This window comes from Lysinibacillus zambalensis (assembly GCF_040183165.1).
GTDB classification, from domain to species: domain Bacteria; phylum Bacillota; class Bacilli; order Bacillales_A; family Planococcaceae; genus Lysinibacillus; species Lysinibacillus zambalensis.
The window spans coordinates 1-115,343 of record NZ_JBEGDG010000010.1 but is presented as its reverse complement, the minus strand read 5'-3'; the positions used below and the strand labels follow the sequence as shown (position 1 = coordinate 115,343).

Below are 115,343 nucleotides of genomic sequence, written 5' to 3'. Positions count from 1 at the left end.
GCAAAAGAAATCGCTAAGTACATTTCAACTCTAAAATAGTTTAACTTCATTCAGCGGATGTCCAAACAAGCATCCGCTGAAATATAGGAACTCAGTCTAAGAACGCCACGTCCTGTGGCAACGACTGAGTGACCAACATCGTGTTGGCCTAAAGCCTCTGGCAGATGTCACGGAATCGGAATGGAGTGCTTTGTTCAAGCACAAAGCCAATTCCGGACGCAATTCTGCCGAGGCATAATTGATAAAAGTAGCTGCACTGAAAGCGTTTAATCGTAATTGGTGCAGCTACAATTTATTTATCTTCAATAAAATGGAGTTGCTCAAAATTTTTGAGACAACTCCATTTGTTTTTTTTCTCGACATCATACATACTAAGAATGGAAACTATTGAAGACAGGCGGTAAAAAAATGAATGCACAAAAATTATCAAAACGATTAGAAACAGTAGCAAGCTTTGTTCCCTCAGGCGCAGTTGTAGCTGATATTGGGAGCGACCATGCATATTTACCATGCTACTTAATTCATAAAGGTATTGCTTCTTATGCAGTAGCAGGAGAAGTTGTGAAAGGGCCATTTGAATCAGCAGTAGGACAAGTGCAAAAAGAAGGCTTAACAGAAAAAATTACAGTACGACTTGCGAATGGTTTAGCAGCAGTGGAAGAAACGGACCATGTTGATACTGTTACTATTGCTGGAATGGGCGGTCCTTTGATTGTCTCCATTTTAGAGAAGCATCCTGAAAAATTAAATGGGGTAACAAGGCTTATTTTGCAGCCAAATATTCATGCTAAAGTGATTCGCGAATGGGCATTAGCACATAATTGGGCAATCCAGGACGAAGAGATTTTAGAGGAAGACGAAAAAATTTATGAAATTCTTGTATTGCAAAGAAGCACAATGACGTTAACGGAACCGGAAATTATATTTGGTCCGAGATTAATGCAACGAAAATCACCAGCATTTATTAAAAAATGGGCGCGTGAAAAAGAAAATTGGCAGCGTGTATTACAGTCTATTGAAGGGGCAGATCAAACACCTGAAATTGAAGAAAAACGTGCAGAGTTAGTTGCTTTACTCAATTTAGTGGAAGGGGTTCTGTGAGATGAAAACAGTAAACGGTCAGGAAATTATTCAATTGTTTGAATCATGGTCGCCTAAAAAGCTAGCCTGTATGGAAAATGACCCTATTGGTCTTGCAATTGGCACTTTAAACAAACCTGTAAGTAAAGTATTAGTCACGTTAGATGTTAATGAAGAAGTAGCCGATGAGGCTATTGCTCAAGGATGCGAACTAATCATTGCACATCATCCACCGATTTTTAGACGACTTTCGAATATTCGTACGGACAATCCAGCTGGGCGTTTATATGAAAAGCTAATTAAAAATGATATTGCTGTTTATGCAGCACATACGAATCTAGATGTGGCTGAAGGTGGTGTTAACGATTTACTAGCAGATGCTCTCCAGCTTGAAAACCGTTTTATTCTCGAAGAAACTTATGCGGAAAATATGTTGAAGTTGGCTGTTTTTATACCGACTGCAAATGCCACTGATTTACGTGAGGCATTAGCAAAGGCAGGAGCAGGTCGAATTGGAGATTATGAAGCGTGTAGTTATACTACAATGGGGGAAGGGCGCTTCCGTCCACTAGAAGGTGCAAATCCACATGTAGGTGCTATTGGTGAATTACATGTTGAAGAAGAAGTGAAAATAGAAGTAGTATTTCCGGAATCCGTAAAAAATCGTGTGTTAAAGGCAATGTTAAATGCACATCCATATGAAGAGCCTGCCTATGATCTCATTCGTCTAGACCAGCAAACAAATGTAATGGGCTTAGGGCGAGTTGGTTATTTACCACAAGAAATGACTCTTCACGAATTCACACAATTTGTCAAGGAGCAGCTAGACGTACCTGCTGTACGAGTTGTTGGCGATTTACAGTCGAAAGTGAAAAAAGTTGCGCTTGTCGGAGGCGACGGCAATAAATATATCTATTCTGCGAAACGCGCTGGGGCAGATGTATTTTTAACAGGAGATATGTATTTCCATACTGCCCAGGACGCTCAAGCAATTGGTCTGCAAATCGTAGATCCAGGTCATCATGTGGAGAAGGTGATGATTGCCGGAGTAGCTAAAAAGATGGCAAGAATGTGTGAGGATAAAAAATATTCTGTTGAATTTGTACAATCTACTATTCAAACAGAACCGTTTTTATTCGTGTAAGAGAGGGGAATTTCTGTGGGGAATGAAAGACCTGCTGGCAATAAAGGCGGCAAGTTATGGATCATGATCGGTTTGCTAATTGCTGTGTTTGGGCTAGGCATGACATTTATGACAAATACGATGAATGTCAAAAAAATTGATGCAATGACCGAGCAATGTGAAAAAGATGGCGGCGAAGCCATCGTCTCAAAAGAAAAGAAGTTTCTATCAACAAACTATTCATTTAAATGTAACCAGTAATAATAAAAAGGCTGAATTATAGTTGTAATATAATTCAGTCTTTTTATGCATGGATTAATTTTGGAGTGTTATGATAGGTGAGTATAAATTGTAATGAGAGGAGAGTTTTGGATTGTTTATTCGATTAACAAAAGAACAACAAGAAACAATAATAGCCGATATTCAACGATTTTTTTACAATAATCGAGATGAGGATATTTCTGAATTTGAAGCAGAAAGAGTATTTGATTTTATTAAGGAAAATATTGCTCCGCATATTTATAATGCAGCTATATCGGATACCAAATATGTTGTAGAAAGACAATATGCATCAATTGAGGATGAACTTGCAGCATTAGAAAGACCTATTAAATTAAAATAATTTAGTTCGGATGAAATAATTGGCAATTTTTAAAAATATATGATATTTTTATCTTGGATTAAAGATAATTTAATTCAAAGTAAAAACGGTTTAATTAACTATATGTGTATTGAATAAAGAAATGGATTCCTGTGCAACATGGCTAAGAGAACCGTTTTAATGTAAGTGAATGATTCGGTCACAATTTGAGGGATGGATGAAGGAGGAGTCATATGTTGAAAATTGGGGTTATTTTAGGGAGTACTCGTGAAGGGCGTTTAAGCCCGCAAGTTGGCGAATGGGTAAAGGCAGTAGCAGAAAAGCGTCGTGATGCAGAATATGAAATAATTGATATCGCTAACTTTAAATTACCACTGCTAGGTGAGCCAGGAGGAGATACTTCTGGAGTAGCTGAGTGGTCACAAAGTGTTGGTGCCTGTGATGGGTTTATTTTTATCGTTGGAGAATATAACCATTCCATTACCGGTGCACTAAAAAATGCATTAGACTACTTACGCGTGGAATGGAATAATAAGGCCGCAGGTATTGTTTCTTACGGTTCTGTCGGTGGTGCAAGAGCGGCTGAACATTTACGTGGAATTCTTGGTGAATTATTAGTAGCAGATGTTCGCGTGCATCCCGCTTTATCCTTATTTACTGACTTCGAAAACGGCACGGTCTTTAAACCGAAGGATGTGCAAGCAGATTCAGTAAATCAAATGTTAGATCAGCTTGTTCCTTGGGCAACAGCATTAAAAACGATTCGATAGGGATCTTTAGCAGTATGTACAGTAAAAAGTACATATTGCTTTTTTTTTAACTCTTGATTGTTGTTTTCGATTGGCAAATACATAAAAATCTACCTTTATAACGTTTCAATCTTTTGAAAAATCTCTTTGTATAGGATATCTAACTCTTTTTCATCTTTTAAATAAAAATACCAAGCATCTTCGCGATTTGCATCGATATCAGATATATAAATTGTCGTATGAGAACCATTATTTAATGATTCCCAATGAGCTGTTTCATAGGTAAGCCCTTCGTTTGTGAATGGCAAATTACGTTTTCTTGAATCAAAAAAAATAATAGGCATTTTAGAATCTTTATAAACTTTAACAAATCTATCTTCTGATGCTTCTTCAAACATCACTGGTGTTATCATAACAGCATCAAAATTTGTTGAAATAGTCAATGTATCTTCACTAAATTCATCTAATGAAATTGGTTTGAAATGAATTTTTTCGTTATGTAATTCAGGAATATCACCAACTACTGCAATTTTTAAAGGAGCTCCATCATATTTAACTTCATTATTTGAACACGCAACTAATAAAAACAAACTTACTATAAATAAAATTTTTTTCAAATTTATTAATTCCCCTTTTTTCGTAATTCCGTCCTTTTATTAACTAAAATTGCTTATGTTTCTTTCATTATATATCAACGTACTACAAATATTCCCCAAAAAATTATTGAGCTAATATTTTTCTTAAAGGTGTCGTTGAGGTAAAAGCTTCTGTACTAATCCTGTTTATTAAAAGTAGAATATTTCAGAAACAATCAATGATTTTTAGAATTATGGAACTTTTCAGAATGGTACCCGTCTCCATTAGTGTAATCAAATTGGATTTGAAGGAAAAAGGATTGGAGTGTAAAGTGTGACACAAAAACAAACTAAGAATGAATTTTGGTCATGGTTTAAAGTGATTGGAATAGCAATCATTTTTACAATGAGTGTACGTTATTTTATTCTATCTCCTGTTGTTGTAAAAGGTGCTTCAATGGAGCCGACTTTTGAAACTGGAGATAAAGTTATTGTTAATAAAGTGGGACCACGAATAACCAATTATGACCGCTTCGATGTTATTGTCTTTGAAACAAAAGAAGATAAGCATTATATTAAAAGAATTATCGGTTTACCAGGAGATCATGTAGCCTACAAAGATGACGTTTTATTTATAAACGGGGAAGCTTTTGATGAGCCTTATTTAACAGAATATAAAGAAGGGTTACTTGATAAAGGTGATTTTACATATGATTTCACCCTTGAGGAGCAATTAGAAGAAATGACTGTACCAGAGGGGCATTTTTTCGTTCTTGGGGATAATCGCCGACGAAGTATAGATAGTCGGAGTTCGGATATCGGATTCGTTTCGCAGGATACAATTTTAGGGACAACAGACTTTATATTGTGGCCATTTGAAAGGCTTGGTAGTACACATTAGTTAGTGCGTAGCCTAACTTAAATAAAGGAAGGAAAAGAATATGAAAATGGTTACCGTTGATCATTATGATGCGTTTAGCACGATCCCTAATATGGGGAATCCGGCAGGTGTCGTCGTTGAGGGAAATCAGTATAGTGAAATAGAAATGCAGGCTATTGCTAAACAAATAGGCTTTAACGAAACAGCTTTTGCGCTAAAATCGGATAAAGCCGATTTACGTATACGTTATTTCACACCAGGGCATGAGGTGAATTTATGTGGACACGCAACAATGGCAACGATGTATGCACTAAAAACAAAAGGATTACTAGAAGATAAATCAAAACTAACTATTGAGACGAAGGCAGGAATTCTCGCAATTGAGATAAAAGAACAAAAAGCAGGACGAATTTACATCACTATGCAACATGCAATACCTCAGTTTGAAGCCTTTAACGGTTCAAAATTTAAACTTGCTCAATCAATTGGACTAACAGAGGACGCGATACATCCCGAATTACCGATAGTTTATGGAAGCACAGGAATTTGGACATTGCTAATCCCTATTAAATCATACTTTGACAAAATGACGCCGCATTCTGCAGATTTTCCAGCTATCCTAGAAGAAATGCCAAAAGCATCTTTGCATCCTTTTTGCTTAGAGGCAATTGATAAGAATGCTGATATGCACGCAAGACACTTCTCATCACCTTATTCTGGAACAATTGAAGATATAGCTACAGGTACTGCCTCTGGTGTTATGGGAGCATATTTTGCAAATTATATCAATCGGGAAGCTCAATTGCCAAAAACAATTATTGTAGAACAAGGTCAGGAACTTGGAAAGGATGGGCGTGTGTATGTACATGTAAAAAACGACGAGGGGAAACTGAATATATCGATAACTGGAACTGCTGTACATGTGAAAGAACTACAAGTGCATATTTAAAAAGGGCTGCTTACAGTATTTTTATTGCTTAGGAAGTAGCCCTTTTGGATATGCTTCCACTTCATTAATGTTTTATTTCTTCAATGACTTTCTCTTTTAAATCTGCATCCATAGAGGAAAGTTTAACGTTATTAGTGAGACGTTCTTTTAATTCTCTATCTGTCATAATACCGCGCTCCTCTAGAATTTGAACAAGTAGATCTAGTGTCATTAAATTTTTGATGTCTGCTGCTTTAGTACCCATTTACAATACCCTCCAAAAGTATAGTATTTCTACCTCTTTAGTGTACTCCTCTTTTTGAGGGATGGCATAAAAAGGTCAAAACAAAGCGAATTTATTTCGCGTCCCGGAATATATTGAATGATTCTAGCAGTAGTGGAAGACATACACTGGCTTTTATGAGAAATCAACGACAATTAATTGTAAATGCAATGAAGCTACTTATATAATTTCTACCATCAAAAAAACTCCTTGCAATAGGAGTTTTATCGTCCATATCTATTTAAACCGAATTTTTATGTATATACATTGGTGCGAGGCTTGTTGACACCTAGGAATTTGCGACTGAAACCCCTAGGAAAGTGTCCAATTGGAATGGAACCAAATCACCGTTTTGGTGAGGAGCCTACTTATTACTCATTGAGAATAAAGCCTGATACAGAGTTGCTAGCAAAGCAACAAAGAGCGTATCGTCAGAGTTAAAAAGTTTAAAAGATATCCCAATACGCACAAGTTCAGTTTCTATAGTACTAGCACTTGCGATTTTTTCATCATTACAATACAAATAGGCGGTTGAAGTAAAATCCTTTTCAAAGCGAAAAGCGAGTCCATCCATTGTAAAGGCGTAGGAGGATTCAAGTAATTGAACCGTCTTACGTTGTATCGGTAAAATGGATCCATCTGGCATAATAAGCTGATGGCTAACACCCTTTGTTAATGGTGTAAATTGCACTTGAAAAAGCGGTGCCCCTAAAGTAGTACGAGTTTCATAGCGATGTGGCAATGTCTGCTGTGCAGCAACTAACATTACAGCGTTGATTACTTTTCCAACAGATGAACGTTCAATCTTTTGTAGCAGACAAACCGTCTCATTTTGTTCATTCACAATAGGGATATTTGTAAAGCTTTCGAAAGCTTTTGGATAGGTAAGGGTAAATGTAGTCATAAAAAAAGCCTCCAATCTACTTACTATACGGGGAAGCATAACCCCAGGTTTCACCTTCAACAAAAATTTTGATAGACAGTTAGAGAGAGGAATTACAAATGAATGATAAAATGCGTAAGTTTTTTAGATAAATAAAGTTTAACAATAAAAAAGGCTGACCGATCATGCGAAATTTTCACGTTCGGACAGCCTTTGTTTTTATTATTGAGTTGTGACTTCTCCTGCAAGGGCACGTTTTTCTTGTTCTGGATCGAATTCTTTTTCCATTTTTGACACGACAACAGTTGCTACACCATTACCAATTAAGTTTGTCACGGCGCGAGCCTCAGACATAAAGCGGTCGACCCCGATTAAAAGTGCAATCCCTTCCACTGGAATCATAGGGAATGCTGCTAATGTTGCTGCGAGCGTAATAAAGCCTGAGCCTGTTACACCAGCTGCCCCTTTAGAAGTTAGCATTAAAATAGCAAGCAATGTAATTTGATGCCAAACATCTAAATCAACTCCATAAGCTTGTGCGATAAAAATAGCCGCCATGGATAAGTAAATGGACGTGCCATCAAGGTTAAAGGAGTACCCTGTTGGAATGACAAGACCAACGACCTGTTTTGAGCAACCATAGTTCTCTAATTTGCGCATCATCGAAGGCAATGCAGATTCTGATGATGATGTCCCAATAACGATAAAAATTTCATCTTTAATATATTTAATAAACTTAAAAATACTAAATCCGAAGTATCGTGAAATAAGACCAATGATCACTACGATAAAGATAAACATTGTAATATACACGGATAACATTAAAAATCCTAAGTTTCCAAGTGATTTAAGACCAAAATTTCCGATTGTGTAGCTCATTGCACCAAATGCACCAATCGGCGAAACCTTCATGACCATATTAACAATTTTAAAGAATATATCTGCTACTCGTTCGAAAAATGTAATAACTGGTTTAGCTGGTTCACCAATAGCAGCAGCAGCTACGCCAAATAAAACAGCTGAGAATAGAACAGGTAATAACTCTCCATTTGCAAGTGCTCCTACAACATTATCAGGTATAATTTGCATAATGAATGCACCAATACCATGTTCTGTAGCGGCTGCCGCCTCTGTATATTGAGAAACGTCTGCACCGTTAGCAGCTGCTGTATTAAATCCTTTACCAGGTTGTACAAGATTGACAACGATTAAGCCGATCGCAAGTGCGAAAGTAGAGACAATTTCAAAATAAATTAATGCCTTCCCGCCAATTTTACCAACTTTTTTTACATCACCCATACTACCAATTCCAATAACAACTGTTAAGAAAATGATAGGAGCTATTAACATCTTAATTAGTTTAATAAAAATATCTGCTAATATTTTCAACTTCGCTCCGAATTCTGGGAACGTAGCACCTACAATAATACCTAGCACAATGGCAATCAGTACTTGTACAGTTAAGTTTTTAAAATTTATACGCATAAAGTTCTCCCCTTACACTACTTATGAATATTATGTGAACGCTTTCATGTGGTTATCATAGCTGAAATTTTCCGACAATAGTTTTTATGACCGTAATGTTTCTATTGTTCATTTTGTTCATTTTTAGCCGCAGGGTCGATAAAGCTAGTCATAGTAAGGGTTTTTGGCTGTTTTATAGTAGATTTGCAATTTTGGAATCTATTATAATACAAAAGAAAAAAATCCCCACGAAAGTGAGGATTTCATCATTAATGAACAAAATTATTAATTTCATATTAACGGGCAGTGAAGAAACCTCACTGTTTAACAGTCTCACTTTAAGGAGATACAATTTTTTCTATTTCCGATAAAACATCGTTATTTTGTACATTGTTTCTATAAAAATCATAGACAGGTGCTAGTTTTTCTTTAAAACGTTGTCGTTCCTCATTGCTCATCGTATAAATCTCAAAATTATCTTGCTGCTCAAGTTTTTGTAAATCTTCTTTGTTCATTTCTACAGCTTGTTCAAATTGCCAGTCTGTTGTTTCTTTCATAGCCTCCATAATCTGTTTTTGGATTTTTGGAGGTAAGGATTTCCAAAATTTATCATTAATTAAAACAGCGTATCCTAAAATGCCATGCTTAGTTAATGTCATATGCTTTTGCACCTTATAGAAACCTTTAGAATAAATGTTTGACGCTGTGTTTTCCTGAGCATCAATAGTATTCGATTCTAAATCAGTAAAAACCTCGCTAAAGGAAATTGGAGTTGGGGTAGCCCCAACAGCCTCGAATTGCTTTTCAAGCGTTTTACTTGGCATTGTACGGACTCGTAGGCCTTTTAAGTCTTCAAATGTATGAATAGGGTGATTGACAGTAGTTAAATGTTTAAAGCCATTATGCCAAAAACCTAGTCCTTTTATATGAAAAGGTTCAAGCTCATTTAACAATTCTTCACCAATCGAACCTGTAAGAACTTCGTGGACCTCATCATCCGTATTAAAAAGGTAAGGTAAATCAAGAACCTGCAAATTTGGTATATAGGATGTCATCTTTGAAAAAGTAGGGATAATCATTTCTACTTCTCCATTTTCTAAAGCCTGAAACTCATTTTCATCATTAAACAAAGAAGAGTTTGGATAGACGTGTACCTTCACCTCACCATTTGTTTTTTCCTGAACAAGTTCGGCGAATTTACTTGCCGCCTGTCCTTTTGGTGTATTCTCAGCTACCACATGACTTAAGTGAATCGTTATTTGTGTATCCAAGCCTTTTTGCTCATCGTCATAGGGAAGAGGCTTGGCGAATAGTAAGCCTTGTTGAACACCAATAGCTATCGTTAATAATAAAACGGTTACTATTGTTCCAATAATAAATTTTTTCATCAATTACACCCAATTTATTCGTATTTTCTGATGTTTTTGTTATTCTAACATATGGAGTAAGCTAAAATATAGTAAGAGGGAGGCGTACATCTTGAAATTTCAAAAATTATCGATGAAGAGAAAAATTATGTCTCTGACTTTTTTTATTTTGATGCTCTCCTTTAGTATAGGTGGTACATTTTTGCTAGGGTATGTCATGAATGAACAAAAGGATAAGCTTGGAAATCAGGCGCTGCTTGTCGCAAAAACAGTATCACAGCTTCCTGAGCTGAAAACGTACATTGCAAATAATAATTTTAACGAGGCTACGGAACACATTAACCCTGTAGTGGAAGAAATACGTGATATAAACGGAGCGCAGTATATTGTTGTCCTTGATATGCAAAGGCGCAAGTATTCACATCCAAAAACAGAAGAAATTGGTCGAGTTTCGCAATCAGGTGATCTAAATGCAGCGTTTTCTGAGCATTATTATACATCTATTGCACATGGTGAACATGGAGATATGATACGAGCATTCGTCCCGATTATGAGTAAAGAAGGAAAACAAATTGGTGTAGTAGTAGTAGGCTATAGTGTTTTAACAATTGCGGAGTTACTACAATCGATTCAAACAGAATTAATCATTACAATCTTATTGTCTCTTTTCTTTAGTGCATGGGGTGCTCATACGTTAGGCCTTCATATGAAAAAGCAAATGTTTGGGTTAGAGCCTCATGAAATTGCTAAAATGTATGTAGAACGAACAGAAACCTTTAACGCAATGCATGAAGGGATTATTGCTATAGATAATGAATTGACAATCACAATATTTAATGAAAAAGCATGTGAAATATTAGGTGTACATAAACAACCATCAACATTAATAGGGAAGAAAATTTTTGATATATTACCGGATACACGACTACCGGAAATTTTGGAGCTAGATCAACCTATTTTCAATCGTGAGCTCTATATTAATGATCACAGTATTATGAGTAATCGTATTCCTATACAAGTTAATGGAAAAACGGTTGGCGCTGTGGCCATGTTTAAGGATCGTACAGAAGTGAAAAAGCTTGCAGAGGAATTAACGGGTGTTAAGGCATTCGTACAAGCATTACGCGTACAAACACATGAGCATAAAAATAAATTGCACACAATTGCTGGTCTTTTGCAGCTTGGACATCAGGAACAAGCACTAACTTACTTAACGCAAGTAAAAGAAGAACACGATGAAATTACAAACTTTTTAAATGAACGGATTAAAAATGAAAATATTTCAGGGCTTCTCCTTAGTAAAATTTCCTATGCGAAAGAGCAGGGAATTCTACTGGAAATTGATAGAGAAAGCCGTTTGACAACATTTCCTAACAATTTAGACCATCATGATTTTGTTATTTTATTTGGTAACTTAATTGAAAATGCTTTTGATGCATTAAAGGATGTACAAATTGAAGAAAAAATGATCCATGTTTCTGTTGATGAGGATGAGGATGTGCTTGCAATCCTAGTAACAGATAATGGTAAAGGTATGACAAATGAAGTAAAATCACATATTTTTGATAACGGTTATTCAACAAAAGAGAAAAAAGGTCGAGGCATTGGACTTTATTTAATAAAAGAAATTGTACAAAAAGGAAAGGGAGAAATAGAAGTCATAAGTGAGCCGAATAAGGGAACAAGCTTTTTAATAACTTTTTACCATACTTAATAGGCGTATTACCAAAGGCTGAGAGTGACAATTGTTTTTTGATTAGAGTAAAGCCTGGGTAACTACTAATGGTTCATTTGACGTTCTAGGAAGTGGAAAGTTAAGGGATTTAAGTATTTATAATTGAAGTAGAAGTGAAAAATTTATGGGAACAGTGTGACTCTCTTTAGAAGCATACTTTAGTGAAAATTTACACATATAGAGATAGAACAGAGTGTATGGAGGGCTAACAGTGACACAAACAAAGGTTTTATTAATAGAGGACGATCCAATGGTGCGAGAAGTTAATCGCCAATTTATTGAGAAGATAGCTGGTTTTGAAGTAATTGGACAAGCCTCAAATGGAGTAGAGGGGATTGCTCAAATTCGAAAACTTAAACCAGAATTAGTATTTATGGATATTTTCATGCCAGAGCAGGATGGAGTGACAAGCTTACGAAAAATTCGTGAACTTGAATTACCAGTAGATGTAATTACGGTAACCGCTGCTAATGATATGGAAACTGTCAAACAGGTCCTGCATCTTGGCGTCTTTGATTATATTATGAAACCTTTTTCATTTGAACGAGTGCAAGGCACGCTTGAAAATTATTTGCGCTTCAAAAAGCAAATACAAACAGAGCGTGAGTTAACACAGGGGGAGCTCGATCAATTATTCCATTATCGTGATGGGCATAATGAGGTGCAGCAAACAAATGTCGTACGCTCGGAAAAAAGTTTACCTAAAGGTTTTAATCGTGCAACACTAGAGAAAGTTGTACACTATTTGCAATCTGTAGAAGGAGCATCGGCCGAAGAAGTTGCCAGTGGTGTAGGTATTGCACGCGTAACAGCAAGACGATACTTAGATTATTTAGAAAAGCAAAAGGAAATTACGATGGATGTACATTATGGTGGCATTGGTCGTCCGGTCAACTATTATTTTAGTAAATAATGAAAAACCCTGATTGTCGAAACAGACAATCAGGATTTTTCAGTTAGTACGGCATAATTTTATCAACAGGCTTTGGCGTTTTAATTTTAGGTAAAATTTTATCTAATGTAACTGTACGCTTAATGTCATGTGTTGATTCATCATTTTCATCGAATTGCTCAAGGAATGAAATAACCTCTTTTACTATTGGTGTTGGTGTTGACGCCCCTGCAGTGACAGCGACGGAATTAATGCCTTTTAACCATTCAATTTTTAGCTCAGAAACGTCTGAAATTCGATAAGATGGTGTACCTGCTATTTCAACAGATACTTGTGTTAAACGATTTGAGTTATTGGATTTTGGGTCACCAACAACAACAAGTAATTCTGCTTCCCCGGCTTGCTGAGCAACTGCCTCCTGACGTACCTGGGTTGCCAAACAAATCTCCTTATGCACCTCAATATGTGGGAATTTCTCTTTTAAACTATCCATTAAATGAGCGACATCCCATTGACTCATCGTCGTTTGATTCGTTACTAGTAATTTATCATTCGTTAAATTTAATGCATCAATATCAGTGGAGGATTGCACTAAATGCACGTGATCAGGTGCAACACCAATAGCTCCTTCTGGCTCAGGATGGCCTTTTTTACCGATATAAATAATATCATAGCCATTTGATGATTTTTCACGAATTAAATCGTGTGTAACTGTTACGTCAGGACATGTAGCATCAATGGATACTAAGCCTTTTCGCTTCGCAATTTCACGAATTTCAGGTGAAACACCGTGCGCTGTGAAAATAACAGTGCCAGTTTCAACTTGTTCAATAATATCTAAACGATTCTCGCCATCTAGTGTGATGATGCCATCTGCTTCAAAGGCATCCGTGACATGTTTATTATGCACAATCATACCTAAAATGTAGATAGGTCTTGGTAATGTTTTATCTAATGCGGCGTTTCGAGCGATGACCATCGCATCAACAACACCGTAGCAATAGCCACGTGGATTAATTTTTAATACTTGCATGGTTGTGACTCCTTTCAAGCTTACCTATCTACATTATAACGGACAGGAACGGCGAATACAAAGAAACCTTCATTTACATAGGTGGCTGGAAAATACGAGGCTTAGACGGAAGTGGATTAGCTGGCGTATATGATGTATTTTCTCGAGAAGCTGTTCGACTTTTGCTAGAACCTCCTCCTCCGCTAGCTGCTGCTTCAGCTGCTACTGCTCCAGCCCCTGCGGCAGCTCCTGCAGAAGGAAGACCTTGAAATCCTTTATACAATTTTAAAAGTGACGGAATATTTTTCACCATTGGCATTGCTTGCTGAATGTAAGGCGTATATGTTTTCGCTGAGTTAAATAAGCTATTCGCCTGTTGTAGAAATGAACCAATTTTTGACGGTTCCTGCATAGATGGCATTGGCATTTGTCCTCCAAATGATCCTATTCCACTAGACATTGGAAAGCCACCCGGCATTCGTGCTTGATTTGGGAAGCCTCCGGGCGGGAAAAAGGACTGTGGTGACATCTGTGGAGGCATTTGCATTGGCATTTGCATCGGCATTTGCATGGGCATTCTTGGCATCCCCATGCCACCAGGATACATTGGGAACTGATAAGGTGGTCTAAATACCATAACGATCTCCTTTCAATAGTGATTTATCATTGATGACATACCTGATTATAAATATGATATGCAGAAGGGTAAGTTAGCGTTCGACACACAAAAAAATAACTAGGGCGATTGTAAATCTGCGACCATCAAGAAATTAATGCTGTTGCAAGGCATTAAGTGAAGAAGGGGGATCAGAAGGAAGAAATGAATAAATTTAAGAGGTTCATCACTGTTTTAAGGCTCACAAAAAAGCGAGATAGTTCCAATGGAATTTTTACATTTGGAATTACCTCGCTATATTCTCTACAAATTCATTTATGTGAAATATCTCTCTGTTTAGAAGGAGGGACATAAGCATTAGAGGGCTGTTATAAAAATAGAAACCACGTTTTTTAGTAATAGCCTTTATTTACATCTATTTGCTTCTTTATAGTATCGCGCATCCTAGCTAACTGTTCAAAGTATTTCTTGTCTTTCAAATAGCATTAACAACTTCATGTCCCATTAAAAAATGAATGATACATCCTCTTCTTTGTATGTCAAGAATATGCAATAATGCTTCAATTTTTGCGATAGCTTCATCAATTAGGTCATCATAGGTTAATATAAAATGTTGTTGAGTACGGTCTAGGCTTGAATAGCAGCATAAATACCTTGATACCTTTACTGAAGTAAGTAATAATCATTTTCAAAAAAATCGTTTTTATCAAGTCTATCAATAATAAATACCCTGTTTAAAGCAATGGCGATTAGCAAAGTTAAGAAAGGTCAAATCCTATTCTTCTTCATGACAACGAAGCATTCTGTACCCAACGCGGACATGTGTCTGGATTAGCTTTGGGTTAGTTGGATTATCCTCTATTTTCTTTCTAAGAGTAGCCATGAAAACTCTTAAACTTGGAACATCCGATTGAAGTACGTTGTGCCAAATTTCCTTTAAAATAAAATTATGCGTTAATACTTTGCCGACATGCTTTGCTAAAACAACCAAGAGCTTATACTCAATAGGCGTCAAATGTACTTCTTTCCCATTTACAAACACAGTATTTGCCGCGTAGTTTATTTGTAAATTCCCATTTACAAAAACAGAGGGTTCGTTTTCTAGCTGATGCTCGAACGACATTCTTCTCAAAGCTACTCGAATTCGGGCTAAAAGCTCTTCAACACTGAAGGGCTTTGTAACATAATCGTCTGCTCCAGCATCTAAAGCATTGATTTTATCGTGCTCTTCGCCACGTGCACTAACTACAATAATAGGTGTTTGAGTCCAGCTTCTAATCTTTGTTATAAGCTCTACACCGTCTATGTCTGGTAGTCCTAAATCCAATATTAATACATCTGGATTCATGGCAAGAGCCTTTTGTAGAGCGCTATTACCATCTCGTGCAATGTCGAATTCATACTGCTGAGTAGCTAATGTCATTTTAATTAAATTTCCAATAGCTACATCGTCTTCTACTACTAGAATTCGTTTATTCATCGAATTTCATTACTCCTTTTTCAGCTCATCCCCATAACGCGGATGGGAGTTATTTCTGTTGCGATTGTGCGCTTACAAAGGGGGTTAATCAGAATCCCGCCTATGACGCTGATCCAAAAAAAGTCTCCCAATTTAATAAATGTTATCCTTAACTTTTGGTAAAGAGCTTTTTCTCAGTGAAAAATTAAAAATTGTTCCGTTTGGTTTATTATCTGAAGCTGTTATTTCACTTCCATGTAATTTTAAAATTGTTTGACATAGAGCCAAGCCTAAACCCAGACCTCTTCGACTATCACTACGTTGTATTTTTCCAGTAGTAAATGGCTCAAAAAGGCTGCTTTTTATAGCATCATCAATGCCAGGTCCATCATCAGAAATGCTAAAGTCTACGAAATGTTCAGATTCTTTTACCCGTATAGTAATAACACTACCTGATGGTGTATAGGTCAATGCATTATCAATAATATTAATGAGAACTTGAATAATAAGTCGCGCATCCATTAAAGCAAATACAAATTCAGGTTCAATATGATAGGTTATTTCATGGGTACTATTTAGACGAACAACATGTGTTAGTGCCTCTTGAATAATTTCTTCTACAAGTTCCATTTGTAACTCTAAAGCAAATTGTCCATCTTCTAACTTAGACACAGCAAGTAAGTTTTCAACCATTTGTACAAGCCATTTCGAATTTTTATAAATATCCTCGTATATTTTGCTTTTTTCATCCTCTCGAATTTGGGATGCATTTGATAGTAATATATCTGCATTACCAGAAATCGCAGTTAGCGGTGTTCTTAAATCATGAGAAACTGCACGCAAAAGGTTTGCTCGTATTTGTTCCATTTCAGCTTCTCTAGCTACTTCTTCATTGAGTTTTTGTAAATACCATTTATCAAGGGCGAATGAAAAATCATTGATAATGGCATGCAAAATATTTCGCTCAAATGCAGGTAATGGTGATTGTTTTGACAGTGCAATACCAATAACGCCCTTAACACTCCTGTTTGAAATAACCGGTAAGTAGTAGGCATTCACTTCAGGAAATATATCAGTGGACACACCTGCTACATGCTTATTATTGATAACCCAGCTTACTACACCATGTTCATTCGGATTCTCAAAGAAAGAAGCTATTTTATTATTTTCAATACTAGATATGCTTTCAGTACGGAAAAAAATTGAGTTCACAATTAAATTATTTTCTATTTCAAAAAATTGAACGGGTCTTTCTACTAACTTAACGATTTGTGACATGCCTTCAGTAATGATTTCTTCTATAGATTTAGCATGTTGAAGCCTGCGATTCGTATCAAGGAGCACTTCCATTCGATAAGATTTACGAACAGCTACAATAGTTTGCTCCTTTATTTTTTTTGTTAAGCTACTTGTAATCACTCCTGAAAGGAACATGATAACAAAGGTCATCGGATAGTCACGATGATAGGCGTTAAATGAAAAACGTGGTTCTGTAAAAAAGTAATTAAAAAGCAGTACGGCTATGATGGAGCTAACAATGCTCATCATCCATCCTGATGACCAAATGGCAAGAATTAAAATACCTAAAATGTAGATAGTGATGATGTTCGAGTCGCTTACACCAATTTTGTAAAAATATAGCCCAACAACTGATACTATGCCAAATACTATAGCCATTTTTAATAAGTCAAACCATTCAAATGACAACTTATTTTTTACAGTAGGGAAATAGAATTGTTCGTTTTCCTGATCAGGCACTATGTGAATTGCTAAATTCGGTACAAATTCGTTGAGTCGATCACTAATTTTTGTACTTGGTCGCCACCATTTTTTTCTCATACTAGTTCTACCGATGACTAATTTGGTGACACCACTAATTTGTGCATAGTTGGCAAGGGCAGCAGCTACATCATCTTCCTGAACGATTACGACATGGCCGCCAAGCTGTTCAACAAGCTTCAGATGCTGCTGAAGTCGTTCTGAATTTGCGTTATTTTTATCATGCTCCTGTACGTTTTGTACGTAAAGAGCGGTGAATTTTCCATGTAATGCCTGTGCAAGTCGAGCGGCAGTTCGAATAACCTTGGCATTAGTAGGAGAGCTACTAATACCAACAAGTAAATGCTCTTCGATTTGTATAGGATTTTTCATAGATTCACTGCTGTTTACCTGTTTATAGTTAATCGTATCTGCAGCTCTTCGTAGTGCAATTTCTCGAAGTGATACTAGATTCTGTTTACGAAAAAAAGATTGCAATGCTTTTTCAGCTTGTTGTTTTACATAAATTTTGCCTTCTTGTAGGCGTTGAATTAACTCATCTGGTTCAATATCGACAATTTTTATTTGTGCAGCTTGATCAATTAAATAATCTGGAATACGCTCCCGCACTTTTATTCCGGTTATTTCCTCTACAATATCGTGTAGACTTTCAATATGTTGGATATTTACTGTTGTATATACATGAATGCCCTTTGCAAGTAATTCCTCTACATCTCCAAAACGTTTTTTGTGACGCATCGTTGGAACATTGGTATGTGCCAATTCATCAATAAGGACAATTTCCGGTTTACGCTTCAGTACTTCATCAATATCTAATTCCTGGAAAGGTTTACCTTTATAAATTATTTTTTTCGTAGGGATTTGCTCTAGTCCCTCAAGTAAAGCTAAAGTATCTGGACGAGGATGTGGTTCTACATAGCCAACTACCACATCTTTACCAAGTTTTTGTGCTTGATGTGCTGCATCTAGCATTGCATAAGTTTTACCTACTCCAGCAGCATAACCAAGAAAGATTTTTAATTTCCCTACAAATTGTTCTTCCTGTTGAAGCCTCGCTAAAAACGTCTCTGGAGTTGGACGTGTATTTTCCATCCTCTTTCACCTCAATTGTATTATAGCGCTATCTTCCATTAAGAAAGTATTAAGATTTTCTCTCTTTATAGTTTCTTAATAGAAAAAACGATTTCCTAACACTACATTAATTTGAAAGTCAGTATGATGAGAGCATCCAAAAGAGAGAAGGGGTGTTTCGAATTGATGGACTTTTATATGATTGGCGTACTCATCTTAAGCTTTGTATGTCTTTATGCGTTAACCGCATGGTGCTTTAAGCTAGTAGAAGAGAAGTAAGGGGGAATAAAAATGTGGATTATTATCTTCATTCAGTAGAAGACACTCACCTCTGAAGGTGGTGAGATGAATGTAGATGTGGTTCATTTTCAGTGGATGTCCAAACACCTTCTGAAATAGAGGAACTCAGTCTAAGAACGCCACGTCCTGTGGCGACGATTGAGTGACCAACATCGTGTTGGCCCCCGGCGGATGTCACGGATTTTGAAAGGAATGAATTGTGCTAGCACAATTCAAAATCCGGACACAATTACGCCAAGGCGAAATTGATAGGGATTGTACTTGTGTTCCTTTTCGGTTATTTAGGGCATGCATTACTTTATCCTGAAAACTATTAATAGGCTTGTAGGAGGTATTGCGATATGTGGCAAATCGCCATCGTATTAATTATTTATTTACCGATCGTCATTTTAACTGGGCACTATTTATTTCGGGTGACGATGCAACAAAAAACATGGCTTGATCCAATAATGGATAGATTTGATGGCGTTATTTATAAATTAAGTGGCATTAAGCAAGTAGATATGACTGGAAAACAGTATGTACTTTCGTTAATTTTGTCGAACGCTTTTATGGTGTTTATTGGATATGTTCTATTACGCATTCAAGCTATGCTGTTTTTAAACCCAAATGATATTGACAATATGGAAGCAACACTTTCGTTTAATACTATTATATCCTTTATGACGAATACGAATCTTCAACATTATAGTGGCGAATCAGGACTTAGTTATTTATCTCAAATGTTAATCATTATCTTTATGATGTTTACATCTGCAGCTACTGGGTATGCCGCTTGTATGGCGTTCTGCCGTCGCCTTGTTGCTAAAACTGATACTATAGGGAATTTCTTTGTAGATTTTGTTCGTGTTATTACACGTGTGTTAATGCCTTTATCTATTGTTGTTGCCATTATTTTAGTATCTCAAGGTTCTCCGCAAACCTTAAGTGCGAATCAAACTGTTCAAACAATAGAAGGTAAAGTTCAAGATATTGCACTTGGGCCTGTAGCTTCTCTTGAATCCATTAAGCATATAGGCACTAATGGTGGTGGTTTTAATGGAGCGAATTCAACGACGCCTTTTGAAAACCCAACAGTCATTTCTAATATTGTGGAAATGCTATCTATGATGTTATTACCTGGTGCTTGTATAGTTGCATTTAGTTTAATGGTCGCACATAGAAAAGAGAAAACGATATTTGGCAAACAAGGGCTATCCATTTTTGCGGCGATGAGTGTGCTGTTCCTAGTCGGATTGGTGACTGTGTATGTGGCTGAGAGAGCGGGTAATCCAATCATTAGTGAGCTCGGAATTTCGCAGGAACTTGGAAGTATGGAAGGAAAAGAGATGCGCTTTGGGGTAGCGCAATCAGCGTTGTTTACAACAGTGACTACAGCTTTTACAACGGGATCTGTTAACAATATGCATGATACACTAACACCGCTTGGTGGTCTTATCCCGATGTTTAATATGATGCTTAATGTTGTGTTTGGAGGCAAAGGAGTCGGCCTGATGAACATGATGATGTATGTGCTACTGACAATTTTTATCGCCTGTTTAATGATTGGTCGAACACCTCAGTTTTTAGGCAAGAAAATTGAAGAAAAGGAAATGAAGTTAATTGCTCTTTGCATCTTGATCCATCCTGCTATTATCCTACTATTTTCAGCACTTGCAGTTACAACAACAGCAGGGGTAGCGGGCATAACGAATCCAGGTGCACATGGGTTATCGCAAGTTTTATATGAATTTGCATCGGCCTCTGCGAACAACGGCTCAGGTTTTGAAGGATTAGCAGACAACTCAACATTTTGGAATGTGACGACAGGGCTTGCAATGTTCTTTGGACGTTATTTGACGATTATTATTCAACTAGCTATAGCGTCTTTACTTGCTAAAAAAATGTTTCATAGTGATTCGGTGGGAACGTTGAAAACGGATAATACAACTTTTACATTTTTACTTGTTGCTATCGTTTTAATGATTGGTGCTCTAACGTTTTTACCAGCATTAGCTCTTGGGCCAATTACAGAGCACTTACAACTTTATCTTCATTCAGTTTAAGACTCTTACTTTTAATGTGGTGAGATGAATGCGGATTTCAAGGATTTTGAAAGGTATAAATTGTGCGTGCACAATTCAAAATCCGGACGCATTGTTTATCTGTACGAAAGTGAAGCGACAGCAACAAATGTATTCTGTGCGAAAGTGAAGCGACAGCAACAAATGTATTCTGTGCGAAAGCGAAGCGACAGCAACAAATGTTTTCTGTGCGAAAGCGAAGCGACAGCAACAATTACGCCAAGGCGAAATTGATTTTTAATAAGGAGAGACACTTATGGAAACAGCAAGAAAAAGTTTTATTACGGGCACTGTGTTTAAAAGCTCTATGATTGACGCTTTAAAGAAGTTTAGCCCAGCATATATGGTGAAAAATCCTGTTATGTTTGTAGTAGAAATAGGGTTTATGTTCGTACTGTTATTAACACTTTTTCCGAATATATTTAGTAACGAGGTAGGAGAACATGACCGATTGTATAATGCGATCGTCGCTGTCATTCTTTTTGTTACCATTCTATTTGCTAATTTTGCTGAGTCGATTGCAGAAGGACGGGGGAAGGCACAGGTTCAAACTTTAAAAAAGACGAAAACAGTGACACAGGCTCGTGTTTTGCTTAGTGATGGTTCAGAAATCCTTAAACAGGCACATGAGTTAAAAAAGGGCGATATCGTTTTAGTTCAGGCAGGAGAGGTTATTCCAAATGACGGGGAAGTCATAGATGGGATTGCAACAGTAGATGAATCGGCAATAACGGGTGAATCTGCTCCTGTTGTAAAGGAGCGAGGTGGTGATTTTTCATCAGTGACAGGTGGCACTACGGTTACGAGTGATTGGCTGATGATCGAAATTACCTCTATGCCAGGGGAATCGTTTTTAGATAAAATGATTACGCTTATCGAGGGAGCCAGTCGTAAAAAAACGCCAAATGAGGTAGCGCTCAATACACTTTTAGTAAGCTTAACAATTATTTTCTTATTAGTTGTTGTGACACTCTATCCAATGACAACTTATTTAAATGTTCCGATTTCTATATCAACATTAATAGCCCTGACAGTTTGTTTAATTCCTACAACAATTGGAGGATTATTGTCGGCGATCGGTATTGCAGGAATGGATAGAGTTACACAGTTTAACGTTATCGCGATGTCTGGAAGAGCCGTAGAGGCGTGTGGAGACGTGGATACTTTAATATTAGATAAAACTGGAACGATTACTTATGGCAATCGCATGGCAGCTGAATTTCTCCCAGTAAAAGGGGTGGAAAGTAAAGAGTTGATTCAAACTGCATGGCTTAGTTCTTTAACAGATGATACACCTGAAGGAAAATCAATTTTGTCACTTGCTTGTGAATTAGGAGTGAATACTGACGACGAAGAAAGCATTATCAAGTCAAGCGAACATATTCCATTTACCGCACAGACACGTATGAGCGGATTGGATATGAAGGATGGTACAAAAATTCGAAAAGGAGCCTATGATACGATAAAAAAAGAAAGCATGAATGCAGGTTATAACATTCCTACAAATATGGAACAGCTGATTCAGCAAGTATCTTCTGTTGGTGGAACACCGCTTGTAGTAGCGTTAAACGATAAAATTTTAGGTGTTATTTACCTAAAGGATATCGTAAAAGCTGGACTCAAGGACCGCTTTGATCAGCTTCGAGCAATGGGTATTAAAACGATTATGTGTACAGGAGATAATCCGCTAACTGCAGCAGCTATCGCAAAGGAAGCTGGAGTAGATAGCTTTATTGCAGAAAGTAAGCCAGAAGATAAAATTCAAGTTATTAAAGATGAGCAGGCACAAGGTAAAGTTGTAGCTATGACTGGTGACGGTACGAACGATGCGCCAGCACTGGCACAGGCGAATGTAGGGCTTGCCATGAATTCCGGAACGAATGCAGCGAAGGAAGCTGCTAATATGGTCGACTTAGATTCAAATCCAACTAAAATTATTGAAGTTGTAGAAATTGGGAAGCAATTGCTGATGACTCGGGGTGCCTTAACAACATTTAGTATTGCAAACGATATCGCAAAATATTTTGCCATTATTCCAGCTATGTTAATGGTTGCTGTGCCTGAGATGAGTGCATTAAACATTATGAATCTCAATTCACCTACAAGTGCGATTATTTCTGCTTTAATTTTTAATGCGGTCATTATTCCATTGTTAATACCAATTGCAATGAAAGGCGTCAAATATAAGCCGATGAGTGCTGCAAAATTATTAAATAAAAATTTACTCGTTTATGGTGTAGGTGGTATTATTGCTCCCTTTATTGGTATTAAGTTGATTGATTTATTAGTTGGACCACTATTCCATACGTTTGGGTTATAGGAGGAAGTTACATGCGAAAGTTTTTTGAAAACTCAAAGCAAGCAATACTCATCACACTAACAATGTTCGTTTTATGTGGTTTTATATACCCATTTGCAGTGACTGCATTAGCCCAAGGGTTGTTTCATCACAAAGCAAATGGCAGTTTAATAGAGACGGATGGTGAAGCTGTTGGCTCAGAATTAATCGGTCAAGCTTTTACGGCACCAGAATATTTCTGGGGGCGTGTCTCATCTGCTAACTATAACGTTTATATGAAAGAGGATACGATACCAGACGAAGAGGGTCGGGTGAATTATAGTGGTGTTAGCTCTGGAACGTTTAACTATGCACCATCTAATCCAGAATTGGAAAAACGGATAGAAGCAGATATCGAGAAGTTTTTACTAGCAAACCCATCCGTAAAACGACAAGATATACCTGCTGATTTAATGACCGCTTCAGGTTCAGGATTGGATCCACATATCAGTGTGAAGGCTGCAGAAATACAAGTCGAGCGTATTGCCCAAGCAAGTGGGCTTTCGGAGGGTGAGATTGAAAAAATTATAGAAACTAATACAGAAGAACGTGCATTAGGGATATTTGGAGAGAATAAGGTGAACTACCTTATGGCCAATCTGGATATTATGAAAAAAATAGAGGGAAAAGAGGCTCGTAAATAAAAGTTGGGATGACTTATGTTAAAACGTATGCCACGAAAAGTTGATCTTCGTTACGAATGGGCGACTTCTATATAGGAGGAAACCATTTTAACAAATCAAAAACAGGTAGAGAAACTATTTTCTCTACCTGTCTCTCTATATATTATGCTTGTGAATTTACAAGGATTTTAATATGGTTTCGCTCTTTCATTAGTACTTCAAAGCCTTCTGTTACGACTTCCTCAAGAGCAATTCGTTTTGTCACAAGTTTTTCAGCAGGGAAGTAGCCTTGTTTCATTAATTCCATAACTGCTGGGAAAATATCGCGATAAGCAATGATACCCTTAACAGAACGCTCTGTTAGTACGATATTATTCGGTAGAATAGAAGCGTCTGTTTCCCAAATAGAGACGATAATTGTTTCACCTTCAAATGTTGTTGAATCAATTGCTTGCTGCAATACAACAGGAACACCTGTAACTTCAAATGCAACATCTACGCCACCATTTGTTAAATCATGTAGACGAGCTACTGCATCTTCATCTTTAGGATTAATAACGGCTGTAGCGCCAAGCTCTAATGCTTTAGTAGCACGCTCTGCTGAAAGTTCTACCGCATAAATTTCCGCTGCTCCAGCTGCTCGCAATGCTTCGATAACAAGAAGACCGATTGGCCCAGTACCAAAGACAGCTGCTGTATCGCCAGCTTTTAGTTTACTTTTGCGAACTGCATGTAATGCTACTGCCGCTGGTTCAACTAGTGCACCTTGTTCATAGGAAAGACCCTCAGGCATTTTATGTACCATTTTTTCATCTACCATTGTATATTCAGAGAAACCTCCGCCACCGCCAGAAAGACCGTGGAATCCTAAATGCTTACAAATATTATATTTCCCTTTTTTACAAGCGGCACATTCGCCACACGCAAGAATAGGTTCTACAACGACAGGATCTCCAACTTGTACCTTTGTAACACCATCGCCAATTTCTACTACTTCACCAGAAAACTCATGGCCCATAACAATTGGCGCAATATCTTTACTTACATAGTGAGGTTGTTCCACTGGAATGAATATTGGGCCAGCTGCGTATTCATGTAAATCACTACCACAAATCCCTGTCCAATGAACTTTAATTTTTACTTTTCCAGGTGCGATTACTGGTTCTTCAATGTTTTCTACACGGATGTCTTTTGCTTTATACCATCTTGCTGCTTTCATGATAAGTCAACCTCCTCTAGTATCTTACATCCTTATCGTAACATATGGTAATTCTGTAAGGCATTAGTTAACAATGAATTGACATAAATAATACTTATTTTCATAGCTTCTCCAACAGCATTATGGTGCTTTCAGCTTGTCGACAAAATATTAAATATAAAACAAAGTGTCAGATGTGTTGATTAACCATTTTTATACATTTAAATTAATTCGAGAAGGCTGATTTCTGTTACGGGCAATTCGCTTTGTAGCTGCCGCTGTGCTTTCGCTACAGAAAACGCTCGCTCCGTGCAAGGTCTCGTCTGTCTCGCTTTCCCACGGGAGTCGAGTAGCAATCCGCTACAATCAGTTGAAAATGAGGGAATATTAGCAAATAGCAATAAAAAAAATCCTTTTATCGCTTAGTGATAAAAGATTTTTTCCAAAAGTCAGCACAAGTGCCTAAAAAATTTTGATTTAACTTCAAGTGGTGAATTCTGCAGCATTCACCACTCTCCATGAAAAATCAATGATTCCTCACATAAATATAATCAGATAGAATCAAAATAGTAATAAAATTATGTTTAACTACTAAATAAAATAGACTAAATTATGATAGAAGCTCACCATAGAGGAAACGAGACAGTTTTGAAACTCCTCACAAAATGGGCTTCTGTCTACTGGGCTGAGCGGATTTTTTATTGCATATTTACTGCATTTCGAGTAACTTTGATAAGGGCTTTGCTACAGCCATGATAAAAATATAAAATTCTGTTCATGCTTGAGATAAAAGGACGTTAATATACCTGGAGTTCGAATCATGATACAATGTGAAAGATGTTAGGAGGAACGAATTATGTCAAAATATACTGATTATAATTTTCAGCCATTTTTGCAGGACGCAATTGCAAAACTTGGCTTTACAGAACCAACGCCGATTCAAAAGGAAATCATTCCGCTATTATTAAAAGGAAAAAGTGCAATCGGACAAGCGCATACAGGAACAGGAAAAACACATAGTTTTTTAATTCCAATAGTGCAACGAATTAATGCTGACAAGCAGGAAGTACAAGCTATTATTACGTCACCTACACGTGAGCTTGCACAACAAATTTTTGATGCGTTAAATCAATTAATAGAAGGAACAACGATTCAAGCGAAATTATTTATTGGAGGTACGGACAAACAACGCTCCATTGATAAGTTAAAAACGCAACCACAAATTGTTGTCGGAACGCCAGGACGTATTCGTGATCTCGTTTCAGCGCAAGCGTTATTTGTGCATACGGCGCCAATTTTAGTTGTTGATGAGGCAGATTTAGCCTTCGATATGGGCTTTATAGAGGAAATCGATGGTTTTGCTTCCCAAATGCCAGAAAACCTTGAAATGTTTGTATTCTCAGCAACAATTCCAGAAAAGCTTCAGCCTTTCTTAAAAAAATATATGGAAGCACCTGTTCATATCCATATGAATGATAAACGCCCGGTCGCAGAAGGAATTGACTTTGTGCTTGTACCAGTGCGTTCTAAATCACGTAACAAACGTTTGTTGGAAGTGATTGAAGGAATCAATCCATTTTTAGCTGTCATTTTCACTAACACACGTAAAACTGCAGAGCAAGTTGCAGGCTACTTAAATGAAAACGGGATTCGCTGTGGTCAAATACATGGTGATTTAAGTCCGCGTGATCGTAAGAAGATGATGAAGCAAATTCGAGATTTAGATTATCAATATATCGTTGCAACAGATCTTGCAGCGCGTGGTATCGATATTCAAGGAATTTCACATGTCATTAACTACGAAATTCCAGAGGACTTAGAATTCTTTGTTCACCGTGTGGGACGTACAGCCCGTGCAGGTAATAAAGGAACGGCTATCACATTGTTTGAGCCATCAGATGAGGATGCAGTAGTACGTGTTGAGAAAATGGGCATTCCATTTGTTCAAAAAGACGTGAAAAATGGCGAATGGTCTGAATTAAAAGAGCGTCATGCACGTAAAAATCGTGTGAAGCATGAAAATGAAATCGATGCGAAAGCTAAATCATTAGTACGTAAGCCGAAAAAAGTAAAACCAGGCTATAAACGTAATATGAAATGGGAAATGGAAAAAATTAAAAAGCGTGAACGTCGCTTAAAAGCTCGCGGTAAAAAATAAGGAGGCTTTCAAATGCTACTTGGATCACATGTTTCAATGAGTGGAAAAGAAATGCTACTCGGGTCAAGTAAAGAGGCTCTATCGTATGGGGCAAATACCTTTATGATTTATACAGGAGCACCTCAAAACACTCGTCGTAAGTCAATTGCTGACCTTAATATTATGAACGGTTTACTACACATGAAAGAGCATGGCATGACAAATATTGTTGTTCATGCTCCATACATTATTAATATTGCGAACACTGAAAAACCTGAAACTTTCCGCCTAGGTGTAGACTTTTTACAAACTGAAATCGAACGAACAGCGGCTTTGGAAGCAACACAAATTGTGTTGCATCCGGGTGCCCATGTTGGAGCGGGAGCAGACGCAGGGATTGCCAAAATTATTGAAGGTTTGAATGAAGTACTGTCACAGGATTACCCGGTACAAATCGCATTAGAAACAATGGCGGGAAAAGGAACTGAATGTGGTCGTTCTTTCGAAGAGCTTGCGAAAATTATAGATGGTGTAACACATAATGAACGTCTTTCAGTATGCTTTGATACGTGCCATACGCATGACGCTGGTTATAATATTGTAGAAGATTTTGATGGCGTCTTAAATGAGTTTGATAAATTAATAGGTGTTGACCGTATCAAAGTCTTGCATATCAATGATTCTAAAAATGTTCGTGGTGCAGGAAAAGACCGTCACGAAAATATTGGCTTCGGTCATATTGGCTTTGATGCATTAAAGTATGTTGTCCATCATCCGCAATTAATGGAGATTCCTAAAATCCTAGAAACACCATTTGTCGCATTAAATAGTGATGCCAAATCAAAATCGGCTCCTTATAAACATGAAATTGAAATGCTTCGTAATGGAGAGTTTAAACCAGAGTTAATCGACGCTCTAAGAGGATAGAATAAATAAGCCCGAAATCAGCTGCATGAGTACTGATTTCGGGCTATTTTATTTTATTTAGTAAAAGTAATTGTAGCTAAAGTACAACGTCAGCTATAAGTATGCGAAGGTGAAATTGATTATTTCGTAAACAATGCAATTAGTTGTCTAGAACGCTTTCTACCTAAAACAGCTTCAACCTCTACAAGAATATCTTTTGGAATACCTAAAAAGAGCCATGAAAATGAGAATTGCTCCAAATAAGGCCGGAGTTTTTTTACTTCAGAAGTAGTAATTTCAAAACCTTCAGAACGTGCAATCGCAACAATTTCCTTATCACTACTTTGTGTTAATTGCTGTAAAAATTGAATACTCAAAGCTAATCCTCCTTTTAAAGTTGTTTACTTTTTTAAAACAAAATCATTCTTGTGAACGTCGTGACAGCTATGAAATCCTTCACAATAAAATCTTATTTTCTGGCCATCACCAAAAGTTGTGGATACCATTTGTTAAAACGTATGCCATGTATTTAAGTTGATTGGAGTGGAGATTGATGCGCCCAATAGGAACGGAAATCAACCACACGTTATGAAAATCTTATTTTCTTTACAAAAACTGTACTTTCATTTATACTTACAACTTGTTAAATCGTAATGATTTTGAATTAGAAAGAAGAGAACATACATGAAAGCATCATTAATTGATATTGAAAACGTGTCATTTCAATATGACTATACACAAGTATTAAAAAATATCTCTTTCCGTGTGGAAGAGGGAGATTTTTTAGCACTTCTAGGTCCAAACGGTTCTGGGAAATCTACATTATTAAAAATTATTTTAGGGTTACTAAAACCAATGTCTGGAGAAATTAAACTATTTGGTGAACCAAGTACGACTTTTAAGCATCGTGAATGGATTGGGTATGTGTCACAAAAATCGAATGCCTTCAATTCAGGGTTTCCAGCAACCGTACAAGAAGTTGTGAAAAGTGGATTATCCAAAAAATTAGGCTTATTTAAAAGACCTGGACGAAATGCAAAGGAAAACGTCTTAGAAGCATTAAAAGCTGTTGGAATGGAAGCATTTATGAATCGTAATATTGGAGAGTTATCTGGTGGGCAACAGCAACGTGTCTTTATTGCAAGGGCATTAGTTAGTGAACCGAAGCTATTAGTATTAGATGAACCAACTGTCGGCATTGATCACGAGAATGTGCAGTCCTTTTATGATATGCTGGCGAAATTGAATCGGGAACAGGGAATTACAATGATTCTTGTTACACACGATGTGGATACAGTGTCCAACCGTATCAGTCATGTAGCATGTTTAAATCAAACTATTCACTTCCACGGTTACAAAAATGAATTTGATACAATTTCTCACGATGCGCTTGATGCTTGGTACGGTCATTCTGTGAGAAAGATTCACTAGAAGGAGAAGGCTAATGATTGAAGCAATATTTAACTATGAATTTTTACAAAATGCCTTTTTCTCTGGGCTAGTTATTGGCATATTGGCACCGCTGCTAGGTGTTTTTATTGTCGTTCGAAGGCTCTCACTTATTGCTGATGCCTTATCACATGTGACACTGGCAGGTATAGCGGGAAGCTTATATATCAGTCAATCTGTTACAGCCTTGGCAATGCTAAATCCAATTTACTTAGGTATACTGGCTTCTGTCAGCGGTTCCATTTTAATTGAGCGTCTAAGACGTGTATATAAGCACTATGAAGAGCTTGCTATTCCGATCATTATGTCAGGTGGGATTGGTATTAGTGCAATCTTTATCTCGCTTGCAAGCGGCTTTAGCACCGATTTAATGAGCTATTTATTTGGTTCGGTGTCAGCTGTATCACGTCAGGATTTATGGGTAGTAGTAGGGATTGCAGTTGTTGTCATTATCTTTTTGTTTATCTTTTTCAAGGAACTCTTTGTTTTATCTTTTGACGAGGAATATGCAAAAGCTAGCGGTCTACCTGCACGCTGGATTCATCTTTTATTTATGATTGTTACAGCGCTTGTTATTGCTGCAAGTATGCGCATCGTCGGCATTTTACTTGTATCATCACTTATGACGTTACCAGTGGCTGCTGCAATGCGACTTGCAAAGGGCTTTAAGCAAACAATCATCTATGCAATTGTCTTTGGCGAAGCGGCTGTGTTAGTCGGTTTAGTTAGTGCTTTCTATTTAGATTTAGCACCTGGTGGTACAATTGTCGTTACTTCTATCTTAATTTTGTTACTTGTTATTCTAGTGAAGAAAATAGTATATAAAATGGCTACAAAACGGGAGGAGGTAGCGCAGTGAACGTTTCTAAAGCGTGGGGAATTTTAAAAGAAAACGGCTATAAAAAAACAGATAAGCGGGAGTTAATATTAGATATGTTTGCAGCAACAGATAAATATTTAACTGCTCGAGATTTATTAGGTGTTTTGAAAAAAGATTTTCCAGGTATGAGTTTCGATACGATTTATCGCAACCTTTCAACGTTTGTGAAGCTAGGAATACTGGATGAAACTGAGTTATCAGGGGAGCGGAATTTCCGTATGCATTGTGAATCTGAACATCATCACCATCATTTTATTTGTATGGATTGTGGCAATGTGAAGGAACTAAATCTCTGCCCTATGGAAATGCTTGGAGAAAAGCTGCCAGACTATGAAATTGAAAACCATAAATTTGAGATTTACGGTAAATGTCCCGAGTGTAAACCTGAAGCTTTGCAAAATTTGAGATGATAATACTTAAAGAAAGGGGTAATTCCAAGTGAGGTTTCACTAGGAATTACCCCTTTTATCATAACTATGTTGTTCTACTAGGAGCTTTAATGCCTCTTGACTATTATTGCTCTTATCCTATGAAAAGATATATCATGGAAATTTGACTTCGATCGCAAATAATAAAAAAGACGAATGATTTTAAATAAATCATTCGTCGATTTTTTTATTATTGATGTTTTTGTTGGAATTCTACCATAAAGTCACGTAATGCTTCGCAAGCCTCTAACGGTACAGCATTATAAGTAGAAGCACGGCAGCCTCCTACAGAACGGTGTCCATTAAGTCCAACAAAGCCTGCTGCTTTTGCTTCAGCAAGGAATTGCTTCTCTAGCTCCTCGTCAGTAACACGGAAAGTGATATTCATTAAAGAACGGCTTTCTGGTGTTGCATGGCCTTTATAGAATCCGTTGCTATTGTCAATGGCATCATAAATGACTTTTGCCTTTAACTCATTGTGCTTCTCAATTTCTACAACGCCGCCTTTTGATTCTACCCATTTTAATACTTCACCTAACATATAGATACCGAAAGTTGGTGGCGTATTGTATAAAGAGTTGCTGTCAGCATGCGTTGAATATTTTAACATTGTAGGAATGTTTTTATTCGCTTTCTCTAACAAATCTTTGCGAATAATAACTACTGTTACCCCAGATGGACCAAGATTTTTTTGTGCCCCTGCATAAATAAGACCAAATTTACTTACATCAACTGGTTTAGAAAGAATATCACTAGACATATCCGCGATTAAAGGTACATTTCCTGTTTCAGGGAATTCCTTCCATTGTGTACCGTAAATCGTATTGTTTGAAGTAATATGCAAATATGCATCCTCTTCATTGTATTGAATATCCGCTAAAGCAGGGATATTACGGTATTTATTTTCTTTTGTACTCGCAGCTTCTACAGGCGTACCAAATAATTTAGCCTCTTTGATTGCTTTTTCAGACCATGACCCTGATAATACGTAGCTTGCTTTTTGATCTGCTTGAAGGAAGTTCATTGGAATCATCGTAAATTGAAGACTAGCTCCACCTTGTAGGAAAAGGACTTCATAGTTTTCTGGGATAGCATAAAGCTTTTTCAATAAAGCAATTGCTTCATTATGTACTTCATCGAAAATGGCACTACGGTGGCTCATTTCCATAATAGACATGCCTGAGTCACGGAAGTTTACTAATTGTTGTTGGGCTTTTTCTAATACTTCTAGTGGTAGGGCAGATGGTCCTGCGTTAAAATTGTATGCACGTTGTGTCAAAGTGGTACACTCCTTGTTTGGTTTTATAAGGTTAAACCTTATTCATAGGTTATTTAGTTCCTACTAATTGGTTGATGAATCTATCATGCTTTTACAGTCAGTTCAATATCATCTAGCAAACTTTTGCATTTAAGAACTTAGAAATATATACCGACCGTTAAAGCGGATAAAAGCACTTTACTGGATTATAACTCAATTTTCAAGAGAAAAAATAAAATTCTCACTATTCGAGCAGAATAATGACAGGCTCGCAACAAAATGTACAAAATTGAGTTAAATTTATAATCGATATTGAAGATTAAACACGAACAAATAGACATATAGATATGTCAATATGAGTTAATACTTCGTGATTTAATACATTGCTTCATCGGTGAAATTATAAAATGTTCGTGTTTGTTTATGTGAGGAATAATTCCTCCCCAAATATGTACTCACTTGCATATTCCTCCTCAGAAGGACACATTGCGTGGGTGAGGTCTGAGCCCAGAGATGGTGTAGATTAAATATCGTGAAGGGTGGTCTACTGAAAGGACGATATTTTTCTAACCTTTCACAAAACCCAGTAACTTTCGGTATAATGAACTGTGAATATGGATTTAAGGGGTGTTTTGATGTTTACAATAGAAGAGGCGTGTTTAGTTGTCGTTGATGTACAAGGGAAGTTAGCGACAATTGTTGATGAAAGTGAATCGGTGATTGAAAATGTGACCAAGCTGGTACAAGCTATGGAAGCATTGGAGATACCGATTTTATGGCTTGAACAAAATCCTAGTCGTTTAGGTGGGACAGCGTTAGAAATTGCTCAGCATATTAAAGAGCAACAACCTATCGCTAAATTGGCTTTTAGTGCATGCCAGGAACACGAGTTTATAGATGCATTGAAGGCAAGTGGTCGTTCTCAATTTATCGTGACAGGTATCGAAACACATATTTGCGTCTATCAAACAGCTCGACAGCTAAAAGAGCAAGGGTTTGAGGTTGAAGTGGTTGCTGATGCAGTGTCGTCTCGGACAAAGGCCAATAAAGAGGTAGGACTTGAGAAGATGAAGGCTCTTGGAATTTTACCAACAAGCGTGGAAATGATTTTATACGAGTTATTGCAGCGTGCAGATCATCCACATTTTAAAACAGTGTTACAACTTGTTAAATAACAAAAAAACTCATCATAACGATGAGTTTTTTGTTATTAAGCAGGCATATCAGTCGGAGTTGGTTTTGCGTAGCCTTCTTTATAGTTATTATCAATTGTTTGACGAATTTCTTTGAGGTCCATACCATCTTTATGCATCTTTGCAGCTTGTACAGCAATTTCTAGGCAAACGAGACAACGGGTACCATGATCATCCCAGACAATTGTTCCATCCTCTCGTTTTTCTTCAATAAAGCAGTTTAAATTGCTTTTATGTCCAGCTGATTCGCCACAGCCACAATAGCAGGGCATCCACTCTAAAATTTCTGTAGATTGTCCAGCGATTTGATACACTAAGCGAATATCTTCTGATTTATTGTTTAAAAATGATGGTAAAACATCCGCTGATGAAGTTTCCTCCTGAATATCTCCAGTAGCATGTGCATGTTCTTCGTGTGAAGCTTCTTTTTGTGCTTCATTCTGATTTTTTTCAACAGCTTGTTTATCTTCACCACAAGCACTTAACACTAATAACGACAAAGCAAAAATAGATAGAAGTTTTTTCAACAAAAGCGCCTCCTATATGTTTACAATACGCCCATTATAACATTGTTCGTTGAAATATTTACAAGGAGGCAAGTGAAAATCAATGAAATATATCTGATCCGCGTGTTTTGTTCATGAAATGTTCCATTTTCTCACTCAGTAATTTTTTCAAGAAGAAACCAAATAGAATGAAAATGAGCCAGAAGAATGATAAAAAGGCTAGATCAACCCATACCTTTGACCAAATAATACCACCAACTGCCTCGCGCATCATTTCAATTGCATAAGTAAATGGAAGAAATGGATTTATAATTTGAAAAAATCCGGGTAGTAATTCTACTGGATATGTGCCACCAGAACCTGCAATTTGCAGTACTAACATGACAATGGCTAAAGCCTTTCCGACATTTCCGAATACGGATACTAGTGTATAGACAATCGTAACGAACACTAAGCTAATAAATAGCCCAAATGGAATAAAGAAGTAAGGGGCACTAATGGACCCGTTTAAAATAACAATATCTCCAATTGTAATAATGAGCGTTTGTATAAATGAAAAAGTTGCAAATGTTAATAAACGTCCAAAGTAAACTTGGCGAATACTGTAATGATCATTATTGTGAATATTGACAGATAGAAGAGAAATTAATAATAAACAACCAACCCAGATGGAAAGTACAGTGTAAAACGGTGTCATAGCTGTTCCATAATTAGCAATTGGAAACATTCTATGTTCCTGAAGCTTAATAGGCTCCTCAAAGAAATCTCGTTCTGCATTAACGTCGTTTTTCAATAATTGAACGATTTCTGAAATATCGGCTTCACTTTCTAAAGTTCTCAGCTTGTCTGCAAGGTCCTTAATTTTTGAACTTAAAGCAGGGAAATTCGTTTGTACTGTACCAAGCGTCTTATTAGCCGTGGCTAACATATTTTTAGCATTTGTTAAACGATCTGTTGCTTGAGGCAGAAAACTTTTTACATTCGTCAGCATTGTTGCTGCATTTGTTAATGTATTTTTGGCAGAAGCTAAAGTCGTATGAATTTGTGGCTCTAACTGATCGTTATAATGAGTAAGGAATTGCTGCAGATTGTTAGAAACATTTTGGGCGACGCTTTGCACATCAGCAAGGTCTTTTTTTATCGTTTCGACATCTATCGTATTTAACTGCTGTACTTTACTTGAGATGTCCGTTAGTAATGTATTCAGCTGATTTAAAGCGGTTAGAGTGCTAAAAGAATAATCAGTAAAACTAGGATTTGCCTGTAAATCTCCACGTATAGTTTCAAGTTGTTCAATTATTTTATTGTTAGTTAGTAAAGTCTTCACATCTTCAGAATTACTTTGCTGTAGTGTCGTCTGGATGTTTTGAACCTTGTTTTCAAGCTGTTTACGAGTCGAAGCGTCAGCTTGTGTTAATTTTTGAAGCGCTTCAATTGTTTGAATGCTAGTAGTTACTTTCTCACGTGATGCATCTAGCTGATTTTTAATTGTATCTTTTATTTGTGCAATGGTAGCTGAATCTACATTCGCATTTTGAAGCTTCCCTATTATATCTGTAAATCGTTGAGCAATATTTTGTACTGCTTCTAGATCTTTTTTGATGATAGGGGATAGCTCATTGAACAATGTATCAGCTTCATTGATCAAATTTAAACCTTGATGGATCGTGGTTAGACCATCATTCGTTAATTTCTCAACTTCGGGAACTTGGGTAATTGTGTGGTTTAGTAATGTCTCAGCTTCTTTTCCACCTTTAGCAGCTTGCGCTAAATATGTTTCGATATCTGGGAGATGTTGTTCGATTGTAAAAATATAATTTTCAAATTTTCTAAAGTCGGGAATTTCCCGTTCCATCTCAACACCGACCGTATTAAAAATAGAGAAAAGTGTTCCGCTGACAGTTGAAATAAACTCATTAGTTACTTGTTGCGTTAGGCCACTTGCACCTTTACTTGTGATTTTAGGAGCGATTGGATTGATTTTTTCATTTACATAATAATCGATATGCGCTTTTGTAGGCACATTTGACAGTATGGAGGTCAGCTTTTGTGAAAAATCATTAGGGACAACTATAACCGCAAAATAGTCCCCATTTTTTAAGTCATTTATAGCTTGTTCATGAGAAGTAAACTCCCAAGTAAAGTTTTGATTAGTACTTAAATTGTCTACTACCTCGTTACCAACATTAATATCTTCTCCTCTAACATTCGCGCCTGTGTCTTCGTTGACAACTGCAATTTTCATGTTGGCAGTATGGGCATAGGGATCCATAGAGGCGTAAATATTAAGCCACGCATAAAGAGAAGGTAAAAAAATGAGCCCACCAATAATGACAGCAACTACCCAGTTTGTTAATATATTATGGATATCACTTTTATAAATTTGAAAAATATTTCGGATAGTGTGTTTCATTTTATTTATCCACTCCACATTCGTATTGAGCATTATAGATGTTATATGTATGTTTCCAAATTTGGAGCGAAATATGTTTGAATTATGAAAAAAGTCATTTTGAAAGACTAATTAGTTTACTAGGATTTAAAAACCATTTATAATCAATCGCGAATACACTAAAAATAGGGTTTTTTAGTGTGGAAAGGGAGGAATACATTCTCGTGAAAAAACTACTAATTATTGGATCGGTAATTGTTTTGTTATTTGCAGCAATTATTGTGTTAACTAAAGTCTCGAACAATAGCAAATTAGCAGGCGCAGAGAAACTTTATGGCGACAAAGATCTAAAACAAGAAACAATTGATCAATTGGATGATAAAAATTACCAAAATATTATGTTACCAGACGAACTTGAAAAAAAATTAAAAGCTGGTGAAGATGTAAATGCTTATTTCTTCAGTCCGACATGTGTACACTGTAAAGCTTTTACACCAGTGCTAATGCCTATTGCTAAAAAGCTTGGTGTTGATATTGCTCAATTAAATGTTTGGGAATACGAAGATTTATGGAATAAATATCATATTAATGCGACACCAACTTTTATTCGCTTTGAGGGTGGTAAAGAGGTTAAACGTTTTGAAGGTGCATTACCAGAAGAAGATTTACGTACATTTCTAAATAAAGAAGTACTAAAAAAATAAGCAAAGCTGAGACTGTATCAAAAGTTATTTTTGATCAGTCTTTTTTATAGTGAAAGTGAAGCGGCAGTTACTGAAGTCTTCTACCTCTATTGTTGAAAGAAGGTAAAGCCTCCAACCGATTATGGAATCAATTATGTCGAGGCATAATTGATTTTGTAGTGTATACTAAATATACTGAAGAGTTGTACATTGGAGGAATAATGAATGACAATGGATGATTATTTTTATAATGGTGAACTAATGAAGTGCTATGAGGTAGCTAAGCAAGTTACTAGTGAAAATGAGAAAAAGTTGGCTCATAAATATATTAAATTATTAGAAGAGTATGATTTTGCGAGCTATCCAAAACCTACGCTGTCTGTGGAAACCCAACATGCAGAACGAGCAGATGAAAGCTATCCTGAATCGGATACCGTCGTCGAAATTCGTGCGATAGAAGATGAAGGAGAGTTTTCAAATCGTATTAAAGAACTAGAGGCTATAGCGACAACAGGCACTCCGAGTGGAAGAGCCAATTCATTTTTTACACAGGGTGAACTGTTTTTGTTTGCACATCATTACAACGAGAGTGTTCATTGTTTTAAACAAGCAGTAAAAGAAAACCCTAACAAGGCGGTATATTGGGGAATCACAGGTCAAACGATGCACCGCTTTGGATGGATGCCATTCGATGCACTTGGCTACTTAGAGCAAGCTATTAACTTAGATCCAAATAATGCGCGTTGGAAATGGAATAAAGCACTTGTTCTTATTCAATTAGCGAAGGATTTGCAGATGGCACCGTTTATGGCAAATGCTGCGATTACATTGGAGGAGTCACTAGCGGCTTGTGCCGAGCATCAGCGATCGTTGAAAGATGCTATCCAAAATACAATAGATAATATGGATAGTTATGTATTTTCATAGCAAATAGAGAAGATGTCTCAAAAGATGAGGCATCTTTTTTACTTTCATTCAGCACATGTTTTTGTAGCGATACTTTTCGAAAAAAGCCCAATTAGTAAAGATTAATAATCGGTGTAGGATGAAGAATCCTTTTTGCTTATTAAAGTTTCACTTTATTTTATGATTTAGTCCTGATTTTTTATTCTTCTTTTGGTTAAAAAGTTGATTATTCACAATAATTCTATAGTATAATTATCCTAAAACCCGTCAATGAAATAGTAGATGGAGGAAAATATTTAGAGCTTAAGAAGGGAGTTATGATGTGGAAATTTAATGAGGATTTTTCATTTGTGAAGCAGAGCATTCAATTTATCCTATTATCAATCATTTTATTAATCGTAATTGGTTTGGGTAGTGATAAATTTTATGGGATATTTGGAGAGAACAATTATGTAACGATTCATTTAATGATGGAAATGCTTATTACTGTAGTGACAATGTCTATTTCTATTCAGACATGGTTAATTACACCTTATATTTTATCGAATAGAGTCCTCTATGTTGGGGCATTATTTTTAACAATTAGCTTATTAGAAATGGCTCATGCACTTTCCTATAAAGGAATGCCATTTTTCATTACTGAAAGTACGCCGTATGCATCAACATGGTTTTACATGTTTTGTCGATTACTATTATCGATTGGTTTTCTCATTATATTATTTATAAAGGAGAAGGAAATAAAATCAATTTATCGTTGGTTTATTTATAGCTTGCCGTTTCTAATAATCACTGTTTGTTTTGTAGTCATCTATGCCCCGACACCTATATTGCCACCACTTTTGATAGAAAGTGAAGGTCCTACTGTTTTAAAAAATACTTTGCAATATATAGCTGTAGCGATACATCTAGTGATTATGGTCCTATTGCTTAAAAATTTTGAAAAATCTCCTAAAATCGTATTTTTATTATTTGGTAGTTCTATTTATTTAATAATGAGCGATTTTCTTTATACAATTTATCAAGATGTTTATGATATTAAAAACTTCATTGGACATATTTTTGAGTTAGGTGCTTCTTATCTTTTATTTAGAGCAATTTATTTTTCATCGATCGAAAAACCTTTTCAGCAGTTAATCGATACACAAAAGCATTTAGAAGAATCTCGTGAAAAAATGCATTTCATGGCTTACCATAATGAGATTACAAATTTGCCAAATAAGCGTTTTTTAATGGAAACTTTAAAAAAAGATTTATACATATCTAAATCACCAAAGGCAATACTTGCAATCGGTATAGAAAGAATTACTGCGATTAAAGCGTCTTTAGGTAGTACATATGCAGACCAAATGATAGGCTTAATCGCGCAAAGATTGAAAAATGTTTTACCGGAGAAGCATTTACTTTGCATGCTGAGAGAAGACTATTTCGTCGTGTATATTGATGAGGTGAGCAATACCCATCAATTGACGCAACTTAGTCAACAACTTCAAGTTGTCATGGAAGAATCATTCCAAATTCAACATTTTTCTTTAAATAGTCAATTAAATATTGGTATCGCTTTATTTCCAACAGATTCTTATAAAGAAGAGGAGCTTATTAGATTTGCACTTTATGCTATGCATGAAGCGCAGAAGATGCCAACGCGTATACGATTTTATGAGTCTTCGATCTCTGAAGAAACGACTGAACGTCTTATATTAGAAAATGATTTACATGATGCTTTAGCAAATCAAGAGCTTTTTTTAGAATATCAACCGCAGCTTGATTTACGTACGGGTCAAATTAAGTCGGTAGAGGCTTTAGTTAGATGGCAGCATCCAAAGAAGGGGTGGATTTCGCCGGGAGTCTTTATTCCAATTGCAGAGGAATCTGGATTAATTATTCCTATTGGACAATGGGTACTAGAAACAGCCTGTCAACAAGTAAAGAGATGGGAAGCTGCTGGATTGCCACCGATTAAAGTAGCGGTCAATCTGTCGTTAGGTCAACTTTTTCAGCAAAATTTAGTTGAAATAATTCATAATGTTCTTGAGAAAACACAATTAGAGCCCAAATATTTGCAACTCGAAATAACAGAAAGTATGACGATCAATATTGATCATATGACGACGATCTTACACAAATTGAAGGCACTTGGGGTTACAATCGCGGTAGATGATTTTGGGACAGGCTATTCATCATTATCTTATTTAAAGGATTTCCCTATAGATTGCTTAAAAATTGACAGGTCTTTCGTTCAGAAAATACAATCGAACACTACTGATAAAGCATTAGTTGACATGATTCTCTCTATGGCCAAGCATCTACAGTTAAAGGTAGTCGCAGAAGGAATAGAAGAGATAGAACAGCTATCATATCTAGTAGCAAGCCAGTGTGATACTATACAGGGCTTCTTATTTAGTAAACCTGTATCTCCAAGAACATTACAGGAGAACTACCAAACGCTTCACGATGATGCAAAGTATATTTTAGATTCAATTTCTGCGTCTAAAGTACAAGGTGAGCATACATTGCAGACTTAAACGTTAACCGTTTCTTTATATTCTACAATCATGGTATGATAGGGAGGAATTGATTTGTAGATATAAAGGACGGGTTTTTTGATGGCGCAAGAAACAGCAAATAAATTTATTGAAAATGTATGTAATCATTTAGTGCGCAACATGAATATTACAAAGGTTGAAGAGCACTTTAAAGCGGCAATAGAGATGCAGCGTAAATCAACACCATCTCAAGTTGATTTTTGGGATATGTTAATGATGAATATGCTGTATTTTACAGAAATTGAGCAAGTTTGGGAAAAAGAATTTTTGAAGATGCTCGAAAAGAAAGAGTGGTTAAAGACCACGGTACTTGAGGAAGAGCTATTGATGCATCAAATGCGTATTCGTCAGCAGGTCGCGGAACAAATGGATGCCGCAAAGGAATTGTTTCATAAGCAGTATGTGACAGAAAATATGACAGAGGAAGATATTGTTTACGATTATGCGTATAGCTCTGCAGGACATTCCATGCGTGTAGATTTACTAACAGTACTTGTCTCAACACCAGAGCAATCAAAAGTGCTATTTAACGCAGATCCACAAGAAACAATTCGCATAATTAACGGCTATATTGCTTATCACACTGATGGGATTATTAATAAAGTAAAACTTTAAAACGCAATCGTGACCATCATGTGCTTTTGTTGAGTTTTTGTACATAATAGCATCGTATCTCAAGCTGCTTACCGTATTCCTTAGGAAAGTGCCTGATCGGACAGACATCATTCTATCGTTATGGTGACGAGTCTATAGAAAAAGCTATTTATGATAACGGAGCAATCCTGTTTTTGTCTAGATATATTATGCAGTATAATAAGGTGACACTAAGTTCACCTGAAAGGAATTTTAAAATGAATACACCGTTTACATTTAAACATACACAACCAACGAATATGGACCCAAATAAAAAATATCCAGCGATTTTTTTATTACATGGAATGGGTAGTAATGAAGACGATTTACCACAATTAGTACAGGACTTTAAAGAGCAATGCCATGTATTTAGCTTACGTGGCCCTATTACGCAAAAAACTGGCTATGCTTTTTTCGCAATCCAGGAGGTTGGTAAACCAGACCGCGAAGTTTTCGATAAAGTTTTAGTGGCTCTACAACAATTTGTTCTAGAGGCTATTGCTGAATATCAAATTGATCCACACAAAGTGTACGTACTTGGATTCAGTCAAGGGGCAGTTTTGGCACAGTCACTTGCTTTTGCAATGGGGAATTTAATTACAGGAATAGTAGCATTAAGTGGCTACACGCCAAAATTCGTTACAGAGGAATATGCAATTCGCCCAGTCAATCATTTACATGCATTTATTTCTCACGGTGATTATGATTATGTCATCCCGTCACAATGGGGCGTAGAAAGTAAAGAAAAGTTTGAGCAATTTGGTGCTACTGTGACATTTAAACAATATCCAGATGGTCACGGTGTTACACCAGAAAATTTACGTGATCTAACTGCATTTTTAGCACAGGAATTACAAGATAATATTCAATGACAAATAAAACAGTCAAGGAAATCCTTTAAATGAGTTGATTTCCGTTCAAGGCCATTCTCTTTTGGGGTTATGTTGAGCCGTTCCTAAGCTTATGTTGTTGTTGCTGACGCTTCGCTTTCGCACAGAAAACAATTTGTTGCTGACGCTTCGCTTTTATGCAGACAAAACGATGATGTTAAAGTTTCGTTTTATATAAATTATAGTTACATGATAGTAAGTTCATGTTACGTGAAGTGGTTGATTGGAGTGGAGACTGAGCGACTCCTTGGGGATCAGCAATAGAGGAAAGGTAATCAACCTCTCGCTTTGCCGAAGAGCTATACTTTAATTAAAATTACCCTTAATTCCATTGATAGAATTATTTTTTCAACAAAATGAAAACCGAGACATTTAAAGATGTCTCGGTTTCGTTTTATTTTAGCAATCAATATTATTTTGATAAGCTTCGATCTTTGTTAGTCACGGCCGTTACTGCATCGTGAATCGTTGTTTCAAAATGATTGCTTTGTAATGAAGATACACCTTGGATAGTAGTCCCACCTGGAGAGCATACTTGATCTACAAGTGCCCAAGGGTGTTCTTGTGATTGTAAAATCATTTTTGCACTGCCGAGGACTGCATTTGCCGCAATATCAAGCGCCATGTCTTTTGGCATCCCTTCACGTACAGCAGCACGTGCTAAAGCGTCAATATACATATAGGTGAATGCTGGTGAAGCACCACCAATCGTTGTAAATATTGAAAATAAGTTTTCAGGCACCTCGATAATTGTACCAACTGTTTCAAATAGGGAATTGACAAGCTGAAGTTGCACATCTGATACTTGTTCACTCGCTGTAAAACAGCTTGTAGAGGCACCGATAAGCGCATTAATATTTGGCATTACACGAACAATAGGGGTAACTTCAGATAGGTAACCTTGTAAATATGTTATATTTTTACCAGCAGCGATGGAAACAATTACGTGGTTATCTTGTAAATGCTTTTTCACCTCTGGTAAAACATCTGGTAACATTTGGGGTTTGACACCAAGGATAATAACGTCACATTTTGACATAATATCTTCAATAGAGCTTGCGGCTTGAATACCGTAAGAGGTTGTTAATTTTGTTGTTTTTGCTTTGGTACGATTATAGCCATAAATAAAAGTAGGATCAAAATCACCGCTTTTACACATTCCTTTAATAATAGCTGTAGTCATATTTCCAAGGCCGATAAATCCGTATTTCACGTGTTAGACACTCCTTCATATTGTTAAAACATACACCTTAGTATAGAGTAGATTGTTTTACTTGAATAGTAATATGCTAAGAATCAAGTCAATTAGGTTCAAATTCATGTCAGTCGGTGGTATCATAGAAGATGCTGTGAATGAACGTATATCTCTATATGAAAATAAAAAGAGTAAAGAAAATCATGTACTTTATGTGAACATTGAGACAGACTTTATCTAGAAGAGGTAGAATAATATTTTGATATGTTTACTTTTTTCAGCACATATTTTTCGTAACGAAAGTGAAGCGGCAGTTACATGTGTTTTAGGTAACGAAAGTGAAACGGCAGTTACAAATGTTTTAGGTAACGAAAGTGAAACGGCAGTTACAAATGTTTTGGGTAACATAAGCAAAGCACCTGCTAAAAATCTACTACCGCTATAGGTGGTGAGATGAATGTGGTTTTAAGTTACTTTGTGAAGGGTGTCAAGGCATCCGCTGAATAGAGGAACTAAGGCTAAGACCTTCAGATCCTTTGAAAACGCCTAATTGACCTAACATCAATTGGCTTAAAGCCTATGAAGCAAATAGGCCGAGGTATAATTGTTTTAATAATTTGTCGCTTTCTAATGGTAAAGCGTGAGAAATTAAGAGAGAAAAGGAATTAAGATGAATGGAACAAAATCTAAAAACGGAGCCTAAACTACAGTCTTCCAAGAAGTCAATGGAGAAGTCCACACGCTCTACTATTTTAGCGCAGACAGTGAAAACGGGAATCATTAAATCCAATTTAATTCCTATGTGGGCTGGATTAACGCTAGGTATGTACAAAAATAAAATGACTTTTGTAGAAAATATACCTGAAATTATTTTCGCGACAATTGGCTCTGCACTTGTTATTGGTGCCGCTGGAGCATTTAATAATGTGTATGATCGCGACATCGATGCTGTAATGCCTCGTACGCAAAGTCGACCAACTGTAACAGGTGAAATGTCAGCTAAATCAGCGTTAATTTTAGCTTTTGCCATGCTCATTATCGGGGCATCTGTGTTGGCATTTGCTTCACCACTTGCTGCAGCATTTGGTCTCTTAGGGGTGTTTTTATATGTAGTACCTTATACAATGTGGACAAAACGACATACGATTTATAACACGGAAGTTGGGAGTATAGGAGGGGCGATTCCAGCGTACATTGGCTGGACGGCTGTTTCTTATGATATTACACATCCTGCGATACTTGGCCTATTTTTAGTTATGGTCATTTGGCAGATGCCACACTTCTATGCCATTGCTATTCGTAAGCATGCTGATTACGAAGCAGCCAACGTTCCAATGCTCCCAGTTGCAAAAGGGATGCGCCGTACTTATTATCAAACGAACTTTTATTTAATTTTATTGATCTTATCAAGCTTCTTATTTGGCACTTTAAGTGTTGGCATTATGCTTGTTGCACTATTGTTAAGCATTGCATGGCTTGTTATGAGTATTTACGGTTATCGCAGTAATAAAGATCAAACAAAGTGGGCAACAAAAATGTTTGTTTTCTCACTTATTCATATGACAATTTTATTTACAACAGTTATTGTCTACTCTTTAGTAGGTGTTATTTTTAAATTATATTAAAGCTTTCAATTAGCAGAAAAGCCAACAGGTTAATCTAACTTGTTGGCTTTTCTTTTTCCACCGAGAGTATTTGACGACTTGGCCATTCTAATGCATGTAACTGCCCCCCAAAAACAGCCCCACCATCAATGCCAATTATATTATTTTCTCCAAAGTAGACATTGTAATCTGTTGGATTTTGGTGAAGTTTATAGGTAGGTGTATGGCCAAAGATTACGGTTTTCCTCCCTTGATAACCTGCGTGAAATTCTTCACGTATCCATAAAAACTCCATAGGATCTGTATCTGCCATAGCTACACCAGGTACAACACCGCCATGTACAAAAATGGCATCCTCTAATTCGATGTAAATATCAAAGGTTTCGATAAGTTGTAAATGTTCTTCGAGCTTTGGTAAGGTTTGAATAAAGCTAGGTAATGTATCGTTTTCAATGGCTTCCTTAAAATCTTCTAATTGATAGCCATAGCTTGCAAGTGTTGCATCGCCACCGCAAAGTCCAACCCAATGATTCCATGGCTTAGGGTGACCAGAACGACAAGCTTTAAGCATGATGGCTTCATGATTTCCTAATAGAACACGTGCACCTTTTGTCTGTAATTCTGCCACTAAGTTTAAAACGCCACAAGATGCTGGTCCTCGGTCAATATAGTCGCCAAGTAAAAATAATCGATCTTGCAAAGTATCATAATTGGCTTTCAATAATAATTCCTCAAAAAGTTCTAATTCCCCATGTATATCACTAATTGCTAGTATTCGATCCATAAAAAAGCATCCTTTCCAGTATTAGAGAAGCTACTATAAAGTATAGAGAGTGATATTGTAAAATTCTACCAATGTAACTTTCAACCAAAAGATTGATTGTAAAGATATCACTTTAAACGATTGTTTTCTAGTTACCTTTTATCATATGACGAAGTGAATTCATTATCTTATTCATTCGTCTATCTTGATGGAAAATAGCTAGGGGAGAGTATTGGCTATAGTCGGTTCATTTTCTAGTGCTTTTATTTTGTATGAAAAGCGTGAGAGGTGAGGGGAGAGCTAGTAAAGAAAATAATCCAACAAATGCAAAAGGAACATACGAATGAAGAAAATGAGCGAATGGAGAAAGTTAGTAGCGCAAGTATAGTAGCAACTACACTTGTTCTTGCAAACTTTTTATACTCCTCGCGCATAACGTAGGAGTATTTGGTATGTATGCGCGAGTACAGTATTTAATTATTCTTGAAGATTTTCCCATGCTTGCTTAGCTATTGACTCGTCGAACGTTGAAAGTAGTCGATAGTTGTCTGTATTTAAAATTCGAAAATGCTGACTAATGACATTTTGTTGTAGGCAATAGCCATTATACTCGCTAAGATTTTTCCACCATATGTATCCTCCCATTGTTTTTTCCTTAGGTTGTAAGGTTCCGTTATTAGCGATTAAATCGACAACTTCAAGTGGATCTCCGCCAAGCTCATGCTGTAAAATCGTGCTATCTCGGCATAATGCACAAACCGCAATCGTTGTAGTCCAGCCAGTTTGAATACGGCCCTTTTCAATTTGAACAAGTGTTTTTTTAGAAAGTCCAAGGAAATCGCTCATCTGATCCTGTGTTAAATCTCTTTCGGTCCGGATTAATTTCAGTTTTTCTGAAATAAGTGTGATTAATTGTTCACGATTCAAATCCAAAACACCCTTTCTTTCAGATAGTTAATACTATTATACATGAAAGTAGTAAGAGATGTTTTGTTTCGCTGGTGACTGTGATAAAAATTAGCGTTACCTAATTAACAATTGAAACATAAAAAAACAGACTGTCCCATCATTGTTTCATTGGACAGCCTGTTAGGTGTTTAAATCTCGTATTTTTTCGTGTCAGAAATAACACGGAAATGGATACCTTTAATTTGAGCACTTACTTTATGACGAAGTGTATCAATATCTACTAACTCATCATTATCATTGACACATTCTGCAATCTCTTGTAATAGCTTCGTAAATGCCTCTTTAAAGAGTGTACGCATATTATCAAAATCTAGGCTACGGAAGTTTCCGTCAATATCAAATGCCTCCACAGAATTTAATTGCTTTGAAGCACCAGCAAAACGATCATCGTACACCGTGTAGTTTTCATCCGTTACTACGATAATATATAATACTTCACCTGTAATTGTTTTTAATTCAATATTCGTTTTGTGTTTTTTGACGTCGGTAATAATATGAATACCGTCCGAATGATATAGTTTAAACAATTTCATATGTAATGCCCCCTGAAAATAGAATCATATCCATATATTTATTATATATGGATATGCCTAATAATGGTATGAGACAAAAGTATTTGGAAAAACTAGAAAAGCCCTGTTGAATGTTAATTCTATAGCTAAATTTGTTATAAACTATTAATAAAATCGTATTATCCGTATTACGCTTCTAATACGGTAGGTAAAATATTGCGAAGGGGACGAACCTCGATGTAATGAATACGATGACCTTGCTGCTCATATATGCTAAATATATATGGGGTTAATTCAATGTTTTTAGTTGCTTTAATGCCGTTGTTCACTGTTAAAAACCAACCACCCAATGTTTCAACTTCTTCTGCTTCAAGCGTTACTTTTAATAGTTTTTCAACATCTTCAATAAGCATTTTTGCGTTTAATATATAGTGATTGTCATTTACTTTTCGGATTTCTGCAATTTCATCATCGTCGAACTCATCGCGAATCTCACCTACAATTTCTTCTAAAATATCCTCGACTGTTACAAGCCCAGATGTCCCGCCATATTCATCCATTAAAATGGCCATATGAATGCGCTCTTTTTGCATACGCACAAGTAACTCCTGAATAGGGATCGTTTCAATTACTCGTATAACAGGGTTAATGAAATCTTCAAGGATTAATGAATCGTCTGTAAGTTGCTCAAGCAAACCGTGTGTAAATAACTCCTTGGCATTGATGAATCCTAAAATATTATCACGATCACCATCATAAATAGGGTAACGAGTATATTTTTCAGCTGCGATGAAATGAATCATGTTTGTAAAAGATTCATTTTTTTCAATTCCAGCAATTTCTGTTCGAGGAACCATAATTTCACGAGCAATACGCTCATCAAATTCAAAGACATTATTCACAAATTTTAGCTCTGTTTTATTGATTTCACCATTTTTAAAGCTTTCAGATAGCAGTAATCGTATTTCTTCCTCTGTATGTGATAGCTCGTGCTCAGAAGCAGGCTTCATACCAAATATACCAACTAATACTCGTGCTGAGCCGTTCAAGAACCAAATAAAGGGATACATCATTTTATAAAATATCATAATAGGTTTGGCAAAAAGAAGTGTAATCGCTTCAGCCTTTTGAATGGCAGCAGTTTTTGGTGCCAACTCCCCGACAACAACATGTAAAAATGTTGCAATGGCAAAGGCACTACCGATTGTAAAAATCGTCATATATTTATCTGAAATACCAACCAAATCAAAAAGAGGATGTAATATAAATTCAAAGGTTTTTTCACCGACCATCCCGATACCAAGTGCTGTTACAGTTATACCAAGCTGACAGGCAGATAAGTACTCGTCTAAATGATTGACAACATACTTTGCAGAAATGGCTTTTTTATTGCCCTCTGCAATTAATTGATCAAGCCTTGAGGCACGTACTTTTACAATGGCAAACTCTGTTGCCACGAAAAACCCAGTTAAAGCTAATAAAATGGTGAAAATCGATAAGTTGAGTATGGTCTCCAAATAGTCGTTCTGTATGAACAGAACGTCACCTCCTAATTATGAATAAGTAAAAGTAAAGATTGCATGAGTGCAATACTTTCGGGGGAAACATTTTTTTTAATCTTTTCGATATCTTTATTGTCTTGTTTGTTTATTTGTTCAAGTAGAGTAGTTACATCCTGCTCTAAGTCCTGCATTTTTACACGTAGCATCTGTACATCGATTTCTTCGTAAGGAGTGATGTTTAGTTCATGTTGTATTTCTATGAGTGAAAGACCTTGCTGTTTGCGTTGTTCAATATAGTGAAGTCGTTCAATCATTGTAGGGGCATAGTAGCGATAATTGGATGCAGAACGTTCAGCCTTTAATAAGCCGATGTTTGTATAATAATCGATTGTTCTTTTTGTAATGCCAGTTTTTTCTGCAAGCTCGCCAATTTTTAATTTCTCTGTCCCAATATAAACACCTCCAAACCATCACGTGATACTTTATTATAACTTGCTCGTATCGTCGTTTTCAAATAGAAGAGCCTAATATTTCTAAATTGTAAGATTTCTTACCGGGAGGATTATTAATATCATGAACATAAAAAAACTTTTCTAACGACTAAATGTTAGAAAAGTTATATGTTCTTGAAAAACTAATAAGTTAATGAAATAGTCATGTTATACAAAATACGGCACTTCGGCAGTGCGAGGGTTGATTTCCGTTCCAGGCTACTCGCTTTATCGCTGCCGCTTCGCTTTCGCGAAGAGCAGAGCTTCCTGTGGGCGAGCGCCGAGCCGCTTCCTCCGCTTCGCTTCGTGGCGAAGCGGCAGCAACAAATGTTTTAACTGTGCGAAAGCGTAGCGGCAGCAACAAATGTTTTCTGTAGCGAAAGCGAAACGGCAGCAACAAAGCGCCCAGTCGGAACGGAAATCAACCCCGCGTTTTGCCGAAGAGACAAAATTATTTCTTAAAAGCTACGGAGTTTCTTTTTGTAAATATGTATCATATAGGTGTTGAAGTGCATCTTCACCAGCCATTTCTACAATTGTTTTGTCATTGAAAATAAGTGTTACATTTGTGCGAGCGCTATCAATTTTATCATTCTTAATAGTGCACGTAACCTTTACTACACCTGTTTCTGCTAGTTGTTTTTTCATTGCATCATCCCATGGTTGCTCAGAAAATAGTGGTGCCAACCATGTGCCTCTCACATGAAGCTCACTTTTTTCAGCGTCATAATCCCAGCGCACGTCACGTAAAATAGTTTTAAATAGGTCATTAACTGTAAAGGATGTATCTTTATAGTCAATGGCAATTGCTCGTATAGCATGTACATCACGACCAACTGCACTGGCTGCAGTTTCGGCTGCTGAATTGATGCCTGAAACCGCTTCTTTAACATCAGATAATCGATCACTACATCCATCTAGCAGCGCGCAAAGACATGTTATACAAGTTACCTTTGTCATCCATCTCACATGTAGTCCCTCCAGTATTGCAAGTTGATACTACTATAGTAACGAAAAGAAAACTATGAAAAAAGGGCATGAAAGCTGGAGATTGTGACGGTTTTGCAACGATGCAACCTCCACTAGAATGTGCGAGAAATTGGAAGTTTAGATATCTGAAAATTCGGTGAATAAATCAACGAAAGGGAGCGGTTTGTGATGAAGATTAATGATGAATTACTTGAGAGATTAGGAACTTATTTCGTGTATCATGCTGTTTATGAAAATTATGGCATTACCTTTGAAAATTTTGTAGAGCGTTGGTTACGGGGGATACTTGTGATATAAAAGAAGAAGAGTCGTGTTCAATGCAAGAACACGACCCTTTTAACTTATTTCAGAAGAAGTCTACCACTTCAATAGTGGTTGAGTTGAATGCGATTATTCGTTACTTTTCAAACATCCACTGAAAGAAGTTAAAGCCTCCGGCGGATGTCACGGAAATCTTAATATAGGATGTTAGCCCCTAAGATCATCGCATCCATGCGATAACGGCTAACTGACCTGCATAGTGCAGGCCTAAGCACAAAGCCGATTCCGGACGCAATTATGCCGAGGCATAATTGATTTATTTAAAATAGTTTGTGATGAATTGGTTGGCTTCTTGCCAATTATAAACGCGTACGACATTGTCCGGAACAGCAAGGCGGTTATATGGAGTGTCAAATAATACGACAGGTATTTTTAATTCCTCCGCAAGCATAACCGCATTATCATGCTTATCCTCAAAAAATGCCTCAACGCCATACTTTTTCGCTGCGGAAATCTTATCGTGACTGCCAATCAGCTCAATATGGTCGTATGGAATAGACTGTGATTTAAACCAATTTACCGTTACATCTGATACATTCTCACCACGAGCAGAAATGTAAAAAAGTTCGTAGTTTTCTTTCCATGTGTTTAAAATATCTTTTGCATCTTTAGCTGCTTCAGATACTTCGTACATAAACGGCTCATTTTCTTTAAACCATGTATTAAATGCTACACGATCAACGGGATGTGGAAATGCTGATAAAAAATCATATTCGCACACATCGTCAAGCGTAATGTTAACTTTATATTGTTTATTAATATGTGGGATTAGTGTACTTGGACATGTTACTGTTCCATCGATATCAATCCCAAAGCGGGGCTTTTTCATGCTAGCACCTCCTTAGGCGTTCGCTTTTTCTGCTTCTTCAGCTGCGCGTTTTTCTGCCATTTCAGCAGCTAGTTTATCGATTTCTTTTTTCAACTCTTCTACCATTGTTTCTTCAGGCACTTTACGAACTGTTTTACCCTTCATAAATAGTAAACCTTCGCCACGAGCACCAGCAATACCGATGTCGGCTTCACGTGCTTCACCAGGACCGTTTACCGCACAACCAAGCACAGCTACTTTTAACGGTACATTAAGTTTAGAAATATATTCTTCTACTTCATTGGCAATTGAAATTAAATCAATTTCGATACGACCACATGTTGGGCAAGAAATAAGGGTTGCCATATTAGAAGCAAGACCAAATGATTTTAATAGCTCACGTGCTACTTTTACTTCTTCAACAGGGTCTGCAGATAGTGAAATACGTAATGTATTACCAATACCTTTTGATAAAATTGCACCAAGGCCAGCCGCTGATTTTACTGTACCAGCAAATAATGTACCTGATTCAGTAATACCTAAGTGTAGAGGGTAATCAAAGGCTTTAGCTGCTTTTTCATAGGCTTCAATTGCTAGATTTACATCTGATGCCTTCATAGATACGATAATGTCGTGGAAGTCCAAGTCTTCCAAAATTTTAATATGGTGAAGTGCGGATTCTACCATACCGTCTGCAGTAGGGTAACCGTATTTTTCTAAAATATGACGCTCTAATGAACCAGCGTTTACCCCAATACGGATAGGAATACCTTTTGCTTTTGCCGCATTAACAACAGCCTCTACTTTTTCCTTACGCCCAATATTACCTGGGTTAATACGAACTTTATCGATACCATTTTCAATTGCTTTTAATGCTAATTTATAGTCAAAGTGAATATCAGCTACTAATGGAATATTGATACGTTTTTTAATATCTGCAATCGCATCAGCTGCACGCTCATCTGGTACTGCGACACGAACAATTTGACAACCAGCTTCCTCAAGACGAAGAATTTCAGCTACTGTTGCTTCGACATCATGTGTTTTTGTTGTACACATACTTTGAATGAATAATTCATTACTACCACCTATTGTTAAGTTACCGACACGTACGGGACGTGTATTTGTACGGTGACAAATTTCACTCATTAAATTTCTCTCCTTTTCGGGCCATACTTTCGACCGTCACTGACATTTATTTTAGCAGTGTAAGAAAATAAGGACAAGGAAGAAACGCTAACTTTTCATTTTCCGCATTTATTTTCAATTTCAAATGATAGCGGAAGCTTAATTTTTTCACCAGGAACAGGAGCCTGTAATTGTAAGTGTGGATTCAATTCATAAAAAAGCTGTAAACGTTCAGGAAAGGTCATGGGTACTTTTGCAGGATGTAGTGCAAATAAACTGTGAATGCTATCGCCTTGAATAGTCTGTACAGTGATATAATTTGGCTCTCGCTCCTTCTCACACAGGGCGTTTTCTGTTTTTTTCTGAGAAAAGGCAGCAAGTTGTAATGATCCTTCAGTTAAATCTACTTTTATAACAAAAGCAAAAATAATAATGATAGCGGTTAACACTAAAGCACGCAAAAAATCCCCTCCTTTTCTACACTATATTTAGCAGAGAGGGGAATCATGCACATTATTTTGTAATTGGTTGTTTTGGGTATTTTGTGATGGCTACGATAAGTAGAGTTACTGTTAAAAGTACAGAAAAAGCAGAGATAATCGTACTGTTGATTGGTAGATAATCTGATAGCATACTTAGTAGAGTTGCCCAAGTCATGGCAAATGTTGTCGTACGCCAAATGTGACGGTATTCTCCGCGACGCTTCATGACATTCAAAATCAGCAGACCCGCAAAGGCGTAGAGAGCAATTTGTGCAAAAATAAGCATCGTTGTAAAAACAAAAAGCATGATGATTGTCACGGGGTATAAAACCCATTTAACATCTTCTATGTATTCAGTTATTCCATTTAAACTATTCATATCAAATGTATCAACAGACATACCAGCCGTGAAACGACCAAAAGAGTATACTGTAACAACAGTAATTAACAGAAAAGTATATTGAATGACTTTCCCGATAGGTAATAAACGATAGGCAGCAAGTTTTTTTGGATGAATTAAGCTATCGATAAATAGTTGTGAGTGTTTCATAAACATATCTCCTCCAATCGCTATTTTACCATGTTCAACTTTGACAAGATATGAAAATAGAAATAATAACTGAGAGTACGATATTGAAATGGTTCATCACCGAAAGTTGTGGATGACTTTTGTTAAAACATATACTATGTAAATAAGTTGATCTTCGTTCTGACTGGGTGACTCCAGGAAGCTTTGCTCTGTGCGAAAGCGTAGCGACAGCAACAAATGTTTTAACTGTGCGAAAGCGAAGCGTCAGCGGCAAATGTTTTAACTGCGCGAAAGCGAAGCGTCAGCGGCAAATGTTTTAACTGCGCGAAAGCGAAGCGTCAGCGGCAAATGTTTTAACTATGCGAAAGCGAAGTGACAGCGGAAAGCGCCCAGTCGGAACGGAAATCAACCACACGTTTTGGTGATGATTTATTGAAATGTTAATATTGTGTAAAGAAGTTAAAGGTTATCTTTACTTTTTCTTTATTATCATTTAAAGATTATGAATAGGGTAGTAGAGATGTAGGAATTGGAGCGAATACAATTGACAATAGATTGGCAAAGTATACTATTTCAATTTTTAGGCGGTTTAGGAGTCTTTTTATTTTCCATTAAATTCATGGGGGATGGGCTCCAAAAATCGGCAGATGATCGACTGCGTGAATGGTTGAATCGATTTACAACAAATCCTCTAATGGGCGTGTTAGTGGGTATAGTTGTAACGATTTGTATCCAGTCGAGCTCTGCAACGACGGTGATTACGGTTGGGCTAGTGAGTGCAGGGTTTTTAACATTACGACAAGCAATCGGTGTCATTATGGGAGCTAATATTGGCACGACAATTACTGCATTTATTATTGGTATAAATATCGGCATTTATTTTTATCCGTTATTAGCGATTGGTGCAGGGATGTTATTTTTCTTTAAGAAAGCTACCTTTCAGTATATCGGACAAATATTATTTGGCTTCGGAGGATTATTTTTAGGATTAGAGTTAATGAGTGCAAGCATGCAGTCACTACATCAATTAGCTGATTTTAAATCATTAACGCTTCAGCTAAGCAATCTGCCCGTTGTAGGAATTTTTCTAGGCGCAATTTTTACATTGCTTGTTCAAAGCTCAACAGCGACTGTTGGTGTGCTACAGGGCTTATACGCTGAGCATTTAATTGGCTTAGATAGTGCTCTACCTATTTTATTTGGTGAAAATATAGGCACGACTGTTACAGCAGTATTAGCTTCAATAGGTGCTTCTATATATGCTAAACGTGCGGCAGCGGCACATGTGTTATTTAATATTATAGGTACAATCATTTTCATGTTGTTCTTTACACCTTTTATGCAGTACGTTCTATGGATTAGTGGGCTATTCCATTTAGAGCCGAAAATGCAAATAGCGATAGCGCATGGCTCATTCAACATTATTAATATGATGATCCAGCTGCCATTTATCGGAGGATTGGCTGCACTTGTCACGAAGATAGTGCCTGGGCGTGATGGCAATATTGATGTGACAACGAAACATTTAGATCCGTCATTCATCGATTCCTCTCCAGCGATTGCACTTGGGCAAGCAAAGGAGGAAGTACTACGTATGGGGGAGCACGCGCTTCGTGGTTTAGAAGAAACATTTTTATATATGAAAACAGGTGAGGCTACTTATATTCCTACAGTTTTACAACTAGAAGTAGCGCTCAATCATTTAGACAAGGAAATTACAAATTATTTAGTAATGGTGTCTAAGCAGCCACTTTCTCGCGCAGACTCAGTAAGACACCATACACTTCTAACAAATGTACGGGACATTGAGCGTATTGGCGATCATTTTGAAAATATTTTAGAGCTTTTACAATATAAAGATCATCATGAGGTAACTTTAAGTAAGTCAGCACGACAAGATTTAATAGGGATGTTTAGCTTAGCGATTGAAGCTGTACGAAAGAGCATTGCGGCACTGGATACAGCTAGTTTGAGCTTGGCGCAGGAAGTAACAGAGCTCGAAAGTTTGATAGATGATATGGAAGATAAGCTTAGACAAAAGCATATTGCACGCTTAAATACAAATGAGTGTAATGGAGCTGCGGGAATCGTCTATACGGATATCGTTAGCAATTTAGAGCGAATAGGAGATCATGCTGTAAATATAGCTGACTCTATTTTAGGAATTAGAAATTAGATCAATTTCGCTCTGGCGTAATTGTTGCTGTCGCTTCGCTTTCGCACAGATAAACAATGCTTCTGGATTTTGAATTGTGCCCGCACAATTCATTCCTTTCAAAAGACATGACATCCGCCGGAGGCCAACACGATGTTGGTCATTCAGTCGTCGCCACAGGATGTGGCGTTCTTAGACTGAGTTCCTCTATTTCAGTAGGTGTTTGGACACCCACTGAAATAGGACCCGTATCCCCATCTATAGGTGGGAATCATATGTAGCTGCCACATTACTTTCGCTACAAAAACATTTGTAACTGACGTTGCACTTACGATACAAATACATCTGCTGAATGAAGATAAATGAAACCTTCAGCTTAGTAAATCCGTATGAAAGGCACTGCGCAATCCGGCAGGTTAAATAGAAATTTGAGGATTTCTTTGTTGAGAATGAGCTATCTATGCCTTTATTAGTTACGAGGAAACAGCCCAACTCTATCGCGCATAGAGGAAATCAGGACTTCTAATTATCTAACTGGATGCACGACAAAAGGGGAGGTTTTTTATGGAAGTTGTAGGCTGGATATTAGTGATTGCCTGCTTTATCATTTCATTTGTTGGATTGGTATACCCAATCATTCCAGGGGTGCTTTTTTTACTTGGTGGTTTTTTAGTATATGGATTATTTTTTTCATTTGCAGAGTTAAGCTGGTTGTTCTGGGCGAGTGAAATTATTTTTGTTGTCATATTATTTGTTGCTGATTCTGTAGCAAATGCCTTTGGTATTAAGAAATTCGGTGGCTCCACTGCAGGTATGTGGGGCAGTACTATTGGTTTATTGATTGGCCCGTTCGTCATTCCGGTTCTAGGAATAATAGTAGGTCCATTTTTAGGAGCGGTAATTGCAGAGTTAATGGTAGAGCGTCGTACATTTGGAGAGGCTATAAAAAGCGGTGTTGGCTCTCTCGTTGGCTTCTTAACATCGACACTTGCAAAAGCTGTGATTCAAATCGTCATGATTGTTGTGTTCTTTATAGCGATATGATTTTCTTCCCTAAGACGTTTAACAATTAAAGAAACAGGTTAGGATAGTAATCGTATTGGCTTTTCAGTCAAAAGGCTGAAATCTTTAATTTGAAGTATTTTTCATTGAATGGTTTGACCAATTTTGATAATCTAAGAATGTATTAATTATTTCTTTACTTTAGGAGGAACTTAACAATGGCTTATGTATTACCACAATTAACTTACGCTTATGACGCATTAGAACCACATATCGATGCAAAAACAATGGAAATTCACCATTCAAAACACCACAATACTTATGTAACAAACTTAAACGCAGCAGTAGAAGGCACTGAATTTGCTGAAAAAGACATTAACGAACTTATCGCAAACATGGATGCTCTTCCAGCTGACAAACAAACTGCTGTTCGTAACAATGGTGGCGGACATGCTAACCATACATTATTCTGGGAAGTAATCGCTCCAGGCGGTTCAAACACTCCAGTTGGCGAAGTAGCAAAAGCAATCGATGCTAAATTCGGTTCTTTCGATGCATTCAAAGAAGAGTTTGCAAAAGCTGCTACAACTCGCTTCGGTTCAGGTTGGGCTTGGTTAATCGTTGATGGTGACTCAGTTGCTGTTACATCTACTCCAAACCAAGACTCTCCAGTTATGGAAGGTAAAAAGCCAGTCCTAGGTTTAGACGTTTGGGAGCATGCTTACTACTTAAACTACCAAAACCGTCGTCCAGATTACATCGGCGCATTCTGGAACGTAGTAAACTGGGATGTAGTAGAAGCTAAATTCCAAGCTGCAAAATAATCTCTATTTAGTTAAAAGGCTATGCTACGGTGTTGTATCACCGAGACATAGCCTTTTTTGCTGTTTTTTAGGTTCTATACTGGTTGGGGATGTTCCAATACGCTCGCTAAAAAATTGGCAGCCAGTCGGTTAATTGAAAGGGGCGTTCATCAAAACTGTTTGAAGAAGTTTTATATTGTGCCTCACCCTCCCAATAATTTATGTAAAAACATTTTTCAAGTAATCAATAAAAAACAGAAACTTTTCATCTTAAAATGCCGTCAAAATAAATGATGTTTTCAAACATAAATTCACAAGTACATGCTTTCCTGACGTACCTTCGAATGGTATACTAAGTATCGTGTATTTAAATTGTAATTAGATGAGGAGGGGAATACATATGCGCAAAGCACCGGGAAAAAACCGCGCGACGAATGTTAAAGCAAAACATCACTCTAATTTAACATTTCGTATGAATGTCCTTTTCTTTGCTATATTTATCGTATTTTCGTTGCTAATTTTTAGGCTTGGCTATATGCAGATTGTAAAAGGGGAAGATTATGTACGCGAATTAGAGCGTAAAGAAGAGGTACCTGTTAATACAAGTGTGCCAAGGGGACGTATGTATGATCGATACGGACGTATTTTAGTGGATAACCAACCAGAAAATGCTATTACGTATACGAAAATGCCGACGACGACAACTGAAGAAATGCTGGAAATAGCGGAAAAGCTGGCACAATTGATTGAGCAGCCTATAAACCGTGTCACTTTACGTGATAAGCAGGATTTTTGGATTATTAAAAATCATGACGCTGCCTATGAAAAAGTAACAGATGCAGAAGAAAAGAAAATTAGAGCCCAAGAAAATATTTCGACAAGTCAAATCAATGGAGAGATAGATAAACTTGTTCGTGAACGAATTACAAACGAAGAATTATTACAACTGACAGACAAGGATATGGAAGTATTAGCAATTTTCCGAGAGATGGTATCAGGCTACAATTTATCACCGCAAATTATTAAGAGTGAAAATGTATCAGATAGTGAATTTGCAATTGTCTCTGAGCGTTTAACTGAACTACCAGGTGTTAACACAACAACGGACTGGAAGCGTTTGAAATTATCATCACTCGCTATTTTAGGACGCACAACCGTACCAGCAAAAGGGATTCCGAAAGAAAAGCTGAATTATTATTTAGCTCGAGATTATTCACGAAATGACCGTGTTGGTGAAAGTTATATTGAAGCGCAATATGAAGATTTACTGCAAGGACAAAAAACCGTTGTTAAAAATATTACGAATAAAAAAGGGCAAGTAGTCGATACCGTTACGACTTATGAGGGTAAACCTGGTAATGATTTAGTCTTAACACTGGATAGCGAGTTAACAGCTGAAATTGACAAAATTGTTGAGGAAGAATTGCTTAAAGCAAAATCACAAGGAGCTTCAGCTTTACTTGATCGTGCCTTTTTAGTTATGATGGACCCAAATACAGGCGATGTTATATCAATGAATGGTAAAAAAATCGAAAAAAATCCTGAAACAGGTAAGAATGAAGTCGTTGATTATTCGTATGGAACGTTTACAACAGCTTATGAGGCAGGTTCTGCAGTTAAGGCAGCAACATTGCTAACTGGTTATAGCCAAGGAGTAATAACACCAAGTACTATATTAGGAGATGAACCAATCACGTTAGCTGGTACTAAACCAAAAAAATCAGTTTTTAATCAGTCCGGCTATATTTCAATGGATGGTTTAAGAGCCTTGGAGCAATCTTCTAACGTTTATATGTTTAAAACAGCTTTACTTATTAACGGAACACCATATAGCTATGGGATGCCACTTCGTTTAAATGACGATACATTCCCAAAAATGCGTAATTCTTATGCACAATTCGGATTAGGTGTAAAAACAGGAATTGATTTACCAAATGAAGTTAGTGGGGTACAAGGTCCGACTGGTCCAACCTATGGGGGTAAAGCACTCGACTTAGCCATTGGACAGTATGATACGTATACACCGTTACAATTGGCACAGTATATCTCGACAATTGCAAATGGTGGCTATCGCATTCAGCCACATGTTGTGAAGGAGGTACGTGAACCATCAACTGATGGGCAATCGCTAGGCCAATTAGTAACAGAAATAGGACCAACAGTTTTAAATCAGATTAATAACTCATCAGATGAAATTAACTATGTAAAACAAGGGTTACGTCGTGTTTATACAGGCGCAAATGGTACAGCAAAAAGATATTTTGCAAATGCACCATATACAGCTGCAGGAAAAACAGGAACAGCTGAAGTAATGTATTACGGGGATTTACGACAGTATAGGGGTCAGTATTCACTTACTTATACACATGTAGGCTTTGCCCCTTATGAGAATCCTGAAATTGCCTATGCCGTAGTTATTCCTTGGGCTTCAACAAACCCTAGACAACCTTTTTCGGCTAATAATGAGATTGCAAGAAGAGCTGTAGATAAATATTTTGAGTTAAAAGCAAAATATAACACTGAAAAAGTGACAGATAGTAATGTAAAACAACCAATTTTACCTGCTATTACACAAGACAAAATTGGTGAAGATGAGCAAAAATAAGAGAAAACCGCTAGTGCATTTCAGTGCCTAGCGGTTTTTTTACAGTTTCAGAGTATTATTGAATCCCCGCGAAAAAACCACGGTATGAAAAAATCATATTTTCATACCGTGGTTTATTTATTCTCCAATGGAAGACTTATTGTACAGATAATTGTTGAATAGCTATTTCAAATTGTTGTTTCGGTTTTATTCCATAAAGCTCTATATTATTACAAAAATAAGACTCTACCATAAAATCAACGGCTTCCTGTAGAGTATATTCCCGATGATCCATAATAAGTGTTAAATATGTTTTAAAGTAATTGGCATTTTGTACTTTTGCATGTTTAATCACAAAGTCAAACTCCTCTTAGATTATTTCCTGACACAATTGCTTATTATAGCATCTTTCCATAAGGACGCAAGTTTATCCTCACTTTGAAGAATGCTCCTACCTCTGAAGGTAGTGAGTTTCATGCAGCTGTGGTTCCTTTCAGAGGGGAGCAAGCACCTAAGTAAATAGAGGAACCCAGTCTAAGTAGGTCCCATACCGTGGCAATTTATCTATAACGACAGCACAAATAAGTCAATTGTAAATCCGTCTTTACAATCATTTACAAAACATTACATTCCTTTACATCTCTTTTACGAACTGTTTATACGACTTCAACAATTAGTCATTATAGTAAAGATTGTAAGACAAACAACTATAAAATGTTAATGACGGGGGCAAATGAGATGAAAAAGTGGAAGTACTTAACGATGACAGCGGTAATGGGGTCAGCATTAATGCTTGGCGCATGTGGTAGCGACTCTGCACAAAAAGGTAACAATGCAGAAACAAACGCACCAGCGAGCTCAGGACAAGACGCTGCAGATGAAAAACTGCAAGGGGCTGTATCTGGAGATGGTTCATCAACAGTCGCACCTATTATTGAAGCAGTTGTTGAAGAATATGCAGGGACTCAACCGAATGTCAAAGTATCGGTAGGTGTTTCGGGTACTGGTGGTGGCTTTGAAAAATTCATCGCAGGTGAGACAGACTTTTCAAATGCATCTCGTCCAGTAAAAGATGAAGAGAAAGCAAAACTAGAGAAAGCAGGAATTGCTTTTACAGAGCTTCCTGTAGCATATGATGGTTTATCAGTAGTCGTGAATCCTGAAAATGATTGGGCAAAGGATTTAACAGTAGACCAATTAAAGAAAATTTGGGTTGAGGATGGGAAAGAGAAAAAATGGTCTGATATCGATCCATCGTGGCCAAATGAAAAAATAGTCTACTACTCACCTGGTACTGACTCAGGGACGTACGATTATTTTGATGAAGTCATTTTAGACGGCGCTGATCTAGCAAAATCAGCAACATTATCAGAGGATGATAACATGCTAGTTCAAGGTGTAGCAGGTGACAAAAACGCAATCGGCTTCTTTGGCTACGCTTATTACCTAGAAAATAAAGATAAATTAGGCATTGTAAATATAAATGGTGTTGAGCCAACAAATGAATCAATTGAATCTGGTGAATACGAACCGCTTTCACGACCATTATTTGTCTATGTGAAAAATAGCGCGATGAAAGATAACGAAGCAGCATACGATTTCGTCAAATTTACACTTGAAAATGCAGGAGATATGGCAGAAGCAGTAGGTTATGTCAGTCTACCAGAAGATAAATATAGTGAAGCTTTAAAAACATTAGAAGGCTTAAAATAAGTAGACATGCATAGAGGGAAAGAGATGTATGCTCTTTCCCTCTCTTATTTGAAAGGAGCACCCAATGGTTTCTCAAAAAGAAAACAAGACATCATCTGTGCAGCAATTAATTGCAAATTCGCGCAATCAAAAAACGAAGAAAATAGTGGAAAAAGCAATGCCAGCACTATTATTTTCTGCAGCTCTTATCTCAATATTGACGACATTTGGCATTGTTTTCACCCTTATTTTTGAAACGTTTGAATTCTTTAAACGTGTTTCGATTACGGATTTCCTATTTGGTACACAGTGGCTACCGTTTTCAGGAAAGGAACCGTTATTTGGGATATTACCTTTAATCGCTGGAACATTGAAAGTCACACTTATTGCAGTTGCCGTAGCAGTTCCGTTTGGCATAGCTTCAGCCATTTATTTAAGTGAATATGCAAGTGAAAAAGTAAGACGTACAGTTAAGCCTATTTTAGAAGTGTTAGCGGGTGTACCAACAATCGTTTATGGCTTCTTTGCATTAACATTTGTAACGCCGATGTTACAGCAAATTATTCCAGGATTAAAACTTTTTAATGCACTTAGTCCAGGGATTGTTGTAGGGATTATGATTTTGCCAATGATTACGTCACTTTCTGAGGATGCGATGTCATCGGTCCCAAATAGTATGCGTGAAGGTGCTTTAGCTCTTGGAGCAACAAAGTTTGAAGTAGCTATAAAAGTAGTATTACCTGCAGCATTATCAGGCATTGTCGCTTCAGTTGTTCTCGCCATTTCCCGGGCAATTGGAGAAACTATGATTGTGTCGCTAGCAGGTGGATCAACGCCTAAATTCGATTTAAATGTGACAGATTCTATTCAAACGATGACTGCGTATATTGTGCAAGTTGCAACCGGAGACGCTGGTTATGGTACGACAATTTATTATTCTATTTATTCAGTCGGATTTACATTATTTATCTTTACTTTAGTGATGAATTTACTAGCCCACTATATTTCGAAACGCTTCAGGGAGGTTTACTAGCATGCGCTATATGGATGACACGGTCGTCATGAAACGAATGACAAAGCGTATTACATTCAATAAAGTTTGGAAGTCATTTTTCTTCTTAGCAACAACCTTTGCTTTAGTGACGCTTGTTATTTTGCTTTACCGCATAGTAACACAAGGTGTTGACTATTTATCCATCGATTTTCTAACAAATTTTGCTTCACGTTTTGCAGATAAAGCGGGCGTTAAGGCAGCTTTAATAGGCTCACTTTGGCTGATGGCAGTCGTCGCTCCAGTATCGATACTATTAGGTGTAGGGACTGCGATTTATTTAGAGGAGTATGCAAAGAAAAATAGATTAAATGATTTTATTCGTATGAATATCTCGAACTTAGCAGGTGTTCCTTCCATTGTTTTTGGTTTACTTGGGTTAACAATTTTTGTTCGAATGCTGGGACTAGGAAAAAGTGTTTTAGCTGCCGGCTTAACAATGAGTTTGTTAATTTTGCCAGTGATCATTGTTGCCGCGCAGGAGGCGATTCGTGCAGTACCTAATGAACAACGAGAAGCTTCTTATGGTATGGGTGCGACAAAATGGCAAACAATCGTGAATGTTGTGCTACCAGCAGCTATTCCAGGGATTTTAACGGGAAGTATATTAGCAATGTCTCGTGCGATTGGTGAAACAGCACCACTAGTAGTTATAGGTATTCCAGTTATTTTACAATTTTTACCTAACGGGTTATTAAGTCAATTCACAGCTTTGCCAATGCAAATATACGATTGGGCAAAACGTCCGCAAGAGGCATTTCAATATGTAGCGGCAGCCGGTATTTTAGTCCTTATGACAGTGCTGTTACTGATGAACTCTATTGCCATCTTTATTCGAAATAAATTCCAAAAACGTTATTAATGAGGTGACCTTATGGTACTGGGTATTAAAGAGGAAAAATCAATTGTCAAATCCGTTCATACGGCTACAAAGCCATCTGCTGATTTTGCTAAAAAAATAGTATACGATACACGTAATTTGAATTTGTGGTATGGGGATCATCATGGTTTAAAAGACATCAACTTAAGCATCTATGAAAATGAAGTAACAGCTATAATTGGACCTTCTGGCTGTGGGAAATCTACTTATTTAAAAACTTTAAATCGAATGGTAGAGCTTGTACCGAGTGTTCGAACATCAGGGGAAATAGTTTATCGTGAGCGCAATATTTTAGATAAAAGCTATACGGTCGAAGAATTACGTACCCGAGTAGGTATGGTATTCCAGAAGCCAAATCCATTCCCAAAGTCTATCTACGATAATATTGCATATGGTCCACGTATTCATGGCATTAAAAATAAGAAGATTCTTGATGAGATTGTCGAAAAGTCTTTACGAGGTGCGGCAATTTGGGATGAAGTAAAGGATCGCTTAAATCAAAATGCATATGGCCTTTCAGGCGGACAGCAACAACGAATCTGTATTGCGCGTTGTTTAGCGATTGAACCAGATGTTATTTTAATGGATGAGCCAACATCCGCACTTGATCCGATTTCTACATTAAAAGTCGAGGAGCTTGTACAAGAGCTGAAAAAAGATTATTCAATTATTATTGTGACACATAATATGCAACAAGCAGCGCGTATTTCCGATCGTACAGCATTTTTCCTAAGTGGAGAGGTTGTTGAATACGATAAAACAGACGTTATCTTCCAAACACCAGCAGATCAACGTACTGAAGATTATATTTCAGGTCGATTCGGCTAAGGAGGAGCAGTAAATGGTAGTGCGTGAACGTTTTGAACAGGAATTAAAAGAAGTCCAAGAACAATTTATTGAGATTGCTAATAAAAGTGTCAACGCTCTTAAATTAGCATTTGAAGCATTATTAAATCAGGATTTAGAGACATCTTTAAAAATTCTTGAGGACGATTTAATCATCAATCGTCTTGAAGAAGAAATCAATGATCATGTTATTTTAATGATTGCGAAGCAGCAGCCAGTAGCTACTGATTTACGACGTCTCATGGTGCTTGTCAAAGCGGCATCTGATATGGAAAGAGTAGGGGACTATGCAGTTAATATTGCAAAAGAAACGATTCGTATAGGAAAAGAGCCCCTAGTCTTTCCTACAACAAATTTGCAAACGATGTGTAATAAGACTGTAGAAATGCTCGAAAGTATTATTAAAGCTTTTACAGAGGAAGATACTTCTCATGCCAAGGAAATTGCTGAGCTAGATGATTATGTTGATGATTTATATGGAGCGACAGTAACGCTATTGCTACGTGCCGGAGCTGAAAATCCAGCACATATTTCTCAAATCACACACCTAACATTCGTTTGCCGATATTTAGAGCGCTCAGCTGACCATGCAACAAATATTGCTGAACATTTATTCTACTTAGTCAAAGGTAAACATTATGAATTAAATAATTAGTAACCGGAGAGCCAATTATAGGCTCTTTTTTTCATAGTGTTGAAAAACAAACGCTTAAGGGGATTTTTTGTAAATATGGTATAGGGTGATTTTGTGCTACTAATTCTCCTGTGAGCCAGTGTCGAGCCACTTTGTTAACACCCCACTTTTGCACATATAACCAATGCTATTGATGCTTCATTTTCGCACATGAAAAAATGCTGAAGTTTTATTTTATTACTAAAATTACTGTCATGCTAGAAGATACATACTAAGTGAAATTAACCCTTCTCCTTGCTGAAGAGCCGTATTTTATTAATACTAAGTAACAGCAACATTTTATTAAAAATAGCGTCAAAATACTGTATGCTTTATTGTATTGTCAAAAAATTATTTTGGTTATACTATAGACATTATCCGAAAAAATGTACTGAGGTGGTGCTGTTTCGTGAAAGACGCTGTAGAATCACTCATAGAGAAATTTGATCTGGAATTCACACCAGAACAACGAGACTTTTTACGTTTTCTATATGAAAACTTACATCTTGAGGAATTAAGTGACAAAGAACAAAGTTTTTTTATTGACTATTTTTACAAGAGTGAAACATTACGAAATATGGCAGCATTTGCACTTGAATTGGCAGATATCATGCGTGAAATTTGCGAACTTATACCAGCTATTGAGAAAGCCGAACGATTGACCAATGGAAAAGAGCAACGCTTGTATAATGAGCGAAAGTGGCAGATAGCTAGGCGTCAAAAACTAAGTCGTCAAACAATAAAAAAAGGAAATATCCTATATGTTCCTTTTGAAGAATACAAAGAAGAAACAGGTCCAATTATTATCTGTCTTGAACAAACAACAGGAATGGCTGCATATTCTGAACTTTGTAAAAGTATAATTTTACCGTTATTTATGAACGCGCACCGTGAACAGCGCGATTTATATATCGTTCCATATGACTGTCAAATTCATGTGCATTATCGATTCGAAAACGGTCATTTAAATTTATCAGATTTTAAGGGTTTTATTGAATATAAGGCAAAGGGAGAAGCTGCCATTCTGCCAGTACTTCATTTTGTAAAAGGCTTGCTTCAAGAAAATCAGCATTGTACAGAAGCGGATATTATCATTTTTACAGAAGGTACACCAATCGATGGACAGCATCTCGTTGGAAAACAAGCGAAAGCTTTACTTGAGGAAATGAAGCGTAAGTACCATGCTGAATTTTCGGTTATCGCTATGCATGAACATAATTTTAACGAGCAGCAATTTTGGTTCGCCAACAAGGCTTTTTTTGCGGATGACGCTATTCAATAAAAAGGAGCTGATCGTAGTGTTGATTGGCCTCTTTTTTTGTGGTAAAGGAAACTAGAGATTTTTTACCTTGGATAACCTAAGCATAGTCGGCGTCAAGGCTAAAGTGTTACATCCTCGAGGTCGTTTCGATCCCTCGGGCAAAAGTGATGGAGCGTTTCCTTTTGCTTCGGGCTCTCCAGCACTTGTCGGATGTAAACGAGCGCAATAGCGCATTTATTTTGAATATACATAGTAGTTAGAGGAGAATGATATGGATTCATTGAAGTGGTTATTACCTAACATTACAGCACCAACATGGATGGACGTTATTATTGCCATCGCTCTTTGTATTGTTGGTTGGCTGTTTCAGCATTTTGTTATAAAGAAAATGATTAATCGCACTGTTATATTTTTGAAAAATCGTCAGCGTAACTTTCAGGCAACAGTGCTCGCGCAATTTAATAAAGCAATTCGCTATGCTTTCATGTTTGCAGTGATTGTACTCAGCTTAACAATATTATTAAAAGAAAATTTATTTACAAATGCAGTGACAAAGAATTTTGTTTTGTCCATTATTGTTTTTTTTCCCTTTAAAGGCGTATATGATGTATTACATTTTTATACCAAGCAGCCACTAACATTGAATAATGATGAAGAACCGAATGTCCTATTACCATTTTTTCTTCGTATAGGAAAAGTACTTATCATGATATTGGCAATGTTTACGATTGCTTCATTTTGGGATTTTAACTTGAATGGCTTTTTAACGGGGATTGGTTTAACGGGTGTAGCGATTGCCTTCGGTATTCGAGATACACTAGCCCATGTTTTTGGTGGGATGTCAGTCGCATTAGATAATCCGTTTCAAATTGGTGATTGGGTAGCAACAGAGGACCAAAAAATTGAAGGAACAATTGAGGATATTAATCTTCGAAGTACATTAATTCAAACAGGTGATAAAGGGCTTGTTTATGTACCTAACTCTTATTTAGTAAATCGACCAATCTATAATTTATCAAAAAGGGAGAAACGAAAATGTGAGCAATTTTTATTTGTAGCTGCGGAAAATGAAGAAGAAACATTACGCAGTGCTTTAAGTGCCATTCAAAAGGAAATTTATTTGCATGCTCAAACAGAAAAAGATATGATTCATGTATTTATAGATGAGTTTTATCCAACTTCCTATCGAGTCCTTGTACGATTCTTTGTGGCAACAAATGATACGGCGGTAATGTTAAATGTGCGACAAGATATTTTGTTTGCTATTCGTCAAATCTTTCAAGAACTAAATATTAAAGTAGCTAATCCGGCTGAAGAGGAATGGATTAGCAATAAAAATAATTTGAATTGTTAGTTTTCATGTTTTACAATGAATGTATATATAATCAGCTTTGATGAAGAGTAGTAGCCATTATTATTTGTTATAGAGAGCTAGTGGTCGGTGGAAACTAGTACAAAAACTTGGCGAATGGACTTCGGAGCTCTAATCCTGAATAAAGTATGGATTAGCGTCTGCCTACGTTATAGGGCATAGAGAGGGTCTTTAAATCTTTCAGCGGCTACCCAAGCATCAGCTGAATGTAATTATGCCGGGGCATAATTGATTAAGACCAATGAAGGTGGCACCACGGCTTTTCCGTCCTTTTGTGATGGAAAGGCCTTTTTATATGTTTTGGTGGAACTGAACCATGTTATACAGTTCAAATTCCTGACACAATGTTTAGTTAAACGAAAGCGAAATGCTAACGAACGACAGTGTCAAAACGCCAGTGCATAATTATTAGATTTTGGTGTAGAAGAGCAGAGCATAGAGAAGGAGAGAAAGAGGATGACAGTTGAGCTTAGAAAGTTTGCCGTGAAGGCATTACAGGGTGATATGATGACGCCAATTTCCGTTTATCAATCACTTGAAGGGAAGCAAAAAATGCTTTTCGAATCGTCAGCCAAGCATGAAGAAAGCGGGCGTTACTCGTTTATCGCCGTCAACCCAGTTGCAGAACTGATTGGAGATAGGGATGGTTACTCTTTTACAAAAGAAGGAGAAACAGAAAAATCGAATGACAATGTATTGCTAAAATTACAGCAAGTTATGCCATTTCATAAGACAAAATACCCTTTCGCCTTTTTTGGAGGAGCAATCGGGTTCTTTGGTTACGAAACAGCATTTTATACAGAAAAAATAGGTGAATACTTGCAGGATGATCTAGAAATGCCCGATGTTCATGTCTTTTTTTATGATACATTTATTGTTTTTGATCATTTAAAGCAAGAGGTTACATTAGCAGCAATCGATTTATTTAATGAAGGGCGTTCTCTTGAATCGATGGAGTTGGCAATTTCTACAATGCAGAAGCAGCTTCATGCAGGAACAACATTTGATGCCATGACGTTTGGAGAGCTTAATTTCAGACCAATGATTGCCAAAGAAGATTTTGTAGCAATGGTTGATCGGGCTAAGCAGCATATTCGTAAGGGTGACATTTTTCAAATAGTCTTATCACAACGCTTCACTTCACCATATACAGGGAATCCTTTTGCTTTATATCGTCAGTTACGTACTTCTAACCCGTCACCATATATGTTCTATATGGATTTTGGTACGTATACGATTTTAGGGACATCTCCTGAAAGTCTCGTTAAGGTGAAGGATCGAAAGGTCACGACAAATCCAATAGCAGGAACGAAGCCTAGAGGAAAAACGGTGGAGCAGGATAACGCTATTGCGGAAGTGTTATTAAATGATGAAAAAGAAATTGCTGAACATCGTATGCTTGTAGATTTAGGTCGTAATGATCTGGGGCGTATTGCTAAAGTCGGTTCAGTGAAGCTTATAAAATATATGAATATTGAGCGTTATAAACATGTTATGCATATTGTATCGGAGGTTATCGGTGAATTACGTGAGGATGTACATGTTTTGGATGTTCTTAGAGCTTGCCTCCCTGCTGGTACAGTATCAGGTGCGCCGAAAATTCGCGCTATGCAGCTAATCAATGAGCTAGAGCCAGTGAAGCGTGGTGTCTACGCTGGCGCAGTAGGTTATATTTCCACTACAGGTGATATGGATTTAGCGCTAGCCATTCGGACAATGATCATCAAGGATTATCGTGCGCATGTTCAGGCAGGGGCCGGTATTGTGTATGATTCAGTGCCTTTGTCAGAATACGAGGAAACACTAAATAAAGCTCGTGCACTATTGGAGGTAAAACAATGATTTTACTAATCGATAATTATGATTCATTCACATATAATTTATTTCAGCAAATAAGTATGCTTGGGAAAGAAGTTAAAGTAGTACGTAATGATGAAGTGACAATCGAAGAAATTAAGAAAATGCAACCAGAAGCTATTATTTTATCTCCTGGACCAGGTAAGCCGATAGATGCTGGAATAACAGTAGATGTTGTCAAAGAACTTTATACGAAATTTCCGATTTTAGGCATTTGCCTTGGACACCAATCGATAGGGCAGGCTTTTGGGAGTAGTATCGTTCGAGCTAAAAATATAATGCATGGAAAATTATCGACGATTCAATACGAAAAAACAGGTTTATTTGCTCAGTTGGACGGTAAAATAGAAGTAATGCGCTATCATTCCCTCGTCATTGAGCCAAGTACGTTACATGATGATTTTAATATTTTAGCAAAGTCTAGTGGTGATGGTGAAATAATGGCGATTCAACATAAGGAGTACCCACTTTATGGGCTACAATTTCATCCAGAATCAATTGGAACACAAGAGGGTAGCATAATGATGCAAACCTTTATAGAACAAATTTCTTAAACGAAATAAAACAGGCTGCCATCAAAAATCAGAAGTTGTGATTTTTGGTGACAGCCATTTTTATAATTAGGATGGTTATATTATTGCTTTTTCCCTGTAATCAATTTCGCAATTTCCTCTAATGACATTGAAGAATTGACATCGTAGGCACCGATTTGTAAGCTTCGAGCGTATTTAGGATTAGCAAGTAAAAGTTCCATTTCAACACTATTTTCGATGACGCCACCATCTTCAAGCTTTTGCGCTACAGTATATGGTTCCATACCGCCATAAATTTGAAGTGTCATAGTGGTAACATTTCCTTGAGACGCCGATTCATCTTTATCTTTAGCAGTTGTTTTAGGTGCATCTGTCTTCTGTGTGTTTTCCTTCGGCTCTTGTTTAACTTGTTCCTTTAACAATGCAATTTCTTTATTTGCCTGATCAAGCTTTTTTTGCAGCTCCTCTACATTTTCTGTGTTGTTGGAAGCTTTCGTCGGAAGACCGATATTGAGATCAAAACGAACTGCTAAAGCTAGCAATGCTCCGATAAGAAAAAGTGCAATGCCAAATGCGCGGATAGCGGTATTATTCATAGATTACTGACCTCCGTTTGCAATCACTTGGCGGACTTGCTCTTCAGTTAAATTCGAACGAATACTTATATCGGCTACAGAAAGACCCTGCTTATTAAGTTCAAGTACTTGACTTATAATAATTTGATGGATAGGTTTCGTTTTTGTAGCAGCTTGTCCTGTTTTTGATGTCTGAGCAGCTTGTTGAACAGTTTGTAAGACCTGTTGGATGTTCGGATTTGGTATCGTGTTATTTTGTGCAGATGATGATTTAACCTGAAACTCTGGCTCTAATAACAGCTCCTCCTCAACAATTTTCAGACGACGTTTTAAATTATTTGTTTCTTGAAAAATAGAGATGGATAGCTCCTCTACATCTTGTTCGACTTTTTTCGAGTTATTTTTGAAAAAGAACGACACGATAATTAGGAGTATTCCCACAATCATAAGTATGATGGATAAATCCACTAGTTTCACCTCATTAAGTATGTAATTATAAGGTATTTTACCATATGCAAACTTAATATGAAATGAAGGTAGATTTTTTTTCAGTTTATGTTATAATAGGTTAGTCGTATAAATCATGCTCAAAATTTAAATTCTTGATATAGAGTGGGAGGGTTAATAATGCGCGTAAACATTACTTTAGCTTGCACAGATTGCGGCGAACGTAACTACATTTCTAAAAAGAACAAGCGTAACAATCCAGAGCGTCTTGAACTTAAAAAATATTGCTCTCGCGAGAAGAAATACACTCTTCACCGTGAAACTAAGTAATCGCTCATTAAGCCAAAACCACACGTGGTTTTGGCTTTCTACATTTTTAAGAGGAGGATAGCTTAACATGGATAAATCAACTTTACGGAACGAGGTAAAGGAAGCTCTTGCCGAAATGAGCGAAGTAGCTTACCACGATCAATCATTTGCTGTATTAAAAAAAGTGTTACAGGAACCATATATAATAGAAGCAACTACAATCGGTATTACTATTTCCAATAAGCCAGAAATCGACACAATTCAATTAATAGAAGAACTGTGGCAACTTGGTAAAAAAGTGGCAGTACCTAAATGTAATCCAAAGACAAGAGAAATGTCATTTTATGCCATTGAATCATTTGACCAACTTGAAACTGTTTATATGCATTTGCGTGAGCCAATTCCAGAAAAGTGTGAGTTTGTTGACGCAAATGAAATGGATGTCATCCTTGTACCAGGAGTTGTTTTTGATCCGTTCGGCTATCGAATCGGCTACGGCGGTGGTTATTATGATCGCTATGTATTAAACTGTAAAAAGGGTAAGCTTATGTCTCTCATATTTAACGAGCAGCTATATGAACATATCCCAAGAGAAGCGCACGACTGCCCAGTAGATATCATTGTGACACCGACAAAACGTCTTGACTGTGTAACACAACGAGGAGCGAACTAAAATGGACAAAATGTTAGATATTTATGAATTACTAAAAACATATGGCACTTATATTTACACACGAGATCCGATTGGTGATTTGATGTTAATGGAGGATGAAATTCGCGAGTTGTATAAAGCGAATGTACTAGATATTAAAGATTACCAAATGGCATTGTTACTAATTCGACAAGAAACAACAAAACTTCGTATGAAAGAAAATAGTCAGTAAGGTTTTAAAATAAATCATTTGGGGTATTGTAAAAATAATGTAATATGTATGTAATATTCTTAAAACAGTGGTTTTCCACTGTTTTTATGATTTGTGAAACTTTTTACAATTAAAAACGTATATATTATTGTCCAGAGCGAACAAGAAGAACAGTTTTCCATAAATATATCTATTGATTATCTGTAAAAAAAGGATTAAGATATATTTTGTTTCAGTAACAAATTGTAAAAAATTATTATTTTTTTTGTAAGAAAGTAAGGAGGATGTTAGGAATGAAATCAATAAAGTGGCCTAAACATTCATTTATGATACTAGCAATTGTAGCAACTTGGATAAAAACGGTCATTGTTTATCACACAAGCTTTGAGATGAAAATTGAAAATGCAATGCAACAATTTATTTTGCTTATTAATCCATTGAGCTTTGTGCTATTTGCTTATGGTATTTCGTTATTCTTTAAATCACCGAAAGTTAAAAGTCGCTATATAATTACGATCAGTGTTATTTTATCGATTGTTTTATACGGAAATGTGGCATTCTATCGTTTCTACAACGACTTTATTACGCTACCAGTATTATTCCAAACAAGTAACTTTGGCGATCTAGGAACTTCAGTGGCAGCGATTGTCAGCCCTTGGGATTTATTATATTTCATCGACGTGCTGATTTTAATTTTAGCGAACAAATATTTGCCAAAAATGAAGGAAGCAGTAAAAGTCAACGTAGAATTCCGTCGTGCGTACTTCGTATTAGCGATTGCGATGACATTCTTAAACTTAGGATTAGCTGAAACTGAGCGTCCACAATTGTTAACACGTAGTTTTGACCGTGAATTACTTGTGAAAAACATTGGTACGTATAACTACCATTTGTATGATATTTATATTCAATCAAAATCTTCTGCTCAACGTGCGTTAGCGGATGGCAGTGAATTAGTAGAAGTGAACAACTATATTCGTTCTAATCAAGCAGCAATCAACCCTCAAATGTTTGGTAAATACAAGGGGCGTAATTTGATCCTTGTATCGATGGAGTCTTTACAAAACTTTGTTATTAATAATCAAATGGATGGTCATGAAATTACACCATTCTTAAACTCTTTAACAAAAGATAAAGATACGTTTTATTTCAGTAACTTCTATCACCAAACTGGGTTAGGGAAAACTTCTGACTCAGAGTTTATTACAGAGAACTCATTGTTCGGCTTAGGTCGAGGTGCGGTATTCTTCACGCATGGTGGAAATACGTATAACTCAATGGCTGAGCGCCTTGGAGATAATGGCTACTTTACAAATGTCATGCACCCGAATAATAAATCATTCTGGAATCGTGACATGATGTATCAATCATTACACATTAATAAATTCTATGATATAGATTCATATAAGATTGGCGAAGGGGAAGCAGTTAACTGGGGTATGAAAGATGTTCCATTCCTTGAGCAATCTGCAGCTTTAATGAAAGATATGCAACAGCCATTCTATTCTCGACTAATTACTTTAACGAACCACTATCCATTCACATTGGACCCAGAAGATGTAATGATTCCTGAATATACGTCAAACTCAGGTACATTAAATCGTTATTTCCAAACAGTTCGTTATATGGATGAAGCTCTTAAAGACTTCTTCCAAAGTTTAAAAGATCAAGGTGTATATGATAACTCTATTATTGTAATGTATGGTGACCATTATGGTATTTCAGAAAACCATAACAAAGCGATGGCTCAATATTTAGGAAAAGAAAGCATTACATCATTTGATAATGCAATGCTACAAGAAGTGCCATTATTTATCCATATCCCTAACTCAGGAGATGGTAAAGAAATGACAGAGATTGCAGGACAAATGGATTTACGTCCAACAATTTTACACCTTCTTGGCATTGAAACTTCAAAAGATATGCAACTTGGTGCAGACCTATTCTCACCAGAGCATGAAGATTTCGTTGTTTTCCGTGACGGTCGTTTTGTAACAGATAAATATGTATACGTTGGTGAAGCTTGCTATGACAAAGCAACTGGTGAAGAAATCGATGGTGAGCCATGTGAGCCATATGCTGAACGAGCTACGAAAGAACTAGAAAATTCTGATGCTATCATTAACGGTGATTTACTCCGCTTCTATGACCAAAAGACAGGTAATTTGAAGCAAGGAGTAGTTAAGTAAACAAAGTAAGAGATCTCATGTTTAGTGAGATCTCTTTTTTGTTGTATATTAAGCGTCCATTAGCGAGTTTTCATCAGAAGTGACGAGTTTATTTCCATATAGTCTGGAAACTTCATTAAACACTTAAATGGGAGTGTTTGGAAGGGTTTTTATGTATCCCTATCAGCTGATAATTTAAAGCGTTCTGGAAGCCATATAAGCAGCTTAGAGGAAAGAGGACATTAACGTGTTAGAATAGGTGAATAATTAATCCTCACTGTTCGTAAGGTCAAAAAGAACAGCTCAAATAGGAAGTAAATAGAAAAAAGAGCAGCCTCGTAATGAGACCGCTCTTTTTTTGTCTGAATTTTAGTGTAATGTTGGTGGGTATCCGCTGTGAATTACAGTCATAATTACGAACCAACCGAATACTACTGCACTTAATAAGTTGAAAACAACGCTTAAAAGGTTCTTTTCTTTAAGTGCTTGGAATGTACCAACTACAGCTAAAATTGAAACTAGACCAAAAATAACCATTAATAAGTTCATTAAAAATTGACACTCCTTTCGACATCAGAAAATGAATGTCGTCAACAATATTCCTCCTTAATTGTAAACGTTCTACCTGTTTTTGTCGAGAACTAAAATAGCTTAAACTATGAACATTTATCGTCAAATTGTGGTAAAGGCTGTATAATTGATATTGAGGTGATAGTAATGATGAACGTACGAAGTTATTCACTTGGACCTGTCCAAACGAATTGTTATATCGTATCGAATAAAAATAAAGAATGCATAATTTTTGATCCAGGAGAAGAAGCAGATCGAATTATCAAGGCAATACGTAGTAACGGCCTAAAACCATTAGCCATTTTTTTAACACATGCGCATTTCGATCATATCGGTGCCGTAAACGCTGTCCGCGAAGCTTTTAATGTGCCATTATGGATTCATGAAAAAGAAGTAAGCTGGTTAGGAGATCCAACAAAAAATGGCTCTAGTAAATATGCGGCATTACCAGATTATATTGTAGATGCTCCATCTGAAGAAAATATAATTAAAAAAGAACAACTATTTGAAATAAGCGATTTTGGTTTTAAAGCAATTTTTACGCCAGGACACTCACCGGGTAGTATTTCATATATATTTGAAAATGATGGCTTCGCTATTGTTGGAGATACACTCTTTGAACAAGGTGTCGGTCGAACGGACTTACTAGGAGGATCAACAAAAATATTACTTGCATCCATTCATGATAAGCTGTTGACATTACCTGAAGATACTATTATCTACCCTGGCCATGGTAATTATACAACAGTCGGTGCAGAAATGGAGACAAATCCCTTCTTGAATGGTTTTTAATAAATGACATCCCAAAACTTTTGGTGATGAACTTGGAGAATGTATACTATAAAAATCCCCCTGGCATTTTCGTAATGCAATGGGGGATATTACTATGCTTTGATTATATTTTATTGTTCTAATGAATAAATTTACATAAAAAAAGCATGTCTCATATTGGATGAGACACGCGTTTTTCTTTGTATTAATGACCGCCACCAGGTACGTGAATGAATGTTGTATAGTACGTGAAGCCAGCAAAGAATACAGTTAAATATGCTCCGAAAATGTACATGTACATACGTTCTGAAAGGTTCAAGAAGCCTAATAATAAGAATAAACCTGTATTACCTACGAATAATAGCGATACTTCGTTCATACCACCAAGGTAGAACATAACTGCAAAAATACCTGTCCAGAATGCCATAACTTTATACATATTATCCATGAAGATTTCCCCTCCTTTTGCCCACGACACAATAATCTCTTACTCATTATAAATGATATGAAAGGTATCTGTAAACTGGAACTTCTTCTTCTTTGTGACAAACCATTGGATTTTAAAAGTTAGTTATCAATTTCTGTCACGTTTATTTCATATTTACATAAATCACAATTATGTACCATGCTATCAATTTGTATAAAATCATTGCTCGAAAATAGCGCATCAACCTGTCCTTTTAAATACGATTCATGTAAAGAACAAACAAGGTCTGAATGAGTAGTAAGCTGCCCTTGGAATGGACAATTAAAAATGGAGAACGTCACTTTTTTACCGTTTTCTGTTTGTTGTACTTGCGGAATATAGCCAATTAATGCTGCATTGTCAGTTAATAGCTGAAGCTTTTGTTCGAAGGAAAGGCTATTATTTAATTGTAATTCGGCATTTACATAATTCTTCATTTGCTGATAACCGTCTTGGTAGCTTATATCTTGGCATCTTTCTAGTGCAGATGGTCCGAATTCTTGAATTAATTGGATTGTCCACTTTAATAGTCGCTCCTCATCACGTCTCGGGAACGTTAGTGATACACCTTTATCTGAAGCTTTATAAACACGACCAGGTCTTCCACCTTTCCCAGTTTTAGCAAAATCAGCTGTAATGATATTGATTTCTGATAGCTTTGTTAGGTGTAAACGTGCAACGTTAGGATGTATGCCGAACTTATCAGCGATGTTTTGGACCGTTACGGTTTTCTTCTCTTGCAGGATGTACTCATAAATAGAGTATCTAGTCTCATCGGCTAATGTACTAGTAATTTTTAATGGATGGATCATTTACTTCACCTCTATGTAATTTTTGAATGTTATTTAATTTTACCAAGTGTTAGAAAAAAAACCATGTTAATTCTATTATATTGTATTATTTAAAAAGATACAGTTCCTTTAGGCATAAATATTAACTTTTTCATAAGATACTGTTCATTTTTAGTGAAAATTTGCATGTTATTCACACTTTTATAGCAAAAAACACGTTTGATAGGAAATTTTATAGCAAATTTTTATTTTACGAAAAGGGCTTTTTTCATAATTGGTGATTATCTATACTAGGAAATAACGAATAGAGCGGTCATATTCGAATGAAGTAGAAGAGGGGATTCAATTTACAGAATTTTTAGATAAAAATGCATTCCAAGTCTTTTAAGGGATATAGAAATATATTTGAATTATGGGGAATGGGGCCTGACATGAATAATAAATATGCAAATAAAGATGAAAATAATGATTATATTCTGGAAGCTTCGAGATGTACGCTCGCTATTGTACTCGCAACTTCACTAATTTGGGGAATTTTTGATATTTTCAATGCGCAAAATACTGGGTTTGGTTTTCCGTGATGGTTAATAATTGAAATAGTTTTTGTTTATACTGTCTCAAGATACTACTTTACATTCAAAAACTTAAAAAAATAAACTAAAGCTGGATTTTGATCTGCAGTAGCGCTTAATACAATGTTAGGTTCAACACATATGGTTTAAATCAATATAAAATTCTGGTATCAAAATACGTCAGTCGAGGCTACGCAAATTTATGAACATTCATTTTTCGATGGGTCCAATCGTAAATACGAGGCTCTGTAATTAGGTGCCTTGTATTTTTTTACGTAAAAATCTGGTGATTCAACATTTTAGAGGCGCATGTGAAGACAAATTAATGAAGCGTATTAATTATGAAACGTAGCGAGCAGCAAGCTGGTTTTACATGTTTATTTGATCGATTGATATAATTAACAGTTACGCTACCACTTTCTTCCGTTATCTTAAAAATAATCGTTCTACCCAGCTCATTAAATAAAATAGTTGCATTGTATATTGCAATGTGTTAAATGTGTATAAAGTGTATATATATTGTGTTATATTGAGAGTTTTACTAGTATGTTCTCAATCAACAAATGAAGAAGAGGGATTAGCATGCAAATCATTATTTCAAATAGTTCAAAGGAACCGATCTATGAACAAATTACAAATCAAATTAAATCATTGATTTTAACAGGTGACCTCTTGGAAGGGACAGCATTACCCTCTATGCGTCAATTAGCAAAGGATCTACAGATTAGTGTAATTACAACCAAGCGTGCTTATGAAGAATTAGAGAAAGCTGGCTTTATTTATTCCATTGTAGGTAAAGGCTCTTTTATTGCGGAGCAAAATTTAGAGGTAATCAAAGAGAAAAAATTAAAAGTCATTGAAGAGCAGTTGAGTGCAGTCATAAAAAATAGCAGAGAAATAGGAATGTCACTTAATGAATTGCAAGAACTATTGAGTATTTTGAATGAGGAGTGAAGCAATGGAAAATGTCATTGAAATAAGGAATATAAGAAAAAAATTCAAAGGTTTTTCTATTGATAATCTTGACTTGCAAGTGAAGAAAGGGTACATAACAGGGTTTATCGGGGCAAATGGTGCCGGAAAGTCGACAACAATAAAAATGATAATGAATTTATTGAAGCCAGATACTGGAGAGGTTAAACTTTTTGGATTGGACTATAAAACACATGAAAAAGAGATTAAAGAGCGTATTGGGTTTGTATATGATGAAAATGTATTTTTTGAAGGGTTGAACTTAAAGGATATAAGGAAAATTGTTGGTCCAGCCTATAGAAGCTGGGATGATGCACTGTTTTATCAATATGTAAAAAAATTCGATTTACCATTAAATAAACCTATAAAAACTTTCTCAAAAGGGATGCAAATGAAGGTATCTTTAGCGATAGCCTTGTCACACCATGCAGAGCTGATTATTATGGATGAACCGACAGCAGGTTTAGACCCTATTTTTAGACGAGAGTTCTTAAATTTATTGCAAGAGTTAATGCTTGATGGTAGTCGTACTATCTTTATCTCTACACATATTACAACCGATTTAGATCGTATAGCAGATTATATAGCTTTTATGCAGAATGGGGAATTAGTATTTAATCATTCGGGTCATGATTTAGTCGAAAATTATGCCTTAGTGAAAGGAGGACTAGATCTTCTAGATAGAGACACTGAAAAAGCATTTGTGCGTGTTCATCGTGCATCAACGGGATTTGAAGCGTTAACGAAAGATAGAAGAACTGTAAATGAAATTTTTGGGGACAGTGTTGTAATTGAACGTGCCTCTTTAGAAGACATAATGTACTATTTTAAGGAGCTGAACCATGCTTAATTTAATCAGACGTGATGTTATATTACAGAAGAAGTATTTGCTGGTGTTTATCCCCTTTATTTTAGTCTTTGTTATTTTTGACACATCACCAGTTTTGGTATTTCTCGTTGCTAGTATTTATATCCCCTTTAATACGTGTGGTTACGATGAGAAAGCAGAAACAGATATTCTATTAAATTCCTTACCGTACACTCGTAAAGAAATTATCACATCTCGTTATATAGGTGCTATTGTTTATATGTTTTTATCTATTGCAGTAACGAGTTTAATCCTGTTTGTTTTTAATAAACCTTTTACAATTACAGATATTGTAATCAGTAGCGGATTATTTTTATTATTTGTTGCTTTTACTTTTCCGTTATTCCAACTATTCAAGACAGGCTACTTTACAATAGTAGTTCTCATTAGCTTTGTTATTCTAACTAGAGTAACAGGGCCTATTGTGCCGTTTATTAGTGATTTTATTGTCAATATACCTTTACAAATTTTATATATGAGCGCGGTAATTACGATCATCACAATCTATGCTATTTCATGGGGAGTTACTTCGGCTATTTATCAACGAAAAATATTCTAAATGTTGTTTTTACTATTAAACATTATTTTAAAAATAAAAGAGTTTTTCATTAACAGTTGAAGGTGAAATTACTAATAAATATATTTGTTGCTTTTATATTTGTTGCATTTTAATTGTTCAAAATAAGTAAACATAAAAGAAACAGGAGCAAATTATCATTGAAAAAATTTCGTGGGAAAAAGCGTTATTTTCATAATTTATCGAGGCAACTAGACGTAGCGCACTATGATTTAGATTTTGGGGAGGAAGGATGGTTTGATTTCTGGCATACTCATCTTGATTTTTATGGATATGGAGATAATAGTTTAAAGTTAAGAAAAGAGCATATAAAGGCTCATATAATTTTATACAAAAGCTTATTAGAAAATCTTCAAGTATTTGAAAAACCTTATCAATCTTGGATAGAATTAGCTGATGAAGACGCAGGATCAGATGCGGTTTTTATCCATACCCCTAACCCTAATGATGATAACTTCCCTCTTAAGTTAGAAAATTTAAAGTGGGATTGTCCCATTCCAAAAGAGTACAAGGATTTAATAAATCTAAATGAGTTTAATGTAGGTCTTTATACTGGAGAATCGAATAATATCCTCATAATTCAATCAAAAAATAGTGGGGTAAGATTATAGGATTTTATTTAACGATAGACTTCCATATGCTAGATGTGTGCATTATCATAATTACCTATATAAAGAGGCTACCGTATTATTTTGGTAGCCTCTTACATTTTATCAGCAAAAGCAAAGTAAAATATTATGATGCTTAATTCAATTGAAAAATATGTTGATGTTTACCGAATGGATTACATATATAGTGAGGTTGGTATCCGTCTTAAAGGATGCTTTATTTTGTAAGTTTAAATATATTTTTGCCGGGTTGGTAAGGATATACTTAATTTTATTTTAGGTAAGATTATATTTAAAAAGTAAGCTTGTAATCAAAATACGAATATTAATAACTTATCATCTCCGATACATTGACGGTGCTTAAGTTTTGGCGATTACTCAATATGCAGGGGATGTCATGCTCGAAGCAGACGTGCTTTTTTAAAGCGCATTTTAGACAATATAATAACGAATGCTAAAAAATATACTCCTGTTGGCACTAAGGTATCATGATTTACCAAAATCGACTTTGAAATTGATAGTACCATTAGAAAGCGTTGCTTGCGTTTTATAACCTAATTGTTCAGCAAGGCTTTTAACAGTTGCAAGTCCGAGCCCTGTACCTGAGGAGTTCTTGTCACGAGAACTTTCTCCAACATAAAAAGGTTGCCATATTCTAGAAATATCTGTAAGCGTAGTATCATTACTAATTTCAAACACACCATCTTGGTGAAAGATAATTTGAATTTGATGCTCAGAAGCGTATTTGACGGCATTACTTATCATATTTTCAAAAATGAAATGTACTTTATCTTGCTCAGTCGTCAGCAAAAATTCAGTAACTTCAGTTTTAAAATAAATTTGTTTTTCCCCTTGTATATGTCGATAATTATCCAATATCTCATTAATCAACATAATTAAATCAAAGTTAGTTTTATTAGAATCGTTTTCTTCTGTTTTGGCGAAATAAAGCATATCTGTTATTATTTTTTCCATTCTATCAACTTGCTTGTTAATGGTTGTAAGATAAGTTCCATCATCCAAACCATCTTCAATTCCACTGGAATATACTCTAACTAATGCTAAAGGAGTTTTAAGCTCATGGGTTAAACCAATCATAAATTGCTTTAAGTCAATGTTCCGTTTAGATAAATCCTGTTGCGCTTTTTCGAGTGCCTTACTCATTTTATTAATACTTTTTGCAAGGTCCTCAATTTCATCTCCTGTCCGAATTTCAGCCTGTTTAAAATCCAACTCGCCAATTTCTTTTGCAACTTTTTTAAGTTCATTTAACGGTCTTGTTAGTTTTCGGGATAGCAAGGCAGTAATTAAAATAATCACTAAGATACTGACTATCAAAAAGAATATGTTAAAACGATTAATAAAATAGGCTATATCAATAAAATTAGCCATAGAGGCTCCAATCATAATTAGCTGATTACCTTCTTTTGAATAATGTGCGATAAAACTGGACTTTTGTTTTCCCTGATTGTAAACCTTGCCCACAATTTTATCCTTATTAACTTTTTGTAATACTTCTTCAGAAACCCAAAATTTATTAAGTGCAATATGTTCTCTTGCAAGTTGCTGTTTTAAATTTTCATTCAGGACATTAATATTATCTTCTAGCGATACTGAAAGAATAGTTACATCAAATCGATGCTCCGCCAAACTCTTATCCTCAAATTCCTGGTACACTGAAAAAGCATTAGTTACGTTTTTGTTCAATTGGTGAAGATAATATCTCGGTAGAAAAAAATGACTTACCGCAAGTGAGATGCTAAATGTGATGATAACAACAAGAGTTATATAGATAGTTAATTTTGTTCCAATTTTTCTTTTCATTCCCTTGTACTATAACCAACGCCTCGATGCGTTTGGATAATATCCTCTCCAATTTTTTCACGTAGACGGCGAATATGTGTATCTACTGTCCGTGGATCACCCTCATAGTCCATACCCCATATTAAATCAAGTAGTTGATCTCTCGTTAATATTTGTCTTCTATTTTGGCTAAATATACGTAAAAGCTCGAATTCAGTCTTTGTTAAAATCAATTCTTCTCCAGATTTCCATACACGTTTGCTTGAAATATCAAATGAAACATCCTTTATTCGTTGAATGGATTCCATTTGCAACAATTTTTTTGCCCTCATTATTAAAACTTTTGGATAAAATGGTTTATTTACATAATCATCAGCGCCATCAGATAGGGCAATAAATTCATCTTCTCCTGTATCTCTAGCTGTTAGTATTAATACTTTAATTTTTTGATTCTTCTTCATTTCGCGGCAAACTGTAATCCCATCTTTTTCTGGCATCATCCAATCCAAAATGGCCAGATCAATTTTTTCATTATAGAAAATATCAAGTGCCTCTGAACCATTTGTAGCCGTAAATACCGTAAATCCTTCCTTTTTGAAATAATTTTGTAAAATCCTTAACATATCTAGTTCATCATCAGCGATAAGTACATTCATATATTTATCTCCTAATTGTCATATTTCTCTAGATTATACTGTTCTATAATAGCAATTAATTTTTCAGGATATATAGGGTCTGTGGCATAATGATTTTTCTTCAAAGCATGTGCTGCTTCCTGATAATTCGCTGCAGCAAGAACATCATAATATTGACGCTTATTCCAACTCGTTCCTTCTAAAAATAATTTAGTATGGTCAATTAAGGCACTTTTCAAATCTGGATAAGCTCTAAATTCAGCTTCTATTGTATAACTCTTATTATTTTTATATTCAATAGTTGCCATTTTTACTGACATGCCATTGTAGCTACCTTTTATCCCAAATAAATTATTTGCTTTTACAGCCAATTCACTTTCACCATAATTCGATTCTAATATAGCCTGAGCTATTATAATGCTCGGTAATACGCCTCCTGTTTGTTGGTTTAATTCTACAGCTATAGGAGCGATTTCATCTATAAAATGAATTTCTCTATTTTCTTTCTGGAATAGTCTTGTGAAAAAAACAGAAAGTAAAGCTAAACTAACTACTAGTATAATTAAAAACACTTTGTATTTTTTATATTTGCAGATTCTTTTCATTATATAACCTCTTTTTAAATGAATTTATTACATGTATTTTAAAAGAGGAATGTTACAGTCATTTTACAAAATAATAAGATTAGATGAAAAAACTTTAATACGATTAATGAATATTTTGTTCGTTTCTTTCTAAAAAAAGTAGTACAAACAATGGTTTGTACTACTGATAAATGATTTTTTCTAAACCTGGTTATTTGTTCAGTCCTTTTTTCAATGCATCCCAAATCGAATTATCAACTTCTATATCTTTTCTATCCGGTAATTTGCCATTATCTTTAGCTTTCCAATAGGCCTCCTTGACTGGCTGACTTCCTAATTCAAAATCCATACCTTCCCACGTATCTTCACGAAATGCATAAAATGCCCAGTGCCAGCCATAATCATCAAAAATATCAATTAAATCCTTTATATATTGATCGGCACCGCCAACCATTCGGTTAATTCCAAACTCTTCAGCGATAATTCGGTTATTTGGTATATTGTGTTGCTCTGTCCATTGTACAACTGGTTCTAAAAAGTCTTTCAATGCAGCTTTATCGAACATTTTTTCTGCTTGATCTTCACCAACCTTCACCTTGCCAGGATAAGTGTATGTGAATCCTTTTTTACGATTTTGGCTTGTCATTTCATAAGGTTCATACATATGGAAAGCATATAACACATTATCGTCATCTATTGGTTTTAAATATTTAATCGCCCATGGAGTGGCAAATAAACCTGAATCTAAAATAATTGGTGTGTCAGAATCTACAATTCGTATAGAATCTACAATTGTTCCATAAAGCAGGTTTAAATCTGCAGGAGTATTTTCCAATTTGTTGTACCATTTGTTATAATCTTCAGTCCAGAAATCATTAAATCCCGTAGCTGTTTCAGGGTGTGGCTCATTCACTACGTTATATCCAACAACTGCAGGATGATCTTTCAAACGGAAGGCAAGATCTTTCCAAAAAAGTGCTGCTTGCTCATGATATTTAAAGTCTTGCCAAATACGGTCGTCATTTTCATAGTTATTAAACTGCCTCCAACGATTTCCTGGAAGACTTAGAACAGTCAGTACAACTTTTGACCCTCTTTCATATGCTGCATCCAAATCCTCTTTTAACTTTATAAAATCTTCTTCAACAATTCCCTCATATTGATCTGCATTTCCGATTAAGAAATCCTTTTTAGGACTAGGGTCAGGTTCGTCATTAAATAAGAAGCCTCTATCTTTTGCCCATTTATCAGGTGCTAAACGGATAAATTCAATATTGAATTCATTCGCCTCTTCATAATTTTTTGGTAAAGAAGAAGAATTCATAAAGTTTGTTCCTTTTCGTTGTTCATTCCAAAAATCATTCTTTACCTCCTTAACTTCCTTTACTTCCTGTTTTTCATGTTTCTTTTCTTGCTCTAAGGAACTACAACCAGCAGCAAGTGCTACTGTTAAAAAACAACCAAGGGAGGCTATCATTTTGAATTTTCCTTTCAGCCATTTCCTTTGATTTATTTCTCTCATATTATCACCTCGTTATATATACTACTGAACCAATGTTACGTGGAAGTGACAAATGAGCAGAGTTTAACGAGGGGTATTCGATAGGGGAGAGATAGCAATTTTAGTTTGTTAATAAATTGCTAATCGAGCTTGATTCTTTGAATCTTTTTTATATAAATCTCCAAAATGACAACTTCCTGTAACAATAAGATGCTACAACATTTAATAAATTGTAGTTTTTTATGATAAATATAGAGGTGACATATGAAAGGTAATACGAAAAATACACAAAAAAATAGGTTATCAATGGTAAAAATCATCACTCCCTTGAAACTGTTAATAAGAAGGATGTTTCAACAGAAAATTAAGTGGAAATGTGTTATTTCCCTTATACTCTTCATGTTTCCAATCGCTACTTATTTATACGCATCCCACTTTGAAACAAAATCATTGTCTATTACATGGACTGATATCAAAAATCCTAATATTCCTGAAAGTTTTCAAAATGTAAAGATTGTGCAATTCTCTGACACACACTTTGGACCGAACTTTTCTCATAAGCAGCAGAAAATGCTAATCGATCAAATAAATGAAATTAATCCCGATATTGTAGTCTTTACAGGTGATTTAATTGACAAGTTTCGTGAGTATACTTCCGAAAAAAAATACTCACAAACTATTTTGTCCCAAATTCACGCACCTCTTGGAAAATATGCAGTGTTCGGTAATCATGATCGTGGAGGCGGCGGGGGGTATTTGTACGAACAGTATATGGAGGAAGCGGGTTTTACAGTTTTAGTTAATGAAACTATAAAAATTAAGGCAAGCAATGATGACTATATTACGATTTCTGGTCTTGATGATTTTTTACTTGGCAAGCCAAAAGTGCAGCATACCCTTCAACACTTACAAGAGAAGGACTTTAACATATTGTTAGTGCATGAACCCGATGCAGTAGATGAAGTACTTGAGTATCCAGTTGATTTTCAAGTATCTGGTCACAGTCATGGAGGACAAGTACAACTTCCATTCATTGGCCCTATTATCACTACTTCATTAGCAAAACAATATGTAGAAGGCATGTATTCATTAAAGGGGAAATCAAAACCATTACAGTTGTATGTAAATCGAGGTATTGGTACAACAAGAATGCCTATACGCTTCTGGAGTAAGCCAGAACTTTCTGTTTTTTTATTAAAAAATTGAAGAATACTCGCAAGAGCTCCTTTCCATTTAATCTAGGAGAATAAATAATTAGAAGTAGATGTGATTCCACAGTAATTGAAACCACTGTTGGAAAGGGGAATAGGGTACGAAAAATGGGAGTCCTTCTTCAATAAATATCAACTTATTCAATTGAGAGCGTGACATTCAAAGTAACATAAAAATTCCAAAGTCTTTTTTCTTGTCTTTAAAATTAAATTTATAGAATGTTACATTTGAAAATTAGCATGTTATCCACATTTTTATAGCAAAAAACATGTTTGATAGGAAATTTCATAGCAAATTTTTATTTTAAGAAAAGGGCTTTTCTTGCGACAGGTTCCTATCTATACTAGGACTTAACGAATAGAGCGGTCATATTCGAATAAACCATAAGAGGGGTGCGAATATGCAAAATTTTGAAACGGTTGTTGAACGAAAATGTGAGCAACTTTTACTTAAAGCCTATCATTTCGGTGCATCAGATTTACTTTTAGTTCCGGAAAGTGAGCGGTACCGTATTTATTTTCGCAAATATGATAAGCTACTCCAAGCAGGTGAGTTACCAAACAATCTTGCGGAACGAATGATTTCCTTTTATAAATTTTCAGCGGCATTAGATATTAGCGAGCGGCGAAAACCCCAAAGCGGCTCCTTCCAAAAAGCTATGGAACAAGATCAATATGCCTTTCGTGTCTCGACACTTCCCTCCGTATTTTTAAAAGAAAGCCTAATTATCCGTTTACTTCTACAAAATCATGCATTCCCACTTACTTCCTTATCTTATTCCGAATATGCAGCAAACATATTGATGGAGCTAGTGAAACATCAACAGGGACTTTTATGTTTCACAGGTGCGACAGGCTCTGGCAAGTCTACATCTTTGTATTCACTAATCCATTACTGTTCGACAGAGCTAAATCGTCATGTCATTTCTTTAGAAGACCCTGTAGAAAATAATCAAGCTAATCTTTTACAGATTCAAGTAAACGAACGAGCTGGCGTTACATATGCTACAGGTTTAAAGGCTATTTTACGCCACTCACCTGACGTTATTATGATTGGTGAAATACGCGATAAAGAGACTGCAAAAATCGCAATCGAAGCTTCTTTAACAGGTCATTTAGTAGTTTCGACCATTCATGCTAAGGATTCGGTAAACTGCCTTTATCGTTTTATGGACTTGGGAGTATCAATAGAAGAACTTCGTCAAACTGTGGTAGGTATAGTCGCTCAAACACTTTTCCAATCACCCGTAATACAGGAAGAACGCCGTGCATTGTTTGAAATATTAAGTGATGTTCAACTTCAAATGGCCATTACAGCAATTATGCAAAAAACTAGCTATGAACTGCCACATGATTTAACACTTGCAGGTCAAAAAGAAATGATAGAGAGTCATCACTATGCGAATACGAACGTTTATTGAAAGAGTTCAATTGGCTTACAATAAGGCAACAAAATGGCGTGTAAGGGAGCAAGCTCATTTTTTTAGTCGATTAAGTGTGTTAATGCAGGAAGGTTATTTATTCCCGCAGGCTATTTCTATTTTATTACCTCATCATATTGAAGCGCATGAAGACATACAAAAGCTAATCAATGAAAAGCTGAGACAAGGAGGCGGTGTTTTAGGAGTTTTTGAAGCATTACAACTTCCAAAACAGCATTTAGTAGCCATTACAGTTGAAGAAAACAATGGACATATGATTGAGACGTTAAAAGGTGTGGCAAAGCAAATGGCTTTGAGTGAAGCGACGAAGAAAAAATTAATGAAGCTACTCCTATATCCTGTAGTACTTATTTTATTTTTGTTGCTGTTGTTTTTAGTGTTTCGTACCATATTCTTTCCTAATATTGAAAAAATGGTGACTAGCCGAACTACTGGCACTGAGGAGACAAGCATTGCTTTGTCAAAGGCATTATTGTATCTTCCCGATGCTTTAATGTTCATAGGCATTGTAGTATTTTGCTGTATTTTCATTTTTCACTTTACTCTCAAACGACGTCCGATTGCTCGTCAGTTAAATATTATTCTAAAAACGCCTTTGATTCGGATTTATACTCGAATGGCTTTGACGAGACAATTTGCTGCTTATTTAGGGAGTCTGCTACAAAGTGGGTTTTCTTTACAGGCAAGTCTACAAATTTTAGAGGAGCAGCGACTTCAACCGTTTTTACAATATCTAGCGCGATGTATAAAGGATCGAGTTGTTTTGGGTGATTCGCTAACGCAAGCAGTTAAATTAATGACAGTTTGGCAGAAGGATTTCACGATATTTGTTGAACATGGAGAGCAAAGTGGCTATTTAGGAAAAGAGCTAGTACTGTACAGCGAATTATTGACGGAAAAGCAAGAGCAGCTATTGCAAAAAATCCTTGCGTTTGTGCAGCCTACCTTCTTTATCATAATTGCGATGTGCATAGTTGCCGCATATGTAAGTTTATTATTGCCAATATATCACATGATAGAACTAGTATAGGAGGTTAATAATGAAACGTATAAAGCAGCAAGCAGGTTTTACTTTGATAGAAATGCTAATTGTTCTTCTAATTATTTCCATATTAATTTTAATTACAATCCCCAATGTTACAAAACATTTTGCCACCGTCGATGAGAAGGGCTGTAAAGCGTATGTTAGCATGGTGCAGGGACAAGTAGAGGCTTATCGAGTAGATTTTATGGATTATCCAACAATTCAAGATTTGGTAGCGAAAGGCTATTTAAAGAAGGATGAAACGACCTGCCCTAATAAAGAAGAGATTATGATTACTAAGGATGGAGAGGTACGATTGGCGAAAACCTCTACCGATACTGGTTCTAGTAATTGATGAATATTACTAAAAGTGAACGTGGCTATACGTTTGTTGAAATGCTAATAGTTTTGTTTATCGTTATGTGTTTGTCAGCGATTGTCGTCAAGTATTCGCTTAAAGTAGCGGAGACTAGGGAGCTTGAGCAATTTTTTACACAAATTCAATTAGATATTCAATATATACAAACTTATAGTATGCATCAAAGGGAGTATATCTCGATGAAGTTTGAGAGTTCATCAAAGAGATACATTATTAAAAAGAATATTTTTACAGAATTATATGAACGCCCTTTTCCGAAAGGGGTTGAGTTTATGCCGGCATCGAGTTCAATTTACACGATTATGTACAACTATAATGGAAACGTCATGACGCCAGGAACTGTTTATTTTAAAACGCCTCAAGGTATTAAAAAGGTTGTGATTACATTAGGACGAGGGAGATCGAGGATTGAATGAATCGGGTTATTCATTTGTGGAAACGATATTATCAGTAGTCATTGTTATGTTATTATGCACGACATTAATACCAATTAGCTATACGATGAAAACGACTCTTTACAACAAGAGGTTGGAGGTTATCGCAGCTGAAACGGCCTATGAAGGCTTAAAGCATTACCGATATCTACAGAAAACGGAAGGCACTAAAACAATTGAAAATATAGAATTTCAGTGGTTTATAAATGGACAAGGGATATGCGTAAGTTTTCAAAATACGCGGGAATTACGTAAAAAATGTATACAACTGACAGGTGAAGTTGATGAATGAGCGAGGCTACACATTATTAGAAGCGATGTTTCAATTAGTTGTTTTTGTGCTTATTGCCCATCTTTTTGTGTTCATTATGCTTTGGTTTGCAGAAATGAAAACAACGATGCTATCTGATGAACAATCAAAGTGGGAGCTTTTTGTTTATGATTTGAATATGTATTTAAATGATATTTCATCTTTAACAATTCGAAAAGATCAAAAGAGAATAACCTTCCAGGCAGCAGATACCATTCATAATATTGATTGTTACAGCAATATAATTCGTGATCAAGTAAATGGTGGTCATGTACCAATGCTAGTTGGTATTACTAAATGCCAGTTCCGATATGAAAAAGATATGTTAACAGTAGCTGTTGAACTTCCAAGTGGTAGTAAAAAGGAGCGAACTTTCTATGTTCCAGTTTTTAAAAAATGACAAAGGGGCTATTTTTTTAATCGCAATTGGATTATTATTTTTTGTAACTACTTTTGTCCTTGCGTATTTTACGTCTTATGAAATTCAGTTTCGAACATATGATGGCCTAGAAAAGCTGAATGTTCAAGCTACGATAAATTTATTAGGACAAATTTTGTCAGACAGTGTAGAATCGTAGTTATAAGAAGGTGATTCGAATGCGAAAAATATATTTAGTTGGTTTTATGGGCTCCGGGAAAAGTGCATTAGGAAGACGTTTAAGCTATTTGTTAAAGATGCCCTATTACGATATGGATCATGAGATTGTTCGACAGCAGGGTATGACAATTCCGCAAATATTTGAAAAATACGGAGAAGCACGTTTTCGGGAAATAGAAACAGAATTTTTGAAAAATTTCCGGGATGAAGCTTGTATTATTTCAACAGGTGGTGGAGTCGCAATTAATGCTGAAAATCGAAAAATAATGAGACGCAGTGGGCTCGTGTTTTTTTTAGATGCGACATTCGAAGATATATACAAACGAATACAGCATGATCCGAACAGACCGATTGTACAGAGCTCGACGAAAGAGGAGTTAGAGCGGCTGTATCATTACAGAAGAAAGTTCTATCGTGAAGTAGGACATATACAAGTGTTAACAGAGGGGAGAACAATCCGCCAAATTCTTGAGTATTTAGTATTCCAAGTTAAAAGGCTAAAAGGCGAACTATGATATATTATAAAGGTTTTAATGTTCGTGTTTTAATATAAATTAAAAAATGATTGCCTTTTCAATGCAATTAATGTTAGGATATAGACAAATAAGTTACTTAATGTTCATTGAATACTAAATAGTACCAAGTTGAAACTTGGGCGGATGATTGTACGGGGAGAGAACGTGTAGACGTCACCGAAGGAGCAAGTAGCAAAGTGTTATGAATCTCTCAGGTAAAAGGACTCGTATAAGACGCAACTCTGGAGAGTGCTGTAGTACTACAGCCACCAAAGGGGAAAGCCGGCTGATTGGCATTGTAGGTATGCGAGCCAGTCTGGTGTAACTTTCAGGTGCAAGGACAGAGAATCCCGAAAAGGGGTTCGTCTGTCTTTTTTTATGTCTAAATGTTTTACCTAATGTTGTTCGTTCTTCTTTATTCGGATGAACAAAAAGGGAAGCATGACTGTAAAAAAACAGACGAACTACTACAAGTAAATATGTAACGAACAATAAGGGGGCAAAAACAATGACAGAATTAAAACGCACACCTCTATTTGAAGAATATGCAAAACATGGTGGTAAAACAATTGACTTCGGTGGATGGGAATTACCAGTACAGTTCTCTTCTATTAAAGAAGAGCATGATGCAGTACGTAATCGTGCTGGTTTATTTGATGTATCACATATGGGTGAGATTTTAGTAACTGGACCTAATTCACTAGAGTTTTTACAAAATCTTTTGACAAATGATATTTCTAAAATTGCAGTAGGTCAAGCGCAATATAATGCAATGTGCTATGAAGATGGTGGTGTTGTCGATGATTTATTAACGTATAAATTAGCAGACAATCATTATTTATTATGCGTGAACGCGGCAAATATTGAAAAAGATTATGATTGGATGATGGAAAATCAACATCAATATGATGTGACGATCGACAACCAATCAGACGCTTATGCACAAATTGCCCTTCAAGGTCCATTAGCAGAAGAAGTTCTTCAAACATTAACAGATACTGATTTACAAACGATTAAATACTTCCGTTTCCAAGCAGATGTTGAAGTTGCTGGTCATAAAGCATTAGTATCTCGTAGCGGTTACACGGGAGAAGATGGTTTTGAACTATACGGCTCTCCAGAAGATATTAAAGCATTATGGAGAAAAATCTTAGAGGCTGGAAAAGACAAAGGTGTAGTTCCTGCAGGTTTAGGTTGCCGTGATACACTTCGTTTTGAAGCAGGTCTTCCATTATACGGGCAAGAGCTATCAGCGACAATTTCACCTCTTGAGGCTGGTATTGGTTTCGCTGTGAAGTTAAATAAAGAGGGCTTTAATGGTCATGAGGCATTAGTGGCGCAAAAAGAAAATGGGTTGTCACGTAAAATTGTGGGCATTGAAATGATTGATAAAGGAATTCCTCGCCATGGCTATAAAGTGTTGAAAGATGGTAAGGAAATCGGTGAAGTGACAACAGGTACACAGCTTCCTTCTTCTAAACGTAATGTTGGTCACGCATTAATTGACAGTCAATTCGCAACTATCGGAACTGAATTAGAAATCGAAATTCGTGGTAAACACTTAAAAGTAGTAACAGTTGAAACACCGTTTTATAAGCGTTCAAAATAATATTGAAAAGAGGGACCTACATTTATGAAACATCGTTATTTACCAATGACGGAGCAAGATAAACAAGAAATGTTAGACGTAATCGGTGTATCCTCGGTTGATGCGTTATTTGAGGATATTCCAGAAAAAGTACGTTTTAAAGGCCTATATGATATTAAAGAAGCGAAATCTGAATCAGCTTTATTAAAAGAATTAACGGCAATGGCTGCGAAAAATAAAGATACAAATGCTAACGTATCGTTTTTAGGTGCAGGCGTATACAACCACTATAAACCGGTTATCGTGGACCATGTTATTTCTCGTTCAGAGTTTTACACAGCGTATACTCCATATCAACCAGAAATTTCACAAGGGGAATTACAAGCGATTTTTGAATTCCAAACGATGATTGCAGAGCTTACAGGTATGGATCTTGCAAACTCTTCTATGTACGATGGAGGAACAGCATTAGCTGAAGCAGGTATGCTTGCAGCTGGCCATACACGCCGTAAGAAAATTTTAGTATCTGAAGCGGTTCATCCTGAGTATCGTGATGTCGTTGCTACATATGCATATGGTCAATCCATTGAAATTGTTACTGTTCCACAAAAAGATGGTGTGACAGATGTAGAAGCTTTAAAAGAATTAATGGATGATAATACGGCAGCTGTTATTGCACAATATCCTAACTTCTTTGGTCAAGTAGAGGACTTACAAGTAATTGGCGATATTGCGCATGAGGCAAAAAGTTTATTTGTTGTCTCTTCAAATCCACTTGCACTAGGAATTTTAACACCACCTGGTAAGCTAGGTGCAGATATTTGTGTAGGGGATGCACAGGTTTTCGGTATTTCTGAAGCATTCGGTGGTCCACACTGTGGTTTCTTTGCAGTAACTACGAAGTTAATGCGTAAAGTTCCTGGTCGTCTTGTAGGTGAAACAGTTGATGGTGAAGGTCGTCGTGGTTATGTTTTAACATTACAAGCACGTGAACAACATATCCGTCGTGATAAAGCAACGTCTAATATTTGTTCGAACCAAGCGCTTCTTGCACTTGCTGCTTCTGTAGCAATGACTGCTCTAGGTAAAGAAGGCGTTCGTGAAATGGCAATGCAAAACATTGCGAAAACTCGCTATGCTAAAAATGCCTTTGAAGCGGCTGGCTTCACAGTAGCATTCCAAGGTGCACACTTTAACGAAATCGTTGTGAAAACAAATAAATGTGTGAAAGAAATTAATAAAGGCTTAATTGAAAAAGGCATCATCGGTGGCTATCCTTTAGGTCAAACATATGACTCTCTTAAAAATCACGTGCTAATCGCAGTAACAGAATTACGCACGAAGGAAGAAATTGATGCACTTGTTGCAGAAATGGGGGCTCTTAATGCATAACGAAAATCAATCACTCATTTTTGAAATTTCCAAAGAAGGTCGCGTAGGTTACAGCTTAGAAGCACTTGATGTACCAGAGGTTGATCTTGCCGACTTACTTCCTGGAAACTTAGTACGTACTGAGGCAGCAGAATTACCAGAAGTATCTGAGCTTGATATTATGCGTCATTATACAGCACTTTCTCGTCGTAACCACGGTGTAGACTCTGGCTTCTACCCGCTTGGCTCTTGTACGATGAAATATAATCCAAAAATTAACGAGGCTGTTGCACGAATTTCAGGTTTTGCTAATGTTCACCCATTACAGGATGAATCAACAACTCAAGGTGCGATGGAGCTTCTTTACGACCTACAAACTTCATTAGTTGAAATTACAGGTATGGATGAAGTGACATTACAACCTGCAGCAGGTGCTCATGGAGAATGGACAGCATTAATGATGATCCGCGCATTCCATGAAGCAAATGGTGAAGGTCACCGTAATAAAGTTATTGTTCCTGACTCTGCTCACGGTACAAACCCAGCATCGGCAACAGTTGCAGGCTTTGAAACTATTACTGTTAAATCAGATGAAGATGGTTTAGTAGATATTGAGGATTTACGCAAAGTAGTTGGTCCTGATACAGCGGCATTAATGCTAACAAATCCAAATACACTTGGTCTATTTGAAGAAAACATTATCGAAATGGCAGAGCTTATTCACTCTGTTGGCGGTAAAGTATACTATGACGGTGCAAACTTAAACGCAGTAATGAGTAAAGCACGTCCTGGTGATATGGGCTTTGACTGCGTACACTTAAACTTACACAAAACATTTACAGGTCCTCACGGTGGCGGTGGCCCAGGTTCAGGTCCAGTAGGAGTGAAAGCTGATTTAATTCCATTCCTTCCAAAACCAGTTTTAGTAAGAACAGAAGAAGGAACATATCACTTCGATTACGAGCGTCCACAATCAATCGGACGTGTTAAACCTTACTATGGTAACTTCGGTATCAACGTACGTGCATATACTTACATCCGTACAATGGGTCCAGATGGCTTAAAAGCTGTAACAGAATACGCTGTACTAAACGCAAACTATATGATGCGTCGATTAGAGCCATTCTACGATCTACCATATAACCGTCATTGTAAACATGAATTTGTATTATCAGGACGTCGTCAAAAGAAACTTGGCGTTCGTACTTTAGACATCGCAAAACGTCTGTTAGACTTTGGCTACCATCCACCAACAACTTACTTCCCATTAAATGTGGAAGAAGCATTAATGATCGAGCCAACAGAAACAGAATCTAAAGAAACATTAGATGCATTCTGCGATGTGATGATTCAAATTGCAAAAGAAACTGAAGAAAACCCATCAATCGTACAAGAAGCACCACATACAACAGTCGTAACTCGTCTAGACGAAACACGCGCTGCTCGTACACCAGTGCTTCGCTATCAAAAAGCATAATTAACTGCTATAAAGCGTCCGATAAGTATTTAGATACTTATTGGACGCTTTTTTTAGTGAGTTTAAAAGCGAAATAGTCGGATCAATGAGACAGAATGTGATAGAACAGGCGAAGCGACGGATAGAATCATCAAAAAGATGGATAGAAGCATCAAAGCGACGGATGGAACAAGTGAAGTGACGGATAGAACCATCAAAGCGACGGATAGAACAAGTGAAATGACGGATAGAACAGGCGAAGTGACGGATAGAACAATCAAAAAGATGGATAGAACAAGCGAAGTGACGGATAGAACCTCAAAATACGGATAGAAGCATCAAGGCGACGGATAGAACAAGTGAAGCGATGGATAGAACCATCAAAATGACGGATAGAACCATCAAAGCGACGGATAGAACCATTAAAGCGACCCCACCATATTGTGCCAAACCCCAGCATTCAATGTAGAAAAACTAACTACTATAAGATAACTATTTAATATAAAGGTGTATATTGATATACTTACATTAATTTGTATTTTAGTTAAAATAATTACATATTTTGCGTTAAATATGAAACAGATTGTTCATAGTTTATGTGTTGAAAGGGATGATTGATCGAAAATGCAAGCGACTCAAGTTGAACTGAGCTTACCGATAAACAGTGTGTTGAAAGATACATATAAAATAAAAGAAGTAATTGCTACTAGTAAATTGTCCTTTGTTTATATCGTGGAGAATATCAATGAAGGGAATCAACTAATTATTAAAGAGTTCTTTCCAAATGACATAGCTTTACGGGATTTAGATAATAAAACAGTTGTTAATCGTGTGCCTTCAACGAAGCAGAAGTTCGAGGATTTAAAAGCTATTTTTTTAAATGAAGCGTTAATTATGCAGCAAATAAATCATCAAAATATCGTCAAATATATGCACCACTTTGAAGAAAATGAGTCGATTTATATCGTGATGGAGTATTATGAAGGAACTTTATTAGATCAATATTTAAAGGATTTTCCTATTAATGATAGGGAGCATTTGTACACGAGTATATTCCTTCCTCTAATTGGTGCTTTAAGCTATTTACATAAAAAAGGTATACTCCATCGTGATATTAAACCAAGTAATATTATAGTAGATTCTGAAGGTAATCCATATTTACTAGATTTTGGTTCGGCTATTTTTAATAAAACTGCCGGGAATCATCAAATTTTCACTAGCCCAGGGTATTCTCCTTTAGAGCAATACTCGAATAAATCTGAGCAAGGTGTATATACAGATATTTATAGTTTAGCAGCAACCTTTTATTACTCTTTAACAAATATTATCCCAATGGATAGTTCACAACGAATAATCGAGGACAAAATTGAGAATGTGAGAAAATATAATGAGAAAGTGAGTGTTGTTCTATCTCGAATTATTATGTGGGGTCTGGCAGTGCATGCAAAAAAACGATGCTCTTCACTTAAAATTATGGAAACGGCCATAAATTTTGAAAATATTGTAAAAAAGACGAAGGGTTATTTCAAGTCATTTGGTTCCAAATGACTACTTTAATAAATTAGTAGTTCTATAGTTCTGTTTTTGAGTTTGAAAAATATTTTTGAATAACAGCTTATGGACTACCTATTTTTACTCCATAAGCTGTTTTTTTAGTAAAAATAAAGAATAAATACATTTATTTATATAAAAAAGTCATAAATTTTACCATGTTTATTTTTTACCATGAACCCAGTTAAATACATTTATTTACAAAATGTACTAATGTAAATATTGACAATAAAATTAGATACTGTATAGTTACTTTGTGATACATAATGTCATCAGTGAAGTAAGTGTGTAAAATTATAGAATCATTAGGAATTCTAGTATTGAGTAACTGGTGTACATAATTACATACAAAATCATAAATAACTATTGATTCTTTGTCTGTAATTACCATTTTGTTACTTATTAGTTTCTTATTGGTTTATTTTATACGCAATCAACATATTTTATTTGCGACTCACTTATGACTATGCTTACTCGAAATTCGTTACAAAAAGGAGGGATGGCTGTATAATCATACGGCCGACTGAATGGAGATTATTAATCAAACAAACAGAACCATGCTCTTTGAGGAAATTAATCCTGAAAAAATGGATTTAATTACGCTTGTTGGAGATGTAAAAGGGATTGACAGTCTTAGTGATGAAAAAATTAAAGAAATTAATGAAAATCTTCTTGTTAAAAGCTTCGACGAGTTTTTAGATAAGTTTTCTCCGACGGTTTACTCATTCTACAATGCTGCTAACCAAAAGGTTATGTATACATTAAAAAAACCTGAAGGAATTCAAGATGACTGTATTTCTGAAATAGCAATTGACCAAAATAATGATTTTTTAAAGATGTTATTTACCCTCATTGATACGAAAAGAAGTCAGGGCATTGCGAACGTTGATTTTAAGTTTGAAAATTTGCTCGATATGATCTCTCCTAAAAAGGTTATGGACGACATTCGACAAGTCCGTAAAGAAATCCATTACCTATATGGTGAATATGACAAGTTAGATGAAGGCGATCCAAAAAAATTGGATACAGGGGACAAGCTAAACCTGATGTTTGAAGTGGCAAGTAGAAATTACAACAATGTCATGGCGATGCTTCCTTTAGCAATTGAAGATATTAAAACACGTCTATTATTAGGTGCTAATCAGGATGAAGACGAGTCCGAAAAATTACAAATTGGGACACTTTCTATTGGCGACAGTGGTGAATTAAAAATCATTGAGGCACCACAAAATAATAGCTCGGAACTGATGGTTATTGAAGAAAATAGTAACTATGGTTTAAGCACAGTATTTGAAGAGGACTATGAGGCGATTACAGAATCACCATCCTCTTATGTCAAAGATTTAGTCGTAAGAACATTCTCTCCATTGCCAGCTGTGAGAGCTGAATTAGATGTAGAGACAGAGGTACAAAACTACAATACTTACTTAGAATTCTATAAGGATGCTAAGGATGAATTTGTAAAAACAGTGAAGCCATTAGTTGAAAAACTATTAGGCGTAAAAATGTATTTTGATCAGTATGCTACTAAAAACAAAGGTATGCAGCCCTCGTTACTTGTAACGAACACAAAGTTAGATATGCTCGTTAAAAGTAATAATCTACCACGATTACGCACGTATTTAAACACAGTTAACTCCAAAAATGACTTTACAGATACAGTATGGTACGGAATTGTCCCTGCACTAGAACTAGAAGCTTCAGGAAAAATGAAAGTAAGTAGAGCTAGATTTAAAGGGAACGATAAGGTTGCCAAGCAAGATGGCAATACAATGGAATCGTTATCCATCCTTCTTGATACTGTGAAAGATTATAAAATACAGATTTTCTTCAACTTCATGGCAGAAGAAGAAACGACATTTAATGGAATTGCTACTGCAGGTATTGATCGCTTGATCGATAAATGCTCAGTGCTTATTCGAAAAGATTATAGTGAGTTTGCGATACCATGTTTACCAAACTTCACGATTATTCCTAAAGATAAATCAGGAGTAATCATTGATACAAGAATGCAGACAACAGAAAATGGAGCGCGATTATCTAAAGAAAAAGAAGATATTTTAAAACTTTGGATAGAGGGCGTTTATGTTGGTGCTAGCTATGTAGCGGCAGGTATTGTTTCAGCTTATCAATGTCCGGAATATTTGAAAGATTCTTTCAGAAATGTTCAGAGAAATTATCCTGGTGTACGCTTCGATATTGAAGCTGGTGACAACTCACTAAGAGCTGTTACAACAATGGCGAAAGAAATCTCAGGATTTACTAATAATATTAAAGATGCTATTAACAGTAGAAGCTTTGGCTTTGTATTCTCATCAGAAAATGCACAGCTTCAAGATAAAGAAATTAAACGTATTACAGTGTATAAAGCTAGAAGTTTAGCTATGGAAGAAGATGGATTTGATTCGATCTACAAAACACAAGTAAGTACGTATATTGAGAGAATTTTACGATTCCAATCAGGTGACTTTAAACATGAAAATATCGTTCGATTCTTTAGTAATAATCCAAGTAGCCAAAAAAGCAAATGGGTTCAAGATAAAGGCTATGTAAACTCCGTCATTCACGATGGAGATGACATTGGCTACATTATCGATGAAAAAACAAGCACATGTCAGATTGACCTAGTGTTTAACGGTAATGTGAAGAATCTTGAAGTTATGATTACAAAGGCAAGTAGTGCTGTTAAGGCCTAACAAGTTTACACATACACTAAAATATTTTTTAAGTCGTATGTTTAAGATTTTTTCATAAATCTTTTAACATAAATAGAATCCTCCATTAATTGTAAGGTGAAAACATTACATATTTCTCCGTGCTTCATGTATTTGCATTAGGCATGGAGGAATGTATACAACAAGTTATTCATTTTCACCCAAAACGATTTTTTGAGACGATTCAAACAAATTTCAGGAGGTAATGAGAATGGGTTTTGTATTAAAAGTAGAAGGATCAGAAGCAATTGAATTAGGGTTAGATAGCATTATGGCTGTTGAGTATGAAACAGATACTCCAAATGACTCTAACGCACGTTCAACAGATGTAGGAGCAACTTTAAAAATTAAAGGTAAAATTCTTACTGCAACTGATGGTGACAATTCTGATGACACGATGAAATTAGGATTATGGTCATTAGTACCAGCTGAAAAAGCTGACTGCTACCGTAAAGTAACTCTAGAAGTTATTTCTGCTGATCAAGTAGTAAGAAAAATTCATTTCCCAAATGCTTTCGTAGTTGACTATACAGAAAAGTATGGTGACACAGAAGGTATTGGTGAATTTTACTTATTCATTAAACAAAAGAAAGACAAAACAGATTTGGCAAAAATCGAAGGCGGCTACGCTGTCTAAGATTGCAGCTTGATAGCTATTCCACATTATCTAAGGGACTTTCATAGTTCCTTAGATAATTTTGAATAATCCTAATATTGGGGATGAAAAATATGAAAACGCATTATGAAACTTTAGGTGTCAGTAGAGACGCCACGCAAGCACAAATAAAACTAGCTTACCGAAAACTATCAAAAAAACATCATCCAGACGTGAGCGGTGGAAGCAAAGAATCAGAAAAGATTTTTTTAGAAGTGACAGAGGCATACAAAGTACTGAAGGATCAAGCCTCAAGAGAAGCATATGATGCTCGACTAGATGGAGCTAGTCAAAGTTGGGGCAAGGGACAGACATCAGAAAAACAGTCTTCGCGCCCACAGTCTACTGAAAAAAAGCCAGATTTTAATATGAACAATATTGAAAAAAACTTTGAGCATTTTTTTGGTTTTAATCCTAAAACAAAGGAAACGGGATCAACGCTTAATAAGAATGCAAAGAAAAACCCACTAGATACAACTGATTTATTTGAACGTTTTTTTAGCAAGTAAAACGAAGCCATAGCTAGTATGGAGGAGTGTGATACCATGTATGGTCAAAATTCAATGGATGCATACACTGAAGATGCAAAGAAACAAATGGTTATAAAAATTATCGATATTATTATTGTCATAATCACCTTCTTTTTCATTCTATACGTATTTGTCATGAATCAGGATTTTATTTTAAAAACAATTATTGGACTAATGCTGGGCATACTAGCAATAATTTATGGCTCTATTAAGTATGAAGCTAGAGATAAAAATTACAATGTGACAAACAAGAAAATTCGAAAATTAGTTCTCCTCAATGATCGAGGAGCTGAAATAGATGAATGGGAAATCGGTGATCAAACGTCATTACTTATTGGGAAAAGCTCCGCTGACAATAAGGCAGATATCGATTTAAATGGTACTGAATATGAATCGCTTATCAACTATGAACATGCCGTCTTAAATAATGTTTCAGGAGTATGGTACATAGAGGATATTGATTCGGTAAATGGTGTTGGTATAAAAAAGGCTAGTAAGCGCGTTAAAAACAGAATAAAACACGAAAATCCTTACCCAATAGGTAATGGAGACACAATATACATAGCAAATACACGGATTTTAGTGAAATAGAGACAAGTAAATTCGTAAACATAGACGGGGGATAGCGAAAATGAGTTTGATTAGATGCACAAATGGTCACATGTTTAGTTCCAGAAGACATAGAAATGTATGTCCGTATTGCAACGTAATGGTGGAACAGGAGCAAAGACAAAGTAGTCAGCAAACAGCTGTAGCAGAACTAGATGATAAAACAATGCCGTACCTTGGAGAAATGGATGGCATTGATCCGGTAACAGGATGGCTAGTTTGTATTGAAGGACCTCAAATGGGTCGAGACTATCGAATTTTATCGGAAAAAAACTTTATTGGTAGAGCTGAGGATATGCACATTCGTATTGTTGGAGACAATTCGATTTCTCAACGTAACCATGCAGTGATTGTTTATGATCCTAAAAAAAGGAATTTCTATCTGCTGCCTGGAGATGCATCAGGCTTAGCTTATCTTAACAATGAAGCGGTTTATACGCCCACAGAGCTAGCAGCGTATGATGTGATTCAGTTAGGCGCAAGTATGTTTCTCTTTATTCCCTTATGTGGTGTTCATTTTGAATGGGAAAACAACAACAGTGAGGGATGATGACGGATGGATGAGAAACTACTGCCATACATAATTGCACTTATTTTTATCGTTGTACTCTTTGCGTTATTAATCGTTAGAAACATGCTTGCGCAACAAAATGAAAAAACAAAAATAGCCATCGGAAATGGTCAAACGATTGGCAGACGTGATGAGCAGGATGATTATTTCTCTACAGCAGAAACGAAAGATGGAACAATTGCAGTCCTAGCAGATGGCATCAGTGGTTTAGCAAACGGTAGGATGGCAAGTACAGTTGCTGTCAATACATTTATTGAAGAATTTAAAAAGCTGAGCGGTCTAAATGCCCTAGAAAAATTTTTTAAGGAGGCCGCTTTTGCAAGTAATCATATGATTGTCGAAAATTTAAATGGCTCGAATGGCGGTACTACATTAGTGGCAGCCGTTATTGATGATAACGGATTTCTTCACTGGGGAGCCGTTGGAGATAGTGTCATTACCATTTTTCGAAATGGAGAATTTAAGGCCATCAATCAAAAGCATATTTTTGAATCAGTGTTAACTGAGCGATATATATCTGGTGAAATATCTCAGCTTGAGGTGCAGGAAAATCCTTTGAAAAAGAGACTTATCAATTATTTAGGGTATGAAGGCTTTAAAAATATGGATATTGGAAAAAGTCCGATTCAGCTAAATAGAGGGGATAAAGTATGTCTATTTAGTGATGGCGTCTATGATACTTTAACAGAGGTTGAAATGGAGAAAATTCTCTCTCAGCAAGCTACTCCCTATGATATTGCTCAAGACATGATAAAAGCTGTTGAACAAAAACGCTTAAAAAATCAAGATAATGCAACCATCGTTATTTTAGAAAAAACATGGTAATTATTTTACATGTGTCTGTAAATGAGTCAGTAAATAAGGAGGAGTAATCATGAGAAAGGAAAATAGCAACTTTAAAACAAGCTTTTTATCCGAAGCGGGCTCATTTTTGCAAAATAAAGATTACTTTGCCTATACAGAGCTGGACGATGTAGCCTGCTGGGTAGCTGTAAAAGGGTTAGATTCTGATCAGGAAATAAGTAGTGCAGAGCTTGCTGTAAAGGCAATTTTAGAAAAATTCATGGAAAAGCCATCCATGTCCAGACGGAAAATTAAACAATACTTACAATATGCACAAGATATTCTTCAAGCTCAAAGCTTAAGGGTGAGATTGAAGGCTAGTATTGTCATTGTCGTCTCGGATTACTCAAAGATGATTGTTGCCGTTGCAGGAAATTCGAGATTATATCATTTCCGTAATGGGACGTTAACGTTTAAAAGTACGGATCAAAGCTTAGCGCAAGAGCTAGTGAATGATAGGAACCGTTCGCTTGATATTAGCCAGCACGAGGAAAGAACTAATTTACTAAACTATTTGGGCAAACCAAAAGAGTTCCAGCCTTTTGTTTCAAAGAAAATGAAGTTAATGGATGACGATGTACTAGTGCTTTGTACAGCCGGCTTTTGGGAAGATGTCAATGAAATTGAAATGGCAGATGCGTTGGAAGATGCAAAAGAGCCTGAGAAATACATTGATGTATTAGAAGAGGTATTGTTAAGCAGGCAAAAGAAAGTGGTAAATAATTACACAGTCGCAGCTATATTTGCTAATAAGGTTTATCAGGAAACAAATAAGAAAAAAATGAAATACATCAAAATGATTGTAGCTGCATTAATCCTAGTTTTGGTTGTAGGTGGAGGCACGATTTTTTATCAGGCAAAACAAGCTAAAAAAATGGCTGAATTAACCGTCGAGATGAAAGATCATGAAAAGAGCGGAAACCTTTATTTCAAAGATGGAACTTATGATAAGGCACTGCTGGAATATAGTGAGGGCAGAAATGCTGCTAAAAAATTGAAGGATCCCATACATAGAAATATACTAGCGAGAAAATTAAGAGTTACCGAGCTGATTATCAGTGGAGATAAATCAGCGGAAGAAGGTAAATTTAACGATGCGCTAGAGCAATATGAAAAGGCTAAAAAAGAAGGAAAGCTTATTAAAGACTTTGGGAAAGCAGTAGTTGAACAAAGAATCGCTAATATGGATACCATTGTACAAATTGCTGAAGCTGTGAAAGATGGAGATTTTAGATTTGAGGCAGAAGATTACAATGGGGCTCTTGAAACGTATCAAAAGGCAAGAAAAAAAGCCCTGACAATTGCCTATACTGGCGAACCTGAAATAAAGACAAAAATAGAAGATACAGAGGCTAAAATTGCTGAATTGAAAAAGGCCCAGAAGGAATTAAAGGCTGAAGGCTTAGAAAAAAGCGGAGATCAGAGCTATGCGCGCCAAGAGTTTGGGAAAGCAATTGAATATTATACACTTGCACAGGAAATTTATCAGGAGACAGAGCTGTTGTCGAAGGTTTTAGGTCTTGAGCGAAAGGTTATGAACGCCAATGATAAATTAAATCCGCCTCCTCAAGCACCAGCTGCCGATACAGCGCCACCTGATCAGGCAGCACCGCCAACGAATGAAGGGACAGCTGCTAGTGAGCCATCTAATGCTGAAGTGATGAAAGAGGGAAAATAAATTGATGAAAGAGCTCATGATTGAACGGTTACGCAAAATAGAGGATTTAGAGCAACGTCAACTGCTAAAGGATATTGTAAGTGGCGTTTTTGTAAATTTAATCGACTATCAGGATGACATGAACAAAAAGCTTGAAGACCGCGTATTCAATGAAATAGATGATGCTGAGAATAGGTTTGATATTTATGTGACGATAAGTTCTAGGGAGGATGTTGACCCTATTCATGAATGCTTATTCCCGATGCGACCAGCTGATTTAGAAAGTAAATCAATCAATAAAAAAAAACTGCTTGAATCATTTAAAAATAATGAACCTGCAGTGCTGTTCACCTTATTTTTAGCGTGTGATTCCATGCAAATTCAACAGTTACTTGCTGAGCAGCGACGCTTTAATGGAAGACTAGTAACGACAGAAGGACAAGTAGAGATTAAAGTCAGCCTTACACAAAATACGGACTATTTGCAAGAGATGAACAAGCTGTATCCGCTTTTCCAAATAAACGGCTTACCGTGGAAAACTATTAATCATCCATTCATTTATAAATTTTTTAATGTCAATTTAGAAGATTGCCCACCTTTAAATGAGGATGCTGAAATTACTGAAATAATCGTTGATTTAGAAGAGTATGAGGATAAGAAACGAATGAATATGGTTCCACTATGGAATATTGAACGCCATGAGGTCAAAAATGTCGGGTTTCCCGTCCCTGCTATCGATAAGGTGAATTTTGAACATGTCCTTTCCGTACGTAAAATCGGAAACGAGCATGGCTATCTTGTTGAGGCAGAAGAGGATAATGTTCGTTACGTTAAACGCTCAGACAATGAATTAACAATTGTTTCACCTCAGGATAAGTCAGGGGTTTGGCAGCTAATCAAAATTGCAAAGATGGAAGATGACAAGATCGGGAAATTAAATTACGAGCTTGTATCAAATCGAAGAATCGAGCATTTTATACACAAATTCGCTAACAAGTATACGGCTACCGTTAAAACGAAGGGCGAAATTACTCGTATGATTAACTCCTTTGAGGCAGCTAATCGATTTGAGCTTGTAGATGTCGAAATAGTGGACTCTTTCTCCGGAACAAGCTTTACGCACTCCGCGAACACGTTCTTAACGGAAATGATAGGAGAAAATAATCATAGAAAAACGATGCTATTAAAGTTTAAGGCGAAAGAGGAGAGAAACTTTATCGCAAACGATATTTTAAGCTTCCTCGTATCAGAAGTGCAACGACATTTCTTCGAATATGAATGTGTAGGTGTGTGGCTATGAACTATATTTGGGATTTGCTCATTAAAGCTGAGGATGAAGGACTTTCTAAAAAGGATATTTATTTTCATCTTGCCGAAGCCTATTCACCTTATATGGAACTAAGTCCACAACTATTAAATGCACAGTATGTTGACCAGCACGTTGAAGTAAATCCGTATTATCGTTATTACGGAATTTTTAATGGTCTCTTCCATCCAGATAATTCTGCGGATATTGAGTTTAGGAATTATCTTTTAGATACTGTATTGCACTTTTTAGCTGAAATTGATCGTATGCAGGGCATGAATAAGAGAGAGTTCTATATTCGCTTTATCTTACGTGAAATCGAGGCCGATGTATTTGGTAAATTGGTGCGTGACAATATTCATGCCTTTACGAAAAAGGAGCAAGAAATAGTTGCACTCAACATGCTAAGACTGTACCGGACAGGTGAAGAAATTTACTTATTAAAGGATACGCTGAAAAGGCTCTTTAAAAATTGCATGATTTATGTGAAATCGGAAGACCAGGATGAGCTGCTTTTATACATCCGTCAAAAGCAGACAGAACAGAATGAGCGAAAGGTACAGCTTGTACAAGAAATTTTTCTGCCAATAGGCTTTCATATGGAGGTTTATTGGCAATATCATTTTGGCATTATTGATGCAGAGGAAACGATGAAGCTAGATCGAATAGCTCTTTACTAAATAGGGAAGAGGAGGGATTCCAATGACAACTAAATATTCATATAAGCTGTATGCCAATAAGCGTAATACAGAAAAGAAATATATGACCTATACACGAGTAGAACTAATGGAAATGACAACCTTCCAGCTTAGAAATATTTGCTATAAGGAAAAGCTTGTGACGGGGCTTATTAATACACTGACAAGAGACGAGTTAATCGACAAAATTTTAAGATACCGTGGCTCTGAAGAAAACCCTCTTATTAGAGAAAAAAAGGATGGGGGCTTTGAACGAGTAGAAGCGGCCATGCAAGAGTATTTAAAAACACCTATGTCTGACAATGGTGACATTAAAATTCCTGCCAAAATGAGCTTATATAGCGGAATGAAGATTGATAAACCCGATCAGTATTTCTTGGAAACAGGCGGTTTTCTTGTTGAATCTAACGTACTGCTAGTCAATGAGCAGCTGGAACTTTGCGGCATTCTTAATATCCTTAAAGACGACGAAGTGCCAAATCAATACTATTTCGCTGCTGACCAAGCAATTGGTATTCGGAAGACAAACAATAAAAACTACAGCTTTATTTTTTTAAGAAAGCAAGATTCTGAGTATATCTATAAGACGTACTATCAGGAAACCCCACTTCCGCCAACAAATCTTCATTATTATAAAGTTCCAATACCAGATTTAGAGATGAAACAGCTGGAAACAACGAATGCCATTCTTGCGATTGACTTTGGTACAACAAATACAACGGCTGGTGTTTATTTAGAGAGTGATTATGTGTCCTCTCCTTGCAGTCATGATTTATTAAATGACAGAATCCAGCTTAATAGCATCAATTTTGTGCAATTCCCAGATCCACTTCATCAAAACGAATGGATTGAAGTAGTGCCGACGGTCATGACTGTCGCAGATTGCTCAAATGCAGACCAAGTAGGCTATCACTACGGCTATGAAGCGTTAAAAATGATGAAAAAAAATAGCTATACATCATTGGCTACGAAATTCCAAGGTATTAAGCGATGGGTGAGTAATTATGCCAAGTTGGAAGAAGTGATGGATGCTAACGGGAATACTGCACTTGTTCCACGTAGCCAAATTTTAAGAGAGTTTATGCTTTATATTATTCGAATGGCGGAGCATCAATTTAAATGTCGTTTCAAGCATTTACATATTTCCAGTCCCGTTAAGCTGAAAACACAATTTTTAGATATGTTTCGTGCGATTTTACCCGAATACCAAATCGAAACTGAGCATGCTCTCGATGAAGGGATGTCGGTTCTTTATAATACAATCGCCAATCAAATAGAGAATGATAGTTTTCTCGATGGCAAGGAATATAAAGCGCTAGTGATCGATTGTGGAGGCGGAACAACAGACCTTTCTTCTTGTAAGTTTCGCATAGAGGACGGCCATATTTCTTACAAAATTGATATTCATACTACTTATGAAAATGGAGATACAAATTTTGGTGGTAACAATATTACGTATCGTATTTTCCAATTTATGAAAATCGTTTTTGCCAACTATTATAGTCGAGGAAAAAATGATTATGATATCGATGCATTAATCGATATTCCAGGCAAGGATATTTATCGATATGTCGACGATCATGGCGTAGAAGCGGTGTACGAGCAATTCGAAAAAGCCTTTGTAGATGCTGAAAATATTATTCCTACACGCTTTAAGGAATATGAAAATCGCACACGTGATGAGTACCTACGTGTTCGCAATAATTATTATTTCTTATGGGAAATGGCAGAAGAGATGAAGAAGGAATTTTTCCGCAAAACAGGTATATTAAGAAGTCGTTTTTATGCGGATAGCGATATGCAACACGATAGTGATTTAAATGTAACAGCAGTAGATCGCTGGTGCCTGTCGTTAGTAGAAAACAATCAATTTAAGGAAGTTTATGACTTCCCAAATGTCTTTTTCAACATTAAAGAAATCAATCATCTCATAAAGGCGGATATTTATGATATCGTGCGAGAGTTTTTAGAGGAATTTTATGAGAGTGGCATACTGAGTGACTATTCCATCATTAAATTGACGGGACAATCCTGTAAAATAGACGCATTTCGCGAGGCTTTAAAGGAATTTGTACCAGGACGCAGCATTGAATTTAGACAAAAGGCTGAAAACATCGGTAAAGTGCCAGAGTTAAAACTTGCTTGTTTAAGGGGAGCGCTTCGTTATTTAAATGCCAAGAAAATCGGCATGATTGAAACAGAAGTGACGAACCATGCGCCAGTTGTCCCATATGCTGTCAGTGCCTTTACACATAATCGTCAGGAAAAATTACTGATTAGTAGCTTAGAAAGACTAAATCAAATTCACGGTACGATTTCTCGCCCATGGGGTGTAAAAGAGGTGGAGTTTTTCCTCACAGGCAACGACGATCACTCATCGTTTAAATACACTTACTTAAATCGTCAGGAGGATTATGCACCTGTTCTTTATGAGAATATTGCCATGCACTATCAAGATAAAATTCCGCAAGACGAGACGGATTCCATCACAAATGGAGAAGTGAAGTTCTTTGTCTTTGCAGGCGAAGATAATTGGGGCTTCCATGTAGTTCCGGTAGCAAGAAAAGACGAACAACTGTTTATCGGAAGCAAGGAATTCTTTGCCTTTGAAACCGATTTGTCTGAGCTGGATTTCTTTGATGGATTAAAGTAACACCTTCGTCGGATGGAAAGGGTTTATTAAATGATCAGGTATCGCTGAGAAGTGATCGGGTAGGCCCCGAAAGTGATCAGGTACCCCAGAAAAGTGATCGGGTAAGCTCCGAAAGTGATCAGGTATCCCAGAAAAGTGATCGGGTAGGCCCCGAAAGTGATCAGGTACCCCTGAGAAGTCATTGGATTTCCAGAGGATGTTTACCTAAATATGCGATAACGGCTAGCTGACCTGCATCGGTAAAAACGCCATGTCTTGTGACATTACCGAAATGATCGACATCGTGTCGGCCCTCATGCAGGCCTAAGCACAAAGGCGATTTCGGACGCATTGTTTATCTGCGCGAAAGCAAAGCGACAGCAACAATTATGCCGAGGCATAATTGATCATTGAAAAACAAGAAAAGAGGTGGGTGACAGCTTGTTTGCCAATCAATATCCACATTTTCAAAAGGGCCGCATTTTAAAGCGAGAAATGCTAGAAAATTTGCGAGATTACCCCAGAGAATTTTTAGATTTATATTTTCAAGATTATTCTAATGGCATTATTGCTGGTGCCAATATTATCGTAGCAGATAAAAGCCTCATGATAGCGAAAGGCATTATCAAACATAACGGAAAGCTCTATATGCTACATAGTAGCTACGAGCTTCCTTATGAGGCAACAGGAAGCGAAACGATTCTAAAAGTACGATTTGCTGAAGAAGCAAATGAATTAGATTTTAGAAACTTCACGACAGAAATAGTTCTAGATGATTCATTAGAGCTTGCAAATAATGAGCTAGAGTTGGCGCGCTTTAAATTAAAATCGGGAGCAAAACTGCGTTCGGAGTATATTGATTTTTCCGATTTTGCGACTGAATACAATACGGTTAATTATCTTCACAGTCAGTATGCAGGTTTTCAAAAAAGCACTTACCATCCAATCATTTTGCACTATTTTGCACGAGAGCTGTTAAAAAATCGCCCAGCGAATCCGTACGATATAGCGTTTGCTTTAGAGTGCATAAATCAGGAGCGGGTTCAACGAGATGCAATCGATTTCTATATTTGCAATCGGCTAGAGCTAGACTATCAAACATTTTCTAATAGTCAAATTCATAAATACTTGAACCGTATTTTAGTGGAATCAAAGCGCGGAGGTCGTATGACAGGGCACAGTCAAGGGCGACCAAAGCGCATGATTGTTGACTAGCTGATGGTCTGCTGATGAAGAAATGTTCAAGAACGGACAACGTGAAATAGCTCAAAAGGAAGCGGCTTTATAAGAAAGATAAACACCGTACGAGGAGCATTTCCTAGGGCTTTGTCAATATAGATGAACAGGAAATACCGGTCATTGATTCAGCATGTCATGGAAGGAAAGATTTCGTTTCGAATGCCGAAGCTATTTTCGATCATGTCAGCTGAGTTAGCCTTAATAGGAAAGCAAAAAATGACAAGGCTATTAGATAGAGAAAAAAGAATCGAAACAAAGGAGCGAAAAAAATGAATTTCATGGATGAAGAAGTTATCGAGATGACGAAGCATGCAAGGCAGAAGAAACGAATGGAGAACATCGAAAACCAATTATTAAATACGGATATTGTGAAAGCGATTAAAGATGGTCAGCTCATGATTGAAGATGAAACGATTGAGTTTAAAGAAATGAGTTTTTATGAGGATCAAATCCGGATGTGTATGCCTGCAACCTTTGACGTGATGGAGCCTGAATTAATGGATATTAAATATCCATCCAGTCGTAGACCCGATTATATTTATACAAGCGAAAGTACGTCCATCAATGTCACGCTGAAAATCATGGAACAACAGGTAAAAGAAGAGGAATTAGAAGACTTCACAGAGGCCATGAGGAACATCCTTCAAAAAACGCAGCCAACGACAAAAATGTTGGATTTCGGCATGAATGAAGTGAACGGTCTACAAATTGGTTACTTTGACTTCATTTCGCCAGCACTAGATAACAAGATTTATAATTTAATGTTTTTGTTTATAGTAGGCGAGAATGTGATGATGGGCTCAGTTAATTGTTTGAAAAAAGAGATGGATATTTGGAAGCCAATTGCTTACGGCATGATGGAATCTATCTTTGTTGAAAACAAATTATTAGATGGGGAAGGTGTTGTCGAATGAGTAAGGAAACAGCCTTGACGTATAAAGATATCATCGTGATGCCCTATAATATTCGCGTCAATCAAATCGAAATTACGCAACAAATGAATGAGCATGCTACATTGCATTTAACGGGCGTGATTCCTGATGAACTTGAAGATTCCTACGTATATATGACGGATGCAGAAACGGCTATTGAAGTAGTGCAAATCGGTAGTGGTGGACAAACTATTCCTATTTTTAATGGGCTGGCGTTAGATGTACAAGTGAAATCGGTTTTGGGTACCTATTATTTGGAGGTAAAAGCAGTTTCGCATTCGTATGTGTTAGATGTGAAGAAGAAAAATCAAACTTATCAAAATGCGGGTATGCCCTATAGTGAATTAATTAATGCATGTATTGCCGATCAAAAAGGTGCAGATTTCATGGATTATGCCTCAAAGGGCGCTACTATTGGACGCTTTACGATGCAATATATAGAGACAGATTGGGAGTTTCTTAAACGAATGGCATCAAGATTCCATACAGGTCTGGTGCCAGATACGGTTCACCCAGCCGCAAAGTTTTACTTCGGCGTACCGTTTCAAGCTGGGGGCACGCAGAAAATGGAGGCAATCAATTATCGAGTTAAAAAGGCGATCGGCAATTTCCTTGTGTCCAGTAAAAATCATCTCGACGGTATTACTGATAGTGACTACATGTACTATGAAGTAGAATCGTTCCAACCATTCAAAATAGGTAATGAAGTTACTTTCCAATCCAAAAAATTGTATGTCTATAAAATCTACTCAACTTTAAAAGATGGCTTGTTCAAGCATATTTATACGTTAACACCTCAGAACGGCTTCAGTGTCCACACTACTTATAATCAAGCTATTATTGGTGCCTCCATTCAAGGGAAAGTAATTGATGTAGCAGGGGATAAAATTCGTATTCATGTCGATTTCGACGAGGGTCAAGATAAAGATACAGCGTATTGGTTCCCGTATTCTACGATCTATGCATCAGAAGATAATACAGGATGGTACTTCATGCCAGAGCTATCCGATAACGTTAGAATCTATTTCCCGGGCAATCGTGAGGATGAAGGGATTGCGATTAGTTCCGTATCAAAAGCACCACCACAATCTGGTTCGATGTTAGCAGCGACGAATCCACCTAGTCCAAGCGGTGGTGGAAGTGCCAGTGGCGGAGGAGGAGGTGGAGGTGGATCAAGACCTGCACCACCAGAGGATAGTCGCCAAGACCCAGCGCGGATGGCCGATCCAGATGTCAAAACACTCAGAACGAAGCACGGTAAACAAATTCTACTTGCACCGGATCGGATTGTTATATCTGGTGGAGGATTAATGATTTCGCTTATGGATGATAATGGGATCTCCATCATAAGTGATAAAAATATTACCTTACAAGCAACAGATAAAGTCGCCATCAATGCGAAGCAAATTATGATTAATGCGACCGAGAAAATAGAGATGACTTGTAAAGACAGTTCAATCAAGATGGAAGACAAAATGGAGATTAAAGGAACAGAAGTACGAGCAAATTAGTGAGGATGTGGACGCATGAAACGAGAAGAAGCATTACAGCATTTTATGGATGAATGCGTGTCAGTTCATATCAGCCGATTACAAGAGAAGGTTGATCGACAGTTTCGTCAAGAGAAGGAAGTCTTACTAAAACCAATCATTCACTCGCTTGAACAGCTGTTTGCAACTATTAGAGATCAGCAAGAGCAAGGGAAGTTAGCGCCAGTTGCTTTTATTCATTTTTCACTGCTACGAACATCATTACTAGATAACAAGTGTACGTATTTGCTAGAAGCGTATGGAGAAAAATGGTACTACGACTGGGGAGAATGTACGGTACAGTATGAAGCGGAATGGCTTAGTGAGGCGATTATAGATTTACACAACACGCTTGAAAAAGAAAGAAAACCATATCTCGCTATCCAAGCAGCTGACGTTCGAGGAATTATTCAACAAACTGTGATTCTGTTTCATCAGTATATCATTCAATTGGTACGCTATCTTTTCCGCTATCAACAAGAAAGCGTACCTGAAATAGATTTCCAACGAGCAGCATGTTTGCGATTTCGTGTCGGTGAATATAAAGGATTTAGTGAAGATGTTGCGATGTTCGACGAACGGGAACGGGTGGAACAAAATCTTCTGTCGTGGTTAGGAAAAAATGAGATGGACAAATCATATACGTTTGAAAACTTCTCAAGCCTACCATTACAGCAAAAACTTTTCGACCAAATGGACTTTTCTTATGCGAATTTCAATGGCAGTGACTTAGAAGGGGCTTCCATGAAACAAAGTGTTTGCGTCGGGACTAGTTTTGTAGATTGTAGCTTAGCGAATGTTGACTTTTCATATGCAGCCATTCAAGATGCAGATTTTCGAAACGCCAATTTAGCAGGCGCTAATTTTACACATGCACAGGGAAAAACATTAATGCTTCCTGATAACGAAGTTGCGTGTTATCTAGGCACTGATTTCAGTCATGCGAATTTGGAAAATGCAAAATTTGAGTTTGCGCAAATTGCAGGCGCTAATTTTACAGGTGCCAATTTAAAAGGAGCTACCTTCTTTAAACGCGATCAAGAGAAGTGTCTATTTAGCCCAGACCAGATAAAAGACATTCATTGGATTCATTAACTTGAAATCAATAGAAATGATAGTTGCAGGAGGAAAAGATGGAGTATTTTATTGTTCGGCAAGATCAAAGCATTACAAATCCAATTATTCCTTTCAAGACAGACCTCGATGATAACTTTGTCTGTTCATCTGTATTCGGGGAAGTAATAGAAAAAGAGAATGCGGTATATCTGGATTATTTAGAGAAGCCTCGTAGAATCGTGTCGGATGATTTAAAAGGGTTATTGGTGAAATATGAAGATAACTTAGAATTTACCGCCATTGTCTTTACGGATGTGAAGAAAGGAACACAGCGTGTGCATTGGCTTATGGACATTGTCAAGAAGAACTGTATTTCCGATGACACGATTTATTATCCAGACGGACAAATAAAGGAGCTCGTTATTGACCCTAAAAAGGTGGAGCTAGATTGTATTTTTCAAGTCGACGGCAAAAAGGAATCGTTCACCATCGTCAATCTAGACGTGGCAGAAAGTATGCTACGACGACCATATCTCGGGATTCAGTTGCAGCGAGTAAAACTACAAGGACGATAGATCACTCTAATAAATCATGGCTCATTATCAAAAGTTGTGGATGACATTTGTTAATGCCATTTATATAAGTTGATTGGAGTGGAGACTGGGCGACTCCTTAGGGATTAGCGATGAGGAACGAAGGCTAAAACCATCACATCCTGTGATAACGCCTTCGTGGCCAACATCGTGTTGGCCCGAGACCCTGGAGCAAAGCGAAGCGGCTGATTGGACGCCCTCAGGAAGCTCTGCTCTGCGCGAAAGCGAAGCGACAGCAACAAAGCGCCTAGTCGGAACGGAAATCAACTACACGCTATGATGATAAGCCAAAATCATTCCAAAACACTGTCGTAGTTTAAAACAATGTTCAATCGATACGAAAGGAAGGATATTTAATGGCTCAAGTTGTAGAAAGTTTGGAAACAGAAGGTTCGGAACAGGAGCAATTTAGTTATGTCGTACATGGAGCAATCATTTCTTGTGAGTTTGGTAGCCATCTCAATTATTTAAATTTGCCGCAAGACCATGGCGTTTATATTAAAGAGAAAGCCGTCATGAATGTAGGGGATCGAAACCCTGACAACATCCCAACCTTTGGTGTTTGTTTACAGTTGCAAAAGCCATGTACGCCAACATGTTCCATTGATTGGATGGAAGGCATGGAAAATGTCAATATCGAGGGGAAGCAAGCGTTATTAAGCCGCTGCCATACGCAATGCTCAGCAGGTGGAGGCAAAATAGAAATTATTCATGACGGTCAAGAGGAAGTAGAAATACCGAAACAAGGTTTTTAAAGGTCGAGGTTGTTTGAAAGGAGGTAAGTAATGAAATCGCTAGAAGAAAAGGAAGTACACACGGTTAGTACGTATGAGGATCTTGTGCTTGAATGGCCTTATCCATTAATACATTTAAATAAACTAACCATCAAACATAAGGCCAATGACCATGCGAGGTTGTACTTTACGGGAATGATTGCTGAAGAGCAAGCGCAAAAGTATATTCAGCGGGTCAATCAAACAGATGAAGTAGTAGT

At 36.5% G+C, this 115,343-nt stretch carries 115 protein-coding genes, 1 pseudogene, 1 riboswitch and 1 other annotated feature (1 of these 118 running past the window's edge); of the genes and pseudogenes, 81 read left to right on the top strand and 35 right to left on the bottom strand.

All coding sequences use genetic code 11. The annotated features are described in order from the left end of the window. From ABNX05_RS14605 to ABNX05_RS14580, 6 genes are all read left to right on the top strand, one after another. Positions 1–39: the 3' end of a c-type cytochrome gene (locus ABNX05_RS14605; RefSeq protein WP_349660383.1), read on the top strand. Its footprint begins 312 nt before the window's first position; only the last 39 of its 351 coding nucleotides appear in the window; the start codon falls outside the window, past its left edge; it ends in the stop codon at positions 37–39. A gap of 369 nt (positions 40–408) precedes the next feature. Then, positions 409–1,101 (top strand): tRNA (adenine(22)-N(1))-methyltransferase, encoded by a 693-nt coding sequence (locus tag ABNX05_RS14600; protein ID WP_349660382.1) that lies wholly within the window; start codon positions 409–411, stop codon positions 1,099–1,101. A gap of 1 nt (position 1,102) precedes the next feature. Beyond that, positions 1,103–2,224, top strand: coding sequence for a Nif3-like dinuclear metal center hexameric protein (locus ABNX05_RS14595; protein ID WP_349660381.1), 1,122 nt, complete (start codon positions 1,103–1,105; stop codon positions 2,222–2,224). Between the two features lie 15 nt (positions 2,225–2,239). Further along, positions 2,240–2,464: a hypothetical protein gene (locus ABNX05_RS14590; protein ID WP_349660380.1), complete on the top strand. Its 225-nt coding sequence runs from the start codon at positions 2,240–2,242 to the stop codon at positions 2,462–2,464. Between the two features lie 112 nt (positions 2,465–2,576). Beyond that, complete coding sequence (locus tag ABNX05_RS14585) at positions 2,577–2,825, top strand: DUF2164 domain-containing protein (RefSeq protein ID WP_349660379.1); 249 nt, start codon at positions 2,577–2,579, stop codon at positions 2,823–2,825. 212 nt (positions 2,826–3,037) lie between these two features. Further along, on the top strand, positions 3,038–3,574 hold the full coding sequence (locus ABNX05_RS14580) for an NADPH-dependent FMN reductase (RefSeq protein ID WP_349660378.1): 537 nt from the start codon (positions 3,038–3,040) through the stop codon (positions 3,572–3,574). 95 nt (positions 3,575–3,669) lie between these two features. Here ABNX05_RS14580 and ABNX05_RS14575 read toward each other — a convergent pair whose 3' ends face one another. Next, positions 3,670–4,170, bottom strand: a complete 501-nt coding sequence (locus ABNX05_RS14575) for an amino acid oxidase (RefSeq protein ID WP_349660377.1) — start codon at positions 4,168–4,170, stop codon at positions 3,670–3,672. Between the two features lie 292 nt (positions 4,171–4,462). Here ABNX05_RS14575 and lepB point away from each other — a divergent pair, with 292 nt between their 5' ends. Then, positions 4,463–5,029 (top strand): signal peptidase I, encoded by a 567-nt coding sequence (gene lepB, locus ABNX05_RS14570; protein WP_349660376.1) that lies wholly within the window; start codon positions 4,463–4,465, stop codon positions 5,027–5,029. A gap of 40 nt (positions 5,030–5,069) precedes the next feature. Then, positions 5,070–5,957 carry a PhzF family phenazine biosynthesis isomerase gene (locus ABNX05_RS14565; protein WP_349660375.1) on the top strand — a complete coding sequence of 296 codons (888 nt, stop codon included), beginning with the start codon at positions 5,070–5,072 and terminating at the stop codon, positions 5,955–5,957. Between the two features lie 64 nt (positions 5,958–6,021). Here the strand turns inward: ABNX05_RS14565 and ABNX05_RS14560 are convergent, their stop codons facing one another. The 4 genes from ABNX05_RS14560 to ABNX05_RS14545 all read right to left on the bottom strand — a co-directional run bounded on the left by ABNX05_RS14560 (position 6,022) and on the right by ABNX05_RS14545 (position 9,954). After that, a complete protein-coding gene (locus ABNX05_RS14560) occupies positions 6,022–6,201 on the bottom strand; it encodes a hypothetical protein (RefSeq protein ID WP_349660374.1) in 180 nt (59 codons plus the stop codon). A gap of 382 nt (positions 6,202–6,583) precedes the next feature. Next, on the bottom strand, positions 6,584–7,123 hold the full coding sequence (locus ABNX05_RS14555; protein WP_349660373.1) for a tubby C-terminal domain-like protein: 540 nt from the start codon (positions 7,121–7,123) through the stop codon (positions 6,584–6,586). A 201-nt stretch (positions 7,124–7,324) separates the two neighbouring features. After that, a complete protein-coding gene (locus ABNX05_RS14550) occupies positions 7,325–8,587 on the bottom strand; it encodes a dicarboxylate/amino acid:cation symporter (protein ID WP_349660372.1) in 1,263 nt (420 codons plus the stop codon). Positions 8,588–8,904: 317 nt separating this feature from the next. Beyond that, the gene (locus ABNX05_RS14545; protein WP_349660371.1) at positions 8,905–9,954 is read right to left on the bottom strand and encodes a TRAP transporter substrate-binding protein; all 1,050 of its coding nucleotides are present in this window, start codon (positions 9,952–9,954) and stop codon (positions 8,905–8,907) included. 112 nt (positions 9,955–10,066) lie between these two features. On the opposite strand from ABNX05_RS14545, the gene ABNX05_RS14540 reads away from it, so the two are divergent. Both ABNX05_RS14540 and ABNX05_RS14535 read left to right on the top strand, forming a co-directional pair. Continuing rightward, on the top strand, positions 10,067–11,647 hold the full coding sequence (locus ABNX05_RS14540; RefSeq protein ID WP_432760148.1) for an ATP-binding protein: 1,581 nt from the start codon (positions 10,067–10,069) through the stop codon (positions 11,645–11,647). Positions 11,648–11,879: 232 nt separating this feature from the next. Continuing rightward, the gene (locus ABNX05_RS14535) at positions 11,880–12,581 is read left to right on the top strand and encodes a response regulator (RefSeq protein ID WP_349660370.1); all 702 of its coding nucleotides are present in this window, start codon (positions 11,880–11,882) and stop codon (positions 12,579–12,581) included. 43 nt (positions 12,582–12,624) lie between these two features. Here the strand turns inward: ABNX05_RS14535 and ABNX05_RS14530 are convergent, their stop codons facing one another. The 4 genes from ABNX05_RS14530 to ABNX05_RS14515 all read right to left on the bottom strand — a co-directional run bounded on the left by ABNX05_RS14530 (position 12,625) and on the right by ABNX05_RS14515 (position 18,518). Then, positions 12,625–13,593, bottom strand: a complete 969-nt coding sequence (locus tag ABNX05_RS14530; protein WP_349660369.1) for a 4-hydroxy-3-methylbut-2-enyl diphosphate reductase — start codon at positions 13,591–13,593, stop codon at positions 12,625–12,627. Positions 13,594–13,666: 73 nt separating this feature from the next. Then, the gene (gene vrrA / locus ABNX05_RS14525; RefSeq protein WP_349660368.1) at positions 13,667–14,209 is read right to left on the bottom strand and encodes a VrrA/YqfQ family protein; all 543 of its coding nucleotides are present in this window, start codon (positions 14,207–14,209) and stop codon (positions 13,667–13,669) included. Positions 14,210–14,963: 754 nt separating this feature from the next. After that, positions 14,964–15,668, bottom strand: a complete 705-nt coding sequence (locus ABNX05_RS14520; protein ID WP_349660367.1) for a response regulator transcription factor — start codon at positions 15,666–15,668, stop codon at positions 14,964–14,966. Positions 15,669–15,800: 132 nt separating this feature from the next. Next, positions 15,801–18,518, bottom strand: a complete 2,718-nt coding sequence (locus ABNX05_RS14515) for an ATP-binding protein (RefSeq protein WP_349660366.1) — start codon at positions 18,516–18,518, stop codon at positions 15,801–15,803. A 620-nt stretch (positions 18,519–19,138) separates the two neighbouring features. On the opposite strand from ABNX05_RS14515, the gene kdpA reads away from it, so the two are divergent. The 3 genes from kdpA to kdpC all read left to right on the top strand — a co-directional run bounded on the left by kdpA (position 19,139) and on the right by kdpC (position 23,842). Then, positions 19,139–20,842: a potassium-transporting ATPase subunit KdpA gene (gene kdpA / locus ABNX05_RS14510; RefSeq protein ID WP_349660365.1), complete on the top strand. Its 1,704-nt coding sequence runs from the start codon at positions 19,139–19,141 to the stop codon at positions 20,840–20,842. Between the two features lie 274 nt (positions 20,843–21,116). Continuing rightward, a complete protein-coding gene (gene kdpB / locus ABNX05_RS14505) occupies positions 21,117–23,180 on the top strand; it encodes a potassium-transporting ATPase subunit KdpB (RefSeq protein ID WP_349660364.1) in 2,064 nt (687 codons plus the stop codon). An 11-nt stretch (positions 23,181–23,191) separates the two neighbouring features. Beyond that, positions 23,192–23,842 carry a K(+)-transporting ATPase subunit C gene (gene kdpC / locus ABNX05_RS14500; protein WP_349660363.1) on the top strand — a complete coding sequence of 217 codons (651 nt, stop codon included), beginning with the start codon at positions 23,192–23,194 and terminating at the stop codon, positions 23,840–23,842. A 142-nt stretch (positions 23,843–23,984) separates the two neighbouring features. Here the strand turns inward: kdpC and ABNX05_RS14495 are convergent, their stop codons facing one another. Then, positions 23,985–25,040: a 2,3-butanediol dehydrogenase gene (locus tag ABNX05_RS14495; protein WP_349660362.1), complete on the bottom strand. Its 1,056-nt coding sequence runs from the start codon at positions 25,038–25,040 to the stop codon at positions 23,985–23,987. Positions 25,041–25,875: 835 nt separating this feature from the next. On the opposite strand from ABNX05_RS14495, the gene ABNX05_RS14490 reads away from it, so the two are divergent. Next, complete coding sequence (locus ABNX05_RS14490) at positions 25,876–27,177, top strand: DEAD/DEAH box helicase (RefSeq protein ID WP_349660361.1); 1,302 nt, start codon at positions 25,876–25,878, stop codon at positions 27,175–27,177. A 12-nt stretch (positions 27,178–27,189) separates the two neighbouring features. Continuing rightward, complete coding sequence (locus ABNX05_RS14485) at positions 27,190–28,083, top strand: deoxyribonuclease IV (RefSeq protein ID WP_349660360.1); 894 nt, start codon at positions 27,190–27,192, stop codon at positions 28,081–28,083. 119 nt (positions 28,084–28,202) lie between these two features. On the opposite strand, the gene ABNX05_RS14480 is transcribed toward ABNX05_RS14485, so the two are convergent. Further along, positions 28,203–28,439, bottom strand: coding sequence for a Nif11 family protein (locus ABNX05_RS14480; protein ID WP_079563463.1), 237 nt, complete (start codon positions 28,437–28,439; stop codon positions 28,203–28,205). A gap of 307 nt (positions 28,440–28,746) precedes the next feature. Here ABNX05_RS14480 and ABNX05_RS14475 point away from each other — a divergent pair, with 307 nt between their 5' ends. The 3 genes from ABNX05_RS14475 to ABNX05_RS14465 are packed head-to-tail and all read left to right on the top strand — an operon-like array spanning position 28,747 to position 30,801. Beyond that, complete coding sequence (locus ABNX05_RS14475; RefSeq protein ID WP_349660359.1) at positions 28,747–29,493, top strand: metal ABC transporter ATP-binding protein; 747 nt, start codon at positions 28,747–28,749, stop codon at positions 29,491–29,493. A gap of 13 nt (positions 29,494–29,506) precedes the next feature. Continuing rightward, positions 29,507–30,370 carry a metal ABC transporter permease gene (locus ABNX05_RS14470; protein WP_349660358.1) on the top strand — a complete coding sequence of 288 codons (864 nt, stop codon included), beginning with the start codon at positions 29,507–29,509 and terminating at the stop codon, positions 30,368–30,370. After that, on the top strand, positions 30,367–30,801 hold the full coding sequence (locus ABNX05_RS14465) for a Fur family transcriptional regulator (protein ID WP_349660357.1): 435 nt from the start codon (positions 30,367–30,369) through the stop codon (positions 30,799–30,801). The genes ABNX05_RS14470 and ABNX05_RS14465 overlap by 4 nt, the downstream gene beginning before the upstream one ends. A gap of 208 nt (positions 30,802–31,009) precedes the next feature. Here the strand turns inward: ABNX05_RS14465 and serC are convergent, their stop codons facing one another. Next, entirely contained in the window at positions 31,010–32,098 is a 1,089-nt protein-coding gene (gene serC, locus ABNX05_RS14460) for a 3-phosphoserine/phosphohydroxythreonine transaminase (protein WP_349660356.1), read from the bottom strand. A 614-nt stretch (positions 32,099–32,712) separates the two neighbouring features. Here serC and ABNX05_RS14455 point away from each other — a divergent pair. After that, positions 32,713–33,252, top strand: a complete 540-nt coding sequence (locus ABNX05_RS14455; RefSeq protein WP_349660355.1) for a hydrolase — start codon at positions 32,713–32,715, stop codon at positions 33,250–33,252. Positions 33,253–33,287: 35 nt separating this feature from the next. On the opposite strand, the gene ABNX05_RS14450 is transcribed toward ABNX05_RS14455, so the two are convergent. Both ABNX05_RS14450 and ABNX05_RS14445 read right to left on the bottom strand, forming a co-directional pair. Next, positions 33,288–33,797, bottom strand: coding sequence for a PCYCGC motif-containing (lipo)protein (locus ABNX05_RS14450; protein ID WP_349660354.1), 510 nt, complete (start codon positions 33,795–33,797; stop codon positions 33,288–33,290). Between the two features lie 79 nt (positions 33,798–33,876). Beyond that, positions 33,877–36,189: a YhgE/Pip family protein gene (locus tag ABNX05_RS14445; protein WP_349660353.1), complete on the bottom strand. Its 2,313-nt coding sequence runs from the start codon at positions 36,187–36,189 to the stop codon at positions 33,877–33,879. Between the two features lie 203 nt (positions 36,190–36,392). Between ABNX05_RS14445 and ABNX05_RS14440 the strand changes: the two genes are divergently transcribed. The 5 genes from ABNX05_RS14440 (at position 36,393) to ABNX05_RS14420 (ending at position 41,805) form a co-directional block, all read left to right on the top strand. Next, positions 36,393–36,872 carry a thioredoxin family protein gene (locus tag ABNX05_RS14440; RefSeq protein WP_349660352.1) on the top strand — a complete coding sequence of 160 codons (480 nt, stop codon included), beginning with the start codon at positions 36,393–36,395 and terminating at the stop codon, positions 36,870–36,872. A gap of 204 nt (positions 36,873–37,076) precedes the next feature. Continuing rightward, entirely contained in the window at positions 37,077–37,778 is a 702-nt protein-coding gene (locus tag ABNX05_RS14435; protein ID WP_349660351.1) for an O-linked GlcNAc transferase, read from the top strand. 296 nt (positions 37,779–38,074) lie between these two features. Then, positions 38,075–40,279, top strand: coding sequence for a bifunctional diguanylate cyclase/phosphodiesterase (locus tag ABNX05_RS14430; protein ID WP_349660350.1), 2,205 nt, complete (start codon positions 38,075–38,077; stop codon positions 40,277–40,279). An 81-nt stretch (positions 40,280–40,360) separates the two neighbouring features. Continuing rightward, the gene (locus ABNX05_RS14425; RefSeq protein ID WP_349660349.1) at positions 40,361–40,915 is read left to right on the top strand and encodes a hypothetical protein; all 555 of its coding nucleotides are present in this window, start codon (positions 40,361–40,363) and stop codon (positions 40,913–40,915) included. Positions 40,916–41,151: 236 nt separating this feature from the next. Continuing rightward, entirely contained in the window at positions 41,152–41,805 is a 654-nt protein-coding gene (locus ABNX05_RS14420; RefSeq protein WP_349660469.1) for an alpha/beta hydrolase, read from the top strand. Positions 41,806–42,235: 430 nt separating this feature from the next. Here ABNX05_RS14420 and proC read toward each other — a convergent pair whose 3' ends face one another. Next, complete coding sequence (proC, locus tag ABNX05_RS14415) at positions 42,236–43,036, bottom strand: pyrroline-5-carboxylate reductase (protein ID WP_349660348.1); 801 nt, start codon at positions 43,034–43,036, stop codon at positions 42,236–42,238. Between the two features lie 241 nt (positions 43,037–43,277). Between proC and ABNX05_RS14410 the strand changes: the two genes are divergently transcribed. Both ABNX05_RS14410 and cyoE read left to right on the top strand, forming a co-directional pair. Beyond that, entirely contained in the window at positions 43,278–43,463 is a 186-nt protein-coding gene (locus ABNX05_RS14410; RefSeq protein WP_349660347.1) for a hypothetical protein, read from the top strand. Between the two features lie 229 nt (positions 43,464–43,692). Next, positions 43,693–44,643 carry a heme o synthase gene (gene cyoE, locus ABNX05_RS14405; protein WP_349660346.1) on the top strand — a complete coding sequence of 317 codons (951 nt, stop codon included), beginning with the start codon at positions 43,693–43,695 and terminating at the stop codon, positions 44,641–44,643. 34 nt (positions 44,644–44,677) lie between these two features. On the opposite strand, the gene ABNX05_RS14400 is transcribed toward cyoE, so the two are convergent. The 6 genes from ABNX05_RS14400 to ABNX05_RS14375 form a co-directional block, all read right to left on the bottom strand. Continuing rightward, complete coding sequence (locus tag ABNX05_RS14400) at positions 44,678–45,406, bottom strand: metallophosphoesterase (RefSeq protein ID WP_349660345.1); 729 nt, start codon at positions 45,404–45,406, stop codon at positions 44,678–44,680. 456 nt (positions 45,407–45,862) lie between these two features. Beyond that, positions 45,863–46,312: a helix-turn-helix transcriptional regulator gene (locus tag ABNX05_RS14395; protein WP_349660344.1), complete on the bottom strand. Its 450-nt coding sequence runs from the start codon at positions 46,310–46,312 to the stop codon at positions 45,863–45,865. 170 nt (positions 46,313–46,482) lie between these two features. Continuing rightward, on the bottom strand, positions 46,483–46,887 hold the full coding sequence (locus tag ABNX05_RS14390) for a hypothetical protein (RefSeq protein WP_349660343.1): 405 nt from the start codon (positions 46,885–46,887) through the stop codon (positions 46,483–46,485). Positions 46,888–47,054: 167 nt separating this feature from the next. Beyond that, positions 47,055–48,383 carry a hemolysin family protein gene (locus tag ABNX05_RS14385; protein ID WP_349660342.1) on the bottom strand — a complete coding sequence of 443 codons (1,329 nt, stop codon included), beginning with the start codon at positions 48,381–48,383 and terminating at the stop codon, positions 47,055–47,057. A 32-nt stretch (positions 48,384–48,415) separates the two neighbouring features. Further along, positions 48,416–48,799, bottom strand: coding sequence for a MerR family transcriptional regulator (locus ABNX05_RS14380; protein WP_349660468.1), 384 nt, complete (start codon positions 48,797–48,799; stop codon positions 48,416–48,418). A 525-nt stretch (positions 48,800–49,324) separates the two neighbouring features. Continuing rightward, the gene (locus ABNX05_RS14375) at positions 49,325–49,819 is read right to left on the bottom strand and encodes a hypothetical protein (protein WP_349660467.1); all 495 of its coding nucleotides are present in this window, start codon (positions 49,817–49,819) and stop codon (positions 49,325–49,327) included. 198 nt (positions 49,820–50,017) lie between these two features. Between ABNX05_RS14375 and ABNX05_RS14370 the strand changes: the two genes are divergently transcribed. Beyond that, positions 50,018–50,146, top strand: coding sequence for a hypothetical protein (locus tag ABNX05_RS14370; protein WP_276207774.1), 129 nt, complete (start codon positions 50,018–50,020; stop codon positions 50,144–50,146). Positions 50,147–50,426: 280 nt separating this feature from the next. On the opposite strand, the gene ABNX05_RS14365 is transcribed toward ABNX05_RS14370, so the two are convergent. From ABNX05_RS14365 to ABNX05_RS14350, 4 genes are all read right to left on the bottom strand, one after another. Then, positions 50,427–50,999, bottom strand: a complete 573-nt coding sequence (locus tag ABNX05_RS14365) for a 5' nucleotidase, NT5C type (protein ID WP_349660341.1) — start codon at positions 50,997–50,999, stop codon at positions 50,427–50,429. Between the two features lie 12 nt (positions 51,000–51,011). Then, positions 51,012–52,127 (bottom strand): flavodoxin-dependent (E)-4-hydroxy-3-methylbut-2-enyl-diphosphate synthase, encoded by a 1,116-nt coding sequence (gene ispG / locus ABNX05_RS14360; RefSeq protein WP_349660340.1) that lies wholly within the window; start codon positions 52,125–52,127, stop codon positions 51,012–51,014. Positions 52,128–52,222: 95 nt separating this feature from the next. Beyond that, complete coding sequence (locus ABNX05_RS14355; RefSeq protein WP_349660339.1) at positions 52,223–52,567, bottom strand: hypothetical protein; 345 nt, start codon at positions 52,565–52,567, stop codon at positions 52,223–52,225. A 52-nt stretch (positions 52,568–52,619) separates the two neighbouring features. Continuing rightward, positions 52,620–53,138, bottom strand: coding sequence for a DUF1189 family protein (locus tag ABNX05_RS14350; RefSeq protein ID WP_349660338.1), 519 nt, complete (start codon positions 53,136–53,138; stop codon positions 52,620–52,622). A gap of 523 nt (positions 53,139–53,661) precedes the next feature. Between ABNX05_RS14350 and ABNX05_RS14345 the strand changes: the two genes are divergently transcribed. The 4 genes from ABNX05_RS14345 (at position 53,662) to ABNX05_RS14330 (ending at position 59,682) form a co-directional block, all read left to right on the top strand. Beyond that, positions 53,662–55,293: a Na/Pi cotransporter family protein gene (locus ABNX05_RS14345; protein WP_349660337.1), complete on the top strand. Its 1,632-nt coding sequence runs from the start codon at positions 53,662–53,664 to the stop codon at positions 55,291–55,293. A gap of 543 nt (positions 55,294–55,836) precedes the next feature. Beyond that, a complete protein-coding gene (locus ABNX05_RS14340; RefSeq protein WP_349660336.1) occupies positions 55,837–56,316 on the top strand; it encodes a DUF456 domain-containing protein in 480 nt (159 codons plus the stop codon). 176 nt (positions 56,317–56,492) lie between these two features. Beyond that, positions 56,493–57,098 carry a superoxide dismutase gene (locus ABNX05_RS14335; protein WP_349660335.1) on the top strand — a complete coding sequence of 202 codons (606 nt, stop codon included), beginning with the start codon at positions 56,493–56,495 and terminating at the stop codon, positions 57,096–57,098. Between the two features lie 379 nt (positions 57,099–57,477). Then, positions 57,478–59,682, top strand: a complete 2,205-nt coding sequence (locus tag ABNX05_RS14330) for a peptidoglycan D,D-transpeptidase FtsI family protein (protein ID WP_349660334.1) — start codon at positions 57,478–57,480, stop codon at positions 59,680–59,682. Positions 59,683–59,818: 136 nt separating this feature from the next. On the opposite strand, the gene ABNX05_RS14325 is transcribed toward ABNX05_RS14330, so the two are convergent. Then, positions 59,819–60,016 (bottom strand): hypothetical protein, encoded by a 198-nt coding sequence (locus ABNX05_RS14325; protein ID WP_349660333.1) that lies wholly within the window; start codon positions 60,014–60,016, stop codon positions 59,819–59,821. A gap of 383 nt (positions 60,017–60,399) precedes the next feature. On the opposite strand from ABNX05_RS14325, the gene ABNX05_RS14320 reads away from it, so the two are divergent. The 9 genes from ABNX05_RS14320 (at position 60,400) to ABNX05_RS14280 (ending at position 69,847) form a co-directional block, all read left to right on the top strand. Then, the gene (locus tag ABNX05_RS14320; protein WP_349660332.1) at positions 60,400–61,374 is read left to right on the top strand and encodes a PstS family phosphate ABC transporter substrate-binding protein; all 975 of its coding nucleotides are present in this window, start codon (positions 60,400–60,402) and stop codon (positions 61,372–61,374) included. A 64-nt stretch (positions 61,375–61,438) separates the two neighbouring features. Then, positions 61,439–62,386 carry a phosphate ABC transporter permease subunit PstC gene (gene pstC / locus ABNX05_RS14315; RefSeq protein WP_349660331.1) on the top strand — a complete coding sequence of 316 codons (948 nt, stop codon included), beginning with the start codon at positions 61,439–61,441 and terminating at the stop codon, positions 62,384–62,386. A gap of 1 nt (position 62,387) precedes the next feature. Beyond that, positions 62,388–63,266, top strand: coding sequence for a phosphate ABC transporter permease PstA (pstA, locus tag ABNX05_RS14310; RefSeq protein ID WP_349660330.1), 879 nt, complete (start codon positions 62,388–62,390; stop codon positions 63,264–63,266). 12 nt (positions 63,267–63,278) lie between these two features. Continuing rightward, the gene (pstB, locus tag ABNX05_RS14305) at positions 63,279–64,112 is read left to right on the top strand and encodes a phosphate ABC transporter ATP-binding protein PstB (protein ID WP_349660329.1); all 834 of its coding nucleotides are present in this window, start codon (positions 63,279–63,281) and stop codon (positions 64,110–64,112) included. A 13-nt stretch (positions 64,113–64,125) separates the two neighbouring features. After that, entirely contained in the window at positions 64,126–64,785 is a 660-nt protein-coding gene (gene phoU / locus ABNX05_RS14300; protein WP_349660328.1) for a phosphate signaling complex protein PhoU, read from the top strand. A 427-nt stretch (positions 64,786–65,212) separates the two neighbouring features. After that, on the top strand, positions 65,213–66,085 hold the full coding sequence (locus ABNX05_RS14295; protein ID WP_349660327.1) for a vWA domain-containing protein: 873 nt from the start codon (positions 65,213–65,215) through the stop codon (positions 66,083–66,085). A 250-nt stretch (positions 66,086–66,335) separates the two neighbouring features. Continuing rightward, the gene (locus ABNX05_RS14290; protein ID WP_349660326.1) at positions 66,336–67,418 is read left to right on the top strand and encodes a mechanosensitive ion channel family protein; all 1,083 of its coding nucleotides are present in this window, start codon (positions 66,336–66,338) and stop codon (positions 67,416–67,418) included. Positions 67,419–67,446: 28 nt separating this feature from the next. Continuing rightward, positions 67,447–67,711: a binding site (T-box leader), on the top strand. Between the two features lie 181 nt (positions 67,712–67,892). Next, on the top strand, positions 67,893–69,278 hold the full coding sequence (trpE, locus tag ABNX05_RS14285; protein WP_349660325.1) for an anthranilate synthase component I: 1,386 nt from the start codon (positions 67,893–67,895) through the stop codon (positions 69,276–69,278). Next, positions 69,275–69,847, top strand: coding sequence for an anthranilate synthase component II (locus ABNX05_RS14280; RefSeq protein ID WP_349660324.1), 573 nt, complete (start codon positions 69,275–69,277; stop codon positions 69,845–69,847). The genes trpE and ABNX05_RS14280 overlap by 4 nt, the downstream gene beginning before the upstream one ends. 80 nt (positions 69,848–69,927) lie before the next feature. On the opposite strand, the gene ABNX05_RS14275 is transcribed toward ABNX05_RS14280, so the two are convergent. Next, positions 69,928–70,422, bottom strand: coding sequence for a hypothetical protein (locus ABNX05_RS14275; RefSeq protein ID WP_349660323.1), 495 nt, complete (start codon positions 70,420–70,422; stop codon positions 69,928–69,930). A 3-nt stretch (positions 70,423–70,425) separates the two neighbouring features. Continuing rightward, entirely contained in the window at positions 70,426–70,869 is a 444-nt protein-coding gene (locus ABNX05_RS14270) for a hypothetical protein (RefSeq protein ID WP_349660322.1), read from the bottom strand. Between the two features lie 159 nt (positions 70,870–71,028). Here ABNX05_RS14270 and rpmG point away from each other — a divergent pair, with 159 nt between their 5' ends. From rpmG to ABNX05_RS14250, 4 genes are all read left to right on the top strand, one after another. Continuing rightward, the gene (rpmG, locus tag ABNX05_RS14265; RefSeq protein WP_008408521.1) at positions 71,029–71,178 is read left to right on the top strand and encodes a 50S ribosomal protein L33; all 150 of its coding nucleotides are present in this window, start codon (positions 71,029–71,031) and stop codon (positions 71,176–71,178) included. Positions 71,179–71,245: 67 nt separating this feature from the next. Next, positions 71,246–71,830: a 5-formyltetrahydrofolate cyclo-ligase gene (locus ABNX05_RS14260; protein WP_349660321.1), complete on the top strand. Its 585-nt coding sequence runs from the start codon at positions 71,246–71,248 to the stop codon at positions 71,828–71,830. Between the two features lies 1 nt (position 71,831). Further along, entirely contained in the window at positions 71,832–72,041 is a 210-nt protein-coding gene (locus ABNX05_RS14255) for a YqgQ family protein (protein ID WP_079563422.1), read from the top strand. 272 nt (positions 72,042–72,313) lie between these two features. Continuing rightward, a complete protein-coding gene (locus ABNX05_RS14250; RefSeq protein WP_349660320.1) occupies positions 72,314–74,209 on the top strand; it encodes an LTA synthase family protein in 1,896 nt (631 codons plus the stop codon). 348 nt (positions 74,210–74,557) lie between these two features. Here the strand turns inward: ABNX05_RS14250 and ABNX05_RS14245 are convergent, their stop codons facing one another. Next, on the bottom strand, positions 74,558–74,737 hold the full coding sequence (locus ABNX05_RS14245) for a DUF2759 domain-containing protein (protein ID WP_079563420.1): 180 nt from the start codon (positions 74,735–74,737) through the stop codon (positions 74,558–74,560). A gap of 168 nt (positions 74,738–74,905) precedes the next feature. Here ABNX05_RS14245 and ABNX05_RS14240 point away from each other — a divergent pair, with 168 nt between their 5' ends. After that, entirely contained in the window at positions 74,906–75,550 is a 645-nt protein-coding gene (locus ABNX05_RS14240) for an MBL fold metallo-hydrolase (RefSeq protein WP_349660319.1), read from the top strand. 184 nt (positions 75,551–75,734) lie between these two features. Here the strand turns inward: ABNX05_RS14240 and ABNX05_RS14235 are convergent, their stop codons facing one another. Further along, a complete protein-coding gene (locus tag ABNX05_RS14235) occupies positions 75,735–75,977 on the bottom strand; it encodes a DUF2626 family protein (protein WP_024361272.1) in 243 nt (80 codons plus the stop codon). A 119-nt stretch (positions 75,978–76,096) separates the two neighbouring features. Continuing rightward, positions 76,097–76,807 carry a helix-turn-helix transcriptional regulator gene (locus ABNX05_RS14230; protein WP_349660318.1) on the bottom strand — a complete coding sequence of 237 codons (711 nt, stop codon included), beginning with the start codon at positions 76,805–76,807 and terminating at the stop codon, positions 76,097–76,099. Positions 76,808–77,154: 347 nt separating this feature from the next. Here ABNX05_RS14230 and ABNX05_RS14225 point away from each other — a divergent pair, with 347 nt between their 5' ends. From ABNX05_RS14225 to ABNX05_RS14205, 5 genes are all read left to right on the top strand, one after another. Further along, positions 77,155–77,367 (top strand): hypothetical protein, encoded by a 213-nt coding sequence (locus ABNX05_RS14225; RefSeq protein ID WP_349660317.1) that lies wholly within the window; start codon positions 77,155–77,157, stop codon positions 77,365–77,367. A 573-nt stretch (positions 77,368–77,940) separates the two neighbouring features. Continuing rightward, a complete protein-coding gene (locus tag ABNX05_RS14220) occupies positions 77,941–78,312 on the top strand; it encodes a GntR family transcriptional regulator (RefSeq protein ID WP_349660316.1) in 372 nt (123 codons plus the stop codon). A 4-nt stretch (positions 78,313–78,316) separates the two neighbouring features. Then, positions 78,317–79,180 (top strand): ABC transporter ATP-binding protein, encoded by an 864-nt coding sequence (locus tag ABNX05_RS14215; RefSeq protein WP_349660315.1) that lies wholly within the window; start codon positions 78,317–78,319, stop codon positions 79,178–79,180. Continuing rightward, positions 79,173–79,757: an ABC-2 transporter permease gene (locus ABNX05_RS14210; protein ID WP_349660314.1), complete on the top strand. Its 585-nt coding sequence runs from the start codon at positions 79,173–79,175 to the stop codon at positions 79,755–79,757. Before ABNX05_RS14215 ends, ABNX05_RS14210 begins: the two co-directional genes overlap by 8 nt. Positions 79,758–79,915: 158 nt before the next feature. Beyond that, the gene (locus ABNX05_RS14205; RefSeq protein ID WP_349660313.1) at positions 79,916–80,386 is read left to right on the top strand and encodes a hypothetical protein; all 471 of its coding nucleotides are present in this window, start codon (positions 79,916–79,918) and stop codon (positions 80,384–80,386) included. Positions 80,387–80,869: 483 nt separating this feature from the next. On the opposite strand, the gene ABNX05_RS14200 is transcribed toward ABNX05_RS14205, so the two are convergent. The 4 genes from ABNX05_RS14200 to ABNX05_RS14185 form a co-directional block, all read right to left on the bottom strand. Continuing rightward, positions 80,870–82,207 carry a histidine kinase dimerization/phospho-acceptor domain-containing protein gene (locus ABNX05_RS14200; protein ID WP_349660312.1) on the bottom strand — a complete coding sequence of 446 codons (1,338 nt, stop codon included), beginning with the start codon at positions 82,205–82,207 and terminating at the stop codon, positions 80,870–80,872. Continuing rightward, positions 82,204–82,842: a response regulator transcription factor gene (locus tag ABNX05_RS14195; RefSeq protein WP_349660311.1), complete on the bottom strand. Its 639-nt coding sequence runs from the start codon at positions 82,840–82,842 to the stop codon at positions 82,204–82,206. The genes ABNX05_RS14200 and ABNX05_RS14195 overlap by 4 nt, the downstream gene beginning before the upstream one ends. Before the next feature lie 11 nt (positions 82,843–82,853). Continuing rightward, positions 82,854–83,426, bottom strand: a complete 573-nt coding sequence (locus ABNX05_RS14190) for a glycoside hydrolase family 73 protein (protein ID WP_349660310.1) — start codon at positions 83,424–83,426, stop codon at positions 82,854–82,856. Positions 83,427–83,616: 190 nt separating this feature from the next. Beyond that, positions 83,617–84,882: a glycoside hydrolase family 5 protein gene (locus ABNX05_RS14185; protein ID WP_432760147.1), complete on the bottom strand. Its 1,266-nt coding sequence runs from the start codon at positions 84,880–84,882 to the stop codon at positions 83,617–83,619. A gap of 372 nt (positions 84,883–85,254) precedes the next feature. Between ABNX05_RS14185 and ABNX05_RS14180 the strand changes: the two genes are divergently transcribed. The 31 genes and pseudogenes from ABNX05_RS14180 to ABNX05_RS14030 form a co-directional block, all read left to right on the top strand. Beyond that, positions 85,255–86,112, top strand: a complete 858-nt coding sequence (locus tag ABNX05_RS14180) for a metallophosphoesterase (protein WP_349660308.1) — start codon at positions 85,255–85,257, stop codon at positions 86,110–86,112. 406 nt (positions 86,113–86,518) lie between these two features. Beyond that, positions 86,519–87,538 carry a competence type IV pilus ATPase ComGA gene (comGA, locus tag ABNX05_RS14175; RefSeq protein ID WP_349660307.1) on the top strand — a complete coding sequence of 340 codons (1,020 nt, stop codon included), beginning with the start codon at positions 86,519–86,521 and terminating at the stop codon, positions 87,536–87,538. Beyond that, the gene (gene comGB / locus ABNX05_RS14170; protein ID WP_349660306.1) at positions 87,516–88,589 is read left to right on the top strand and encodes a competence type IV pilus assembly protein ComGB; all 1,074 of its coding nucleotides are present in this window, start codon (positions 87,516–87,518) and stop codon (positions 88,587–88,589) included. The genes comGA and comGB overlap by 23 nt, the downstream gene beginning before the upstream one ends. 10 nt (positions 88,590–88,599) lie before the next feature. Then, positions 88,600–88,938, top strand: a complete 339-nt coding sequence (gene comGC / locus ABNX05_RS14165; RefSeq protein WP_349660305.1) for a competence type IV pilus major pilin ComGC — start codon at positions 88,600–88,602, stop codon at positions 88,936–88,938. Next, positions 88,938–89,378 (top strand): competence type IV pilus minor pilin ComGD, encoded by a 441-nt coding sequence (gene comGD / locus ABNX05_RS14160; protein WP_349660304.1) that lies wholly within the window; start codon positions 88,938–88,940, stop codon positions 89,376–89,378. The genes comGC and comGD overlap by 1 nt, the downstream gene beginning before the upstream one ends. After that, positions 89,371–89,688, top strand: coding sequence for a hypothetical protein (locus tag ABNX05_RS14155; RefSeq protein ID WP_349660303.1), 318 nt, complete (start codon positions 89,371–89,373; stop codon positions 89,686–89,688). Before comGD ends, ABNX05_RS14155 begins: the two co-directional genes overlap by 8 nt. Beyond that, on the top strand, positions 89,681–90,106 hold the full coding sequence (comGF, locus tag ABNX05_RS14150) for a competence type IV pilus minor pilin ComGF (protein ID WP_349660466.1): 426 nt from the start codon (positions 89,681–89,683) through the stop codon (positions 90,104–90,106). The genes ABNX05_RS14155 and comGF overlap by 8 nt, the downstream gene beginning before the upstream one ends. Further along, entirely contained in the window at positions 90,084–90,284 is a 201-nt protein-coding gene (locus tag ABNX05_RS14145; RefSeq protein ID WP_349660302.1) for a hypothetical protein, read from the top strand. Before comGF ends, ABNX05_RS14145 begins: the two co-directional genes overlap by 23 nt. Before the next feature lie 19 nt (positions 90,285–90,303). Then, a complete protein-coding gene (locus ABNX05_RS14140; protein WP_349660301.1) occupies positions 90,304–90,819 on the top strand; it encodes a shikimate kinase in 516 nt (171 codons plus the stop codon). A 144-nt stretch (positions 90,820–90,963) separates the two neighbouring features. Then, a riboswitch (glycine riboswitch) is annotated at positions 90,964–91,056 on the top strand. A 271-nt stretch (positions 91,057–91,327) separates the two neighbouring features. Continuing rightward, a complete protein-coding gene (gene gcvT / locus ABNX05_RS14135; protein WP_349660300.1) occupies positions 91,328–92,428 on the top strand; it encodes a glycine cleavage system aminomethyltransferase GcvT in 1,101 nt (366 codons plus the stop codon). A 24-nt stretch (positions 92,429–92,452) separates the two neighbouring features. Next, positions 92,453–93,799 carry an aminomethyl-transferring glycine dehydrogenase subunit GcvPA gene (gene gcvPA / locus ABNX05_RS14130; RefSeq protein WP_349660299.1) on the top strand — a complete coding sequence of 449 codons (1,347 nt, stop codon included), beginning with the start codon at positions 92,453–92,455 and terminating at the stop codon, positions 93,797–93,799. Further along, positions 93,792–95,255 (top strand): aminomethyl-transferring glycine dehydrogenase subunit GcvPB, encoded by a 1,464-nt coding sequence (gene gcvPB / locus ABNX05_RS14125; protein WP_349660298.1) that lies wholly within the window; start codon positions 93,792–93,794, stop codon positions 95,253–95,255. The genes gcvPA and gcvPB overlap by 8 nt, the downstream gene beginning before the upstream one ends. A 138-nt stretch (positions 95,256–95,393) precedes the next feature. Further along, positions 95,394–95,567, top strand: coding sequence for a hypothetical protein (locus ABNX05_RS14120; protein WP_349660297.1), 174 nt, complete (start codon positions 95,394–95,396; stop codon positions 95,565–95,567). Between the two features lie 291 nt (positions 95,568–95,858). Beyond that, positions 95,859–96,782, top strand: a complete 924-nt coding sequence (locus ABNX05_RS14115) for a serine/threonine-protein kinase (protein ID WP_349660296.1) — start codon at positions 95,859–95,861, stop codon at positions 96,780–96,782. Positions 96,783–97,312: 530 nt separating this feature from the next. Further along, a complete protein-coding gene (locus tag ABNX05_RS14110) occupies positions 97,313–99,481 on the top strand; it encodes a transcriptional regulator (RefSeq protein ID WP_349660295.1) in 2,169 nt (722 codons plus the stop codon). Between the two features lie 229 nt (positions 99,482–99,710). Further along, entirely contained in the window at positions 99,711–100,136 is a 426-nt protein-coding gene (locus tag ABNX05_RS14105; protein WP_349660294.1) for a membrane-associated protease 1, read from the top strand. A gap of 92 nt (positions 100,137–100,228) precedes the next feature. After that, positions 100,229–100,663, top strand: coding sequence for a J domain-containing protein (locus ABNX05_RS14100; RefSeq protein ID WP_349660293.1), 435 nt, complete (start codon positions 100,229–100,231; stop codon positions 100,661–100,663). A gap of 36 nt (positions 100,664–100,699) precedes the next feature. Beyond that, a complete protein-coding gene (locus tag ABNX05_RS14095; RefSeq protein WP_349660292.1) occupies positions 100,700–101,275 on the top strand; it encodes an FHA domain-containing protein in 576 nt (191 codons plus the stop codon). 40 nt (positions 101,276–101,315) lie between these two features. Next, positions 101,316–101,843 carry an FHA domain-containing protein gene (locus tag ABNX05_RS14090; protein WP_349660291.1) on the top strand — a complete coding sequence of 176 codons (528 nt, stop codon included), beginning with the start codon at positions 101,316–101,318 and terminating at the stop codon, positions 101,841–101,843. A gap of 6 nt (positions 101,844–101,849) precedes the next feature. Then, positions 101,850–102,689, top strand: coding sequence for a PP2C family protein-serine/threonine phosphatase (locus tag ABNX05_RS14085; RefSeq protein WP_197144210.1), 840 nt, complete (start codon positions 101,850–101,852; stop codon positions 102,687–102,689). Between the two features lie 49 nt (positions 102,690–102,738). Next, positions 102,739–104,385: a serine/threonine protein phosphatase gene (locus ABNX05_RS14080; RefSeq protein ID WP_349660290.1), complete on the top strand. Its 1,647-nt coding sequence runs from the start codon at positions 102,739–102,741 to the stop codon at positions 104,383–104,385. 4 nt (positions 104,386–104,389) lie between these two features. Beyond that, positions 104,390–105,664 (top strand): normocyte-binding protein, encoded by a 1,275-nt coding sequence (locus ABNX05_RS14075; RefSeq protein WP_349660465.1) that lies wholly within the window; start codon positions 104,390–104,392, stop codon positions 105,662–105,664. Further along, positions 105,655–106,350, top strand: coding sequence for an iron-dependent peroxidase (locus ABNX05_RS14070; RefSeq protein ID WP_197144212.1), 696 nt, complete (start codon positions 105,655–105,657; stop codon positions 106,348–106,350). The genes ABNX05_RS14075 and ABNX05_RS14070 overlap by 10 nt, the downstream gene beginning before the upstream one ends. A gap of 22 nt (positions 106,351–106,372) precedes the next feature. Beyond that, positions 106,373–109,021, top strand: a complete 2,649-nt coding sequence (locus ABNX05_RS14065; RefSeq protein WP_349660289.1) for a molecular chaperone — start codon at positions 106,373–106,375, stop codon at positions 109,019–109,021. 420 nt (positions 109,022–109,441) lie between these two features. Continuing rightward, positions 109,442–110,215 (top strand): DNA and RNA helicase, encoded by a 774-nt coding sequence (locus tag ABNX05_RS14060; protein WP_349660288.1) that lies wholly within the window; start codon positions 109,442–109,444, stop codon positions 110,213–110,215. Between the two features lie 293 nt (positions 110,216–110,508). After that, the gene (locus tag ABNX05_RS14055; protein WP_349660287.1) at positions 110,509–111,153 is read left to right on the top strand and encodes a hypothetical protein; all 645 of its coding nucleotides are present in this window, start codon (positions 110,509–110,511) and stop codon (positions 111,151–111,153) included. Beyond that, the gene (locus tag ABNX05_RS14050; protein ID WP_349660286.1) at positions 111,150–112,682 is read left to right on the top strand and encodes a phage baseplate assembly protein V; all 1,533 of its coding nucleotides are present in this window, start codon (positions 111,150–111,152) and stop codon (positions 112,680–112,682) included. Before ABNX05_RS14055 ends, ABNX05_RS14050 begins: the two co-directional genes overlap by 4 nt. Before the next feature lie 15 nt (positions 112,683–112,697). Then, positions 112,698–113,795 (top strand): pentapeptide repeat-containing protein, encoded by a 1,098-nt coding sequence (locus ABNX05_RS14045; protein ID WP_349660285.1) that lies wholly within the window; start codon positions 112,698–112,700, stop codon positions 113,793–113,795. 38 nt (positions 113,796–113,833) lie between these two features. Further along, complete coding sequence (locus ABNX05_RS14040; protein ID WP_349660284.1) at positions 113,834–114,331, top strand: hypothetical protein; 498 nt, start codon at positions 113,834–113,836, stop codon at positions 114,329–114,331. Between the two features lie 374 nt (positions 114,332–114,705). After that, positions 114,706–115,104, top strand: a complete 399-nt coding sequence (locus tag ABNX05_RS14035; protein WP_268639750.1) for a DUF4280 domain-containing protein — start codon at positions 114,706–114,708, stop codon at positions 115,102–115,104. A 30-nt stretch (positions 115,105–115,134) separates the two neighbouring features. After that, positions 115,135–115,343, top strand: a pseudogene (locus ABNX05_RS14030) (hypothetical protein); the annotation flags it as partial.

Bases quoted from the DNA above. Each gene is read 5' to 3' on its own strand.
- ABNX05_RS14600 (WP_349660382.1), top strand. From the start codon at position 409: ATGAATGCACAAAAATTATCAAAACGATTAGAAACAGTAGCAAGCTTT.
- ABNX05_RS14595 (WP_349660381.1), top strand. From the start codon at position 1,103: ATGAAAACAGTAAACGGTCAGGAAATTATTCAATTGTTTGAATCATGG.
- ABNX05_RS14580 (WP_349660378.1), top strand. From the start codon at position 3,038: ATGTTGAAAATTGGGGTTATTTTAGGGAGTACTCGTGAAGGGCGTTTA.
- ABNX05_RS14565 (WP_349660375.1), top strand. From the start codon at position 5,070: ATGAAAATGGTTACCGTTGATCATTATGATGCGTTTAGCACGATCCCT.
- ABNX05_RS14560 (WP_349660374.1), bottom strand. From the start codon at position 6,201: ATGGGTACTAAAGCAGCAGACATCAAAAATTTAATGACACTAGATCTA.
- ABNX05_RS14555 (WP_349660373.1), bottom strand. From the start codon at position 7,123: ATGACTACATTTACCCTTACCTATCCAAAAGCTTTCGAAAGCTTTACA.
- ABNX05_RS14550 (WP_349660372.1), bottom strand. From the start codon at position 8,587: ATGCGTATAAATTTTAAAAACTTAACTGTACAAGTACTGATTGCCATT.
- ABNX05_RS14545 (WP_349660371.1), bottom strand. From the start codon at position 9,954: ATGAAAAAATTTATTATTGGAACAATAGTAACCGTTTTATTATTAACG.
- ABNX05_RS14540 (WP_432760148.1), top strand. From the start codon at position 10,067: ATGAAGAGAAAAATTATGTCTCTGACTTTTTTTATTTTGATGCTCTCC.
- ABNX05_RS14530 (WP_349660369.1), bottom strand. From the start codon at position 13,593: ATGCAAGTATTAAAAATTAATCCACGTGGCTATTGCTACGGTGTTGTT.
- vrrA (WP_349660368.1), bottom strand. From the start codon at position 14,209: ATGGTATTTAGACCACCTTATCAGTTCCCAATGTATCCTGGTGGCATG.
- ABNX05_RS14520 (WP_349660367.1), bottom strand. From the start codon at position 15,668: ATGAATAAACGAATTCTAGTAGTAGAAGACGATGTAGCTATTGGAAAT.
- ABNX05_RS14515 (WP_349660366.1), bottom strand. From the start codon at position 18,518: ATGGAAAATACACGTCCAACTCCAGAGACGTTTTTAGCGAGGCTTCAA.
- kdpA (WP_349660365.1), top strand. From the start codon at position 19,139: ATGTGGCAAATCGCCATCGTATTAATTATTTATTTACCGATCGTCATT.
- kdpB (WP_349660364.1), top strand. From the start codon at position 21,117: ATGGAAACAGCAAGAAAAAGTTTTATTACGGGCACTGTGTTTAAAAGC.
- kdpC (WP_349660363.1), top strand. From the start codon at position 23,192: ATGCGAAAGTTTTTTGAAAACTCAAAGCAAGCAATACTCATCACACTA.
- ABNX05_RS14495 (WP_349660362.1), bottom strand. From the start codon at position 25,040: ATGAAAGCAGCAAGATGGTATAAAGCAAAAGACATCCGTGTAGAAAAC.
- ABNX05_RS14490 (WP_349660361.1), top strand. From the start codon at position 25,876: ATGTCAAAATATACTGATTATAATTTTCAGCCATTTTTGCAGGACGCA.
- ABNX05_RS14485 (WP_349660360.1), top strand. From the start codon at position 27,190: ATGCTACTTGGATCACATGTTTCAATGAGTGGAAAAGAAATGCTACTC.
- ABNX05_RS14475 (WP_349660359.1), top strand. From the start codon at position 28,747: ATGAAAGCATCATTAATTGATATTGAAAACGTGTCATTTCAATATGAC.
- ABNX05_RS14470 (WP_349660358.1), top strand. From the start codon at position 29,507: ATGATTGAAGCAATATTTAACTATGAATTTTTACAAAATGCCTTTTTC.
- ABNX05_RS14455 (WP_349660355.1), top strand. From the start codon at position 32,713: ATGTTTACAATAGAAGAGGCGTGTTTAGTTGTCGTTGATGTACAAGGG.
- ABNX05_RS14445 (WP_349660353.1), bottom strand. From the start codon at position 36,189: ATGAAACACACTATCCGAAATATTTTTCAAATTTATAAAAGTGATATC.
- ABNX05_RS14435 (WP_349660351.1), top strand. From the start codon at position 37,077: ATGACAATGGATGATTATTTTTATAATGGTGAACTAATGAAGTGCTAT.
- ABNX05_RS14430 (WP_349660350.1), top strand. From the start codon at position 38,075: ATGATGTGGAAATTTAATGAGGATTTTTCATTTGTGAAGCAGAGCATT.
- ABNX05_RS14425 (WP_349660349.1), top strand. From the start codon at position 40,361: ATGGCGCAAGAAACAGCAAATAAATTTATTGAAAATGTATGTAATCAT.
- ABNX05_RS14420 (WP_349660469.1), top strand. From the start codon at position 41,152: ATGAATACACCGTTTACATTTAAACATACACAACCAACGAATATGGAC.
- cyoE (WP_349660346.1), top strand. From the start codon at position 43,693: ATGGAACAAAATCTAAAAACGGAGCCTAAACTACAGTCTTCCAAGAAG.
- ABNX05_RS14400 (WP_349660345.1), bottom strand. From the start codon at position 45,406: ATGGATCGAATACTAGCAATTAGTGATATACATGGGGAATTAGAACTT.
- ABNX05_RS14390 (WP_349660343.1), bottom strand. From the start codon at position 46,887: ATGAAATTGTTTAAACTATATCATTCGGACGGTATTCATATTATTACC.
- ABNX05_RS14375 (WP_349660467.1), bottom strand. From the start codon at position 49,819: ATGACAAAGGTAACTTGTATAACATGTCTTTGCGCGCTGCTAGATGGA.
- ABNX05_RS14370 (WP_276207774.1), top strand. From the start codon at position 50,018: ATGAAGATTAATGATGAATTACTTGAGAGATTAGGAACTTATTTCGTG.
- ABNX05_RS14365 (WP_349660341.1), bottom strand. From the start codon at position 50,999: ATGAAAAAGCCCCGCTTTGGGATTGATATCGATGGAACAGTAACATGT.
- ispG (WP_349660340.1), bottom strand. From the start codon at position 52,127: ATGAGTGAAATTTGTCACCGTACAAATACACGTCCCGTACGTGTCGGT.
- ABNX05_RS14350 (WP_349660338.1), bottom strand. From the start codon at position 53,138: ATGAAACACTCACAACTATTTATCGATAGCTTAATTCATCCAAAAAAA.
- ABNX05_RS14340 (WP_349660336.1), top strand. From the start codon at position 55,837: ATGGAAGTTGTAGGCTGGATATTAGTGATTGCCTGCTTTATCATTTCA.
- ABNX05_RS14335 (WP_349660335.1), top strand. From the start codon at position 56,493: ATGGCTTATGTATTACCACAATTAACTTACGCTTATGACGCATTAGAA.
- ABNX05_RS14330 (WP_349660334.1), top strand. From the start codon at position 57,478: ATGCGCAAAGCACCGGGAAAAAACCGCGCGACGAATGTTAAAGCAAAA.
- ABNX05_RS14320 (WP_349660332.1), top strand. From the start codon at position 60,400: ATGAAAAAGTGGAAGTACTTAACGATGACAGCGGTAATGGGGTCAGCA.
- pstC (WP_349660331.1), top strand. From the start codon at position 61,439: ATGGTTTCTCAAAAAGAAAACAAGACATCATCTGTGCAGCAATTAATT.
- pstA (WP_349660330.1), top strand. From the start codon at position 62,388: ATGCGCTATATGGATGACACGGTCGTCATGAAACGAATGACAAAGCGT.
- pstB (WP_349660329.1), top strand. From the start codon at position 63,279: ATGGTACTGGGTATTAAAGAGGAAAAATCAATTGTCAAATCCGTTCAT.
- phoU (WP_349660328.1), top strand. From the start codon at position 64,126: ATGGTAGTGCGTGAACGTTTTGAACAGGAATTAAAAGAAGTCCAAGAA.
- ABNX05_RS14290 (WP_349660326.1), top strand. From the start codon at position 66,336: ATGGATTCATTGAAGTGGTTATTACCTAACATTACAGCACCAACATGG.
- trpE (WP_349660325.1), top strand. From the start codon at position 67,893: ATGACAGTTGAGCTTAGAAAGTTTGCCGTGAAGGCATTACAGGGTGAT.
- ABNX05_RS14280 (WP_349660324.1), top strand. From the start codon at position 69,275: ATGATTTTACTAATCGATAATTATGATTCATTCACATATAATTTATTT.
- ABNX05_RS14275 (WP_349660323.1), bottom strand. From the start codon at position 70,422: ATGAATAATACCGCTATCCGCGCATTTGGCATTGCACTTTTTCTTATC.
- rpmG (WP_008408521.1), top strand. From the start codon at position 71,029: ATGCGCGTAAACATTACTTTAGCTTGCACAGATTGCGGCGAACGTAAC.
- ABNX05_RS14260 (WP_349660321.1), top strand. From the start codon at position 71,246: ATGGATAAATCAACTTTACGGAACGAGGTAAAGGAAGCTCTTGCCGAA.
- ABNX05_RS14255 (WP_079563422.1), top strand. From the start codon at position 71,832: ATGGACAAAATGTTAGATATTTATGAATTACTAAAAACATATGGCACT.
- ABNX05_RS14250 (WP_349660320.1), top strand. From the start codon at position 72,314: ATGAAATCAATAAAGTGGCCTAAACATTCATTTATGATACTAGCAATT.
- ABNX05_RS14245 (WP_079563420.1), bottom strand. From the start codon at position 74,737: ATGAACTTATTAATGGTTATTTTTGGTCTAGTTTCAATTTTAGCTGTA.
- ABNX05_RS14240 (WP_349660319.1), top strand. From the start codon at position 74,906: ATGATGAACGTACGAAGTTATTCACTTGGACCTGTCCAAACGAATTGT.
- ABNX05_RS14235 (WP_024361272.1), bottom strand. From the start codon at position 75,977: ATGGATAATATGTATAAAGTTATGGCATTCTGGACAGGTATTTTTGCA.
- ABNX05_RS14230 (WP_349660318.1), bottom strand. From the start codon at position 76,807: ATGATCCATCCATTAAAAATTACTAGTACATTAGCCGATGAGACTAGA.
- ABNX05_RS14225 (WP_349660317.1), top strand. From the start codon at position 77,155: ATGCATTCCAAGTCTTTTAAGGGATATAGAAATATATTTGAATTATGG.
- ABNX05_RS14220 (WP_349660316.1), top strand. From the start codon at position 77,941: ATGCAAATCATTATTTCAAATAGTTCAAAGGAACCGATCTATGAACAA.
- ABNX05_RS14215 (WP_349660315.1), top strand. From the start codon at position 78,317: ATGGAAAATGTCATTGAAATAAGGAATATAAGAAAAAAATTCAAAGGT.
- ABNX05_RS14210 (WP_349660314.1), top strand. From the start codon at position 79,173: ATGCTTAATTTAATCAGACGTGATGTTATATTACAGAAGAAGTATTTG.
- ABNX05_RS14200 (WP_349660312.1), bottom strand. From the start codon at position 82,207: ATGAAAAGAAAAATTGGAACAAAATTAACTATCTATATAACTCTTGTT.
- ABNX05_RS14195 (WP_349660311.1), bottom strand. From the start codon at position 82,842: ATGAATGTACTTATCGCTGATGATGAACTAGATATGTTAAGGATTTTA.
- ABNX05_RS14190 (WP_349660310.1), bottom strand. From the start codon at position 83,426: ATGAAAAGAATCTGCAAATATAAAAAATACAAAGTGTTTTTAATTATA.
- ABNX05_RS14185 (WP_432760147.1), bottom strand. From the start codon at position 84,882: ATGATAGCCTCCCTTGGTTGTTTTTTAACAGTAGCACTTGCTGCTGGT.
- ABNX05_RS14180 (WP_349660308.1), top strand. From the start codon at position 85,255: ATGTTTCAACAGAAAATTAAGTGGAAATGTGTTATTTCCCTTATACTC.
- comGA (WP_349660307.1), top strand. From the start codon at position 86,519: ATGCAAAATTTTGAAACGGTTGTTGAACGAAAATGTGAGCAACTTTTA.
- comGB (WP_349660306.1), top strand. From the start codon at position 87,516: ATGCGAATACGAACGTTTATTGAAAGAGTTCAATTGGCTTACAATAAG.
- comGC (WP_349660305.1), top strand. From the start codon at position 88,600: ATGAAACGTATAAAGCAGCAAGCAGGTTTTACTTTGATAGAAATGCTA.
- comGD (WP_349660304.1), top strand. From the start codon at position 88,938: ATGAATATTACTAAAAGTGAACGTGGCTATACGTTTGTTGAAATGCTA.
- comGF (WP_349660466.1), top strand. From the start codon at position 89,681: ATGAATGAGCGAGGCTACACATTATTAGAAGCGATGTTTCAATTAGTT.
- ABNX05_RS14145 (WP_349660302.1), top strand. From the start codon at position 90,084: ATGTTCCAGTTTTTAAAAAATGACAAAGGGGCTATTTTTTTAATCGCA.
- ABNX05_RS14140 (WP_349660301.1), top strand. From the start codon at position 90,304: ATGCGAAAAATATATTTAGTTGGTTTTATGGGCTCCGGGAAAAGTGCA.
- gcvT (WP_349660300.1), top strand. From the start codon at position 91,328: ATGACAGAATTAAAACGCACACCTCTATTTGAAGAATATGCAAAACAT.
- gcvPA (WP_349660299.1), top strand. From the start codon at position 92,453: ATGAAACATCGTTATTTACCAATGACGGAGCAAGATAAACAAGAAATG.
- gcvPB (WP_349660298.1), top strand. From the start codon at position 93,792: ATGCATAACGAAAATCAATCACTCATTTTTGAAATTTCCAAAGAAGGT.
- ABNX05_RS14120 (WP_349660297.1), top strand. From the start codon at position 95,394: ATGGATAGAAGCATCAAAGCGACGGATGGAACAAGTGAAGTGACGGAT.
- ABNX05_RS14115 (WP_349660296.1), top strand. From the start codon at position 95,859: ATGCAAGCGACTCAAGTTGAACTGAGCTTACCGATAAACAGTGTGTTG.
- ABNX05_RS14110 (WP_349660295.1), top strand. From the start codon at position 97,313: ATGGAGATTATTAATCAAACAAACAGAACCATGCTCTTTGAGGAAATT.
- ABNX05_RS14105 (WP_349660294.1), top strand. From the start codon at position 99,711: ATGGGTTTTGTATTAAAAGTAGAAGGATCAGAAGCAATTGAATTAGGG.
- ABNX05_RS14100 (WP_349660293.1), top strand. From the start codon at position 100,229: ATGAAAACGCATTATGAAACTTTAGGTGTCAGTAGAGACGCCACGCAA.
- ABNX05_RS14095 (WP_349660292.1), top strand. From the start codon at position 100,700: ATGTATGGTCAAAATTCAATGGATGCATACACTGAAGATGCAAAGAAA.
- ABNX05_RS14090 (WP_349660291.1), top strand. From the start codon at position 101,316: ATGAGTTTGATTAGATGCACAAATGGTCACATGTTTAGTTCCAGAAGA.
- ABNX05_RS14085 (WP_197144210.1), top strand. From the start codon at position 101,850: ATGGATGAGAAACTACTGCCATACATAATTGCACTTATTTTTATCGTT.
- ABNX05_RS14080 (WP_349660290.1), top strand. From the start codon at position 102,739: ATGAGAAAGGAAAATAGCAACTTTAAAACAAGCTTTTTATCCGAAGCG.
- ABNX05_RS14075 (WP_349660465.1), top strand. From the start codon at position 104,390: ATGAAAGAGCTCATGATTGAACGGTTACGCAAAATAGAGGATTTAGAG.
- ABNX05_RS14065 (WP_349660289.1), top strand. From the start codon at position 106,373: ATGACAACTAAATATTCATATAAGCTGTATGCCAATAAGCGTAATACA.
- ABNX05_RS14055 (WP_349660287.1), top strand. From the start codon at position 110,509: ATGAATTTCATGGATGAAGAAGTTATCGAGATGACGAAGCATGCAAGG.
- ABNX05_RS14050 (WP_349660286.1), top strand. From the start codon at position 111,150: ATGAGTAAGGAAACAGCCTTGACGTATAAAGATATCATCGTGATGCCC.
- ABNX05_RS14045 (WP_349660285.1), top strand. From the start codon at position 112,698: ATGAAACGAGAAGAAGCATTACAGCATTTTATGGATGAATGCGTGTCA.
- ABNX05_RS14040 (WP_349660284.1), top strand. From the start codon at position 113,834: ATGGAGTATTTTATTGTTCGGCAAGATCAAAGCATTACAAATCCAATT.
- ABNX05_RS14035 (WP_268639750.1), top strand. From the start codon at position 114,706: ATGGCTCAAGTTGTAGAAAGTTTGGAAACAGAAGGTTCGGAACAGGAG.